At 67.1% G+C, this 82600-nt stretch carries 65 protein-coding genes; 35 read left to right on the forward strand and 30 right to left on the reverse strand.

From position 1 onward, the window contains the following. The first annotated feature begins 101 nt into the window (after window positions 1-101). The 16 genes from glmU to AC50X6_RS07020 all read left to right on the forward strand — a co-directional run bounded on the left by glmU (window position 102) and on the right by AC50X6_RS07020 (window position 27042). The gene (glmU, locus tag AC50X6_RS06945) at window positions 102-1601 is read left to right on the forward strand and encodes a bifunctional UDP-N-acetylglucosamine diphosphorylase/glucosamine-1-phosphate N-acetyltransferase GlmU (RefSeq protein WP_494965498.1); all 1500 of its coding nucleotides are present in this window, start codon (window positions 102-104) and stop codon (window positions 1599-1601) included. Then, entirely contained in the window at window positions 1598-2578 is a 981-nt protein-coding gene (locus tag AC50X6_RS06950; protein ID WP_326966846.1) for a ribose-phosphate diphosphokinase, read from the forward strand. Before glmU ends, AC50X6_RS06950 begins: the two co-directional genes overlap by 4 nt. 247 nt (window positions 2579-2825) lie before the next feature. After that, a complete protein-coding gene (locus AC50X6_RS06955; protein ID WP_494965499.1) occupies window positions 2826-3419 on the forward strand; it encodes a 50S ribosomal protein L25/general stress protein Ctc in 594 nt (197 codons plus the stop codon). Window positions 3420-3555: 136 nt separating this feature from the next. After that, a complete protein-coding gene (pth, locus tag AC50X6_RS06960; RefSeq protein WP_494965500.1) occupies window positions 3556-4143 on the forward strand; it encodes an aminoacyl-tRNA hydrolase in 588 nt (195 codons plus the stop codon). A gap of 226 nt (window positions 4144-4369) precedes the next feature. Continuing rightward, the gene (locus AC50X6_RS06965) at window positions 4370-7114 is read left to right on the forward strand and encodes a helix-turn-helix transcriptional regulator (protein WP_494965501.1); all 2745 of its coding nucleotides are present in this window, start codon (window positions 4370-4372) and stop codon (window positions 7112-7114) included. Then, a complete protein-coding gene (locus AC50X6_RS06970; RefSeq protein ID WP_494965502.1) occupies window positions 7092-9812 on the forward strand; it encodes a helix-turn-helix transcriptional regulator in 2721 nt (906 codons plus the stop codon). The genes AC50X6_RS06965 and AC50X6_RS06970 overlap by 23 nt, the downstream gene beginning before the upstream one ends. Before the next feature lie 306 nt (window positions 9813-10118). Continuing rightward, window positions 10119-12797: a helix-turn-helix transcriptional regulator gene (locus tag AC50X6_RS06975; RefSeq protein ID WP_494965503.1), complete on the forward strand. Its 2679-nt coding sequence runs from the start codon at window positions 10119-10121 to the stop codon at window positions 12795-12797. 56 nt (window positions 12798-12853) lie between these two features. After that, window positions 12854-15595, forward strand: coding sequence for a LuxR C-terminal-related transcriptional regulator (locus AC50X6_RS06980; RefSeq protein WP_494965504.1), 2742 nt, complete (start codon window positions 12854-12856; stop codon window positions 15593-15595). A gap of 599 nt (window positions 15596-16194) precedes the next feature. After that, a complete protein-coding gene (locus AC50X6_RS06985; protein WP_494965505.1) occupies window positions 16195-17769 on the forward strand; it encodes a sugar transferase in 1575 nt (524 codons plus the stop codon). Between the two features lie 42 nt (window positions 17770-17811). Further along, window positions 17812-18273 carry an FAD synthase family protein gene (locus AC50X6_RS06990; protein WP_494965506.1) on the forward strand — a complete coding sequence of 154 codons (462 nt, stop codon included), beginning with the start codon at window positions 17812-17814 and terminating at the stop codon, window positions 18271-18273. Beyond that, complete coding sequence (locus AC50X6_RS06995) at window positions 18270-19463, forward strand: DUF1972 domain-containing protein (protein ID WP_494965507.1); 1194 nt, start codon at window positions 18270-18272, stop codon at window positions 19461-19463. Before AC50X6_RS06990 ends, AC50X6_RS06995 begins: the two co-directional genes overlap by 4 nt. Continuing rightward, complete coding sequence (locus AC50X6_RS07000; protein WP_494965508.1) at window positions 19460-20323, forward strand: CDP-alcohol phosphatidyltransferase family protein; 864 nt, start codon at window positions 19460-19462, stop codon at window positions 20321-20323. The genes AC50X6_RS06995 and AC50X6_RS07000 overlap by 4 nt, the downstream gene beginning before the upstream one ends. Continuing rightward, window positions 20320-21102, forward strand: coding sequence for a hypothetical protein (locus AC50X6_RS07005; protein WP_494965509.1), 783 nt, complete (start codon window positions 20320-20322; stop codon window positions 21100-21102). Before AC50X6_RS07000 ends, AC50X6_RS07005 begins: the two co-directional genes overlap by 4 nt. Before the next feature lie 109 nt (window positions 21103-21211). Continuing rightward, complete coding sequence (locus AC50X6_RS07010) at window positions 21212-22126, forward strand: glycosyltransferase family A protein (RefSeq protein ID WP_494965510.1); 915 nt, start codon at window positions 21212-21214, stop codon at window positions 22124-22126. 155 nt (window positions 22127-22281) lie between these two features. Continuing rightward, complete coding sequence (locus AC50X6_RS07015) at window positions 22282-25068, forward strand: PKD domain-containing protein (RefSeq protein ID WP_494965511.1); 2787 nt, start codon at window positions 22282-22284, stop codon at window positions 25066-25068. A gap of 231 nt (window positions 25069-25299) precedes the next feature. Further along, window positions 25300-27042, forward strand: a complete 1743-nt coding sequence (locus AC50X6_RS07020) for a YncE family protein (RefSeq protein ID WP_494965512.1) — start codon at window positions 25300-25302, stop codon at window positions 27040-27042. Between the two features lie 154 nt (window positions 27043-27196). Here the strand turns inward: AC50X6_RS07020 and AC50X6_RS07025 are convergent, their stop codons facing one another. The 4 genes from AC50X6_RS07025 to AC50X6_RS07040 form a co-directional block, all read right to left on the reverse strand. Further along, on the reverse strand, window positions 27197-28465 hold the full coding sequence (locus AC50X6_RS07025) for a right-handed parallel beta-helix repeat-containing protein (protein ID WP_494965513.1): 1269 nt from the start codon (window positions 28463-28465) through the stop codon (window positions 27197-27199). Window positions 28466-28862: 397 nt separating this feature from the next. Further along, window positions 28863-29903, reverse strand: a complete 1041-nt coding sequence (locus tag AC50X6_RS07030; RefSeq protein ID WP_494965514.1) for a glycosyltransferase family 2 protein — start codon at window positions 29901-29903, stop codon at window positions 28863-28865. 19 nt (window positions 29904-29922) lie between these two features. Further along, on the reverse strand, window positions 29923-31509 hold the full coding sequence (locus AC50X6_RS07035; RefSeq protein ID WP_494965515.1) for a lipopolysaccharide biosynthesis protein: 1587 nt from the start codon (window positions 31507-31509) through the stop codon (window positions 29923-29925). After that, window positions 31506-31628 carry a hypothetical protein gene (locus AC50X6_RS07040; protein WP_494965516.1) on the reverse strand — a complete coding sequence of 41 codons (123 nt, stop codon included), beginning with the start codon at window positions 31626-31628 and terminating at the stop codon, window positions 31506-31508. The genes AC50X6_RS07035 and AC50X6_RS07040 overlap by 4 nt, the downstream gene beginning before the upstream one ends. 308 nt (window positions 31629-31936) lie before the next feature. On the opposite strand from AC50X6_RS07040, the gene AC50X6_RS07045 reads away from it, so the two are divergent. The 4 genes from AC50X6_RS07045 to sufU all read left to right on the forward strand — a co-directional run bounded on the left by AC50X6_RS07045 (window position 31937) and on the right by sufU (window position 36751). Beyond that, window positions 31937-33364, forward strand: a complete 1428-nt coding sequence (locus AC50X6_RS07045) for a tyrosine-protein kinase domain-containing protein (protein WP_494965517.1) — start codon at window positions 31937-31939, stop codon at window positions 33362-33364. Window positions 33365-33424: 60 nt separating this feature from the next. Beyond that, on the forward strand, window positions 33425-34759 hold the full coding sequence (locus tag AC50X6_RS07050; protein WP_494965518.1) for a hypothetical protein: 1335 nt from the start codon (window positions 33425-33427) through the stop codon (window positions 34757-34759). Between the two features lie 216 nt (window positions 34760-34975). Continuing rightward, on the forward strand, window positions 34976-36283 hold the full coding sequence (locus AC50X6_RS07055; RefSeq protein ID WP_494965519.1) for a SufS family cysteine desulfurase: 1308 nt from the start codon (window positions 34976-34978) through the stop codon (window positions 36281-36283). Between the two features lie 12 nt (window positions 36284-36295). Then, window positions 36296-36751, forward strand: a complete 456-nt coding sequence (gene sufU, locus AC50X6_RS07060) for a Fe-S cluster assembly sulfur transfer protein SufU (protein ID WP_494965520.1) — start codon at window positions 36296-36298, stop codon at window positions 36749-36751. Window positions 36752-36822: 71 nt separating this feature from the next. On the opposite strand, the gene AC50X6_RS07065 is transcribed toward sufU, so the two are convergent. The 5 genes from AC50X6_RS07065 to AC50X6_RS07085 all read right to left on the reverse strand — a co-directional run bounded on the left by AC50X6_RS07065 (window position 36823) and on the right by AC50X6_RS07085 (window position 41039). Next, window positions 36823-38136, reverse strand: a complete 1314-nt coding sequence (locus AC50X6_RS07065; RefSeq protein ID WP_326966907.1) for a UDP-glucose dehydrogenase family protein — start codon at window positions 38134-38136, stop codon at window positions 36823-36825. 48 nt (window positions 38137-38184) lie between these two features. Then, complete coding sequence (locus tag AC50X6_RS07070) at window positions 38185-38640, reverse strand: VanZ family protein (RefSeq protein ID WP_494965521.1); 456 nt, start codon at window positions 38638-38640, stop codon at window positions 38185-38187. A gap of 132 nt (window positions 38641-38772) precedes the next feature. Beyond that, a complete protein-coding gene (locus tag AC50X6_RS07075; protein ID WP_494965522.1) occupies window positions 38773-38994 on the reverse strand; it encodes an SCO4848 family membrane protein in 222 nt (73 codons plus the stop codon). Window positions 38995-38997: 3 nt separating this feature from the next. Beyond that, window positions 38998-39495 carry a DUF2505 domain-containing protein gene (locus AC50X6_RS07080; protein ID WP_494965523.1) on the reverse strand — a complete coding sequence of 166 codons (498 nt, stop codon included), beginning with the start codon at window positions 39493-39495 and terminating at the stop codon, window positions 38998-39000. 47 nt (window positions 39496-39542) lie between these two features. Beyond that, window positions 39543-41039, reverse strand: a complete 1497-nt coding sequence (locus AC50X6_RS07085) for an SDR family oxidoreductase (protein ID WP_494965524.1) — start codon at window positions 41037-41039, stop codon at window positions 39543-39545. A gap of 356 nt (window positions 41040-41395) precedes the next feature. Here AC50X6_RS07085 and AC50X6_RS07090 point away from each other — a divergent pair, with 356 nt between their 5' ends. The 5 genes from AC50X6_RS07090 (at window position 41396) to AC50X6_RS07110 (ending at window position 48313) form a co-directional block, all read left to right on the forward strand. Further along, a complete protein-coding gene (locus AC50X6_RS07090; RefSeq protein WP_494965525.1) occupies window positions 41396-41713 on the forward strand; it encodes a hypothetical protein in 318 nt (105 codons plus the stop codon). A gap of 82 nt (window positions 41714-41795) precedes the next feature. Continuing rightward, on the forward strand, window positions 41796-41918 hold the full coding sequence (locus AC50X6_RS07095) for a hypothetical protein (RefSeq protein ID WP_494965526.1): 123 nt from the start codon (window positions 41796-41798) through the stop codon (window positions 41916-41918). Between the two features lie 198 nt (window positions 41919-42116). Continuing rightward, complete coding sequence (locus tag AC50X6_RS07100) at window positions 42117-43622, forward strand: FG-GAP-like repeat-containing protein (protein ID WP_494965527.1); 1506 nt, start codon at window positions 42117-42119, stop codon at window positions 43620-43622. Window positions 43623-43813: 191 nt separating this feature from the next. Further along, window positions 43814-47476 (forward strand): transcription-repair coupling factor, encoded by a 3663-nt coding sequence (mfd, locus tag AC50X6_RS07105; protein WP_494965528.1) that lies wholly within the window; start codon window positions 43814-43816, stop codon window positions 47474-47476. 3 nt (window positions 47477-47479) lie between these two features. Beyond that, entirely contained in the window at window positions 47480-48313 is an 834-nt protein-coding gene (locus tag AC50X6_RS07110) for a metal-dependent hydrolase (protein WP_494965529.1), read from the forward strand. A 72-nt stretch (window positions 48314-48385) separates the two neighbouring features. Here the strand turns inward: AC50X6_RS07110 and AC50X6_RS07115 are convergent, their stop codons facing one another. From AC50X6_RS07115 to nirB, 5 genes are all read right to left on the reverse strand, one after another. Further along, window positions 48386-48619, reverse strand: coding sequence for a hypothetical protein (locus AC50X6_RS07115; RefSeq protein ID WP_494965530.1), 234 nt, complete (start codon window positions 48617-48619; stop codon window positions 48386-48388). 54 nt (window positions 48620-48673) lie between these two features. Further along, a complete protein-coding gene (gene deoC / locus AC50X6_RS07120) occupies window positions 48674-49411 on the reverse strand; it encodes a deoxyribose-phosphate aldolase (protein ID WP_494965531.1) in 738 nt (245 codons plus the stop codon). A gap of 239 nt (window positions 49412-49650) precedes the next feature. Continuing rightward, window positions 49651-50796: a uroporphyrinogen-III synthase gene (locus AC50X6_RS07125; protein ID WP_494965573.1), complete on the reverse strand. Its 1146-nt coding sequence runs from the start codon at window positions 50794-50796 to the stop codon at window positions 49651-49653. A gap of 77 nt (window positions 50797-50873) precedes the next feature. Continuing rightward, on the reverse strand, window positions 50874-51908 hold the full coding sequence (gene cobA, locus AC50X6_RS07130) for a uroporphyrinogen-III C-methyltransferase (RefSeq protein ID WP_494965532.1): 1035 nt from the start codon (window positions 51906-51908) through the stop codon (window positions 50874-50876). A gap of 2 nt (window positions 51909-51910) precedes the next feature. Further along, window positions 51911-54673: a nitrite reductase large subunit NirB gene (gene nirB, locus AC50X6_RS07135; protein ID WP_494965533.1), complete on the reverse strand. Its 2763-nt coding sequence runs from the start codon at window positions 54671-54673 to the stop codon at window positions 51911-51913. Window positions 54674-54942: 269 nt separating this feature from the next. Between nirB and nirD the strand changes: the two genes are divergently transcribed. Continuing rightward, entirely contained in the window at window positions 54943-55326 is a 384-nt protein-coding gene (gene nirD, locus AC50X6_RS07140; RefSeq protein ID WP_494965534.1) for a nitrite reductase small subunit NirD, read from the forward strand. A gap of 18 nt (window positions 55327-55344) precedes the next feature. Here the strand turns inward: nirD and AC50X6_RS07145 are convergent, their stop codons facing one another. Beyond that, window positions 55345-57096: a phospho-sugar mutase gene (locus AC50X6_RS07145; RefSeq protein ID WP_494965535.1), complete on the reverse strand. Its 1752-nt coding sequence runs from the start codon at window positions 57094-57096 to the stop codon at window positions 55345-55347. Between the two features lie 119 nt (window positions 57097-57215). Between AC50X6_RS07145 and AC50X6_RS07150 the strand changes: the two genes are divergently transcribed. After that, the gene (locus AC50X6_RS07150; RefSeq protein ID WP_494965536.1) at window positions 57216-57698 is read left to right on the forward strand and encodes an RrF2 family transcriptional regulator; all 483 of its coding nucleotides are present in this window, start codon (window positions 57216-57218) and stop codon (window positions 57696-57698) included. A 32-nt stretch (window positions 57699-57730) separates the two neighbouring features. Here AC50X6_RS07150 and AC50X6_RS07155 read toward each other — a convergent pair whose 3' ends face one another. Continuing rightward, entirely contained in the window at window positions 57731-58549 is an 819-nt protein-coding gene (locus AC50X6_RS07155) for a purine-nucleoside phosphorylase (RefSeq protein ID WP_494965537.1), read from the reverse strand. 106 nt (window positions 58550-58655) lie between these two features. Here AC50X6_RS07155 and AC50X6_RS07160 point away from each other — a divergent pair, with 106 nt between their 5' ends. From AC50X6_RS07160 to AC50X6_RS07170, 3 genes are all read left to right on the forward strand, one after another. After that, window positions 58656-60071, forward strand: a complete 1416-nt coding sequence (locus AC50X6_RS07160; RefSeq protein WP_494965538.1) for an NAD(P)H-quinone dehydrogenase — start codon at window positions 58656-58658, stop codon at window positions 60069-60071. Window positions 60072-60150: 79 nt separating this feature from the next. Next, window positions 60151-60486 carry a flavodoxin domain-containing protein gene (locus tag AC50X6_RS07165; protein WP_494965539.1) on the forward strand — a complete coding sequence of 112 codons (336 nt, stop codon included), beginning with the start codon at window positions 60151-60153 and terminating at the stop codon, window positions 60484-60486. Window positions 60487-61054: 568 nt separating this feature from the next. After that, a complete protein-coding gene (locus tag AC50X6_RS07170) occupies window positions 61055-61780 on the forward strand; it encodes a helix-turn-helix domain-containing protein (protein WP_494965540.1) in 726 nt (241 codons plus the stop codon). Between the two features lie 151 nt (window positions 61781-61931). Here AC50X6_RS07170 and AC50X6_RS07175 read toward each other — a convergent pair whose 3' ends face one another. The 5 genes from AC50X6_RS07175 to AC50X6_RS07195 form a co-directional block, all read right to left on the reverse strand. Next, entirely contained in the window at window positions 61932-63083 is a 1152-nt protein-coding gene (locus AC50X6_RS07175) for an SGNH/GDSL hydrolase family protein (protein ID WP_494965541.1), read from the reverse strand. An 11-nt stretch (window positions 63084-63094) separates the two neighbouring features. Continuing rightward, complete coding sequence (locus tag AC50X6_RS07180) at window positions 63095-63685, reverse strand: TetR/AcrR family transcriptional regulator (protein ID WP_494965542.1); 591 nt, start codon at window positions 63683-63685, stop codon at window positions 63095-63097. 213 nt (window positions 63686-63898) lie between these two features. Then, window positions 63899-64432: a small multidrug efflux protein gene (locus AC50X6_RS07185; RefSeq protein WP_494965543.1), complete on the reverse strand. Its 534-nt coding sequence runs from the start codon at window positions 64430-64432 to the stop codon at window positions 63899-63901. Between the two features lie 528 nt (window positions 64433-64960). After that, window positions 64961-65650 carry a hypothetical protein gene (locus AC50X6_RS07190; protein ID WP_494965544.1) on the reverse strand — a complete coding sequence of 230 codons (690 nt, stop codon included), beginning with the start codon at window positions 65648-65650 and terminating at the stop codon, window positions 64961-64963. Between the two features lie 366 nt (window positions 65651-66016). Beyond that, complete coding sequence (locus tag AC50X6_RS07195; protein ID WP_494965545.1) at window positions 66017-66523, reverse strand: hypothetical protein; 507 nt, start codon at window positions 66521-66523, stop codon at window positions 66017-66019. A gap of 463 nt (window positions 66524-66986) precedes the next feature. On the opposite strand from AC50X6_RS07195, the gene AC50X6_RS07200 reads away from it, so the two are divergent. Further along, complete coding sequence (locus AC50X6_RS07200) at window positions 66987-67886, forward strand: excalibur calcium-binding domain-containing protein (protein WP_494965546.1); 900 nt, start codon at window positions 66987-66989, stop codon at window positions 67884-67886. A gap of 71 nt (window positions 67887-67957) precedes the next feature. Here the strand turns inward: AC50X6_RS07200 and AC50X6_RS07205 are convergent, their stop codons facing one another. The 3 genes from AC50X6_RS07205 to AC50X6_RS07215 are packed head-to-tail and all read right to left on the reverse strand — an operon-like array spanning window position 67958 to window position 73165. After that, window positions 67958-69514, reverse strand: coding sequence for an FAD-dependent oxidoreductase (locus AC50X6_RS07205; RefSeq protein WP_494965547.1), 1557 nt, complete (start codon window positions 69512-69514; stop codon window positions 67958-67960). Next, window positions 69511-71757: a molybdopterin oxidoreductase family protein gene (locus AC50X6_RS07210; RefSeq protein ID WP_494965548.1), complete on the reverse strand. Its 2247-nt coding sequence runs from the start codon at window positions 71755-71757 to the stop codon at window positions 69511-69513. Before AC50X6_RS07210 ends, AC50X6_RS07205 begins: the two co-directional genes overlap by 4 nt. 1 nt (window position 71758) lies before the next feature. Beyond that, entirely contained in the window at window positions 71759-73165 is a 1407-nt protein-coding gene (locus AC50X6_RS07215; protein ID WP_494965549.1) for an MFS transporter, read from the reverse strand. A gap of 290 nt (window positions 73166-73455) precedes the next feature. Here AC50X6_RS07215 and AC50X6_RS07220 point away from each other — a divergent pair, with 290 nt between their 5' ends. After that, window positions 73456-74868 carry an MFS transporter gene (locus AC50X6_RS07220; RefSeq protein ID WP_494965550.1) on the forward strand — a complete coding sequence of 471 codons (1413 nt, stop codon included), beginning with the start codon at window positions 73456-73458 and terminating at the stop codon, window positions 74866-74868. A 166-nt stretch (window positions 74869-75034) separates the two neighbouring features. Here the strand turns inward: AC50X6_RS07220 and AC50X6_RS07225 are convergent, their stop codons facing one another. From AC50X6_RS07225 to AC50X6_RS07250, 6 genes are all read right to left on the reverse strand, one after another. Then, window positions 75035-75766 carry a glutamine amidotransferase gene (locus tag AC50X6_RS07225; RefSeq protein WP_494965551.1) on the reverse strand — a complete coding sequence of 244 codons (732 nt, stop codon included), beginning with the start codon at window positions 75764-75766 and terminating at the stop codon, window positions 75035-75037. Between the two features lie 34 nt (window positions 75767-75800). Continuing rightward, a complete protein-coding gene (locus AC50X6_RS07230) occupies window positions 75801-77663 on the reverse strand; it encodes an acetyl/propionyl/methylcrotonyl-CoA carboxylase subunit alpha (protein WP_494965552.1) in 1863 nt (620 codons plus the stop codon). 124 nt (window positions 77664-77787) lie between these two features. Then, window positions 77788-78468, reverse strand: a complete 681-nt coding sequence (locus tag AC50X6_RS07235; RefSeq protein ID WP_494965553.1) for a Maf family protein — start codon at window positions 78466-78468, stop codon at window positions 77788-77790. A 136-nt stretch (window positions 78469-78604) separates the two neighbouring features. After that, window positions 78605-79243: a hypothetical protein gene (locus tag AC50X6_RS07240; protein WP_494965554.1), complete on the reverse strand. Its 639-nt coding sequence runs from the start codon at window positions 79241-79243 to the stop codon at window positions 78605-78607. Between the two features lie 348 nt (window positions 79244-79591). Further along, window positions 79592-79885, reverse strand: a complete 294-nt coding sequence (locus AC50X6_RS07245) for a DUF1905 domain-containing protein (protein ID WP_494965555.1) — start codon at window positions 79883-79885, stop codon at window positions 79592-79594. A gap of 60 nt (window positions 79886-79945) precedes the next feature. Then, on the reverse strand, window positions 79946-80590 hold the full coding sequence (locus AC50X6_RS07250; RefSeq protein ID WP_494965556.1) for a maleylpyruvate isomerase family mycothiol-dependent enzyme: 645 nt from the start codon (window positions 80588-80590) through the stop codon (window positions 79946-79948). Window positions 80591-80795: 205 nt separating this feature from the next. Here AC50X6_RS07250 and AC50X6_RS07255 point away from each other — a divergent pair, with 205 nt between their 5' ends. The 3 genes from AC50X6_RS07255 to AC50X6_RS07265 all read left to right on the forward strand — a co-directional run bounded on the left by AC50X6_RS07255 (window position 80796) and on the right by AC50X6_RS07265 (window position 81914). Continuing rightward, entirely contained in the window at window positions 80796-81254 is a 459-nt protein-coding gene (locus AC50X6_RS07255) for a winged helix-turn-helix transcriptional regulator (protein WP_494965574.1), read from the forward strand. 73 nt (window positions 81255-81327) lie between these two features. Continuing rightward, window positions 81328-81573, forward strand: coding sequence for a ribbon-helix-helix domain-containing protein (locus AC50X6_RS07260; protein ID WP_494965557.1), 246 nt, complete (start codon window positions 81328-81330; stop codon window positions 81571-81573). Further along, window positions 81570-81914 (forward strand): type II toxin-antitoxin system PemK/MazF family toxin, encoded by a 345-nt coding sequence (locus AC50X6_RS07265; protein ID WP_494965558.1) that lies wholly within the window; start codon window positions 81570-81572, stop codon window positions 81912-81914. Before AC50X6_RS07260 ends, AC50X6_RS07265 begins: the two co-directional genes overlap by 4 nt. Window positions 81915-82600 lie beyond the last annotated feature (686 nt).

Genomic DNA, 82600 nt, shown 5'->3' on the forward strand with positions numbered 1-82600 from the left:
GATCCGGCAACCGCGGTGCAGCACCCGGCCCCCAGCCGCGGGGCATCCAGATCCACCGAGCAGCGGCATGAGCTACGCCACTGAGCAAGGAGAGCCCGTACGTGAGCCCCGAGACTACCGGCCCAGCCGCCGTAATCGTCCTAGCTGCAGGTGCCGGTACCCGGATGAAATCCCGTACCCCCAAAATCCTCCATGAGATCGGCGGCCGCTCCCTCGTGGGACACGCGCTTCATGCCGCCCGAACCATCAGGCCGCAGGAGCTCGCGCTCGTCGTCCGGCATGAGCGAGACGTTGTTGCTGCCCACATCGCTGCGCTGGACCCGGGCGCCCTGATCGTAGACCAGGACGAGGTGCCCGGAACAGGCCGCGCCGTCGAAGCCGCCCTCCAAGCGCTCGATTCGCTCAACCCCAAGGGTCCGCTCGGCGGAACCGTCGTGGTCACCTACGGGGACGTCCCGCTGCTCACCGGAGAGCTGCTGGCCGAACTGGTCGCCACCCACGAGGCCGACCGTAACGCCGTCACCGTCCTCACCGCCGTCCTCGCTGACGCCACCGGTTACGGCCGTATTCTCCGGGCCGCGGACGGAACGGTCACCGGGATCCGCGAACACAAGGACGCCTCGGACCGCGAACGTGAGATCCGGGAGATCAACTCCGGCATCTACGCCTTCGACGCCGCCGTACTGCGCGACTCGCTGGCCCGCGTCACCACCGAGAACGCCCAGGGCGAGATGTACCTCACCGACGTGCTCGGACTGGCCCGTACGGCAGGCGGCCGCGTCGCCGCGGTCGTCACGGAGGACCGCTGGCAGGTCGAAGGCGCGAATGACCGGGTGCAGCTCTCGGCCCTCGGCGCAGAACACAACCGCCGCACGGTCGAGGCCTGGATGCGCGCCGGGGTGACGGTCGTGGATCCGGCCAGCACCTGGATCGACGCTACGGTGACCCTCGAAGAGGACGTCCGCCTGCTGCCCAACACCCAGCTCCACGGCGCCACCACGGTGGCGCGGGACGCCGTCGTCGGCCCCGACACGACCCTGACCGACGTCCACGTCGGCGCGGGCGCCACTGTGACCCGCACGCACGGTTCCGGTTCCACGATCGGCGCGAATGCCAGCGTGGGCCCGTTCACTTACCTGCGCCCCGCCACCGTCCTGGGGGATACCGGCAAGATCGGCGCCTTTTACGAAACCAAGAACGTCACCATCGGCCGCGGCTCCAAGCTCTCCCACCTCGGCTACGCCGGCGACGCGGAGATCGGTGAGGATACCAACATAGGCTGCGGAAACATCACGGCCAACTACGACGGCGAGAAGAAGCACCGGACCATCATCGGCTCCGGCGTGCGCACGGGTTCCAACACCGTTTTCGTCGCCCCCGTTCAGGTCGGCGACGGCGCCTACAGCGGCGCAGGCGCCATCATCCGCCGCGACGTCCCGGCCGGCGCCCTGGTCCTGTCTCTGGCCACGCAGCGCAACGATGCGGGCTGGGTCCTCGAAAACCGTCCGGGCACAATCTCCGCCGCGCTGGCCAAGGCCGCCGGCGGCACCGACACTTCCTCCGGTACCCCGGCATCTACAGAAGAGGGCTTGCAATCATGAGCGAAATTACGGCACGCGGCGAGAAGAAGCTGGTGCTTGCCGCCGGGCGCGCGCATCCCGAGCTGGCGAAGGAGATCGCCAAGGAGCTGGGAACCGAGCTGCTGCCCCTCGATGCCTACGACTTCGCCAACGGCGAGATCTACGTCCGCGCCGGCGAGAGCGTCCGCGGCACCGATGCCTTCGTCATCCAGGCGCACCCGGCACCGCTGAACAACTGGCTGATGGAACAGCTGATCATGATCGATTCGCTCAAACGGGCCTCCGCCAAGCGCATCACCGTCGTGTCACCGTTCTACCCCTACGCACGCCAGGACAAGAAGGGCCGCGGCCGGGAGCCCATCTCCGCGCGCCTCATCGCCGATCTCTACAAGACCGCCGGCGCCGACCGCATCATGAGCGTTGACCTGCACACCTCGCAGATCCAGGGCTTCTTCGACGGCCCCGTGGACCACCTGATGGCCATCCCGCTGCTGGCGGACTACATCCGCACCAAGGTCGGTCCGGACAACGTCACGGTGGTCTCCCCGGACACCGGCCGCGTCCGTGTTGCCGAGCAGTGGGCCGAGCGTCTTGGCGGTGCACCGCTCGCGTTCGTGCACAAGAGCCGCGACCTCACCGTCCCCAACCAGGCCGTCTCCAAGACGGTCGTGGGCCAGGTCGAAGGCCGCACCTGCGTCCTGATTGACGACATGATCGACACCGGCGGAACCATCTCCGGCGCGGTCCAGGTGCTCAAGAACGCCGGTGCAAAGGACGTCATCATCGCGGCGACCCACGCGGTCTTCTCCGATCCTGCCGCCCGGCGGCTCTCCGAATCCGGTGCCCGTGAGGTTGTTGTCACCAACACCCTGCCGATCACCGCGGACAAGCACTTTCCGCAGCTCACCGTGCTGTCCATCGCACCGCTGATCGCCCGTGCCATCCGTGAAGTGTTCGACGACGGATCCGTCACCAGCCTTTTCGACGGCAACGCCTAGCACCACCCGCGCGGGTACGTTTTTATGAATCCGTACCCGCGCTGGTAGCCTTGGTACGAAACCTTGGCGAGGGAGAGCGCCGGTACTCCGTATTAGTGGGAAATTAATCGGGTACCGGACTGCTGGTCTCCGTTATCGACTGGGTCTGAATCTCCCTTCGGAAGGGCGGCCATTGTGCCACCCGGCGTTGAAGGTCGCAAACAGACCTCCGCCCTTGCCGAACACCGCCAGTCCACTAGGAGATTCCATGTCTGAGCAGAAGCTCGCAGCAGAAGTACGCACCGAATTTGGTAAGGGCTTCGCCCGCCGCGCCCGCATGGAGGGCCTGATCCCGGCCGTCATCTATGGCCACGGCGCCGAGCCGATTCACATTACCCTGCCGGCCAAGTCCACCACCCTGGCCGTCCGCCGTGCCAACGCACTGCTGACCCTGGACATCGAGGGCGAACAGCACCTCGCCCTCGTCAAGGACATCCAGCGCGACCCGATCAAACAGATCATCGAGCACCTGGACCTTCTGACCGTCCGCACCGGCGAGAAGGTCACCGTGGACGTTCCCGTGCACCTGACCGGCGAGCTCGCTCCGGGCAGCGTGTACAACCAGGAAATGACCACCGTATCCCTCGAGGCCGAGGCCACCCACCTGCCGACCGGCATCGAGGTCAGCATCGAGGGCCGCACCGCCGGGGAGCACATCCACGCCTCTGACCTGGTTCTGCCGAAGGGCGCTGTCCTGCTGGCCGACGCCGAGGCCCTCGTGGTCCACATCTCCGAGGCCACCGAGGTCTCCGAGGAAGAAGCTTCCGCCGATACCACCGCGGGCTCCTCGACCGCCGAGTAGTCCAGAGTATTTCCGTGGCGGCCGGGTCCCTCTGGGGCCCGGCCGCCGTCGTCTGCACGCCGTCGTCTGCGCTGCAGGTCAGCGCTGCCCGTCTTAATCGCCGCCCGCGCCGGGCCGCCCACAAAAGGACTGACCCATGACTGAGAACTGGCTGATCGTAGGCCTTGGCAACCCCGGAGCCGAGTACGCCCACAACCGGCACAACGTGGGCCAGATGGTCCTTGACGAACTCGCGTCGCGGGTCGGCGGCGGCTTTAAATCGCACAGGTCCCGGGCGCAGGTCCTTGAGGGACGGATGGGCGTTGGAGGCCCACGGATGGTGCTGGCCAAACCGCTGTCCTATATGAATGTTTCCGGCGGCCAGGTCTCGGCCCTGGCGAAGTTCTACGACGTCGATCCCGGCCACGTCATCGCCGTCCATGACGAGATCGACATTCCATTTAACACGGTGAAGCTGAAGATCGGCGGGGGCGAAGGCGGGCACAACGGATTGCGGGATATCTCCAGGGCCCTGGCCACCAAGGACTACCTCCGTGTCAGGGTCGGTGTGGGACGGCCACCGGGCCGAATGGATACCGCGGACTACGTGCTGAGGAATTTTTCCGCCCCGGAGAAAAAAGAACTGCCCTTCCTGATCGACTCGGCTGCGGATGCGGTGGAAGCCCTGGTCCGCGAAGGCCTTCTCGCGGCCCAAACGACGTTCCATCCTGTCAAGGCACCGTAGGTCCCGGGTCCACGGCAACGGCCCGCCGCCGGTGCCGTCCCGGCCGGTGGCCGGAGCCGTAGTGTCATACTCCCCGTCATGAGCCGGCGTTCAGGCCCGGATTCCTTTTCAAGCATCCCGATTTCCCGTTATGATCTGTCTATTCTCATGTCGGGGGATAGGGATACGCTACTTCTAGCGGACGGTCTCGGTTTTGCTGTCCGCATAGCGGTACGAAGGAAACAAGATGTCGAGGGATTCGCTGGGCTGGGGGAATGTTTCCACTACATTGGCACCCGCCGAAGAAGAACACACTACCGGCCGCATAGACGGGCACAGGTGGTCCGGTCTTGCGCGCAATGCCGACGCAGACCGGGTCTGCAGCGCCCTACTTGCGCCCGGCCGGGTGGGCGTCGTCATCACCGGTGACCGCGGCGTCGGCAAATCCCTTGTCGGACGCACAGCCCTCGCCGGCTTCGGGCCGGACGTCTACACCCTCCAGCTCCGCACCTCGGGGCCCGGCGCAGCAACACCCTACGGTTGCCTGGCGTTTACCCTCGCCCGCCTTCCGCAGAGCTCGCTCGGATCGCCGACAGCCATCCTGCAGGGAATCACGTCACTGATCCGCGAGGACGCCGCCGGACGCCAGTGCGTCATTCTGTTGGACAACGCCGGTGCCCTGGACGAACCGAGTACCGGTGTCCTGCTCAATCTGCTCCAAACCCGGACAGCCAGGCTCGTCGCGACGGTCCAGCGCACCACCGATCTGCCCCCCGACTTCTACTGGCTCATCACCTCCGGGCAGCTGGCCGAGGTCCGGCTCGCCAACCTGACGGAAGTCGAGACCCTGGGGGTGCTGCAGGCGGCGCTCGGACACCGGGTGTCCAGTGCGCTCGCCAGCCAGCTGCACCAGCTCGTCGGCGGCAGCCCCACTCTGCTGCAGGCCGTCGTCTCGGAGCAGATCGAACGCGGAAACCTGGTGCTTTCGGGATCGGTGTGGACCCTCGTAGACGAAGTGGTCCTGGACGGACGCACTGCACTGGAAGACATTGTCAGGGCCCGCTATTCCCGCGAAACGCCTGTGGCGAGGGAGGTCATCGAGGTCCTCTCCTGCGCCAGGACGCTTCCCTTGTCCCGGCTCGCCCGGATGTACAGCCCTGGCATCATCGCGGACATGGAGGACGCCGGCCAGATCGTCGTCGACCGGACCGACCGGCACCTCGTCTCGCTTGGCGACCGCTACCTGGGCGATATCGTCCGCAACTGGCTGAGCGTCGAGCGCCGGCTGGAGCTGCGGGATAAAGTGCCGGGGCACCAGGAATCCGAGCTGGGCGAGCTGACCGTAGAGGATCTGCTGGCCTATGCGGCGTGGACACACGATTGTCACGCGCCGCTCGCACCGGCCCATGCGCTGGCGGCAGCCGGCGCCGCCGTCAGGCTCTTCGATCCCAAGTTTGCGCTCAAGTGCGCCAGCAGCCTGAACCCGGGGGACTCCGAGTGGGCCGAGGGCCAGCTGGAGAAGTCCGCCGCCTACCTGCAGCTCGGGCTGCCGCCGCAGGCGATGGCTGCCCTCGACGACATCACGGAGCGTCAGCTGGGAGCCCTCCCCGCGGAGGTGTTCGCAGACCTCATTGCGGCGAAGGCGGACTCCATGGCATGGCTGGAGGACCGGACCGGCAAGGTGCCGGAACTGATCCGGCACGCCCGGATGCGGCTCCACGAACTCAGCGTGAACGAGCATCCCGCGACCGCGGAGGAGCTGTCGCGGGCAGGGCTGCACCTGGACCTCTGCGAATTCAACTACCTGTCTTTCATCGGTGACTATGAGCCCATGATGGAGCGGCTCAGCGCGGCGGCTTCGGCGGACGGGGAAGGCGCCTGTCCCGTGCACCGGCTCAGATCGTCCATCATCCTGATGGAAGCCCTATGCATGACCGGCAAGGAGCTTGAGGCCCGCAAGCTGATGCGCGTAATCGCCGGACAGCTGAGCGAGTGGTCCACCATTCCCCGAATCCGCGAGAACTTTGCGTGGAGGTCGTTCAACGTGCTGTTGTTCTCCGGGCAATGGCGCCAGAGCATTGACATGCTCAAGGGCGCCAGCGGCCGCGCCGGCCACGGGCTGCATTCCGGCAGCGCGGCAACGGACCTGGCCGTGGGCGTCGCTTACGTCTATGCGGGCCGCGGCTACCTGGCGCTGGCCCCGCTTCTCGCGGCCATTGCCCAGCTCGAAGTTCGGGCGAGTCTGCACTCGCTGCAGCAGGCCTACGCGGCCGCGGCGTTTGCGTACGCCCAGACGGGCAATTCCGTGCAGGCCGCGGTCTACCTGAAACTGGCGCGGTCCGCTGACGGCCCGGCCCGTTTCGCGGTCCGGAGCTCGGCCGATTTCTGCATGGATATGGCCTCACGCTGGCTCGGTGACCCGGAGGCAAAGGACCGGCTGGTGCGCTCGGCCGAAAGGCATTTCCGGGCGGGCCGCTATACCCTGGCCGGCATCTTCATGCTCGGCGCGACCGTCAACGGCACGGCCAAGGATTTCATTTTCCTGGCGGACATCGCGGCTTTGCGGCAAGGGCCCCTCGCAGAACTGTCCGGAGTCATTGCCGCGGGCAGCCGGACGAAGGATGCTCCGCTCATGCTTCAGGCCGCCGAACTGGCAGCTGCCCTTGAACTGGACGCGGTTCAGGCGAGATGCGCTGCCCTGGCCTTCGACTTCGCCAAATCGGCGGGTTTGAGTGCCAGCGCCAGCGCCGCGCACACCATGCTTGAGGGCCTCGCAGAGTCTGTTCCGGCCCTGCCTGTCATGCCACGGAACAGTGGCCCGCTGCTGACGGAAAGGGAGCGGCAGATCGCGACTCTGGCCGGCAACGGGGTCTCCAACAGGGACATTGCCATGGAAGTTGGTATCTCCGTCAGAACAGTGGAGGGGCACTTGTACCAGGTGTTCACCAAGCTCGGAGTTTCCTCGCGAAGTGATCTTCTTGGACTCATCTAAGTCGCGCGCAGCAGATCCCCCGATTGAGGCGTCCGGCGCCATGACCGGGCGGACGGATGACCTGAGGTCGGCGGTGGCGGCCATCCAGGGGGGCACGCACGTCGCCGTCATGCTCCTCGGTGACAGCGGCATCGGAAAATCCACTCTGCTGGAAGCTGTTGTGGCTGAGCTCCACTCCGAGGTGACGCCGGTCCGCATCCACGGCAGCCCCGCCTTGACAAACGTGCCGTACGGCGTGCTGGGGCCTTTCATCGTCGGCCTCCCGGTCAAGGAGGCCACATCACAGCTGGCGGTCCTGAGGACGTTCTGGTCCCGCCTGGAGGATGAGCGGCGCACCGCCGGGAAGCCCCTGCTGTTGATTGTCGACGACGCCCATGACCTCGACGAAGCGACCGCCGGGATCCTCGTGGAACTCGCCGCTGCCGGCTGGGCGAAGCTGCTCGTAGCGGCCGCTGCGAGGCCCGGACTGCCTGAGCCGCTGCTGCAGCTGTGGTTTGAGGGCATCGCCGTGCGTCTCGACCTGCGCCCCCTGACCCAACAGCAGACCGACGAAATGCTCAGTCACCGGCTGGGCCCCCAGGTCCTGCCGAACGTCGCCGAGATTCTCTGGGAAGCTTCGGCCGGCAACCCTTTGCTGCTCAACGGGCTGATCGACGACGCCAGGAGCGACGGGACGCTGCTCCAGCGCAACGGAGTATGGCTGCTCACGCGGCCGCTGAACAGCCACGGGGACCAGCTGACCGACGTCGTGCGCCGGCAGCTGCTCCGGCGCTTGCCGGCAGAGCGGCAGGCGCTAAACCTCGTTGCCCTGGCAGAGCCGGTGTCTAGGGAACTGATCGAGTCCCTGGTGGGGGAGGCGGCAGTCGCGGCCCTGGTCGAACGCGAGCTGATCAAGGTGACGTCTTCGCCGCACTCCGAACTGCGGCTGTGGCACGCGGTCTACGGTGACACGCTGCGAAACCTGATTTCCCCCGCGCGAAGCCTCCAACTGAGGCAAAGCCTGCTGCAGCTCATGGACACGGAACCGACCTCGGCCGAAGGCCTCCTGCGCCAGGTGAGCTGGGCCCTGGAATGCGGCACTGACGTTGATGACCGGCAACTACTCAGGGCAGCGGTCCTCGCCAGCCGGCTCTACGAGGACGAATTGGCCCGCAAGATCGCCGCCCAGGTCCAGGACCCCGAGCTGCAGATGGCAGCACGGTCCGTGATAGCACGAACCTACTTCAACACCGCGGACTATGCGGCCGCGCGCGACATCCTGGAGGCCGACTTCGGCGAGGGCCAGAGTGTCGCCGTCCTCCTCACCGGAACCCTGATGTGGGCAGCCGTACTATCATCCCTGGGCCATAGGCCGGCGGACATCATGAATCGCGCACGGGAGCTGCTGCGCGCCGGCGAGCGGCTGGCCGCGGCCAACCCGGAGGATGCGGACAGCATCCTCGCAGCAACACGGGAGCGCTACGCGACCATGGACAGCATGGTGCTCGCCCTGGCCGGAGACTTTGAGGGAGCCCCCACGGCGCTCCCGCACGCGGAGGATGATCCGCCGTCGCCGGTTAACCACTTCGATGCCGCGTTCCGGCTAGCCCTTAAAGCGGAACGGCTCCTCGTTCTGGGTAAGGCGCGCCAGGCATTCGCGGTCGCGTCCGAGGCGCTGAGCATTGCCGGTTCCGGGCACGACGAACTCTATTTCCTGGCGGAATTCCTCGTGGTCCGCGCCGCCGCGGCCGTCATCCATAGCGGCGACTGGGAGGCTGCCGAAACGCTCCTGGCGGGAGTAGCCGCCAGCACGGGGCCCAGTCGCATCACATTCGGTGGAGGGGGCCATGCAGCGCACGGCATCATCCAGCTGTACCAAGGGAAGACCGCCCAGTCATTGCACACCCTCGGCGCCGCGCTGGAATCCCTCCGGCTCGCGGATCCCCAGCAGCTCTTTGCCCTGACAGCCTCCATGGCCTTCGCCGCCGCCGCCGAAGCGGGCGACAAGGACAAGGCCGCAGCGTTCCTGGCCGACTGCGAAGCCGCGGCTCCGGCCGTTTCACGCTATCTGCGCACCCTGTCCGAGATGGCAGTGGTCTACGGTAAAGCCCGCCTCGGCAACCACCCCGGGGCGATAGCCGAGCTTCGGGCGCTCGGCCGTCCGACCGGCGGCGGGGACGCACCCGGACTTGAATTCGACTCGCTGGCATTCTGCCTTGCCCTGGGTGACCCGGACGCCGCGTCCCGGCTGCTCGAGCTGGAGCCTGAGCTGGAGGGCCGGAGGGCCGCCGCGATTTGCGGCTACGCCGGCGCGGTCGCAACGGACCTCGCCCTGGACCATCTGGAGGCGGCCAAGAGCTGTGAGGACGCTGAACTCTGGAGTTTCGCGGCGCTTGCCTACGATGCCGCGGCGACTGTCTACCGGTCTGGCGGTGACGCCCTGCGCGAACGCATGGCAATGTCCCTGCGGAAGCGGTGCCTTGGCCGGGCCGACAGCATCCCTGGCACGGACCCGGAAGCGGAGACCGACTCGCTGGGGCTTCTGACCCGCAGGGAGCGGGACATTGTGGCGCTCGCCGTCCGAGGCCTCAGCGACCGGCAGATTGCCGCCGAGCTCCACGTGTCCATCCGGACCGTTGAAGGCCACCTGTACCGGAGCTATGCCAAGCTCAACGTCAAGGGCCGGGACCAGCTCGCCGGCCTGGCGGAAAGCCAGTAGCAGCCACCCAGGCAGGCCTCCATCCGAGTATCCGGCGTCGCACGGCTGACCGCTCTACGCCAAGGGACACCCGGAATGCCTCACCGACTACTTGGTTCCGCAGCTTGGGCGGTCCGGGCCACCTGAGTACAGCCACGTAGACCACGGCCAACTACCCGCTGAGTATTCGAGTACTACTTACGCATCCCGAAATTGGGCCCAGTCCATAGATTGGAAATATCACTGGTCAACCATTGATTGCGAAGGTCTCTCATGTTTCAGCACGACGTCGGCCTGCCTGCGGGCAGCGGAAAAACAGAAGCGATTTTGCCAGCACAGCGTTTCACCCAGGGGCGCTATGACAAACCATTTACCCGGAACCAGATTGTTGCCGACGTCGTCGAGACGCTGACAGCCGGCTCCGGCTGCGGCGTAGTGCTTGTAGGGGAACACGGGGCCGGAAAGTCCTTTGTCGCCCAGCGCGCCCTCGAGCAGCTCGGCGAGAACTACGTTGTAGTCCAGGTCCGGGGCAGCTCCATTTCCTCGAAACTTCCCTACGGTGCCCTGAGCGTTCTGCTCAACGACCTCGACGCTTCCCACTTAGAACACCCACTGATGGTGCTGCGGGGACTCACCCAGTTGCTCCACAACAAAGCCCAGGGCCGAAGGGTGGTGCTCTTCGTGGACAACGCCCACGATCTGGATGAACTGTCCAGCATGATGGTGGCGCAGCTCAGTGCGGGGGCGCACGTGACCCTGCTCGCCGCCTGCGTGGACCTGCCCCATGTGGGCGGGGACATCATGGGCCTCTGGAAAGATGACCTGCTGCGGCGGGTCGACCTCGGGCCCTTCGATTTCACGGAGACTTCGGCAACCCTCAGCCACGAGTACGGCGGACGCTTCTCCCTCACCGCCGCGCGCGTCCTGTGGAGCGCCAGCGGCGGAAACGCACTCTTCCTCCACTCCCTGGCCCGGGAACAAATCAAGCTCGGCACGGTGGTCCGCCAGGACGGTACCTGGGTTCTGGGTAATAGTCCGATTGCGCTGACCGGTGAGATCAGGGACGTGGTGAAAGCACGCCTGAACCGGCTCAGCTCAGGCCAGCGCGATGTCTTTGAATTGTTGGCACTGGCCGGCGCAGTGCCGCTCCAGACGCTCATGAGCATCGCGAATCCGCAGGACATGGACACCCTGCAGGAGCGCGCAATGATCCACGTCAGCCACGACCATCCGCCGATGGTCAGCGTCGCCAATCCGGTGACGGCGGGTATTGTCGCCAGTGTTGTGCCCCCGGGCCGCAGCGCGGAACTCCGGCGTCGGCTCATGGCGGTGCTCCAGGACTCGGACCACACGGACTTCGGCGGTTCGAACGGCGTCGCCTGGGCTCTCGACTGCGGCGAGCAGATCAGTCCGGACGTGGCGCTGGCCGCAGCGCACACGGCGAACGATGCCTCCGACCCGGTCGCGGCGCTTCGCTTCCTCGACGAGATCCAGTGCCGGCAAGCGTTCCCCGGGGCGGCCGTCGAATCGGTCCACGCCCATATTTCGATCAACAACGATGAGTCTGCACGGCGGGTGCTCGCCGTGTTGGATCATGCGGCCGGGAGCGAACTTTCACTCACCGAATGGATCTCCCTGCAGCTTCTCCGGACCGAACTGGACAAGCGCAGCGCCACGACGGCGTCTAACGCCGGGGACCGGCTGCGGGAGATCGCACACAGGCTCTCCGAGGAGCCCGATGAGAGCTCGTCCGGCGCCGCCAGAGAGCGCCTCCGCCTTGCCGAAACCGACCTAGCCGTTTTCGAAGGGCGGTACGGGGACGTCCTGGCAATGACCGACGACACGGACCCGGGCGAACTGGGCTCCGAATCGCGGATACTTTCCGCCAGCCTGCGCTGCGAGGCATTGGCGGTCACCGGCAACGTCCTGGGAGCCTTGGCGCTCGGCAGGCAGGTTATGGCCGCTGCCGCTGCCGTCCGTCTCACGGACCGGGGAATGCGCGAAATCAGGGGGCGGTTCTTGCTCCAGATGCTGCTCTCGGCGAAGTTCAAAGAGGCATCCATGTTCATTGCGGGTTCCTACGAAACGGCCGACCCGCCGGCGCGCCTCGGCGGGATGTTCGAGATCGGGCAGGGAGTCATCGATCTCCATGCGGGCCGCCTTGACGATGCCCTGTCCCGCCTCCGGGCCGGCACGGGGCAGCTGCGTGCGCAGGATCCCGACGCGGTGGCAGGGTTGGCCGTTGCGGCTTCCGCCTGCGCCGCGGCCCTGCACGGTGACGAGGAGACTGCCAGTCTTCTGCTCACGGAGCTGACGCAGCAGCGGACCAGGTCCGGCTGGCTTGTTGGCCGCATGACGCGCTATTTCGAGCTGGCCGCCCTGGCCGAACTGGGCCAGCGGGCAGCGGCGATCCGGTCGCTGGTCGCGGAAGCCGAAGACGATGCCACAGCTTCGGCGCTGGCTCCGGCGCTGCTGTTCTTGTCTGCGGCGGCTCGGCTCGGGGACCGTCCGCTGGGCCTGAAACTTGGCACCCTGTCCGCGCGGGTCACCGGGCATTTCGCCGGCCTTTGCTCACGGCTGGCCGAGGGTATGAAGGAAACCGACAGCGACCGGCTGCTGGCGGCGTCAAAGGATTCCGACGCCGCAGGCAACGCCGTCTTCGCGAGGGACGCCGCCCGAAAAGCCGTCAGCTGCGCCAACGACGCCGGAAACCGCATCGCGCTGAGGATCGCGCAGCGGGCACAGCAGTCCCTTGACGACCGATTCGGCAGCCCCAATAACGGTCTGCACTCCCTCACGACTTCGACCCTGACGGCCAGGGAATGCGAAGTCGCCGTCCGGGCCGCCGCCGGCACCTCAAACCGCAAGATCGCGGAACAGATGCATGTTTCGGTCCGCACGGTTGAGGGCCACCTCTATCAGGTGTACTCGAAGCTGCATGTGGCCAGCAGATCGGAACTCAAAGATGTTATCTCCACGCCGAGTGAAACTGCGCGCCTGGGCTGACGCCAGGAAATTGCCGGCGAGTCCCCGGCGGCCGCTCGCCGGGGGAGGAACCGGAGATGGAAAGCCGTGCTGAGACCGCCCCATTGGTAGGGCGGTCCGGTATGGTCAGGGACATCGTGCGGTGTCTGCGCGACGACGCGTGGTCCGGTGCGCTGATCGTCGGAAGTGCGGGGGCAGGCAAGACCGCAGTGTCGAAGGCTGTCATCCGCGAACTGCGGCCCCGGGGAAGGGTGATCCGGCTGACGGCCACGCGAGCTCTCGCCGCGGTGCCGTTTGGAGCTTTAGTACCCTATCTGGCCGAACTCCCGGATCATGAACTGGACTCCTACGCCGCCGTGCTGTCGGCCATGACGGGCAGTCTCCGATCCGAAGCCGGCCGGCCCCTTTTTGTCATCGACGACGCCCAGAGCCTTGATCGCGGGACGGTCCAGCTGCTCGCCCGGGCTGTTGCCACCGGGGCGGCCAGTATCCTCGCCGCCACAAGGCCGGGTCCGATGATCCCGGAGGAATTTCTGGCTCTTTGGGACGACGGGATCATCTCAAAATTCGATTTGTCCCCGCTGAACCGCGCGGACGTTCATCAGCTCTGCGAACTGCTCCTGCGGGCAGACGTGTCTCCTTGGGCCAGCGCCGTGTTCTATTCGGTTACCGACGGCAACCCGCTGATGCTCGTGTCCCTGATCGAGCATGCCCGCGCCCGCGGCGCCCTGGGGCTGCGAGACGGTGTGTGGTATCTGCTGTCCAAACCGGAACTGGCCGGGGTGCCCGCTGCCGACGTCGTTGACCAGCAGTTGCGCTCGATGACCCCGGAGGAACGGACGGTCGCCACCATCGTTGCACTGGCCGGTCCTCTGCCACTGGGTCAGCTGCTAAAGTTCAGCAGCCCCAGGGCCGTGGACGCCCTCGAAACGGCCGGGCTCATCGGCGTTTCGCCGGGGCATGACCGGGTACTCCGGCCCGCGAGCGCCGTGTTGGGCGAGATCATCCGGCGCCGCGTACCGGCCGGGCAGAGCGCGGCCCTGCGCGCGAGTCTGCTGGCGCTTCCCTCGTCCGCCGTGGCCCGCCCGGACGCGTTCCTGAACCAGCTCCTCTGGTCCATGGACTGCGGGGCGGAGGTTCCACCGGGGCAGCTGGTCCAGGCCGCCGCGGTGGCCAACACAGACCTGGACCCGGCGACGGCCATCAAAGTTGCCGGCGCGGTCGCGGCCTGGCCGTACCTCCCGGACGCGAGGGTCCAGTTGGCCTATTCCTCCTATATTCTTGGCCGGCCGGAGGAGGCCGCCAGCCGACTCCTGGCAGCGCGGCCCCTCCGCTACGGGCGGCAGTCTTACCTCGCCGCGCTCCTCGCCGCCCGGCTGCCCGCCCCGTCGCTGCCTGCCCCGTCGATGTCTGCCCCGTCGATGTCTGCCCCGACGACGGCCCAGGCGCCGCTGCTTCCAACACCGCAGAACGGGGCAGCCGTGGACCCCGGTGACCGGCCGTCGGCACGCCTGGACGAGCCGCTGTGGACGCAATCGCCCGCCGCGGCCATGGCGGCAGACATCATGAACGGCCGCCGCGGCCGCCGCTTCGCGGACCTCGAGTCCGGCCTGCAGGAACTCGTCAGGGCGGCCGGGAACAACCCGGAAATCCGCTTCCCTGCCGCGTCGCTGCTTGCCGAACTGTGGACCGCCCAGGGAAAGCTCCTGGCCGGCCTGCAACTGGACCGCGAAGCCTGGCACGGGATGGCCGGCCCCTGCCTCACCATCCCGTTGGTCCATGAAGACGTGCTCCTGCGCCACGGCCTAATCCTCATCCGCGCCGGTAAGTGGGAGGAGCTCGCAGAGTCCGTGGACCACTACGCCGCCGAGCACCCCGGCCGCCTCCTGTACAGCGGCGGCACACTCCACGCCCTGCAGGGTTTCTCCCGGCTGCGTCAGGGCCGGATCCCCGATTGCCTGGCGGAACTGAAGCTTGGCGTGGAGGAACTCAAAATCTCCGATCTTTCGGGCCTGCTGCCCTTCGTACACTCCGTCGCCGCCTACGCCGCCGCGTTGCTCGGCCGCCGGGATGAGGCCCGCACGCACGCACAGGCGTACCGCACGTCCGAATACGGTGAACCACTGACCTTCCGGCTGCTTGCCGAGGCGTACTGCCGGACGGTTGAGCTACTCACGGGCGACGGCGGACGCGTCCAGGGTGATACGGACGGAGAGCCCGGGGACGGTCAGCGGAGCCTGCAGGTACTGGCGGAGGAGGCACGCGACCAGGGGCTGAGGAGCGTGGAAACGGATATTCGGAGGCTCCTGCTTCGCAGCGGCGATACCGGGGGTGCACAGGAGCTGGCCTTGAGCAGCAGTGCAGTCGAAGGGCCCGAGGCCAGGCTGCTTGAGGCACTCTCCCTTGCTGTGTCCGCGGCAGACGCAGCAGGACTCATCGGCATCAGCGACGAAGCGCTGGCAGCCGGGCAGGTGCTCCTGGCCCTGGAAGCTGCGCAGCAGGCGGAGTCCTGCCTCGTCCGCCACCCGGACCGCTGGAAGCTGTCCGCGGTCCAGCGCAGGGTGCACCAGCGGATGGTGGAGGCGGGCATGGCGGCGAACATGGACGTCGTCCGCAGCGAATACGGTACGGAGCTGACCGCCAGGGAAGCCGAGATCCTGGAGCTCGTCGCCGGCGGCGCCGCGAATGCGGACATCGCCACCGCCCTCTGCGTTTCGCAGCGGACAGTGGAGGGACACCTCTACCGCATCTTTGCCAAGCTCGGGGTCAGCCACCGTGTGGAGCTCCTCGACGACGAACGGGACACACCCGGCCCCTGACCGGCGCCGCCGCAGCTATTGCCGCGGGCAGAAGCAATGGTAATCCGGGACAGCGGAGGGCATGGCCCGAGGCAGCCGTCCGGGCCGGAGCGCGGAGCGCTCAACGTGGGTATTGCCGGCCGGCCCCGAGTTCCCGCGCCTCGCGGCGAGTGTGTCTGCGTAGTACGCGGGTGGTCCGCCGGCCGTCCGGGAGTACCCCCAAGTAGTCCTACCCAAGAGGCCGCAAAGGAAGTCGGGTAAACGCTACTCGTGCACTGATCCGGCCCCGGATATTCACTTAAGTCAGTCCCAAGAACAACTCACAAAGGTCTCAAAATGAGTAACTTCAGGGCGGTGATCGGCCGCGGGCAACACCAGCGCAGGAGCAGGTTCGCAAACCTACTCGTCACTGCTGAGGAAGCCAGCTCCACCTGCGAAGGTGGTCGCGCCGGGACCTCCCTACTCCGAACTCCTTCATTGGATCCGCACGGTGCCTTCGCCGGCAGCCGGGCGCCAAGGTCGGAGCCGGCGGCGTCAGAGCCTTCTGAGACCGAGGCTCTCCCCCCAGCCGCCGCCGGCTCCCTAAATCGGTCTGCACCACTGAAAGACGTGGAACTGGTATGAGCGCGGTCGACGAGTACCGCGCCGGGTACCGCCCCAAAGTCAGCCGCTGGCTCCGCCGCTCCGCCCCCGCCCTGGCCGCCAGTGCCGGGCCGCTGGATAAGCCGTGGAGCATCGAGGCGGACGTCGCGGCAGCGCGGGTGGATTCCGGAACGTCGTGGGCCAGGCGCTACCGGCGATGGCTCCGGCTCACGGATATCGCGATCATGGTCCTGGCCGTGACGGCCGCCTACACCGTGCGGTTCGAGGCCGGTGAAGCGCTCTTCTCAAAGTCCGTGTCCGGCAGCCCGTACCTGGCGGTCAGCGTGGTCATCCTGCTGGCCTGGATCATTGCGCTCGAAGTTCACCGCACACGCGAAGAGACCGTGCTCGGGATCGGTTCACAGGAGTACAAGCGGGTGGTTGACGCAACGCTGGGCGCCTTCGGAGCGATAGCAATCCTCTTCCTGGTCCTGGATATCAACGTCGTCCGTGGCTACTTCGCGCTGGCACTGCCGGCCGGAGCCTTGCTGCTGCTGGTGAACCGGTGGCAATGGCGGGCCTGGTTGAACCGCCAGCGGAAATTCGGACACTACCTTTCCAAGGTGATCGTCGTCGGCGAGCCCGGAGACGTGGAGTACGTGGTCCGGCAGTTCGGCAAGGTGTCCGGAGCTGCCTACGAAGTGGTGGGGGCCGCCCTTCCCACCGGCTACACGCAAACCCACCTGCAGATTTCCGCGACCCGGGTTCCCGTGCTCTGCGACGTCGATTCGGTCGCCGGGAAAGTGGCCGAAACCGGAGCAAACGCAGTGGTGGTGGCGGGACGTCTGGACGGCGATACTCGATCCATCCGTCAGCTCGGGTGGGCGCTCGAGGGCACCCGCACCAGCCTCGTCCTGGCGTCAAGCCTGACCGACGTCGCCGGTCCCCGGATCCACTGGCGGCCGGTGGAAGGCCTGCCACTGATGCACGTTGAGCTGCCCCAGTTCAGCGGGGCCAAGCACACGCTCAAGCGGCTTGTCGACATTGTGGCCGCCGGCACCGCACTCCTGCTCCTGTCACCGCTGCTGTGTGTCCTGGCGTGGGTGATCATCCGGGACAGCAAGGGCCCGGTGTTTTTCCGCCAGGAGCGGGTCGGCCGGAACGGCGAGCGGTTCCAGATTGTGAAGCTCCGCTCCATGGTGACCACCGCCGAAGCGGATCTGGCGGATCTGGCGGAACTGAACGAAGGTGCGGGCTTGCTCTTCAAGATGAAGAACGATCCCCGGGTCACGAGAAGCGGACGCTGGCTCCGGAAGTACTCGCTGGACGAGCTGCCGCAGCTCTGGAACGTCCTCCGGGGCGACATGAGCCTGGTGGGGCCAAGGCCCCAACTTCCCGGCGAAGTGGAGGGGTACGCAGGCGACGTCAGCCGCCGGCTACTGACCAAGCCGGGCATCACCGGGCTGTGGCAGATCAACGGACGATCAAATCTTGGCTGGGAAGAAAGCGTCCGCTGGGACCTCTATTACGTGGAGAACTGGTCCTTGACCGGAGACATCATGATTCTGTGGCGAACCCTCAGAGTCATCCTGCATCCGGTAGGGGCCTACTAAACGCCGGTCTGGGCCGGCGTCAAAAAGGGAAGGTGGCAGGACATGGGTCTCAAAATTGGATATGCACCCGGGGCGTTCGATCTTTTTCACATCGGACACCTCAATATCCTCAAGCACGCCAGAAGCCAATGCGACTACCTGATTGCAGGGGTCGTTTCTGACGAAATGCTGGAGCGGGTCAAGGGCAGGCTGCCCCTGGTCCCGCTGGCCGAGCGGATGGAGATTGTCGGCAGCATCGGCTACGTGGATGAAGTGTTCGCGGAAGTCATTCCGGACAAACTGCAGGTCTGGGAGGAACTGCGGTTCAATGCGTTCTTCAAAGGCGACGACTGGAAAGGAACCCCGCAGGGTGACCGCCTGGAGGCCGCCTTCAACGCGGTGGGCGTGGAGGTCATCTTCTTCCCCTACACGGTTCACACCTCCAGCACCGCCCTGCGCACCGCACTGGAACTGATCAACCAGGCCCCGGAGCCGGCACGCCGCCGCCAGGGGGTGCGGCGATGAGCGGGCTGCACATCGCTATGGTGGGGACGCGGGGCGTCCCGGCCCGCTACGGGGGATTTGAAACTGCCATCGAGGAAATCGGGCAGCGGCTGGTCAAGCGCGGCAACCGCGTGACGGTGTACTGCCGCAACGTGGACGGCGGAGGCGTGGACGGGGGAGCCCCGGACAAACCGGCCCAACACCTCGGGATGGACCTCGTCCACCTGGGGGCGCTGCACAAACGCTCGCTGGAAACACTGAGCCATACCGGCCTTTCCGTGGCCCACATGCTGCGGCACCGGCCGGACGCGGCGATAGTCTTCAACGCAGCGAACGCGCCCTACCTGCCCGTGGTCCGCGCAGCCGGCATCCCGGTGGCCACCCATGTTGACGGGCTTGAATGGAAGCGCGCCAAATGGGGCAGGGCCGGCCGGAACTACTACCAGCTCGTGGAGCGGCTGGCGGTCAGGTGGTCCGACTCCCTGATCGCCGACGCCGTCGGAATCCAGGACTACTACCGGCAGAAGTTCGACGCCGACACGGTCTACCTCGCTTACGGGGCGCCGATGCTGGCCAAGGGAAAAACTGACAAACTCGCACAGCTCGGCCTTGAGGCGCAAGGCTTCCACCTCGTGGTTGCCCGCTTCGAGCCCGAAAACCACGTCCACCTCATCGTCGAAGGATACGCCCAAAGCACCGCCCGGCTCCCGCTCGTCGTCGTCGGCTCGGCCCCATACTCGGACCGTTACACCCGCCTCGTCCACGAGCTCGGTGATGACCGGGTGCACTTTATCGGCGGCGTCTGGGACCAGGAAATGCTCGACCAGTTGTACTCGAACGCCAAAGTGTACTGGCACGGTCACTCGGTCGGAGGAACCAATCCCTCCCTCCTGCGGGCCATCGGTGCCGGCACCGCCACCAACGCCTACGACGTCGACTTCAACCGGGAAGTGCTGGAAGGATCCGGTCGCTATTTCAGCGGTCCCCAGGATGTGGCGCGGCTCGCCGCGGAAGCGGAAGACCCCGAATCGGATGTTGCGCTCAGGGGCCGGCAGGCCCAGCAAATCGCGGCCCGCTTCAACTGGGATTTCGTCGCGGACGGCTACGAGCAGCTCTGCCACGACCTTGCCGGATCACGGGTCCGTGCCCCCCGCGAGGCCTCGCGGCGCTTCTCCGGAGCTCCGCGGCAGAGCATGGGGGCCGGACAATGACTGCCATCGACCAAGGGTCCGGCGCTGCCGCCGGGACCGTCTCCACCGGCTACTGGAGCACCGTCCGGGAACTGGCTGCGGCGCAGAAGACGGCCGCCCGGGGCGCCCCGGCGTACTCCCGCTACATCAACCGCCGGCTGGGCCGGCTCCTGGCAGCCGCGGCCTTGAGGGCAGGACTCGGACCCAACGCCATCACCGCGATCAGCGCACTGTTCACCTTCACCGGGATTGCGTTGCTCGTGCTCTACCCGCCCACGGCTGCCCTGGGCCTCGGCGTGGCCCTGTGCCTGGTTGTGGGTTACGCGCTGGACTCTGCAGACGGCCAGGTCGCCCGGATGCAAGGCAACGGATCGCCCGCCGGGGAATGGCTGGACCACATGGTCGACGCCGTCAAGACCTCGCTGATGCCGCTTGCGCTCGCCGTCGGGCTCTATCGTTTTGAATCAGTCGACACCTGGTGGCTGCTCGTTCCCCTCGGCGCCGCCGTTGTGTCGGCGGTGCTGTTCTTCAGCATGATTCTCACTGAACAGCTGAGGCGCCAGGCCGGCCGCGAATCCGTGGCGAACACCGCCAGGAGGTCCTGGATCCGCTCCGTGCTGGTCGTCCCGATGGACTATGGGATCCTCTGTCTCTCTTTCGTGTTCTACGGCGCGCTGCCGCTGTTCCTGACCGTCTACACCCTGATCTTCACGGCCACGGCAGCATTCCTGCTGCTGGCTTCCGTCAAATGGTTCCGTGAACTTTCCACCGTCCAGCCGGCACCGCACCCGGCGGGCAAGCACCGTCTGCAGGTACTGGCCGCCACACCGAACAGCACCGCGGTTGCCGGCAGCACGGCCGGATATGGAGTCCAGCAATGAAAAAGCCAAGCACTACTGAAACAGTAAATACCGCGACGGCGGGGCGCCGACGGCGGTTCATCGCCACCTCCATCGGAGTAGCGGCGCTTGTCGCGTTCGGCGGCGTCGCCTGGGCGTCCGGACAGGGCGGGGCCGCCCGGGCCTCCGACACGCAGGGCGCTACCGGCAAAGCCACGAGTATACCGTCCGAGCCGGCGGTCAGGGACGCTGTGCCGTCCGCGGCCCCGAGCCCGGCGGCGGCGGCCGCCGAAGCCGCTCCCGAGGCGGCCGTCCCGGCAGCACCGCCGGCCGCCGCGGCGAAACCCGCCGAGGGCGGCACCGATCCCGGTCCAGTGGACCGCAAAGGAAAGTCCGATCAGGAACTCGCGGAAATTCCGCAGCCCACCGCGGCGCCGGTCGAGATTAAGGCCAAGAAGGCCGTGAAGGGCGGGGTCTCCGCCACTATCACGGACATGACGGCGGTTCAGGGTGTAGCCACAGGAATCGGCGAGGTGGCCGGGCCGGCCGTCCGGTTCAAGGTGACGATCGTCAACGACACCGCAAAGGCGATCTCGCTGGACGCGGCCGTGGTCGACGTCAGCTTCGGAAAGGACCAGGAACCGGCGGGCAAGCTCAGTGGTCCGGACGCGGTGACGTTCCCGGCCGCGGTCCAGCCGGGCACCAGCGGTGTCGGCATCTTCGTTTTTTCGGTACCTGCGGAGGCCCGGGACAAAGTGAAGATCTATTTCAACCTGGAGGCTGAAACGCCGATTGCCACGTTCGAAGGCAAGCTGCCATAGCTGCCGGCGCCGCAGGGTTGTCCGGGGAAAGGCCCTTGTCCGGAGACAGACCACAGGAAGAAGTCCGCCAGCAAGCAGTCCGCAGGAACCGACAGGAAGGAGACAGGCCATGACTACGACACCGGGCAGCCTGCCGCCCCTCTTGCTGCTCCGGACGACGGCGCGCCGGGGCAAGAAGGTGGCGAAGCGGCTCCGTGCCGTCGCCGCCACCGCGTACCTTCGGCTCAGAAACGCGGTGTCCCGCGGAACCGCCACGGGCTCCGCCCCCGTCGTCGTCTCCCTGACGAGCTATGGCGACCGAGTCCACACGGTTTCAGTCGCCATCGAGTCCATTGCCCGCGGGAAGAGCCGACCGCAGCGACTGGTGCTGTGGCTGGACTCTCCGGAGCAGTTTGCGGCGCGTCCGGCGTCGCTTCGCCGGCTGGAGCGCCGCGGCCTGGAAGTGCTGCTCAGCCCCAACTACGGCCCGCACACCAAGTACTACCCCTATGTGAAATCGGTGCAGCACCACACCGTGCCCCTGGTCACGGCCGACGACGACATCATCTACCCGCCGAACTGGCTCGCCCTCCTCGTGGCCGCGAACCGGCGGCACCCCGAAGCCATCGGCGGCCACTGGGTCAGCATCATGGGCGTCTCGGGGGAGCGGGTCGCGGCCTACGGAACGTGGGCCCGGGCACACGACACGGCCGCGCGGCCCAGCAATTTTTCCCCCGGTGTTTCCGGGGTGATCTACCCGCCGGCGATGCTCCACGAGCTCAGGCTGCGCGGGGAGCGTTTCCTGTCCGTATGCCCGAGTGCCGACGATATCTGGCTGCACTGGGTGGCCCTCCGTGCGGGCATACCGGTCCGGCAGGTTGGACCGGTGCCACGGCACTTCCCGATTATTCCGGGAACCCAGAGCCGGACGCTGATGAGAACGAATGTAGGAGAAAACCGCAATGACCACTGCATCCAAGGCCTCTATTCGGCCGACGATGTGGCGGCGCTCAGCCTGAGTGCCGCCAGACACAGATTGAACTAGAAGGGAAAACAATGTTTCGGAACGCCACGCTGGGGAGCGCTCAGACGGGAAACGCAGCCCGCACTGCCTATCCCCACACCCTAGACGCCAGACACACTGCCCTGAACGACTTCTCCTTGAAGACCCCGTAGGCCCAGGGACCAGGGGGAGCAGCCATGAACATCGCAAAGTCGCCGAAGGCGCAGCCACCGCAGAACCAGCCACCGCATAACCAGCCACCGCATAACCAGCCACCGCAGGGAACCGCAGCACACCTGCTTCCGGCCGCGCGGTCCGCGGAGAGCGGGCTGCGCTCAATGGTGGAAATCACGACGTACCAGCGAAGGGACAATGCCATGGCCTGGCTCCCAAGTGCCGCCCGCGAGGTGCCAACACCCACCGGCCCAGGCCCGCGGCGCCCCCGCCTGCTGAGGCTGGCGCACCGCGCCGCCGCCATGGTCCTGGCGCTAGTGCTCCTCGCGGCCTTCGCCGTCGCGTGGGCCCCCGGCAGCGCCGCCGATTCGGCCCCCGTCGACCCCAACGATCCGAAGACACCGGTCACGGTCACGGCCGACAGCCTCCCCACGGCGCAGCACGACGGCGTCGGCTGGCAGACGGCCATCATCGGCAACACCGTGTACGTCGTCGGCAAGTTCAACAATGCCCGGCCCTACAACGCCGCTCCGGGGACGCAACAGGTGGCCCGGAGTAATATTCTTGCTTTCAACCTGACCACCGGGCAGCTCATTCCGGGCTTCGCGCCCGTACTCAACGCCCAGGCGCTCGCCGTCGCCGCCGCGCCGGACGGGTCCAGGCTCTACATCGGCGGAGATTTCACCACCGTCAACGGAGTCCAGCGCTTAAGGGTTGCCGCTCTCGACCCGTTGACAGGCAGCCTGATCAGCACCTTCGCGCCGCAGATGAGTGCCACTGTCCGGGCCATTGCCGCCAAAGGTACTACGGTCTGGATGGGCGGATCCTTCAGCGCAGTCGGATCAGCTGCCCGGGCCAAACTCGCCGCCGTCGGCGCCTCGAATGGTGCCCTGCTTCCGTGGGCTCCGATCGCCGTCGGCGGTCAGGTCAACGCTTTCACCGTCTCTCCTGACGGGGCCAAAATCGTGGTGGGCGGTTCGTTCTCGACGCTGAACGGCTCCAACCGGCCCGGCTTCGGGCTCGGGATGGTCGACGCCACCAGCGGGGCCAATATCGCGACCCAAGCCAACGATGTGGTGCGCAACTCCGGCTCCACATCGGCCATCCTCTCGCTGCATTCCGACGGCACCAGCTTCTATGGCACAGGATTCATCAAGAATACCGGAGGAAATCTGGAAGGGGCGTTCTCCGCCAACTGGTCCGATGCCCGGATCAAGTGGGTGGAGGACTGCCACGGCGACTCCTATGGTGTATTTGCCTCCAACACTGCCGTCTACGTCGCCAGCCACGCCCACTACTGCCAGAACCTCGGCGGTTTTCCGGAGACTACACCCAGGACCTGGCACCGGGCGACCGCCTTCAGCAAGGCGGCCACTGGAACGCTCACCAAAGACACGCAGGGCTATCCGTCCTTCACCGGCCAGCCCGCCCCTACCCTGCTGAACTGGTTCCCGGATATGGACACCGGGACTGCCACCGGCCAGGCCCAGGGTCCGTGGGCGGTTACTGGCAACAGCAACTATGTTGTGATGGTCGGTGAGTTCCTCAACGTCAACCTGCGGCCGCAGCAGGGACTGTCGCGGTTTGCAGTTAAGGAAATCGCCCCCAACCGGCAGCAGCCCCGCGTCAACCCGACGAACTTCGTGCCGACACTGACGAGCCCGGCCGCCGGTGAGGTCAAGGTGGACTGGCAGTCCAACTGGGACCGGGACAATTCCAGCCTCACCTACACGGTGCTGCGGGACGGCAACCCCACCCCGGTCCACACTGTGTCAGGACTGTCAACCTTCTGGCAGCGGCCCGCCCTGACGTTCACCGACACCGGACTGGCCGCTGGCCAGCACAGCTACCGGATCGTGGTGAAAGATCCATTCGGTAACACCGTCACCGGGGACAGCCGGAGTACCACCGTCGCCGTCGCCGGAAACCAGGCACCGGCGGCGTCGTTCACGGCCACCGTCAACCAACTGGCGGTGGCCGTGGACGGCGCGGCCTCGGCGGATCCGGACGGCACCATTAGCGGCTACGCGTGGAACTTCGGCGACGGCGGCACCGCCACCGGGGCGACGGCGTCGCACAGCTACGCGGCGGCCGGCACCTACACGGTAACCCTGACGGTGACTGACAGCGCCGGGGCCACCGGCACCACCACCCGCAGCGTCACGGTCGCCCCGGCCGGGGGAGCCCTGGCACGGGACGCCTTTGCCCGCACCCTTGCATCCGGATGGGGCACGGCGGACACCGGCGGGGCCTGGTCCGTGAATGGCTCAGCCAGCTCGTACTCGGTCGGCGGCGGAGTGGGACTGATGAACCTGATCGCCGGCAGGGGACCGTCCACGTTCCTGCCGGGGGTATCGACGACCGCCAGCAACTCGCTTGTGACGGCCTCGTTCGACAAGATCGGAAACGGCGGCGGCTCGAATCTGGGCGTGATCGGGCGCCGCGTGGGAACGGAGGAGTACCGCGGCAAGGTGAAGGTGTCGTCCACCGGCGTCACCACGCTGCAGCTGACGAGGCTCGCCGGCGGCGCCGAAACGACGCTGGCCCAGGTCACCGCCGGGATCACTCTCACCGCCGGGCAACAACTTCAGCTGCGGGTGGAGGTCACGGGAACGGGGCCCAGCACGCTGCGGGCCAAGACCTGGCGGACGGGAACGGCGGAGCCGGGGGCCTGGGGCGTGACCATCACGGATTCCACCGCCAGCCTGCAGGCTGCCGGGTCCACCGGGCTGATGTCCTACCTCTCGGGCTCGGCCACGAACGCGCCCGTACTGGCACGATTCGACGACCTTGTGGTCGGACCGGCCTAGCGGGCGGCACGACGCAGGTCCGGCGGCTGCGGGGGCGGCCGCCGGACCCGGTCCAGAACGACCAGTTCCACAGGAGAGGCGTTGCTCAGGGCGCCCGGTCCATGCCGAAACCAGGCAAGGCCGCGGACCCCAGGGCCCGTGCCGCCAGTGCTATTCCACGAACAATTCCTGTTTGAGCCGTTCGAATCGAACTACTCCAACAGGACAGTTCAAACTAGCAAGAGGAATGCAATGAAATCTCCACGGAGGAATTGGGGCTTGCTGCGGCTTGGCCCGCAGGGAGTACTGCTGCGGATTGGCCATCCGCCGCGCCGGGCGCCGTCGGGCTTGGGTACGGGTGCCAGGATCTCGGCCGCGGGAGCCAGTGCTGCGCTCGTCGCAGCCGTGCTCCTGACAATTGCCCCGGGGGCCGGCGCGGATTCCGCGCCCGCGGATCCGGGAAATCCGTCCACTCCAGTGACCGTGACGGCAGATGCCCTGCCGACGGTGCAGATCGACGGTGTGGTCTGGCAGCAGGCGATCATCGGGGACACGGTGTACGCGGTGGGCAAATTCAACACCGCCCGCCCGGCCGGTGCCGCGGCCGGATCGCAGACGACATCGCGAAAGAACATCCTGGCGTTCAGCCTCAGCACGGGCAAGCTGATCACCACGTTCAACGCCTCCCTCAACGCCCAGGGGCTGGCCGTGGCGGCATCCCCTGACGGCAGCCGGCTCTACGTCGGCGGTGACTTCACTTCGGTGAACGGGACGCCCGCCAGCCGGGTCGTCGCGCTTAACCCGCAGACCGGCGCCGTCGTCCCCGGCTGGGCCCCGAAGCTCTCGGCCACCGTCAGAGCGATCGTGGCCACATCCGACACGGTTTACCTTGGCGGAATGTTCGGCGCCGTGGGATCCACCTCCCGCTCGAAGCTGGCGGCGGTTCGAGCTTCCAACGGCGGATTGCTGGCGTGGAGGCCCAACGCTGCAGGCGGGCGCGTGAACGCGCTTGTCATGGCGCCGGACCGCAGCAAGCTCGTGGCCGGGGGCGCCTTCACCACCCTGAACGGGCAGAACAGGCCGGGCTTCGGCCTGGGCGCGGTGGACGCCGTCAACGGGACGAGCCTGGCAACGCCGGTCAACGACGTGGTCCGGAATGCCGGCAGCAACGCGGCCATCACCTCGCTGTCAAGCGATGGAGCTAACTGGTACGGCACGGCCTACATCTTCAATAGCAGGGGCGGAACGGGAAACCTCGAGGGATCGTTCTCCGCGAACTGGTCGAACCTGGGCATCAAATGGATCGACGACTGCCATGGAGACTCGTACAGCGTTTTCGCCAACAACACGGCGGTGTACAAGGCCAGCCATGCGCACTATTGCCTGAACCTGAAAGGCTTCCCCGAGACGACGCCCAAGTCCTGGCACCGGGCACTGGCCTACAGCAAGGCGGCGACCGGGACCCTGACCAGGGACACGCAGGGGTTCCCGAGCTTCACCGGCAGGCCGGCGCCGTCGTTGCTGACCTGGTTCCCGGAGATGGACACGGGAACGGCCACGGGACAGAGCCAAGGCCCGTGGACGGTGACCGGCACCGACAGTTACGTGGTGATGGGTGGCGAGTTCAAGAAAGTCAACCTCAAAGGCCAGCAGGGATTGGTCCGCTTCGCGGTCCGCTCCATCGCGCCGAACAAGGAAGGTCCGGTGTCGTCGTCGTCCCCCATCAATCCGGCGCTAACCTCGCCGTCGGCGGGCAAGATCCGGGTCCGCTGGCAGTCGAACTGGGACCGGGACAACACCAACCTGACGTACAAGGTGTACCGCGACGGCGTGGCGGTCAACACCCAGTCCAAGTCCACAACGTTCTGGAACAGGCCCACCATGGAGTTCACCGACACGGTCAAACCCGGAAGCACGCACCAGTACCGCATCGTGAGCAGCGATTCATTTGGCAACACCAGGGCTTCCGCAACCCTGGGCCTGACGGCAAAGTAGGCACGGTAACTGAGGGCTGCTGCCTCGGTTGAGGAGATAGCAGCTCACGCGTACGGAAATATGCGCCCGGAAAAAAGGGTGCACGGGAAGAGGGCCGGATCCGTTCAAGGATCCGGCCCTCTTCCCGTCTGAAAGCTACAGCCAGGCGGAGACGTCAGCCGTTATAGCGGATACCGCCGGTCTTGCCCTCGACGAGGAGTGCAAGGTTGTCGGCCCAGCGGTTGGTTTCCAGGCCGGGAGTCGTGCTGGCGGCACGGCTGATGATCCGGACGGGGTACTTCGAGCCGCGGCCGAAGTCGAACTGGTTGCGGCCGAGGCTGTTACCGGCAACAGTCACCGTGATGTTCGCGTACTTGCCGTTGTCGATGTTGATGGACGTCTGGCCGTCATCCACCCAGTTCTTCTCCACCACGACGTTCGCGAGCTTGGCGACATTCTGCTGAAGCATGATGCCGATGCCCGCGTGGTTGCCGCGCGGGTTCGGCCCGCTGCCGGGACCCGGGTTGGAGTTGGCGACCACCGTGTTGCCGGCGATGCGGATGTTCTCGCCGCCCTGCACCTGGATTCCGTCGTTGTGGGTGCCGTTGCTGTGCGCCGGGTCGTTGGACCAGTACGTCAGCGAGTGGATGTAGTTTCCTTCGGCCGTCACGTTGGCCGTGGCCGGTCCGCCGGGCCGGTTGAAGATGCCGAGACCGTCGTTGGTGCCCTGGATGTGGTTCCGTTTGGCCGTGTAATCGTGGCCCACGATGCCGTCGCGGTAATAGGACGGGCTGTCCGGGATGATCGTGGTGTCCTGGACGACCAGGTTGGCGACCGCGGCGCTGTTGGCGTCGATGACGCCGGTGTTGGAACCCGGGATTCCCGTGCCACCGTGCAGCCTGCTGTTCTTGATGGTCACGTTTTTGGCGCGGACCTTGATATCACCGTAGATCTCCAGCCCGTCCAGGACTGTGCCGTCCTGGCTGATGACCAGGTCCGCACCGGAGGTGTTGTGCGGCTTCAGTGCGGTGCCGGCCGTGACGCCGCTGGTAGCGGCGGAGGGCTGGTAGGTGCCGACAGCCAGGGCTGCCCGGGCGGCGGGGGCAGCGGACGCCGTCGTTGCGGCGACGTTGCCCTGCGGCTGGATGGCCGTAACGCGCTGGGCAGCCACTGGGGCGGCAGCCGGGGCAGCCGGGGCGGCAGCAGCGGGAGCCTGCGGTGCGGCCGCAACGGACGTGTCAATGGCTGCTGCCTTCGAGTCGGCAGCGGGGGTAACCGTCTTCGCTTCGCCCGAAGAGGCCTGGTCGCCGGTGCTGGACGTCGCGCCGGGCGCGTCCTGGGCCGCAAGCTGTCCGCAGCCGGTCAGGGTGAGGGCCGCGACGGTGAGGACCGCGGCGCTCAGGTAGCCTGCACGGATGTTTTTGTTCTGGGGGCCAATGGCCATAGTGTCTCAACCTCTTACGTCTCGTCTTCCGGGCACGGGGAATTGCACAGAGACATAACGGAGTGGCGTGCGGCCTGGGGCCTGGTCTGCCAGCGGCACTGAAGCCGAGTCGGTATGTTGCATTGTGCGGTGTCAGCGCAGAACCTGGTGCCTGAGACCTAGGCATGGGCGAACCCGTGGCATCTGCAAAGCTGACGATTCCGTGGGTATCCCCGACCCCGGCTAATGAGCCCCCACGCTATCCGAGGCCCTCAGAGGTTGCAAATTGATAACGGCAGCATGTGGCGCATTGCAACTTGACAACAGCCGGGCGTGTCTCTTACGACACACCCGGAAATTCCGCGGCATGGCGGGGATTTTTTCTCCCGGCGAAAAGCGGACTTAACTGCTCGTAAACTTATTTCCGGCGGTACTCGCTATAGACGTAGCCGGCCGCACCCGAAGCCATGCCGAGGCCCCGGGCGGCCGTCCTCAGCCCCATCGCTTTCTGGGCCTTCGAGCCAGTCGCCAGACCTGCCGCCAGCCGGGCGGACCCTCCCAGCAGCCGGAGCGACCCGGACGCCAGCGACGCGGTCCGGGCCGCCACGCGGGCTGCGAAGCTGGTGCTGAGCTCGATGTTGACCCGGGCGGTCGTGTTGCCGCTCCGCAGGGCGCGCCGCAGGACCCAGCTGCGGGTGAGCCGGCACGCCGGAACCCGGTCCACCACCACGGCCTCGTCGCACCAGAGCATGGTCCCCCCGCGCTGCACGAGCTGCCGCGTAAAGAGCGTGTCCGAGCCGCCGCTGAGGCCGAACCGCTCATCGAAGCACAGCCGCAGCTCCCGGATCTGGCGAAGATCCAGGAGCAGGTTGTTTGTGGCCGCCACATCCAGCGTTGAGCCGGTGGGCAGCCTGCGGCGCCGGAAGAACCGGCCCGCTTGAATCCATGGTTCCGGCTCGTGTTCGTACTCACTGATGACGGGGCCGACCACGGCGGCGGCGCCGCTGGTGCGCTGCAGGTCCAGCAGTTGGGCGAGCCAGCGCTCGGAGGGTACTTCGTCGTCGTCGATGAAGACCAGCAACTCGCTGGGGCCGGCCTCGGCCAGGGCGCGGTTCCGTGCGGCGGCAATGCCGGGTTTCGGCTCGTGGACGTAGCGGACCAATCCGGCCGGAAGTGTGCGTGCGAACTGCTCCACGGCGGCCCTGGCGCCGGCCTCGGGGTCATTGTCGATGACCAGGACGGTGACGGTACGCGGCTCAGGGGACGGTCTGCCCGGGGAATCGGTGCCGTCGGCTTCGCCGCCCGACGCACGGCAGGCAGCCAGAGCCTGGTCCGCCAGCCGGGGCAGCGCCAGAGCGATGTCCTCCGGCCGCCGGTAAGTCAGAACCGCGATGACCGTGCCGCCGGACGGGAGCACGTGTCCCTGCCGGTGTCCACCGGAGAAGTCGTAGTCAGTCATTGCCGTTCCCTCTGCCTTCTCATCCCGATTTACCGCTTGCGAATCCGGGGTGCGGGTCCCGTTGCCGGCTGCTTGTCCGGCCGAAAAGTGCCAGGGCCTGTTCCACGTAGCCGGACAGCATCCGGCGGTGGAAGAGCCACAGCGCAGCCAGGGCCAGGATGATGAAAATCGCCAGCCCGCCGAACAAGTGCCAGAAGCTGTGCACGTCCGCGAGGGACCAGAGCCCGTAGCCGGCAGCGCCCCACAGGGCCGAGTGTACGGCGGGCAGGATGGAGAAAAGCTGGGACTTTACCGTCACACCGGTCAGCCGGGTCTGGATCCTGAGCAGCACGGGGGTGAGGACGAAGCCGGCCACAGCGTAGCCCACGGCGACTCCGAACACGCCAAACTGCAGCCCGATCACAATACCGCCCACCTGCACCACTGCGGCGAGGACTTCATACCGGATGATGAGCGAACTCTGGCCCAGCCCCTTCATGAGGGCCGGCGTCACGTAGAAGACCGTCTCGCGGGCACCGCCGATGGCCAGGACGCTGACCAGCGCCGCGGCGGGCATCCATTCGGGACCCAGGACCAGGTTCACGAGCTCAGGCGCTGCGCAGGCCACGAAGGTCATCAGCGGGATGGAAGCTACCGCCAGGATCCGGGTGGCGGCCACCAGATTTGCGGCTACGAGATCGCGGCGGTCCGCGGACCGGGCAAAGGCCGGAAACATGACCCGGTTGACCGTCTGGCCAATCAGCTGCACCGGCACCACGAGGATCCTGTACGCCATGCCATAGAGGGACAGGGCGGAGACGCCGAGGACACGGCCCACCAGGATGTTGTCCAGGTTGCGGGAGAAGTAGGCCAGGCAGTCTGTGGCGAACACGCTAAGGCTGAACTTGAACAGCGGCACCACCGCGCGGAAGCCGAAATTCGGCAGCGGGCCCCGGCTTGCCGCCAGCAGCATGGCGCTGCAGACGAGATCGGTGGCAACCACCTGGTACACCATGGACCAGGGTCCGGCGCCGGCCAGGGCCGCGCCGATGCCGGCGGCACTGCCCGCGGCGGCTGCCGCAATATCCGCGGCTCCCACCTTGTGCAGCAGCATCTCGCGGGACAACATTGACCGCGGCGTGACCGCGAGGGCCTTGAGCGGGATGGCGAACGCCAGCACCTGGAGGATCGGTTCGAGTTGCTCAACGCGGAAAAAATCGGACACCCACGGTGCGGCAAACCAGGTGGCTGCCGCGAGCAGGCCTGCCACCAGGAGGTTAAGCGTGGCGGTGGCGCCGGCCATCCGGCGGGTAACGTCCGCACGCTGGATCAGCGCAGCGGACAGGCCCTGGTCCAGCAGCAGCGCCACCAGACTGATATAGACGGTGGCAGCGGCGATGACGCCGTAGCTCTGCGGTCCCAAAATCCGGGCGAGCACCACCGCGCAGACGATCTGGAATCCCTGCCGCGCCAAGACCGCACCAAAGCTCCACCGGACGCCGCGGGCCGTCCTGCGGGCTGTCCCGCCGGGTGGCTGGCCATCCCGGCCGGAACCACTCTGGCCGGCCATGTTGCCGCCGGCTCCCGGCGTGGCTTCGCCGGCGCGGCCAGCGGTGTTGCCTGTCACCGCCGCCTGCCAGCGGCGGCGGGCCGGGCGGCGTCGCCGGGCTTGACGAATTGCGTCGGGACCATCACGACGTCGGACCCGGCGAGGACCGGCAGATGCTGCCCAGCAGTGTTCATCATGCCCCTATGGATCCGTGACCGCGGCGGAAAGTCACCCTGCGGCGGGGGCCGGGGACTGCTGCTCGCAGAACCTCCGATCCAGCCACTGAAACGAGTTGCTGGGACCTCCGGATCCGCTCTGGCTTAGGGCAAGACTACGGCCGACATCCCTGTTTGGCTAGGATTCGCAGGGCCCGCCCCGACCGCGGGCAAACACGTGTCGCGAAAAAGCTTCCTTAGGGAAGTTTTGCGGTAAATAATGGGCCTTCAGGAGACCATGAAGTACCGTGCCGGTGCAGGCATGGCGTGGAAGCCGCATGGGGGTTCCTTTGGAGCTAGCAGAATACGGACGCGCGATTGTGCGCGGCTGGTGGATCGTGCTTTTGTGTATGGTGGTCGGCCTCGCCGCCGCGGCGTTTGTCACCGCCCGGACACCGCCGGTCTATCAGAGCAGCGTCAGGTTTTACGTGGTCTCAGCGCAGGGCCCGGGCCAGTCGGCGCTCCAGGCCCTCGAACTCTCCCGCGGGCGCATCGCCGGGTTCGCCGGCCTCGCGAAGAGCGATAAGTTCGCTGATGTGCTCGGACGGAACAGCAACACCGGCCTGTCGGCCCGGGAAATCTCCGAGAGCATCAGCGCCACCGGTGACCAGGCGACGCTCATGCTCTCCATCGTGGTCAGCCTGCCGGATCAGCCCAGGGCCCTGGCGGTCGCCCGGACGGTTGTCGACAACCTGGGAACCGCGGTCAGCGAAGTGGAGGCCGCCCGAACGGCGTCGGGCAGCGGACAGACGGTACTGAACCTGGTGGGCGGGCCCACCGTGGAAACTGTACCGGTGTCACCCCACGTCGGTTTGAACCTCGCGCTCGGAACGCTTTTAGGCTTCGGCGCCGGCGTGGTGATTGCCGTCTCGCGCCGGCTGACGGACAAGACGCTCGGGACTGCCGAGCAAGTGCAGGAGGCCTCAGGACGTCCCCTGCTTGCACGCATCCCCCTCAGCGCCGACGCCCGAAAAGCAAGCCGGATTCTTGAACAGCGCCAGGTCTCCCTTCTTGACGAGGCCGGACGCCGGCTCCGGACGAACATCGATCACTTTCCCGGTATGCCGGCTTCCGGCGTTGTCGTTGTTACCTCGGCACGGGTAGGGGACGGTAAATCCTGTGTGGCGCTGGTGCTGGCCCAGGCCTGGGCGGAGGCCGGTGAACGAGTCCTGCTGGTGGAAGGCGACCTCCGCACCCCAAGACTCGCGGCCGAGCTGGCGCTCGCCAACGGGCTCGGCTTCGCGGATCTCCTGGCCGGACGTACCTCGCTGGCCGACGTCATACAGCCGACAGTGATGGAGAGCCTCCAGGTCGTCGCCGCCGGCACGGTTCCGGCCTACCCCACGGAGCTGCTGCGCAGCCCGGCGGCGGGCTCGGCGCTGGCGGAGATGCGGACGAAGTACAGCCGGGTGATCGTCGATGCACCGGCCATGCAGCCTTACAGCGACGCGGCACTGCTGGCGGCCAAGGCGGACTGCACTGTCGTCGTCGTCATGCACCGGCGGGTGACTCCGGAATTGCTGAAAGCGGCGGTCCGGAACCTCGAGCTGGTCAATAGCAAGATCGCCGGGGTGGTGTTCAATGCTCTTCCCGCGCGGCTCTCGGAAGCCTACAAACAGCCATCCGAACGGTTCCGGACCCAGGAGCAAACGACGGACTGGGCGCCGCTTGAGATGCCGGCGGAACCTCCGGTCCCACACGCCTCTCCCCGGCGGTGACCGGTGAGCCGCCACGATCCCGCCGCTGAACAAAGCATTGCCCCGGGCCGGGTGGTCTGAATGCAGCTCGCCCTCTGGATCGGACTATGCCTGACGGCCGCCTTCCTGCTCCGTACGCGGGCAAGGGTGCCGATCGGGGCTGTCCTGTGCCTATGGATGCTGGTGCCCGCTGTGGGTTCTTCGCTCATCACCGGAGTGAGCTCCGGGCCGTTGTCGGTCCACGCCGCGACGTGGCTTGTGCTATCGGTCTTCCTGATCCGGATGCTCCACGACCCGTGGAGCGTCCAGACCGCGCTCGCCCGGCACTTCTTCCTTTTCCTCACCCTTGGGGTGGTGATGACGGCTGCCTTCCTGGCCTCGGCGATGTCGAGCGCCGGCGGGGGGATGGTGCTGCTTGTGGATCAGATCGTGGTTCCGGTTCTGTTCTGCCTGCTGCTGCTGGCGGAAGCCGACAGGGCGGGGGGGCTCGTGACAGGCCTCCGCACGCTGATACTGGCCCTCGTGGCGTTCGTCTGTGTCATCGCAGTCGCCCAGTGGCTGACTCACAGCTACCTGTTTTATGAGTCCGGCTACAGCAACGTGTACTGGTTCGGCCGAAACTCTGGCCGATGGATGGCCACCCTGGACCAGCCGCTGGCTTTGTCGCTCGCCATTTCGCTCGCGGCGCCCCTCGTAACCGGGCTGAAGCAGGCCTGGCTGCAGGCCTTGATGCTGGCCCTGATGGTGGTCGGCGTCCTCATCACGCAGTCCCGTGTGGGGCTTGCCGCGCTTGCCGTGACCGTGGCTGCAACGTTGCTGCTGGCCAGAATGCGCGCCTGGATCAAGGCGGTGATGGTGGTGGGGGCCGCCGCGGCCACCGCCGCGATCATGGTCTCTCCGCTCATCGCAGGGGTGGCGGCCAGGGTTGTCAACGACTCCGGTTCGGCGCAAGCCCGGAGCCTGGCCCTCGACTATTTCCTCAGTCGCTGGAACGCCTACGCACTGGCCGGTGACGGCATCGGCTCCAGCTATCGGCTGGCCACCCAGGTGGGGCTGGAGACCAGCTTCGAGAACCCCATCCTGATGTACAGCATCGACTTCGGCATCGTCTTTGCCCTGCTCTATTTCGGATCGATGGCCGTGATCGTGATCCGCAAGGGTCCCGGGAACGGCTACAAGGGCCTGATGCTGGCCGGAGTTATGGCCGTCGTCATTCCGCAGACCTACAGCTCCCTCGCCACCCGTTCCGCGGCCGGCATCCTCGTCTGGACGCTTCTGGCCATGGTCATCATCGCCGGGGATGAGGCGCAGGATCGCGCCCGCGGGCAACGTGCCGGGCAGACGCACGACGAGGCAGCCGCAGCGGACACCGCCCGGCCACCCGGCGCCCTGACGCCGGCCGGACCCGCAGGCTGACGATGATCGCCCGCCGGCTGTTGGTGGGGCCATCTCCGTGCCGAAGAATTACGACGACGGCCCCGGTCGAGTGCCGCGGCGTACGGCTCGGCGGTGTGGCCGCTGAAGACGGCTGCGAGAACGTGGGATAATTAGGATTAATCTGTGTAACGTATTAGCCCGTGCCCTGCCGGCGGACCGGGTGCGTCGCAGCGAAGCCGATCCAGGAGTCCCGCTATGGTTGCCACCCCCGCCCATCTCCTCCGCTCAGCCCGGGCGCTGGGCAACGAGGAGGTCTTGCGGATCCGCAACGACTTCCCCATCCTGAACCAGACCGTCAACGGCAGGCCGCTGGTCTACCTGGATTCCGGGGCCACCTCGCAGAATCCCCTCAGCGTGCTGGAAGCAGAGCAGGAATTCTACGAACAGCGGAACTCGGCCGTGCATCGCGGCGCGCACCACCTCGCGGTGGAGGCCACCGAAGCCTTCGAGGACGCCCGGGAAACGGTGGCGGCCTTCATCGGGGCCGCTCCGGATGAACTCATCTGGACCTCCAACGCCACCGAGGGGCTGAATCTGCTCAGCTACTCGTTCCTCAACGCCTCCCTCCCCGGCGCGGCCCCCGAAGCCGCCCGCTTTGCCCTCTCAGCCGGTGACGAACTCGTAGTCACCGAGATGGAGCACCACGCCAACCTGATTCCCTGGCAGCAACTGGCCGAGCGGACCGGGGCCAGCCTGAAGTTCATTCCGGTCGATACAAACGGGGCCCTGGACCTGGACGCCGCTGGCCGGATCATCACCGGCCGGACGCGCGTCCTCGCTTTCACCCACGCCTCCAACGTCCTGGGCACCATTAACCCGGTGGATACCCTGGTGGGGCTGGCCCGTGCCGCCGGGGCCCTCGTGGTGCTGGACGCCTGCCAGTCCGCACCGCACCTGCCGCTGGACGTCAAGGCCCTGGGCGTGGACTTCGCCGTCTTCTCCGGTCACAAGATGCTGGCGCCGACGGGAATCGGCGGACTGTACGGCCGCTCTGAGCTGCTCAACGCCATGCCGCCCTTCCTGACCGGCGGCTCGATGATCACCTCCGTGACGATGGAGCGTGCCGGGTTCCTGCCCAGCCCGCAGCGCTTCGAGGCCGGAACCCAGCGGATCTCGCAGGCAGTGGCCCTCGCGGCCGCCGCCAACTACCTGAGCGAAACAGGGCTCTCCCGCATCCACGCCTGGGAATCGGAGCTGGGGCAGCGGCTTGTGGAAGGGCTCGAAGCGATCCCGGGGATCCGGGTGCTCGGTCCGGCGGCGGGGCGGGAGCGGATCGGCCTGGCAGCCTTCGACGTCGAGGATGTCCACGCGCACGACGTCGGGCAGTTCCTGGACAGCCGGGGGATCGCGGTCCGGGTTGGCCACCACTGTGCCCAGCCCCTGCACCGCCGGCTCGGCCTGACGGCGAGCACACGTGCCAGCACCTACCTGTACAACACCACCGACGATGTGGACGCGTTTCTCGACGCTGTCGCCGGTGTCCGCGGATACTTCACAGCCTGAGGACGGCAGTACATGAGTCTCGACCAGCTTTATCAGCAGATCATCCTGGAACACTCCAAGTCGCGGCACGGCAGCGGACTGGCCGGAACGGCCGTTCCCGGCGGCGCGAGCAGCGGCCAGTCACACCAGCTCAATCCGGTCTGTGGGGACGAGATCACCGTCCGCGTCTCCGTGGCCGACGGAAAGGTCAGCGAACTCCGCTGGGACGGCGACGGCTGTTCGATCTCGATGGCGTCGGCCTCTGTCCTGACCGACCTGGCGGAAGGCCTGACGGCGGCGGAGCTGCAGACCGTGATCGGCAGCTTCCGTGAAGTGCTGCGCTCCCGCGGCAAGGTGGCCGCCGATCCTGAGGTGCTGGGGGATGCCGCCGCGTTTGAGGGTGTGGCCCGCTACGCAGCCCGGGTCAAGTGCGCCATGCTCTCCTGGGTTGCCGCCGAGGACGCGCTCGGGCAGGCGCTGTCGAACTAAGGCGCTGTCGAACCGGGGCGCCGTCCTACTGACAACCTGTCTCGGACTGGCCGCCTGTCGAGGACGAAAGGTCAGGGCCGGCCGAGGCCCCGGTAGGTCCAGCCTGCGGCCCGCCACTTGGCCGGGTCCAGGACATTGCGGCCGTCGAGGATCCGCGGCGCCGTCACGAGCGCCTTCGTGTTATGCGGATCGAGATCCCGGTACGCCTTCCATTCGGTCAGCAGCAACACGGCGTCGGCCTTGTGCAGGGCGGCCTCGAGGTCCGGTTCCATCTGAAGCTCCGGGAAGCGTTTGGCTGCGTTCGTCAGCGCCTGCGGGTCCGTGACGGTCACGACGGCGCCCTGGAGCTGAAGCTGCGCGGCAGCACTCAGGGCCGGCGAATCGCGGACGTCATCGCTTTCCGGCTTGAAAGCCGCACCCAGCACGGCAATCCGCTGGCCCATCAGGGAGCCGCCGCAGAGCTCGCGGGTCAGTTCCACCACCCGGGTCCGGCGGCGCATGTTGATCGCGTCGACCTCGCGCAGGAAGGTCAGTGCCTGGTCCGCTCCGAGCTCGCCGGCGCGGGCCATGAACGCCCGGATGTCCTTGGGCAGGCAGCCGCCGCCGAATCCGATCCCGGCGTTGAGGAACTTCCTTCCGATCCGGTCATCGAGCCCGATCGCGTCCGCGAGACGCGTGACATCGGCCCCGGTGGCCTCGCAGACCTCGGCCATGGCGTTGATGAAGGAGATCTTGGTGGCGAGGAAGGAGTTGGCCGCGGTCTTGACCAGCTCCGCCGTCGCATAGTCCGTCACGAGCCGCGGCGTGCCGGCGGCGAGGGGAATCTCGTAAAGCCGGTCCAGCACGGCGACGGCGGGATTGTCTTCGCTGCCGTCCGGCACTCCGTAGACGAACCGGTCCGGGTTCAGTGTGTCCGTGACCGCATGGCCTTCGCGGAGAAACTCGGGGTTCCAGACCAGGGTGGCGCCGGGCTCCGTTTCCGCGATGACCTCGGCGAGCCGCGCGGCGGTGCCGACCGGCACCGTGGACTTTCCCGCGATCACATCGCCGGGCGAGACATGGGCAGCCAGTGATTCGACGGCCGCGTCGACGAAGCGCAGGTCGGCACCGTTTTCGCCACGTTTCTGCGGGGTCCCCACGCAGATGAAATGGATCTCCGAGCCCCGGGCGGCCGACATATCGGTGGTGAACCGCAGCCGTCCCGATTCTTCGAGTTCGGTCAGGAGATCGTCCAGCACCGGCTCGTAAAAGGGCGCATGGCCACCGGAGAGTTGGGCCACCTTGTTTTCGTCAACATCGATGCCCACCACATCGTGCCCTAGCTTCGCCATGCACGCCGCATGGACCGCGCCGAGATACCCGCAACCAATAACCGAGATCCGCATAATTCCGATGTCCTCCCCGCTGGGTGTGTTCACAAGAGCAAGATCTGATCACAGCGTACGTGCCGGGGCGGGGTTTCGCACAGCTGCCCGGCGCGCCACGACATACAGGACCAGCAGGATCAACAGGGCGCCGAGCGTGGCGCCGGCGGTGTTGGCCAGGACATCCGCCAGCGACGGGTAGCGGGCCGGCAGGAAGGCGAACTGTGCCAGTTCAATGAGGCAGGACATCAGCAGCCCTGTGGCGGCTCCGACCCACCAGTAGACCGGGCCCATGATCCAGACCACCAGTGCCCCCAGCGGCATAAACAGCAGGACATTGGAGGCGGCCTCCACCAAACCATAGTCAACCCAGTCGGGGACACCCCAGCGGTGCAGCCTGCGCAGCACTTTCATCACCAGCTCGCCTCCGGCGCCACGGTCCACCGGGGTCGGCCAGAAGGTGATGAAGCCCAGGATCAAGACGTAGGCGCCGAGTTCCCAGGTGGCGACGCGATGGGGTTTCATGGTCACCCCTTTCCCAAGGCACTTTAGAAGGCACTGACGTTCCTGATTCTAGCGCCGGGTTCACAGCAAATGATGGCCGTTGTCCAGGATCCGCCGCCGACGGCCGGACAGTATGTCGGACAGCCGGCCCGGTCAGCCGAACAGGCCGGCAATCCCGATCGCCGCCGTCGCCGCCCCGAGCAGCATCGAGATGCCCACCAGGACGATATGGACGGTGAGGAAGCGGGTGGCCTTCCCACCGGCGTCGCGGGACCTCGGATCCTTCATCACCCGGCGTAGGAACTGCGGCCAGACGGCCAGGGACCAGGCGCCGGCCACGATCAGGACGATGGCCAGGACCGCCGGCAGCCCCATCCGCTAGTGGCTTTCCAGCCAGGCCTGGGCCTGGCTCGACTGGATGTTCAGGGCCTTGCCCACCATCGGCTCAGCCGCTTCCGCGATCTTGCCGCCCAGGAACGGCACCGAGGACGTGACAGTGCCCTCAAGCTCGATCCGGGTGCTCCCGCCGTCGGCGACCAGGCGCTGGACGGCATTGACGTCCAGGGGTGCGCCGGACACCTTCAGGGTGATGTTGCTCTGCCGGGACCCGTCCGGGGCCGGGGCATCCCAGGCCTCGAGCTGGGTCACTTTCAGGCTTTCGCCGACGAACTTCCGGGCCATCTCCGGCATCCGGGTGGTGGGGATGGTCCGCACCGTGGTGGTGCTGAAGGCGCCGGCAGGATCGCCGTCGACGGCGAAGGACTCAAGGGTGCCGCCGACGAGTTCACTCGTGTGGCGCAGGAAATCCTCGTTCACAAACACGGCGGTGACGCGGTCAACGCTGTGCGGAAGGGTGGTGGATGCACTCAATGCCATGGGGGTCCTCCGTGGGGTGGAACTGGTCGTTTCGGGCTCCGAACATCCTACGGGGTTGGCGCGGCCGGCTCCGATTCCTCATCCTGGAGGGCCTTCGCCGCGGCCGTGATGTTCCGCGACATGGCAGGGAAGATCAGGCTGTGGAACGGCAGCACCGCGAGCCAGTACAGGCGCCCGCTGAGACCTTTCGGGAAGAAGATCGCCCGCTGCCGGTAACGGCTGCCGGTTCCCTCCGGCTCCACCGACAGCTCCAGCCAGGCCCGGCCCGGTGCCCGCATTTCGGCGCGCAGCCGGAGCAGGCGGCCGCGGTCGATCCGCTCCGCCCGCCACCAGTCCACCACTTCGCCTTCGGCCAGCAGATGCGGGTGCCGCCGTCCGCGCAGCAGCCCGGCTCCGCCGGTGAGCTTGTCAAGCCAGCCGCGGACGCGCCAGGCCAGCGGCATGGAATACCAGCCGTTCTGCCCCCCGATCCCTTCAATGATGGTCCAGACGTGCTTTGGGGCCACGTCGCTGGAGAAGCTGCGCTCGTCGAGGTAGACGCGGTGGCCGGCCCAGTCCGGGTCGCTGGGGAGCGGATCGGCGTCGGCTCCCGCGCTGGCCCAGGTGGTTGCCACCTGCCCGTCGCGCTCCTTCCCCAAAGCCAGCGCCACCGCGCGCCGGTACGTGGTGAGTCCGCCTTCCGGTGCGGGAATGAAAGTATCGATGTCATGTTCGCGGGCGACGGCGTCGTGCTGGAGGGACTCCACCAGCGGCAGGGACATTGATAACGGAATCGGCGTGGTCAACGCGACCCACATGCCCGCCAGCTTGGGCGCAGGAATGGGGAGCGCCAGCACCACGCGGTACGGGAGCCCGGCCTCCGCGGCGTATTCCTGCATCATGCCCGCGTAGCTGAGGACCTGACGGCAGCCGATGTCGAAGGTACGGTTGATCGGGCCGTCAAGCTCTGCGGCGCCGACGAGGTAGTGCAGCACGTCCCGAACCGCGATCGCCTCGATCTTGTTGCGCACCCAGCTGGGTGCGGGCATGAGGGGCAGCGTCTCGGACAGGTGCCGGATCATCTCGAACGACGCCGAACCGGAGCCGATCACGACGCCTGCCTGATAGACAACGGCGTCCACCGGGCTGTCCAGGAAGACCTTTCCCACCGCCTCGCGGGAGCGCATGTGGGTGGACAGCTCGGCATTGGCCGGGTGCAGGCCGCCCAGGTAAACGATCCGATCCACGCCGGCGTCCCCGGCCGCCTTCGCGGCCGTCTCGGCCATCGCCTTTTCCTTCGACTCGAAGCCCGACCCGGCCGCCATGGAATGGACCAGATAGTAGAGGACATCGACGCCGTCCAGGGCCGCGCGCAAAGCAGCACCGTCGTCGAGGCTGCTCTGGATCACCTCCACGTCCTCCAGCCACGGCACCCCGGCGATCTTGGCCGGTGTCCGCACCAGGACCTTCACTGTGTGCCCGGCCTCCAGCAGCCGGGGGACCAGCCGCCCGCCGATGTAGCCGGTGGCGCCGGTGACGAGAACCGATCGTGGATTGTCGCTCATGGAGTCTCCTCAGGGGGTGGAACAGCCTGGACAGCAAGCTTAGCAATCACGTGAGACCGTCAGGGAAAGCCGTGACCCGGCGCTGCCGCGCTCTGGCTTTCAGGCCCCGCCGGGGCACATGGAACAACAGATCTCACTCCGGTGCGGCTCGATGGAGGCATTCATTGTGGTGAAACATCGCAATATCCGAGGGAAAGAAGGCAACCTCCCGGTTGAAGGAAGGCGCCGGGGGCCACCCGCATATTCGCGGCCGGCGCCCTCGTACTCCTGCTCAGCTCCGGAATTGTCCCTTCTGTGCTGGCGCCCGCCGTTTCGGCGGCGCCCACGGTCAGGAATTCACCCTCAACGCAGGCGACATGCGGTTCATTCTGAAGCAGATCAAAATCACTGAAAATCACGCCACTAAGGAGGACGCCGAGGGCGACGATGTCCCCGGCCAGCCGCTCATGGGCTCCGGGCCCAATCAGATCGCAAACCCCCTGCTGCCCTACGGCCTCCGAACAGCGGACGGCTCGGAGAACAACCTGGTGGCAGGCCAGAATGATTTTGGATCCGCAGGCCGGGTCTTCCCCCGCTCCGGCCGGCTCTGGCTCTGCCCGAACAACGGTGCCGGTGACTGGGCCACCCGCTTTGACCTTGGCGGAGGCTGCAGCCCCGTGACGGCCATCCTGTAGCCGCCAGCTCAACAGGAAGGTCCTCCGCAGCCCGTAAGCGAAGCGGGGGACCTTCCGTGTTCGGCGAAGTAAAGGGTGATGGGTGGACGCCACGCCGCCGTCGAACGTGGCCGCCGGCGGCATGGAGAACGTCTCCGGAGCGCATTGGCCGGGCGCCCTGGCACCGGGAAAGACCACGGTCGGCCGCCTGCTTGGCTGGGGCTGACGCAGTCCCGGAATCGTGGCGAAGGGTGGGTTCCGGAACGTGTTTTAAGGGTTTTCCCAAGCTGTCCCCAACACAGTGGTCGAACGGGCAACCGCGGTTGCAGCGGTTTCCTTCGATGACAAGGGGATGGTTTTAATGGCTCAGACTAAGATTCGTCGCAGCCCAAACTCAGAGGGGCAGCGGCACTTGCTTCGGAAGGTGGTGACGGGGCTGGCCGCCGGGGCCATGCTGGCAACTGTGATGTCGGTTCCGGCCGGCGCGGCATTGTCCCAGACAGGACCCATCGATCCAGTCCATGGCTTCCCGGCCTGGTACACGGACACGAACGGTATCCAGCTTGAACTCTGTCTGGATGGACCGATGTGTCTCGCCACCGATGGGCGGCCGGATCCCGAGGCTGCCGTGAGTTTCCCCGGGAACTTCCCCGGAGAGGCCTTCTGGTGGGCCGGCGAGGCCGGTATTACCACGGCGACGACGGATGCCTTCCTGGGAATGGCGCAGGAAGCTGCGTTTGCCAATGAGGCGCCGGTTGACGGTGACCAGGTGGCGTTCAGCCGGGTACGGATCCGGATCGATGGCCTGCGCGCTGGCGCAAGCGTTACGGTGACTCATCCCTATGGATCAGGAACATTTGTTGCTGATGCGCTTGGGTCCGTTAATGAGACAGAGGACATTGGTTGCTTTGACGTACCTTGCTCGGCCGCAGGCTTCGACCGCGCGCTGAACGGCAGCGTTGGTCCGTTCCTGCGGTGGACTTCGGGTGCACCGGAGGGTTTCCTCGGAGACCCGGCCGTTAACCACGCAGTAACAGGCAGCCCGCGTAATACGAACTTCTTCCGGGTGGAAGGTCAGAATGTCGGTGGCCCCGGCGTCAACACCATCCAGACCAACTTGTTCGCCATCCAGGGCAAGCTCGCCCGCCCACTCGTCGACGTTCCGCCGTTGTCGATGCGGTTGAATGATTTCAACCGTGACGGCGACACGGATGTGATCGCCAGGGACGCTTCGGGGCAGCTGTGGCTTTACCCGGGCACGGGAACGGGGGACTGGTTAACCCGGATCAACCTCGGTGGCGGCTGGAATGTCATGACCTCCATCGTCAGTGCCGGAGATTTCAACGGCGACGGCGATGCGGACGTTGTCGCCCGGGACACGAACGGGCAGCTGTGGCTGTACCGGGGCACCGGAACCGGCGGCTGGCTCCAGCGCCAGAACATGGGCGGGGGCTGGAACGTGATGACTTCCATCGTTGCTCCGGGTGATTTCAACGCCGATAACCGGGCGGACCTGATCGCCAGGGACGGCAGCGGAAGGCTCTGGCTCTACCCGAACAACGGCGCCGGCGACTGGTTGACCCGCGTTGACCTGGGTGCTGGCTGGAACGTCATGAGTTCCATCGTGGCACCCGGTGACTTCAACTCCGACGGCAAGGTGGACCTGATCGCCCGCGACAGCAGCGGTGTGCTGTGGCTCTACCCCGGCAACGGGCGGAACGAATGGTTCACCCGCAAGAGTCTCGGGACCGGCTGGAACACCCTGAACGCCATCACCGCTCCGGGTGACATGAACGGCGACAGCAGGCCCGACGTCATTGCCCGCGACACCTCCGGCCGGCTCTGGCTCTACCCGAACAACGGTGCCGGTGACTGGGCCACCCGCATCGACCTTGGCGGAGGCTGGAGCCCCATGACGGCCATCCTGTAGCCGCCAGCTCAACAGGAAGGTCCTCCGCAGCCCGTAAGGGAAGCGGGGGACCTTCCGTGTTCCCGCCTGGTCATGCGCCCGATGCGGATCGGCTTCCGGCCTGCGATGTAGGCTTGGATGGCCCGGGATTCTCACGAATTCCGGCTATTCGTGTTGCCTGCACCCCAGTGATCCCATCAGGAGATTTCGCCATGAGCCTTAACGGCCCCTCTCTCACCGGTTTGCGCCGCGTCCTCGCCGACGACCGGAATTACGCCCGGGTCAAGGCCGAGGCCGCCCGCGGTTTCGCTGCCCGCAGCGAGGACTACCAGATCAGCGCCCCGGCGGGAATGCGGTCCGCCCTGCTCGCCGAAATGGTTGACGGCCTCACCGCCTCAGCCGTTGGGGACACCGGCCCGGCCCCCGTCGTCCTCGCCGTCACCGCCACCGGACGTGAAGCCGAAGACCTGGCCGCGGCACTGCGCGCCTTCCTGCCGGCAGAGATGATCGCAGAGTTTCCCAGCTGGGAAACCCTGCCGCATGAGCGGCTCTCGCCGCGCTCGGACACCGTGGGACGGCGGCTGTCCGTGCTGCGCCGGCTCGCCCACCCGGAATCCCCGGCCGGCGCGCTCCGCGTCGTGGTGGCCCCGGTTCGCGCCGTCGTCCAGCCGATCGTCGCGGGTCTTGGCGACCTGGTGCCTGTCACTCTCAAGGTGGGCCAGGAGGTGCCTTTCAGCAGCGTTGTGCGGAGTCTCGCCGACGCCGCCTACGCCCGCGTGGACATGGTCACCCGCCGCGGCGAGTTCGCGGTCCGCGGCGGGATGCTGGACGTCTTCCCGCCCACCGAGGACCACCCCGTCAGGGTCGAGTTCTTCGGCGATGACGTGGATCAGATGCGCTGGTTCGCCGTCGCCGACCAGCGCTCGCTGACGGCTCCCGGGGTGCAGCACCCCACCGAACTCCATGCCCCGCCGTGCCGCGAAATCCTGATCACCCCCTCGGTGATGTCCCGCGCCGCGACGCTGAAGTCCCAGCTCCCGGCCGCCGCGGACATGCTGGAGAAGATCGCCGGGGGGATCGCCGTCGAAGGCATGGAATCGTTGGCCCCCGTGCTGGTGGACGCCATGGTCCCGTTCCTCGACCAGCTCCCGGCCGGTTCCATCTCCGTGGTGATCGAACCCGAAAAGGTCCGGACCCGCGCCCACGACCTCGCCGCCACCAACGAAGAGTTCCTCGAGGCGGCCTGGTCCACGGCGTCCGACGGCGGCACGGCGCCTTTGGTGCTGGACACGGGGTTGAGCTCCGCCGCCTCCGTTGCCCTGCACTCCGCCAGCTTCCGGTCGTTGACTGAGACCCGCTCCGCGGCACTCGCGCACGGCGTCTCCTGGTGGTCCATCACCTCGCTCGCCACCGACGAGGAATTATTACCCGACGTGGACGTGCTCAACCTGCACGCCCGGGAACCCCGCGGCTACCAGGGCGATGTGGCCGAAATGATGGACTTCATCGGCTCCCGCGTCCGGGACCAGTGGCGGATCGTCGTCGTCACCGCAGGCCCCGGCCCGGCGCAGCGCCTCGCCGAACTCTTCCACGACGCCGACATCCCGTGCGCCCGGGTGGAATCGCTCGACGACGATCCCCAGGCCGGGCTGATCGAGGTGACCACCGCCGCCGTCGGACGCGGTTTTGTCCTGGATTCACTCAAGCTCGCGCTGCTGACCGAGGCCGATCTGCTGGGGCGCACCTCGGCCGGGTCCACGAAGGACATGCGCCGGATGCCGTCGAAGCGGCGGAACGCCGTCGACCCCCTGCAGCTGCAGGCCGGCGACTCCGTGGTGCACGAACAGCACGGCATCGGCCGGTTTGTGGAGCTGATCCAGCGGAAGGTGGCTGGTGGGGGCGACGGCGTGCGCGAATACCTCGTCCTGGAGTACGCGCCGTCCAAGCGCGGCGCACCGGGTGACCGGCTCTTTGTGCCCACCGACCAGCTGGACCAGGTCACGCGGTACGTCGGCGGGGACACCCCGGCGCTAAGCAAGATGGGCGGCGCGGACTGGGCCAGCACCAAGTCCAGGGCGCGGAAGGCAGTCAAGGAAATCGCCGGCGAGCTGATTCGGCTGTACTCGGCCCGGATGGCCTCCCGTGGCTACGCCTTTGGCCCGGACACCCCGTGGCAGCGCGAACTCGAGGAAGCCTTCCCCTATGTGGAGACCCCGGACCAGCTGACCACCATCAACGAGGTCAAGGCGGACATGGAGCGCGAAATCCCGATGGACCGGCTGATCTCCGGCGACGTCGGCTACGGCAAGACCGAGATCGCGGTCCGGGCGGCCTTCAAGGCGGTCCAGGACGGCAAACAGGTCGCGATCCTGGTGCCCACCACGCTGCTCGCCCAGCAACATTACGAGACCTTCACCGAGCGGTTCTCCGGGTTCCCGCTGGTGGTTAAGCCGCTGTCCCGCTTCCAGGGCAGCAAGGAGACCAAGGAGACGGTCGAAGGGGTCAGGAACGGCTCCGTCGACGTCGTGATCGGCACCCACCGGCTGCTGTCCAAGGACTTCGCGTTCAAGGACCTGGGCCTGGTGGTGGTGGATGAGGAGCAGCGCTTCGGCGTCGAGCACAAGGAAGCGCTGAAGAAGATGCGCACCAACGTGGACGTCCTGGCCATGAGCGCCACCCCGATTCCCCGGACCCTGGAAATGTCGCTCACCGGCATCCGCGAAACCTCCACGCTGGCCACCCCGCCGGAAGAACGCCACCCGGTGCTGACCTATGTGGGCCCGTACACGGACAAGCAGACGTCCGCCGCGATCCGCCGCGAGCTGATGCGCGAAGGCCAGGTGTTTTTTGTCCACAACCGGGTCTCCACGATTGACCGTACCGCCGCGAAGATCCGCGAGCTCGTCCCGGAGGCGCGGGTGGAGGTGGCGCACGGGCAGATGTCCGAGAGCCGGCTGGAACAGATCATCGTGGATTTCTGGGAGAAGCGCTTCGATGTGCTTGTCTGCACCACCATCATTGAGACCGGCCTGGACATCTCCAACGCCAACACCTTGATCGTGGACGGCGCGGACAAGTACGGCCTCTCCCAGCTGCACCAGCTGCGCGGACGCGTGGGACGCGGCCGCGAACGCGCCTACGCCTACTTCCTGTACCCCGCAGAGAAGCCGCTGGGCGAGGTGGCGCTGGAACGGCTCAAGGCCGTCGCCACGCACAACGAACTCGGCGCCGGCATGCAGCTGGCCATGAAGGACCTCGAAATCCGCGGCGCCGGCAACCTGCTCGGCGGCGAGCAGTCCGGCCACATCCAGGGCGTCGGCTTTGACCTTTACATCCGGCTGGTCGGCGAAGCCGTGGCGGACTACCGGGGCGAGGCCGAGGAGAAGGCCGCCGACATGAAAATCGAGCTGCCGGTCAACGCACACCTGCCGCACGACTATGTGCCGGGCGAACGGCTGCGGCTCGAGGCGTACCGCAAGCTCGCCGGGGCCATCACCTACGAGGCGATCGGTGAGGTCCTCGCCGAGCTCGTGGACCGTTACGGCGAGCTGCCGCTGCCGGCGACGAACCTGATCGACGTCGCCCGCTTCCGGGTGGGCGCCCGCGAAGCCGGGCTCAGCGACGTGGCGCTGCAGGGCAACTTCATCAAGTTCTCCCCGGCGCAGCTGCCGGAGTCCAAGCTTATGCGGCTCACCCGGATGTACCCGGGCTCGCAGGCCAAGCCGGCACTGGACGCGGTGCTCATCCCTAAGCCCAAGACGGCACGGATCGGTGGCCGGGACCTGCAGGACGCCGAGATCCTCGACTGGGCCAACGGCGTCATCCGCAACATCTTCGCCGACGCTGCCGTCCCGGTGTCACCGGCGGTGAGCTGACCCGTGATGGGAGGACACCACGCCGCGTCGGGAGCCGCGGCGTGGGTGGCCATTGCCTCGACCGGGCCGTACACGCTGGGCTGGTACCCGCTGGACGCCACCGGGATCGTGATCGGCGGGATGGCGACGGCGGGGACGGCCCTGGTCTGCGACTGGGACCACCGTTCCAGCACTGTGGCGCACTCGCTGCCGCCGTTGTCGAACCTGATTGCCGTCGGCATCGAAAACGCCTCCGGCGGGCACCGGCAGGGCACCCACTCGGTGCTGGGCGCCGGGCTCTTCGTCCTGCTGGCCGCGATGGCGGCGCAGCTGCAGCTGCAGACCGACTGGGGGCTGCTGTCCGTCGGCGCGGGTCTGCTGTGCATGTTTATGATCAACATCGCAGCCAAGGCGCTGAAGCTGTTTCCCAAGTACGGCTGGCTCAGCAACTGGATCTTCGCGGTGGCGATGGCCGGGCTGGTGACCTGGTTTGCGCCGCACCAGTGGACCTGGCTGCCCGTTTCCATGCTCACCGGGGTGCTGGTCCACATCGTGGGGGACATGATCACCACCGGGGGAGTGCCGCTGCTGTGGCCGCTCGTGATCAAGCCGCCGAAGTTCCTGCGCAGGCTGCCGCTGATCAAGAATGTCTGGAAGGCCAACGGGGCGTTCTCCATTCCGCTGCTGGGCCGCGCCGGCTCGCGGCGGGAATGGTTTGTGCTGATCCCGGTCAGCGCCTACGCCATGATCGGCATGTTCGGCGCGGCGCTGGCCCTGGCCGAGGCGCATGTCCCGGCCGCCGTGGCAATGGGCACGGCGCTGGTGCAGAGCCTGTTCGGGCTGGCAGCCGGCGCATAGCAGCGGTTGTTAAATGACTGAAGCTCCGGCGAACCGGAGCTTCAGTCGTTTTTAGGATGTTGTTGCCGGCGCTTAGATCTCGCCGGCGGAATCCGAGCGGCCCAGAATCGTCTGCGGGATCCAGAACGCCGCAGCGAAGAGTGCCAGGCAGGCGACCATCGGCCACGGGTTGCCCAGCGTCAGGAAGGACAGCGAGTAGAGCGAACCGAGGAATAGGGCCATCATCAGGACGAAGAGGATGATGGTGGATCCGAGGGGGTTCTCGGTCTGCGGCGTCTGCTGGGTCCTGGCGGTGTTGCTGGACATTCGTTCCTCCTCGGCCCCTGGGGGGCTCAAAACTGTGGCGGCTGCCGGTGCGGATCAGTACGCGGATGAACCCTGTTCACCTTTGACGATCGCGATGCCGGAGCTGGCGCCAATGCGTGTTGCACCTGCAGCAATCATAGCCTGTGCGTCCGCGAGCGAACGCACACCGCCGGAGGCCTTGACGCCGAGGTCCGGACCGACCGCGCGGCGCATCAGGGCGACGTCGCCGGCGGTGGCCCCGCCGCCGTTGAACCCGGTGGATGTCTTGACGAAATCCGCTCCGGCCTCGACTGCCGCCCGGCAGGCCAGGACTTTCTGGGCATCGTCCAGCAGCGCGGTTTCGATGATGACCTTCAGGATGGCGCCGCCGTCGTGGACTGCATCGGCGACGGCCGCGATGTCATCGACCAGGGCGCCCTGATCGTTCGCCCGGGCCGCGGCGATGTTGATGACCATGTCCACCTCTTCGGCCCCGTCCAGAACAGCACCGCGGGCCTCGAAGGCCTTGACGTCGCTCGGTGTGGCGCCCAGCGGGAACCCGACCACGGAACACGTCAGCACGCCGGTGCCCTTGAGGGCCTTCTTGACCGTCTTGACCCAGATCGGGTTTACGCAGACCGACTTGAAACGGTACTCGGCAGCCTCGGCGCAGACCTTGAGGACCTCGGCCTCGTTCGCCTCCGGCTTGAGCAGGGTGTGGTCAATGAAGGAGGCAATATTGCCCTGGGTATCGGACCTTACGGGGGCAGCGGGGGTGGCGCTTCCGGCAGCGGTGGGGGCTTCGTTGCTCATGGTGGTCCCTTTCCTGGCGGGCCGTGGACTGGTAGTCCCTTGGGGCAGTCCTTCGGGGAGGCTTTGTGGGCCTGCGGACACCGCGGTATTCGTGGCTTCTCTGTTGCCCATCCTGCCACAACAGGCCTCCCGGCGGAGGGCCGGGGGCTGCCTCGGCGGGGGCCCCGAAAATGCAACGCGGGGTCACTTAGCGCCCATAAACTGCCTCGGGATGGGCGCTAAGTGACCCCGCGTTGCTCTTAGACGCGGATCCGGTAGCCGCGCTTGACTACGGTTTCCACGAGGTTCCCGTCCGGGAGGGCGGAACGCAGCCGGCTGACGGTCATGTCCAGGGCATGGACGGATCCGCGAAGTTCCAGCAGCTCGGAGAGGGATTCCCGGGACAGCACGGCCCCGCCGGCGCCCAGCAGGGCCCGGAGCAGCAGCAGCGGCGCGGGGGCCAGGTCCACGGCCGCGCCGTCGATCCGCAGCAAGCGGCCGCGCAGCTCCACGCTCCCGGAGAGCGTGTCCAGCCGGCGGACATGGTTCAGGGCCAGGTGCTCGACGACGAGCCGGATCAGGGCGCCCATCCGGAACCGTTCCGGGACCAGCGGCTGCAGGCCGGCGTCGATCAGCGGCTGGGCGGTGATGGGACCGACGACGGCGGTGGTGACCGTGGTTTTCAGGCTCTCGACGAGCTGTTTGTACAGGCCCATCTCGTGCGCCGTGCTCCACATCGCGTCAACTGCCGGGGCGCTGGTGAAGGTCAGCACGTCCAGGTTTCCGCTGCAGGCGGCCTCGATCAGCCGCGGCAGCCGGTCAGCGCCGTCGGGCTTGACCCAGCGGTACGGCGTGACCGTCAGGACGGTGGCGCCGGACATCCGCAGCCGTTCGAGCTGGCGCACGTCGGTGTAGCCGTGCAGTTGCACCGCCACGGTTTTGCCCCGCACGCCCTCAGCCAGGAGCATGTCCACCAGGGTGGCCGTGGTTTCGTCGCTGCTGATCCCGACGTCGGCCAGTCCGGCCGCGCGAACGGCCCCGCGGGCCTTCGGGCCGCGGACGAACATCCGGGCTGCGGAAAGGGTTCCCAGCAGCTCTTCGCCGATCCCGAAGCTGTCCGCGGCCTCGCACCAGCGGCGCATGCCGTAGGCGGTGGTGGCGATGCACAGCTCGGGCCGGGCGTCGATGATGGCGCGGGTGTCCTCGATCAGGCGCATGTCCTCCTGTACCGGGGCGATCTTCAGCGCCGGTGCGTGCAGCACCTCGGCTCCGCGCCGCTCCAGGGCCTCGATCAGGTCCTGGGAGCGCCGGTGCGAGGTGACCCCGATCCGGAAGCCCTCAAGGGGCTGCCCGGATTTCTCCGCGGATGATTCGCCGGATGATTCGCCAACCGCTTCACGGGCCACTTCACTCCCCGGCGGCCGGGTGGACGGTTCGGTTGACGGCCGGGCCGGCGCGATGGCGTGGAGGGCATTCACGGCTCTCACGCCCCCATCAGGGACGCGGCCAGGCGGTCGAGCTCGGCTTCCGCCTCCGCGCAGCCCCGGTTGGCCTCGGCCACCCCGACGACGTCGCCGATCACCAGCACGGCCGGGTTGCTGCACCCGGCGGCCGCCGTCGTGATGGTGCCCAGCTCGGCGATGGTGGTGCGCTGGCCGGGGCGGTAACCGCGCTCGACGACGGCCATCGGCATGTCCGCGCGCATCCCCGCCCGGCGCAGACCCGCGGCGAGCTGGCGCAGCGTGCCGATACCCATCAGCACCACGATGGTCCCGCCGAGGCCGGCGAGGTGCAGGAGTTCCTTCTCCGTCAGCGGGGCGTGGCCCGAGACCACGGTGAACAGGTGGCTGACCTCGCGGTGCGTCACCGGGATCCCGGCCGCGGCCGGGACAGCGATGGCGCTGGTGACGCCGGAGATGACCCGGACGGGCACGCCGGCCTTGACACAGGCGGCCACTTCCTCGCCGCCGCGGCCAAAGACGTACGGGTCCCCGCCCTTGAGCCGGACCACGTTCCTGCCGGCCAGTGCAGCCTCCACCATCAGCTCCTCGATGCCGGACTGGCTCACCCGGTGGTGGCCGGGCCGCTTGCCCACATCCACCAGCTCGGCCGTGCTCAGGGCGGGCAGCTCCTGGTAAGGGGCGAGGCGGTCGTAGAAGACCACGTCGGCGTCCCGTAGCGCCTTAATGGCTGCCATGGTCAGCAGTTCGGTGCTTCCCGGACCGCCGCCGACCAGGGTGACGTGGCCGGCGGGCCCGGCGGCGGGTTCCGCCGCGACCGGGACCCCGGTGTCACGGCACCGGTCCAGGAGGGCCGCCCAGCCGGGCTGGCCGTCGTCGACCGCGGCGACCAGGAAGGGCCGTTCGGGCAGCGGGCCGTCGTGCCGGGCGCCGCCCGGGGTGCTGAGCCGGGAGACGACGGCGCCGGCGGCCCGGTAGCGGCTCACGGCTTGGCGGGCGGCGGTGTCCGAGCCGGTGACGAGGACTTCGCGGCCGTTGAGATCGAGGCTGAGCTGCATGGTTACACCTTGCTTTCGGTGGCGGTGTCACTCGAACTGGCGGTGGCGGGGGCACTCGCACTGGCGGTGGCGGTGGCTGGGACACCGGCGCCGGACGGCCGGACAGGGATGGCGGCGGCGATCAGCACTGGTTGCTGGCCGGCCAGCGACTTCTCCTCTGCCGTGGCCGGGCGCATCTGGCCGCGCTCGTCCGGGACGAAGGTGATGGAATCGTCTTTCTGGTCCGGGGCGTTGACGAAGGAGCGGAACCGGCGCAACCGCTCGGGATCCTTCAGCGTGTCGGCCCATTCGTCCACGTAGGTGTCAACGTGCCTGGCCATGGCGGCCTCGAGATCGCCTGCGATGCCGAGCGAATCGTGCACCACCACGTCCTCGACGTGCAACAGGCCGCCGTCGAGCTCCTCCTGCCAGCGCGCGGTGCGTTGCAGCCGGTCCGCGGTGCGGATGTAATACATGAGGTACCGGTCGATGTACTGGAGCAGGGTGGCGTCGTCGAGGTCCTGCGCGAGCAGCCGGGCGTGGGCCGGCTGGAAGCCGCCGTTGCCGCCGACGTAGAGGTTCCAGCCCTTATCCGTGGCAATCACGCCGACGTCCTTGCCGCGGGCTTCGGCGCATTCGCGGGCGCAGCCGGAGACGCCCATCTTAATCTTGTGCGGGCTGCGCAGGCCGCGGTAGCGCAGCTCGAGGTTGATGGCCATGGCGACGGCGTCCTGGACACCGAAGCGGCACCACGTGGAGCCGACGCAGGACTTCACCGTGCGCAGGGACTTGCCGTAGGCCTGGCCGGATTCGAAGCCGGCGTCCACCAGTTCCTTCCAGATCTCCGGCAGCTGCTCCAGCCGGGCGCCGAACATGTCGATCCGCTGGCCCCCGGTGATCTTGGTGTAGAGGCCGTACTTCTCGGCGACGGCGGCGATCACGCCCAGCTTCTTCGGGGTGATCTCGCCTCCCGCGATCCGGGGGACCACCGAGTACGTGCCGTCCTTCTGCATGTTGGCCAGGGCGCGGTCGTTGGTGTCCTGGAGGGTGCCGCGGCCAGCGTCGAGGACGTAGGCGCTGTTCTGGCTGGCCAGGATGTTGGCGATGGTCGGCTTGCAGATATCGCAGCCGGAACCGGTGCCGTACTTGGCCATGATCTCCTCGAAGGAGGTGAGTTCCAGGACCCGGATGGTCTCGAAGAGTTCCTGCCGGGAGAGCCCGATGTGCTCGCAGAGTGCCTTGGAGACGGCGACGCCGGATTTGGTCAGCTCGCTTTCCAACAGCTTTTTGAGCATCGGGACGCAGGAGCCGCACTGGGTGCCGGCGCGGGTACAGGCCTTGAGTTCGCCGAGTTCCTGGACCGGGGCGTTGCCCTCGCAGGCGCCGCAGCCGTTGATGGCGTCGCGGATGCTGCCGGCGGCCACGTTGTTGCAGGAACAGAGGACGGCGTCGTCCGGGAGTTCCGTCTCCGGGGCGCCGCCGCCGCCGGCCGCGGTGAGGTAGGCGCCGGGTTCGGCGGCCAGTTCACGGCCCAGCATGGGCCGCAGGGAAGTGTACGGGGTCGCATCGCCGACGAAGACGCCGCCGAGGAGGGTCTTGGCATCGTCGGTGGTGACGATCTTCTGATAGACGCCGCGGGCCGGGTCGGCGTAGACGATTTCGAGCGCGTGCTCGGTTTTGGCGAAGGCGTCACCGAAGCTGGCGACGTCGACGCCGGAGAGTTTGAGCTTGGTGGCGGTGTCGAAGCCCGGGAAAGTAGCCTGGCCGCCGTGCAGCCGGTCCGCGACGATCTCCGCCATGGTGTTGGCCGGGGCCACCAGGCCCAGGCACATGCCGCCGAAGTTGGCCACCTCGCCGATCGCCCAGATGCCGGGGATCTGGGTTTCGCAGCCGTCGGAGATAACCACGCCGCCGCGCGGGCCGAGGTCGAAGAGCTGCTCCGCACCCGAGCCGGTTGCTGCGTTGGCGTTGGCGTTGCGGAACAGCTCGTCACGCGGCTTGACGCCGATCGCTACGATCACAAGGTCGGCGTCGATGGTGCGGCCGTCCGCCATGAGCACGCCGGTGACCTGGCCGTCGTCGTCGGAGAGGACCTCGGCGGGGAAGACGCCGCCGTGGACGGTAAAGCCCTTGGCCTCGATCAGGCGGCCGAGGGCCTGCCCGGCGCCTTCGTCCAGCTGGGTGTTCATGAGCCAGGGGGAGCCGTTGATTACGATCGGGGTGGCGCCGAGCTGTTCGGTGCCGGCCGCGGATTCCAGGCCAAGGAGCCCGCCGCCGATGGTAACGGCCTTGACCTTGCGGCCCAGCTTCTGCCTAAGTTCCGTGATCGCCGTGCTGATGGCCCGGACGTCCTCGAGGGTGCGGTAGACGTGGGTGAGTTCGGCGCCGGGGATGGGCAGGCGGGCGGCGTCGGAGCCGGTGGCGACGACGAGCTCGTCGTAGGGGTAGACGGTGCCGGCCGCGGTGGTGACGGTTTTTTCGGCGGGGTCGATGCCGGTGACGCGTTCGCCGGTCTTCAGGCTGAATGCCTCGTGCGCCCACATCGCGGCGCTTCCGAGGGTGAGGTCAACGCCGTTATCGGTGAGGGCCTTGCTCAGCGCGACGCGGTCGTAGGGCAAGTGGGCTTCCTCGGTGAGGACCGTCACGTGCCAGCCGTCCAGGCCCCGGGCGTGCATGGCATCGGCGAAGCGGTGGGCGGCAGGACCGCCGCCGGCAACCACGATGCGGCGCGGTGGTGAGTTGGGCTCTGCGCCCCGGTCCTGCGGGCTTGAGGTCTGTCCGGTCACTGTGGGCCTTCCGCCTGGGCCGCAGTCGGTGCTCCGCGACCTTCTGAATCGAAGTGTCCCTCCAGACTAGGTACGCGCAGTTTCGCTTCGGTTTCCCTTATGTTTCGTGATCTTAACTTCTGCATCACGAACGCATTTCCGGGCCGGTGAGGTCTCTTTTACGCGCCGGACACATTTACTGCACGCCGGCGAAACACCGCGGACCTAGCGTGGGTACGTGGCCGCAGGAGCGGCTGAGCCCGTTACAGATGTATCAGAGAGGGGCCGAAATGACCGCCGTAGTGGAGAGCGCAGCGCGCAGCTTTGTTGAACAGACCGCGGGCCACCATGGGGCCGGCTGGCACCGGGTGTGCGCCCTGGCGGACCTCGAGCCCGCGTGGGGCGAGGCTGCCCTGATCGCAGGGTGCCAGGTGGCGTTGTTCCGCACGGTGGACGGCGAAGTTTTCGCCGTCGGCCAGGAGGATCCGGCCACCGGGGCGCATGTGATGGCCCGCGGCATCACCGGTTCCCGCGGAGCACGCCAGACACTCGCCTCGCCGTTGCACAAGGAGGTCTATGACCTCGGAACAGGGGAGTGCCTGGGCACACCGGAACTCCGGCTCCCCACCTTCGGTACCCGGATTGTGGGCGGGTACATTGAGGTGGAGATCTAAGGTCTGAACCCCCGGTAGTTACAGTCCCAGCGCCTCGCGGACGTCCGCGAGGACGCCGTCCAGCGCGGCGCGGGCCTCGTGCCGCGCCGCGGGCAGCTCGGCGGCCGAGCCGACGCTGCGGATGACCTCCAGGTAGCACTTGAGCTTCGGTTCCGTGCCGCTGGGGCGGATGATGATGCGGCTGAGGTCCCGCGTCAGGTACAGCAGGCCGTCGGTCGGCGGCAGCTGGTCGCTGCCCTCGGCGAGGTCCGTGACGGTTTCGACGGCGGAGCCGCCGAAGGATTCCGGCGGGCTCACGCGCAGCCGGTTCATCATGGCGTCCAGCAGGCCCAGGTCCGCCACCCGGATGCTGAGCTGGTCGCTCGCATGCAGCCCGTGCACCAGGTACAGCTCGTCGAGGGTGTCGAAGATCGTCTTGTCCCCGGCTTTCGCCGCGGCGGCGAATTCTGCGATCAGCACCGCCGCGGAGATTCCGTCCTTGTCCCGGACCAGGGAAGGCGCCACGCAGTAGCCCAGCGCCTCCTCGTAGCCGTAAAGCAGACCGGGCACGCGTGCGATCCACTTGAAACCGGTGAGGGTTTCCTCGTGGGCGTAGCCCGCGGCGGCCGCGATGCGGGCCAGCAGCCGCGAGGACACAATCGAGTTCGCGAAGACGCCTGTTTCTCCGCTGCCGCCGCTGCTGCCGCCGGCCGCCAGCCGGGCCACGATGTGAGCGCCCAGCAGGGCACCCACCTCGTCGCCGCGCAGCATCCGCCAGGCGCCGGTGTCCGGATCCTTCGCTGCCACCGCGGCGCGGTCGGCGTCGGGATCGTTGGCAATCACAATGTCGGCATCCACCCGGGCCGCGGTCTCGAGGGCCAGGTCCAGGGCGCCGGGCTCCTCGGGATTCGGGAAGTTCACAGTGGGGAAGTCCGGGTCCGGCTCGGCCTGCTCCGTCACCAGTGTGACGTCGGCGAAGCCGGCGGCGTGCAGAACGGCCACGGCGGTTTCGCCGCCCACGCCGTGCATGGGGGTCAGGACGATCTTCAGTTCGCGGGCCGGGAAATGCGCGGGAACGGCCAGGGCCGCGACGGCGGTCTGGTAGCCGGTGGCGATGGAGCCGCTCAGCAGGGTCCAGCCCCCGGCTGCCAGCGCAATGTCAGCCAGTTCCCCGACGGCGTCGATCTTCGCCGCGATTTTGGCGTCGTAGGGCGCCACGATCTGGGCCCCTCGTCCGCTGTCCTCGACGGCGTGCCGGCCCAGGTAGACCTTGTAGCCGTTGTCCTGCGGCGGGTTGTGGCTGGCCGTGACCATCACGCCGCCGTCGCAGTCCAGCGCCCGCACCGCGTACGCGAGCAGCGGGGTGGGCAGGGCGGAGGGCATCAGGAACGTCTCTACGCCGGCCGCGGTGAGGATCGCCGCCGTTTCCTCGGCGAAGACAGCGGAGTTGTAGCGGGCGTCGTAGCCGACGACGGCGCGCGGCCGGGTGCCGGGGGAGGCCGCGGCGACGGCGTCGGTCAGGAACGCGGTGAAGCCGGCAGCGGCGCGGCGCACCACGACGCGGTTCATCCGGTTCGGGCCCGGGCCGAGGGCCGCCCGCAGGCCCGCGGTGCCGAACTGCAGAGTGCCGCCGAAGCTGTCCGCGAGCTCCTGGCGGGCGGCGGGATCGCCGTCGTGCGTGAGCCGGATCAGCTCGGTCAGGGCGGCGGCGGTGGCGGGATCCGGGTCCTGCGCGGCCCAGTTGCGGGCCTCGCTCAGGAGGCGGGTCAGTTCGGCATCAGAAGACGTCATACCCACCAAACTAGCGCCATTTGCTGCGGATTCCTTCCCCGACAAGCGAGAGGCGCATTGCAGGTCCGTCACGCTTCAGCCCTTGACACCCAATTTTCCGGACACGTAATGTCTGGAATATGAAGATGGGCCGTGGGGTGGAATGGGCCGTGCACAGTTGCGTCAACATGGCCTGGACGCCGGCCGGGGAAGCGGTCAACTCTGCCCGGCTGGCGGAGTACTACAAGCTCCCGGCCGCCTACCTGAACAAACAGTTGCAGGCGCTGGTCCGCGCCGGGGTCCTGGACTCAGTCTCCGGGCCGCGCGGCGGGTTCCACCTGGCGCGCCGGCCGGAGCACATCACGGTCCTGGATATTGTCCTGGCACTTGAGGGCCCCGAGCCGGCGTTCCGTTGTGAAGGGATCCTGGGTAACGTCCCGGAGGCGGACCCGGAGGCGAACTACGTCCGGACCTGCCTCATCTCGCAGACCATGCGCCAGGCAGAACTTGCCTGGCGCCAGGCGCTGGCGCGGCAGACCATCGCCGGGATCGCCGACTCGATGGAGCGGCGGTTCCCGCAGGACAGGCTGAAGGCCGTGCGCTACCTCGCCGCCGGGGCGTAACCCGCGGGGACGCAGCAACGGAATCCGGCGGCTCAGAGCTTGGCGATGATCTCCGCGAGCAGCCTGGAGATGCGCGGACCCGCGGTCTGTCCGGCTTCGAGGACTTCGCCGTGGCTCAGCGGCACCGGGCTGATGCCGGCGGCGAGGTTGGTCACCAGCGAAATGCCGAAGACTTCCATGCCGGCGTGCCGGCCGGCGATGGCCTCAAGCGCGGTGGACATGCCCACCAGATCGGCGCCGATCCGCTTGGCGTACTGCACCTCGGCGGGGGTCTCGTAGTGCGGGCCGGTGAACTGGGCATAGATGCCTTCGTCCAGCGAGGGGTCCACTTCGCGGGCCAGGCCGCGGATCCGGGCGGAGTACAGGTCGGTGAGGTCCACGAAGGTGGCACCCTCAAGCGGGGAGGTGGCGGTGAGGTTGATGTGGTCGCTGATCAGCACCGGCGTGCCGGGGGTCCAGTCCTCGTTGAGTCCGCCGCATCCGTTGGTCAGTACCAGGGTCTTGCAGCCGGCGGCCGCGGCGGTGCGCACGCCGTGGACCACGGCGCGGACTCCCTTGCCCTCGTAGTAGTGGGTGCGGGCGCCCAGGATGAGGGCCCGCTTGCCTTCCCTGGTCAGCACCGAGCGGATGGTGCCCACGTGGCCCACCACTGCGGGGGAGGAGAAGCCGGGGACCTCGTCCGCGGAGAGGGTGGCGGTGGTTTCGCCGATCAGTTCGGCGGCGTCACCCCAGCCCGATCCGAGCACCAGGGCGACGTCGTGGGTGTCCACGCCCGTCTCGGCGGCGATGTAGTCGGCGGCGGCGCGGGCGGCATCGAAAGGGTCACTGTTCAGGAATTCTGTTGTACTCACCGGTACAAGTTATCCTGCCGGCGTCGTGCTGCCCAGCACCGCGGGCAGCACGGTGCGGGTCCGCTTTCTTGGTGGCGCCGGTCCGGATGGTGGACAATGGCTGATTGTGACTACGCATCCCGATTTCAGTTCACCCCGCATCGCAATCCTCGGCGGCGGGCCCGGCGGTTATGAAGCCGCCATGGTCGCCGCCTCACTGGGGGCGCAAGTCACCATTGTTGAACGCGCGGGGCTCGGCGGCTCCGCGGTGCTGACCGACGTCGTCCCCTCCAAAACGCTGATCGCGACGGCGGACCTGATGACCCGCGTGGGCGAGGCCGGCGAGCTGGGCGTCAAGTTCGACCTCGACGGCGGCGACTGCACCCCGACGATGCGCGCGGACCTCAAACATATCAACGACCGCCTGCTCGGCCTGGCCCGGCAGCAGTCCACCGACATCCAGAAGGGCCTGGAGAACCAGGGCGTCCGGATCATCATCGGCTCCGGCAGGATGCTGGACAACCACACCATCGAGGTCCTCACTATCGACGGCACCGAGACCATCGAAGCGGACGCCATCCTGTTGGCCGTCGGCGCCCACCCGCGCGAGCTGCCCACCGCCCGGCCGGACGGCATCCGGATCCTGAACTGGGCGCAGATCTACAACCTGGACGAGCTCCCCGAGGACCTGATCGTGGTCGGTTCGGGCGTCACCGGCGCCGAATTCGCCTCCGCGTACAACGGCCTGGGCGCCAAGGTGACGCTGATTTCGAGCCGCGACCGGGTGCTTCCCGGCTCGGACACGGACGCCGCCGAGGTCCTGGAAGGCGTCTTCGAACGCCGCGGACTCAAGGTCCTGTCCCGCTCGCGCGCCGAGTCCGTGGAACGCACCGACGACGGCGTCGTCGTCACCCTCGGCGACGGCTCCACCGTGACCGGCAGCCACTGCCTCGTCTGCGTCGGCTCCATCCCGAACACCGACGGGATCGGCCTCGCGGAGGCCGGCGTCGCGCTCACCGAAGACGGCCACATCAAGGTCGACGGCGTCTCCCGCACCACCGCACCGAACATCTACGCCGCGGGCGACTGCACCGGCGTGCTGGCTCTGGCCTCCGTGGCGGCGATGCAGGGGCGGATCGCGATCGCGCACTTCCTGGGCGACAGCGTGATGCCGCTCAAGCTGCACCAGGTCGCGTCCAACATTTTCACCTCGCCTGAGATCGCCAATGTGGGGGTCTCCGAGGCCGAGATTGAGTCCGGCAAGTACCAGGCCGACGTCATCAAGCTCTCGCTGAAGAGCAACGCCCGCGCCAAGATGCGCAACCACAAGGACGGGTTCGTCAAGATCTTCGCCCGCAAGGGCTCCGGCACCGTGATCGGCGGCGTCGTCGTGGGACCGAACGCCTCGGAACTGATCTTCCCGATCGCCCTCGCGGTGACACAGAAACTGCACGTCGACGACGTCGCCAGCACCTTTACGGTGTACCCGTCACTGAGCGGCTCCATCTCCGAAGCGGCCCGCCGCCTGCACGTGCACATGTAGTCTTCCCGGGTTCCCCGCCGGGCCCGGGGACGGGACCGTTGAAGGACAGACCGCCCAGATCACGCAGTACATTGCCGGGGTGATCCAGGCCCACGGCCACGAGGCACAGACCGTGGACCTCAAGAAGGCCGCGGACACTTTTCCGGAGAGTTTCGACGACGTCATTGTGGCGGCATCCGTGCATGTGGGCAGACACGAGGGGTACGTCGCGGACTTTGTCCGGAAGAACCGTGCCGTGCTCGAGCGTCTCCCGTCCGCCCTTGTCTCGGTCAGCATGGCGGCCCACGGCGACGAGACGAACGCCGAGAGCTATGTGGAGAGGTTCGAGGCGGAGACGGGCTGGCGGCCCCCCACGTCGGACTATTCGGCGGCGCCCTGCTCTACACCCAGTACGGCTTTCTCAAGAAGCACCTGATGAAGAAGATCGTCGGGAACCTTTGATCCTGCATTCTCAATGGAGAGCCGCTACTTGGAATCCGTAAGTCGGAAGGTTATGGCATACGCGCCCAGAAAACGGTTCCCCACATGCCGTTAATCTGGCAGCCCCCGGCGTGTCAGGGCGCTGATTTGCCGGGGGAGGGCCATCGGCTTGACGCGTTGAACGCCGCATTCATGGTGATGAGCGGTAGTCGACGTATCTTGGTCCGGAGGATGCCGCGTTGGTGCGGTAACTTGGCCGTGTCGTGTTTCTTGATCACCCGAGTGCCAACGAGATCCTTCGCGAGGCGATTCTGTTGGGGCATCAGGTAGTTCGTGATCGTCGCGTCGAACTCCCAAATTTCGTTGAGCTTGGCTAGCTCAGCGGGCGTTTCGTAACGGTAGTAGCCGACGAGTTCACGGGCCCTACCCGCGCCCGGCCGGGCTGAAGAAGAGTAGGAATGGCCCTGCAGATCTGCAGCTTCCAGATCGCTGCCCCTGCGGTACGGTCTTCACTGAACTGAGCCGGCACCCGCCGATGACGGTCAAAGGAAAGGGATTGAATCGTGACGTGGAGCACGCGCCAGCTCGCTGAGCTTGCCGGGACGACAGTGAAGGCGGTCCGCCACTATCACCTTGTCGGACTGCTCGATGAGCCGGAGCGGGCCTCGAACGGCTACAAGCTCTACGGGGTCACCCACCTGGTGTGCGTGCTGCGGATCAAGCGGTTGGTTGACCTCGGTGTGCCCCTGGCGCAGATCGCCAGCATGGGCGAGTCGGACGCACGCCCGGACGAAGCGCTGCGGGTAATCGATGCGGCGCTCGCGGCCACGATCGAGCGTTTACAGCTCGTCAGAGCCGAATTGGGGATGATCCTCAGCCACCGGGCATCGACCGACCTGCCGCCGGGATTCAGCGCGGGAGCCGCAGACCTGAGTGAAGCCGACCGCGCGCTCCTCCTTATTTACTCCCGCGTCTTCACTACGACGGCCATGGAGGATTTGCGGGCAATGGTTCAGGACGCGCACCGAAGCCCCGTGAACGCCGAGTTCGACGCTCTGCCGGTCGACGCGGACGAGAGCACTCGGCAGTGTCTCGCCGATCGCTTTGCACCGTATTTGCGCGCCCTGACCATCTCCTACCCCTGGATCGAGAATCCCGGTACCGAAGCCCCGCGCGGCGCGGCCTTCGCCGGGGGCGTCATCACCGAGGCGATCGCCGAGCTGTATAACGCGGCTCAGGTCGACGTTCTCCAGCGCGTGCGCCGGATCCTGCATAACCAGCCGGATTGACGAACACTACTGACGGTGAGCTATACCCTGTCGAATAAGCCTCCGACCATCTGACGCGTTGGTGTGCCCGCACACTGTGCCCGGAGAGAGAATACGACCAATGAATATCGTGCTGCTGATCGTCGCGGACATGATGCTGCCCGGCGACAGCTCAGCGGGCGGCGAACGGCCCGGTTTCCGTAAAGGCGTATTCGGCGAACCGCTCACCTATGAGCCGGTGGGTTGCCGTGTCGGGGTGCAATGCATCCGGTAGCGGATGGACGGCGGCATCCGCCGCGCCGTAGAGGCGCGTGCCGTCCAGGTAGTGCAGATTCGAGTCGTCGGAGCGACGCGCGGCGAGCGACGCCAGGGCGTCCCGGATCACCCGCAGGGTGAGGCGACCGTACTTCTGATCCTCGCTCCGCCCTGTCGCGGCGAACCGGACGGTGCCGGTGTCAAGTGTCGCCGGATCCACCGCACCCGGCCCAGGGGTGTCTTCGTGGATGCCGCAGAAGATCGGCGAGATGAGGACCAGTGGGGTGTTCGGGTGTCCGTCCCGGATCGTGTCAAGGAACCCGTGGACCGCGGGAACAAAGGCACGGAGCCGCATGGAGTCGAGGTTGACGACGTTGATGCCAAGCTTGACGCTGATGAGATCGGCGGGGGCGTCGCGGATCACGCGCGCCAGGAACGGATCGACCAGCGCGCTGCCGCCGAAGCCGAGATTCTGCAGATCGACCCCGCCGCGGCGCGCGGCGATCGCAGGCCAGATCCCGGTTGGAGTGCTCGCGTTCGAGCCGTGGCTGATGGAGCTGCCGTGATGGACCCACACCCGGCCGGCAGATGCCACCGGCCCCACAGGGGCGTCGGTCCGGATCTCTGTCAGCTCGACCGACTCGTTGTGCGGCAGCCAGAGCTCGATCTGTTTCTCGCCTTCCCGCAACCCGGTGAACCTTGCGGTGTGCGGATCGCCTGCATGAAAGTCGGTGAACCCGGTCTGAAGATCGGTCTCGAAGAGGTCACCGCCGGTGAGTGTGTCGCTGGCGATCACCTCGCCATCGACAACAAGGTCGATGCGGCCGCGTGGGCGGTCCGCGCCGCGGTAGGCGAGGCGGGTCGGGTGGATGACAAGCTCGACGGCGCGCGCGTCCGTGGAGAACACCACGCGTACTCCCGACGGCTGGGTCTCCATCATCATCAGCTGGGGGTCGGGGAACCGGGACCGTACCCACTCCGGCAAACGGTGGGGGCGCAGGCCGCGTGGTGTGGCCTCCGTCTGCCGCACGCCGCGGAGGAAATCGGGGGTGAGTGGAGTGATGATCATGCCGTTGTCCCTTACTGTGGTGGTTCGTCGTGGGGTGTGCATGGCCACGAGGCGAGCAGGGTGTCCAGCGCATCGAGTGCTACTGTCCACGATGCCCCGGGGGCCGGTGTGCTGTGGTCAAAGCTGCCAACCCGTTCGAGGGTGAGGAAGCCGTTGATGGTGCTCCCGATCAGCCGCGTGGCGTGCACGCGGTCGACGGCCGAGAGTCCGTATCCGAGGAGCACCGCGTCCGTCAGCGTGACGAGACGACGGGCGGCACCCGATTCGACGGCGGTTGGGCCGGCCCGCCGCTGAAGCGACTGCCACCGTCCCGGCGAACGTGTTGAGTAGGTCCGGTGCGCGTCGGCGAATCCGCGTAGTGCGAGTTTGCCGGACCGGCCGGCGATTGCCACCGCGACCACATCGGATAGTTCGTCGAGTGCGAGCGCAGTGATCCCGTCCCGCAGGGCGGCGAGATCGCGGATGTGCGAGTACAGGCTCGGGGTCCGCACCCCAAGCCGTCGCGCTACAGCCGACAGGGTGACCGCATCGAATCCGGACGCGTCGGCGAGATCTGCCGCGTCGGCGATCACGGCTCCAGCAGACAGGGGTGGGCTCGTCATCAAAATAGCCTATACCCTATAGGTATTTCCCTATACATTGTCTACTGCAATAGCGCGAAGCCGAGATCGTCCGGGCGCGCCGCCCAGCGCTCCCCGATAACTTCAGGGCCGGCTCACGTCCGGCCCTGATCGATGGATCCGGCGGCTGATCCGCCGGCATTTGCTCACGACGGTCCCTGGCCGGTCTGGATCGAACCCACGGCGTGGGAACTCTCAGGTCGCGATCGCGATGGCGCCGGTGATGGATGCGGTGGACAGGGCCGTCCAGAGTACGATCGCGATCGCCTGCCAGAGGATGATCCGCCCCTTCGGCACACCGGAGGCCACGAGGGTCGCCGCGGTGAACTGGGTCGGAATCGCGAGCGGACCGAGCAGGCTCGCGCCGGGAACGCCGAACCGCACGAACCAGCGCTGGAATCGTTCACGGCCCTTGGATCGCGGCTTCTCCGTATTGCTTCCGCCGACTCGACCCGCGATCGCGCTGCGGGCGTGGGCGCCAAGGAGCACCACCAGGACCACGCACAGGAAGTTTCCTGTAGCGGCCGCCAGTCCGGCGGCGAGCGGGTGGAGGCCGCCGACGACGCCGATGACCGCTGCCACTTCTCCTTCGACAAAGGGGACGGCGCCTGCGGCCACGATGATGAGCGGCTGGACGAATTCTGGCACCTGAGCGACGAGGTCCTGGGCGCCGGCGGTGAGGGCGGCGATGGGGTTGTCGGTGGATATAGCGGCGGGCTTCTCATTCATTGAACTTTTCCTCTACATGGGATGGTGATGTGGTCGGTGGTCGTCTCAATTTCCGGGAAGACTCCTTGTCGGTGGGCGCCCGGCAGCAAGGATCGCCGTGAGCTCGCCCCTGACCAGCTGCAGCAGTGTCAAACGGTTTTCATGGCTGTGCCCGCGAGCTCGGCGAGCCTGCGGGTGCTCCAGGTCACCATTTGCCACCTTCCCCGACATCCCCTGTTTGGGCTGCCGTCTGAAACCAGTACAGACCATGCCCTCGGGGCATGGTCAAGGCGACATCGGCGAGGCATGGAAGATGGTTGTGATTGCAGTGTCCGGGTGCGCGCTCAGCAGCTCAATGGGCTGCCTGCCCGCCCGGATCTGGCGAGGCTGCGGGCGAAGACGGCCTACGCCGACGAACCGGCTAGGCCGTCGATCCGGGAGCGCGTTGTAATGGAGCAGGCTGAGGCAGTCCCGTGGGGCCCACCAGCTGGGCGAGCAACATGGCCTGATCGGGGTCCATTCTTGCGATCTGCGGTTGGCCGCCCTCGGTCAGGAGTAGGCGTACGGCGGAACCGCGTCGCCGGAGGTAAAGTGCCTGAACCAGTTCGCAAAGTCCAGTTCCCTGGCATCATCTTTGAGATCATCGCGTCTGTCCGAGAACAACGCCTCGCTGTCCGCGTCCTCCAAAAGGACTTCCCCGACGTCGGCGCGCCAGTCATCCGGAAGGTCCAGTTCGTAGATGTCCTCGGTTATTTCCGCCTGGTCGAGCAGGCAACGGACGGCGAGTTCGGCCGCGAGACACCCGGGCGCAGTCCAGCCGCGGACCAGGGACGCGGTGACGTCCGCCGCGACCACAATGAACTTCTGGGTGAACTTCGCGTCATAGTCGGCGGCGTACTGCGGCGGCAGCGAGGACAGTACCGAGGTTTCGGCGATATCGGTGGCTGTGATGACGTCCAGCTGGTGCAGGGTGCCAAGGTCGCGGAAGAGCTGGTCCATGATGATGCCCGAGGAGTTCCACAGGAGCCCCGCCAGCAGGCGCGTTTGGCGGACGGATTCTTGACGCTCTTCCGGCGCGACGGCGGCCATCTCCGCCAGGTCCTCGGGATCGAACTGCAACCGCTGCTCGGCCGTCATATCATCCGGATGCGGGTCGAGCCCGAGCAGCTCCAGGCTCAGCCCGGTGAGTTTTTCGGCGTCAGCCAGCAGCTCGTCAGTGATGTCGTCGTCGGCGCTCATGGCCTTGATGGTACCGGGCGTCTGCTCCCTGACGGATTCCTATGACGCCTAGGGTTCGGCGTATTCTAGGCCGCAGTTGACCGATCGCGGCCCGCCACTGTGGGGCATTCTGGAGCGCCCACCCAATTCCTGTGAGGACGGCGCCCTGAACCGTCGTGCCGAGCGTCAGGACGCGCAGTACGGTCACCTGCTGCCTCCGCCCGACGTTCGCACTCACGATCATCGCAGGGGTTCTGATCGGTTAGGTAGACAACACCGGGCTACTTTCGAATCGTTGGTCGTCCTCAACTCCGGGCTGGGCAGATTGAACACGACGCGGGCGCTTCCGACCATCGCCGGAAGCGCCCGCGTCGGTCGGGGGAGAGGTTAGGGTGCGAGCAACGCACAGACGTCAGTCACCCTGCCTGGGCCGGAAAACAGCCTTTGTTCCGTTCCATCCGGATTGAGGGCGTAATTGACGTTTCCCGTCGTGAGGAAAAGCCCCTCGGGATGTTCATCGGTTTGGGGAACGAGGATGAGGTTCCTTCCGGTCGCCCTGACCTCCTGGCTGCCATCGGGCAGGACCTGGGTATGCACCGACCCGGTGATGACGTAGCGCACAGTCGTTCCGGAAGGACCGGTCAGGGTAATGGTGGCACCCGGAGAGATCCCGATCATCCGGTCGCCGGGCAGGTCGATGAGCTTCGACTTACCAGTGAGCTGGGCCATGACGTCGAAATCCAGGCAGTCAGACCCCACTACATCCGCCAGGATGAACGGATCTGTGGGATTTGGCGTTGGCTTGTTTGGATTCGGTGCGGCGACGGCCGAACCGGCGCCTGCGAAAAATACTGCGGAGACTGCTACAGCGGTGGGTGCGAGCCAGCGATTCATGACATTTCTCCTTGTAGCTTGCGAAGTCCCCCAGACACACGGGACAAGTCCCTGACTGCAAAGCCCTTGAATGCTATGCCGCTCCTACGGCCGGGACCAGAGTGTTCACTACCCCTCTTTGCGTGACCACTACTCCCTTATGCCGTGACCACTACTCCTGTTGCCGTGACCACTACTCCCTTATGTGACAATGCCACACGGCAGCACACAGATGACAGCCCGGCGACACCTGGCGAATAGTCCATTTGGTGGCCTCCGTCTCCGGTGTTAGGACGTGTGGCTGAAGTACTTGACAATGACCTATCGGGGGCATCCGCCCATCGCTTGAACCTTTCAACCGCAGGTACGAGGGCCGATTTCCGTCATGACCGGGCAGTTTCGACAAGCCGCCATTGGGATGGGTCGGCGCGGTGCTAATGTGACCTCGTCTCACTCGCATCATTCTTACTTCCTGGGGGAAACTATGCTCGATTCTTCAAAAGCTTCACCGCGCCCGCAAATCAGCTGGCGCCCATCAGTTTTTTTCTTGATCGTTGCGGCAATCCTGCTGCTGTTGGTCGTTATTTTCTCCGCCGCTGGTGGCTTCGGCGCCGCACTTGTCATTCTCGGAATCGTCGCCCTGCTCACAGCGCTCTACGCCTTCCTGTTCAAGCGGCGATCATGGGCCGGCATTCCTCACCGCAAGAGCGCGCTGTTAGTTGCCGGTTCAGGAATTGCCCTTTTCATTGTCGGAGGCATGGTTGCTGCCGCGACCGCCTCATCGAACGGAGGCCAGGACAAGTCCGCCCTGGTTGCGGCCTCGGAATCGGCGACTGCGACACCAACTGCGACACCAACTGCGACGCCCACGGCAACGAACCCAGCCAAGGCGGCCTGCCTCACGGCCAATGAGACGAAGACCTACAACGGAGATGTCTTCGTCTGCACCATGGGCGCGGATCAGCGGCTGGTGTGGCTGCCTGAAGCGGAGTCAAAGAAGGTCGTCGCGCAAACGGCTGCTGACAAAGTAGCCACCGACAAGGCCGTGGCGGACAAGGCAGTTGCCGATAAGGCAGCGGCGGATAAGGTTGCCGCCGACAAGGCAGTTGCCGACAAGGCAGTTGCCGACAAGGCAGCGGCGGATAAGGTTGCCGCCGACCAGGTGGCTGCCCAGCAAGCCGCCGCTGCCCAGCAAGCAGCAGCAGCGCAGCAAGCCGCCAAGAACGTGCCGGTCGCTCCCGTCGCGCCGGCGGCTCCGGCCGCCGCCTACTACCCGAACTGCACCGCCGCTAGGGCCGCGGGTGCCGCTCCCATCTACGCCGGCTCGCCCGGGTACGGCAAGCACCTGGACCGCGACGGTGACGGAATCGCCTGCGACAAGTAACAGCGTGTAGAGAGGGGCCACCCGCGGTGGCCCCTCTCTTTGCATTCAAAATCCAGGGATCCCCGCAGCCCCTACGCCACCGCCCCCTGGAAGTGCTTCTCGATAATCCCCTTGATGTCGTCATGGCAGCCGCCACATCCAGTCCCCGCACGCGTCGCGCCGGAAACCTCGGCCACCGTCCCGCACCCGGATGCAACCGCAGCGGCGATGGCAGTCCCGCTGACGCCCGCGCACCGGCACACAGTCCGTTCCGGATCAGGAGCGTCGGCGGCGGCAGCCTGGTCCGGACCGTCCAGCCGCAGCAGCAGCGACCTGTCCGCGGGCAGCTCGGCGCCGCGTTCGAACAGCTGCACCAGCTCGGCCGCGGTGCGGGGCATGCCTACCGCAACGAGGCCTTCGAGAACGCCGGCGCGGGTGGCCATTTTGACGTAGCGGCCATGTTCGGGGTCGGCCCACTGGGCGATCTGCAGCCGGGGCCGGCCGTCCGCGGCCCCCGCACACAGAACGTCCTCATCCCATGGCTCCGCGGCAACATCCCCGGCCACGGCCATGGTCATCCCGCGGGCCTTGAGTACAACCACGCCGGGCAGTTCCGCCGGCAGCGCCGGCAAGGCCTCGGCGTCGGGAGCCTCGGAGGCCAGTAACACCAGGTACTCCGCCAGCCATTCCGCCTGCCGCCACCCCGGACCCACCAGTCCGGACGGCCCCTGCGCGGCCCGGCACTCGAGACACTCAGCATCCGGGCAGCGGACCTCGGCGCAGTCACCGATCGCAAAGATATGCGGTTCGTGGTGCGCCCGGAGCCTGTGGTCCACCAGGATGCCGGCCGCCGTCGGGAGCCCGCAGCCTTCCGCGAGTTCCGTTCGCGGCCGGACGCCGCAGGAGAGCACCAGCAGGTCGCCGTCGATCGCGGACCTGTCGTCCAGCAGCAGCGCCGAGAAGCCGCCGTCGGGCGCGTTGTGTTCCACCCCGACGGACCGGGCGTTGCCCGCCACCCGCACGCCGCAGTTCCGCAACGACGCGGCGAGCACCGCGCCGCCGCCTCGGTCGATGGTCCGTCCCAGCGGGTGCGGGCCGTTGTGCACCACGGTCACGGTGGCGCCTTCCTCGGCCGCGGCGAGGGCAATCTCCAGGCCCAGCACGCCGCCGCCGAGCACCACCACGCGCTTCCCGCCGGCCACCGCGGCGTGGAGCACCGAGGCGTCGCGCAGGTCCCGCAGGGCAGTGACGCCGGCAGGCAGCACCGGCGCGGCCGGGTCCGGGTTCAGTCCGGTGAGGTTGGGGATCACCGGACGGGAGCCGGTGGCGAAGACGAGCCGCTCGTAGCCCGGGGAGGTGCCATCGCTTAACAAAACCCGCTGCCGGGCGCGGTCCACCCGGCGGACCCGGACGCCCAGCCGGACGTCGACGCCGTCGGCAATCAGCGCCGCAGCGTCGGACAGAGCCAGCGCCGACGCGGTGGTGCGCCCGACGCCCAGGTCAGCTACGAGCACGCGGTTGTACGCGGCCTCAGCCTCCTCGCCGATCACCGTCAGCTGCGCGAGTCCGCTGCGTACCGCCGGCAGCAGCTCATCAACCAGCCGCGCGGCCACCGGCCCGAAGCCCACCACCACAATGCGCTCGGTCATGAGGCCCCCTCTTTGTGAAGCTCGATAGTTGGAGACACACCAGCACCCGGCCGGACCCACACCCTGCTGGTCTTGAACTCCGGCATCCCGGAAATTGGATCTGTGACGGCCTCGGTGAGCCGGTTGGCGCTCTCCAGCTCCGGGAAATGGAACGGCAGGAACACCGTCTCGGGCCGGATGCCGATGCTCAGCTCGGCCCGGCAGGAGACCTCGCCGCGGCCGTTGGAAATCGAGACGACGTCGCCCTCGGCGATGCCCTGCGCGGCGGCGGCCGCGGGATGGATCTGCAGCCGGGCCCCGGGCTGGGCGGCGGCCAGCGCGGCAACCCGCCGCGTCTGCGCACCGGACTGGTAGTGCTCCATCAGTCGCCCGGTGATCAGTGTCATGGCCGTTCCGGAACGATCAGCGCCGGCCCGGTCAGCGTCCGCGGCAGAAAGCGTACGACGGCGGGGCGTCACCGCAGTGAACACGGCCCGCCCGCCGGCGTGGGCAAAGGACTCCAGGAACAGCCGCGGCGTCCCGGTACCTCCAGACGGATACGGCCAGTATGCCGCCTCGCCGCGGTCCAGCATGGCGTAGTCGATCCCGGAGTAGTCGGCCAGACCGCCCTCGGAGGCGAGCCGGAGTTCCTTGAAGACAGTCTCCGGGTCCTCGCTGAACATCGACGGCGCGTCCAACATTTCCGCGAGCCGGGCCATGATCCACAGCTCCGTGCGCACCCCGGGCGGGGGAGCGAGGGCCCGGCGGCGGCGGAGCACCCGGCCCTCGAGGTTGGTCAGCGTGCCCTCCTCCTCGGCCCACTGGGTGACCGGCAGGATCAGGTCAGCCTCGGCGGCGGTCTCGGAGATGAAGAAGTCGCAGACCACCAGGAAGTCCAGGCTGCGCAGGCCCTGGATCACGGCGTTGGCGTCCGGCGCGGAAACCGCCACATTGGCGCCGTGCACGAAGAGGCACCGGACGCCGTCGGGCTGTCCCATTGACTTGAGCAGTTCGACGGCGGGGAGGCCGGGTCCGGGGATCAGCGCCTCCGGGACGCCCCACACGGCAGCCATGTGGGCGCGGGCGGCGGGGTCGGTGATTTTCCGGTAGCCGGGGAGCTGGTCCGCTTTCTGGCCGTGTTCGCGGCCGCCCTGGCCGTTTCCCTGGCCGGTGAGGGTGCCGTAGCCGCTGCGCGCGGAGCCGGGCAGGCCCAGCAGCAGGCTCAGGTTGATGGCGGCCGTGGCGGTGTCCGTGCCGTCGACGTGCTGTTCCACGCCGCGGCCGGTGAGGATGTAGCTGCCGCCGCGACGGGCGCCGTCGGCCAGCCGGCGGGCGGTGTCGCGGATGAGTCCGGCGGGGACGCCGGTAAGGGTCTGCACCCGCTCGGGCCAGTAGGGGGCGACGCTGCGGACCAGGGCCTCGTAACCCGTGGTGCGTTCCGCGATGTAGCCGGCGTCGGCGAGGCCCTCGTGGATCACCACGTGGGAGAGGCCCAGGAGCAGGGCTAGGTCGGTGCCGGGCAGCGGCTGCAGGTGCAGGCCGCCGCCGTCGGAGGTGAACACCGCGGTGGCCGAGCGGCGGGGGTCCACGACTATCAGTCCGCCGGCGTCGCGGGCGCCCTGCAGGTGCTGGACAAACGGCGGCATGGTCTCGGCGATGTTGGAGCCGAGCATCAGGATGGTGCTGGCGGAATCGAGGTCCGCCAGCGGGAACGGCAGGCCGCGGTCCAGGCCGAAGGCGCGCATCCCGGCCGCGGCAGCGGAGGACATGCAGAACCGGCCGTTGTAGTCGATCCGCGAGGTGCCCAGGGCCAGCCGGGCGAATTTGCCCAGCAGGTAGGCCTTCTCATTGGTCAGCCCGCCGCCGCCGAAGACCCCGACGGCGTCCGGCCCGAAGCGGGCGCGGGTCGCCTTCACAGCGGTGGTGATCAGTTCCAGGGCCTCGTCCCAGCCGATGGGGCGGTGGACGCCGTCGGCGCCCTTGAGCAGCGGCTCGGTGACGCGGCCCGGGTGGTTCAGCAGCGAGGCCGAGGTCCAGCCCTTGCGGCACAGGCCGCCGCGGTTGGTGGGAAAGTCCCGCCCGGTGACGTCCAGGAGGGGTGCCCCCGGGACACCAGCGGACGACGGCGCCGCCCCCGCAAGGCGTGCCGCCCCGGCTGCGCTGCGTCCGCCGTCGTCCGCCGGACGCCCGCCGGCGGGGACCGTCAGCGTCATGGCGCACTGAAGAGCGCAGTAGGGGCAGTGGGTGGCGGCGCCGGCGGTCATGTTAGACGTGTCCCAGTGCGTTGCGGTTGGCGTTGCGGATGTAGCAGGCCCAGCAGACGGTCAGCATCAGGACGTAGGCCCCCACGAAGCCGTAGAACGCGGGGGTGTAGGAGCCGCTGGCGCTGTTGGAGGCGTTGAGCACCTGCGGGATAACGAACCCGCCGTACGCGCCGATGGCCGAGATCAGGCCCAGCGCCGAGGACGCGAGGCGCTGGGTGGTTACGGTGCTGGCGCCGGCCTTAGCTGCCCGGCTGGAGGTGGCGAAGATGATGGGGATCATCCGGTACGTGGCACCGTTTCCGAAGCCGCTGGCGGTGAAGAGCAGCAGGAACAGGCCAAGGAAGAGCCAGAAGTTCTTCAGCGGCAGGGTCCAGATCATGGTGAGGGTGATGACGGCCATCGCGGCGAACGCGGCCACCGTCATCCGGGCGCCGCCCATCCGGTCGGCCATCCGGCCGCCGTAGGGACGGGCCAGCGAGCCGACCAGCGGGCCAAGGAATGCCAGCGACAGCGCCACAGTGCCGACGCCGATCGAGGAGAACGCCGGGAAGTAGTCCTTGATGAGCTTGGGGAACACGCCGGCGAAGCCGATGAAAGAGCCGAAGGTGCCGATGTACAGCAGCGCCATGATCCACAGGTGCGGTTCCTTGAGCGCAGCGAGCGAGCCCGCAACATCGCCCTTGGCACTGGTCAGGTTGTCCATATACTTCCACGCCCCGAACGCGGCGAGCAGGATCAGCGGGACCCACATGAGGCCTGCCATGGGCAGGTTGACGGTGCCTGCGGCCAGGAGCGTGATGGCAATCGGAACCGCAAGCTGTGCGACGGCGGCACCGAGGTTGCCGCCGGCGGCGTTCAGGCCCAGCGCCCAACCTTTTTCGCGGGCCGGGTAGAAGAACGTGATGTTGGCCATCGAGCTGGCGAAGTTGCCGCCGCCGAAGCCCGCCAGGGCCGCCACGAACAGCATGGTGCCGAACGGGGTCTCCGGGTTGGCGACGCACAGGGCCAGCCCAATCGACGGGATCAGCAGCAGCAGGGCCGAGACGATGGTCCAGTTGCGGCCGCCGAAGCGGGGGACCATAAAGGTGTAGGGAATCCGGAGGGTGGCGCCCACAAGGCTGGGCATCGAGATCAGCCAGAAGATCTCCGAGGTGGTGAAGGTGAAGCCGGCCGCGGGCAGCTGGACCACCACAATCGACCAGAGCTGCCAGACCACAAAGCCCAGGAACTCGGCGAAAATGGACCAGTTGAGGTTGCGCCGGGCGATGCTGCGGCCCTGGGAATCCCACTGTTCCTTGTTCTCGGCGTCCCAGTTGGCGATCCAGCGGCCGGGGCGGTGGTCGAGGACGGGCTGGTCGAGGACGGGGGCCGCGGCGGGGCGGGTATCTGCGGATTGTTCAGCAGTCACAGGTGACCTCCTTGGGGGATGTTGTCCTTCCAACGTAGGCAAGCCGCGTTTCCGGGACCGTCGCGGTTTGTTAACGTGCTGTGACGTTTGCCTATCGGCGCGTTTGTGACGGCGTGAGGGGCAAAGTTTGGCGTAGTGTGATGACCACCACGTGAGACAACCTCAGATGTCCAAATAGTGGACTATTTGTCCATTGACTGGACAGCGGGAACTATTATCAGACATATACGAATCCTCCAGCCGGACGGTCTCAAGCGCCGCCACTCCGGTCCTTATGAAAGTGCTACTACATGTCATCCACTGTTAACCTTTCGAAGCAGGGGTCCGCCACGCCGGTGAACTCGCGCGGCCGCGTCATTGTGGCCAGCCTGGTCGGCACCACCGTTGAGTTCTACGACTTCTACGTGTACGCCACCGCCGCCGTCCTGGTTTTCCCCCGGCTCTTTTTCCCGGGTCAGAACGAAACCACCCAGCTGCTGAGCTCCTTCGCAGTCTTCGGCGTCGCGTTCGTCGCCCGCCCGCTCGGGTCCATCGTGTTCGGCCACTTCGGTGACAAGTTCGGCCGGAAGGGCACCCTGGTGGCGTCGCTGCTGACCATGGGCATCGCCACCTTCCTGATCGGCTGCCTGCCGACGGCGCTAGTCCCGGGCTGGGAATTCTGGGCCCCGGCGCTGCTGGTTGTTATGCGGTTCGCCCAGGGCCTGGCTCTTGGCGGTGAGTGGAGCGGGGCGGCCCTGCTGGCCACCGAGAACGCCCCGGCGAACAAGCGGGCCATTTACGGCACGTTCCCGCAGCTGGGTGCGCCGATCGGTTTTATCATCGCCAACGTGATTTTCCTGGTCTTCAGCTACGCACTGTCGCCGGCGGACTTCATGGCATGGGGCTGGCGTGTGCCGTTCCTGCTTAGCGCCGTTATGGTCATCATCGGCCTCTACGTCCGCCTGAAGCTGATCGAAACTCCGGCGTTCACCAAGGTGCTTGAGTCCAAGGAGGTCGCCAAGCTGCCGCTCGCCCGGGTTTTCAAGACCAGCTGGCGCCAGGTCATCCTGGGCACGTTCATCATGCTTGCCACCTACGTGCTCTTCTACCTGATGACCACGTTCACGCTGACCTACGGCACCCGCGCCTCCAGCCTGGATGCCGCCAAGGCGGCCGCGGAGAAGGCAGGCAAGCCCATGACTGAGGCCGCGGCAGCCGGGTTCGTCCCCGGACTGGGCTTCACCCGCAACGACTTCCTGTGGATGCTGATCGCGGGCGTCGTGTTCTTCGGTATCTTCACCCTGGTCTCCGGGCCGCTGGCGGAGAAGTACGGCCGCCGCAAAATGCTGCTCGCCGTCACCGGAGGGATCTTCGTTTTCGGCCTGCTGTTCGTCCCGCTCTTCAGCGGCGGCTTCGTAGGCACCATGGCACTGCTGATCGTCGGGTTCTCCCTGATGGGCCTGACATTCGGACCCATGGGTGCGCTGCTGCCGGAGCTGTTTCCGACGAATGTCCGGTACACCGGCTCCGCCATCAGCTACAACGTCTCCAGCATCCTGGGCGCGGCCGTGGCTCCGTTCATCGCCGTCTGGCTCTGGGAAATGGCGAAAGGCAGCCCCGGACTGGTGGGCGTCTACCTCACCTCCATGTCCGTTCTGACGCTGGTGGCACTGTTCCTGAGCAAGGAAACCCGCGACCTGGACTACGAGAACAACGTAGCCTGAGGCCCCTTCCCGGTTGAATCCCTCAACCGGCTCCGCGAGGTGAGACTTCGCGCCCATGATTCCCCTCAACATGGGCGCGAAGTCTCACCTCGACGGGTTTAATGGGCGCTCCATCCGCCTGCCCGCATCCGCCTGCCCGCGCCCGCGCCCGCACTCCGGCTCAGGCCTACCCGGCGTACCGCTCCACGAAGTTCCGCAGGATCTTCATCGGCTCGGTCACGCTGTGCTGCCGGGCGAGGTCCATAAGCTCCTCCGCGGAATCGGGCGGGAAGTAGCCGGCGTGGCGGTAGATGTCGATCCGGGTGGTGAGCCCGTCGGCGTCGAGCTCGGGATGGAACTGGGTGGCATAGAGGTTGGTCCGGATCCGGAACATCTGCACCGGGCAGTTGGCGGAGCTGGCGAGGAGTACGGCATGGCCCGGCAGTACGGTGCAGGCCTCCTTGTGGCCCACAAATGCGGTGAATGACTGAGGCAGGCCCTTGAGCAGCGGGTCCACCAGCCCCTCTTCAGTCACACTCACGGTCACACCGCCGAGCCCTTCGCCGTAGGTCCGGTCGATCACGGCGCCCTGGTGCAGGCCCAGGGTGCCCACCCCGTAGCAGGCGCCGAAGAAGGGGAAGTCCTCGGCCACGATCCGGTCCAGCAGGGCGGCGAGCTCGCGCTCCACCCGGTGCTGGACGGCGGTCTTGTGCCCGGCGGGGTCGCTGGAAGTGAAAGGGCTCCCGCCGACGATCACGCCGGAGTACTCGGAGAGCTCCAGTTCAGGCAGGGGAGCGGCTTCCATCCGGATCCGGTGCAGCTGCTCCGCGGCCAGCCCGGCATAGCGCAGGTAGGCCCGGTATTCGTCTTCGGCGGCGTCGTCCTCGGCCCGGGAGGCGAGGAGCAGAAATGGCTTCACAGAACTAAGTTTGCCCCTCGCCGCGGCCGGTGCGCTATTCGGCGTCCTCGATCAGGGCGATGACGGCGCCCGCGGAGACGGTCTCGCCGGGGGATGCGGACAGCCCGGTCACGATGCCGGTCCGGTGGGCGGTGAGCGGCTGTTCCATCTTCATGGCTTCGAGCACAACCACCAGATCGCCTTCGGCTACGAGGTCACCCTCGGCGACGGCCACCTTGACGATGGTGCCCTGCATCGGGGAAGTGAGGGCGTTGCCGCTGGCTGCGACCGCGCCGCCGCCGGTGCGCGGACGCTTCTTAACCTTGGCCGGCCGGCCGCCGCCCGTGCCGCCGGTTCCGTTGCCCAGCGACGCCGGGAGCACAACTTCAAGGCGCTTGCCGCCCACCTCGACGACGACGCGCTGGCGTCCGCCGTCGTCGTCCGCTTCAGTGTCGGTGCCGGTGGGTGTCCAGGCGGGAATGTCGTTGACGAAGGCGGTCTCGATCCAGCGGGTGTGGATCTTGAACGGGCCCTCGGCGGGGGCGAAATCGGGGTCGGTGACGACGGCGAGGTCGAACGGGATGACGGTGGGGATGCCTTCGACCACCATCTCCTCGAGGGCGCGGCGGGCGCGCTGCAGGGCCTGCGTCCGGGTGGCGCCGGTGACGATCAGCTTGGAGAGCATCGAGTCGAAGTTGCCGCTGATGATGTCGCCCTGCTCCACGCCGGAGTCGACCCGGACGCCGGGGCCGGTGGGGTTTTTCAAGAGCGTGATGGTGCCCGGTGCGGGCATGAAGTTCCGGCCCGGGTCCTCGCCGGTGATGCGGAATTCGATCGAGTGGCCGCGGATTTCCGGGTCCCCGTAGCCGAGTTCCTCGCCGCGGGCCAGCCGGAACTGCTCGCGGACGAGGTCGATTCCGGTGACTTCCTCGGAGACACAGTGCTCCACCTGGAGACGGGTGTTGACTTCGAGGAAGGAGATGGTGCCGTCCTGGCCTACGAGGAATTCGCAGGTGCCGGCGCCGAGGTAGCCGGCTTCCTTGAGGATGGCCTTGGAGGATTCGTAGATCCGGCGGTTCTGCTCTTCGGTAAGGAAGGGGGCGGGGGCTTCTTCGACGAGTTTCTGGTTGCGGCGCTGCAGCGAGCAGTCGCGGGTGGAGACCACCACCACGTTGCCGTGGGCGTCGGCGAGGCACTGCGTCTCGACGTGGCGCGGGGCGTCCAGGAAGCGTTCGATGAAGCACTCGCCGCGGCCGAAGGCGGCGACGGCTTCGCGCACGGCGGATTCGAAGAGTTCCGGGATTTCCTCGCGGGTGCGGGCCACCTTGATGCCTCGGCCGCCGCCGCCGAAGGCTGCCTTGATGGCAACGGGCAGGCCGAATTTGTCCACGAACTCGAGGATTTCCTCGGCGGATTCCACCGGATCGGCGGTGCCAGGAACCTGCGGTGCGCCCACCTTTTCGGCGATGTGGCGGGCCTGGACCTTGTCGCCTAGGGCGGAGATCGAGGCGGGGGAGGGGCCGATCCAGGTGATGCCGGCGTCGATCACCCTGGCGGCGAACTCGGCATTTTCGGAGAGGAAGCCGTAGCCCGGGTGGATCGCGTCGGCGCCGGAGCGCCGCGCCACCTCGATCAGTTTGTCCATCACGAGGTAGGACTCGGCGGCGGTGTTCCCGCCGAGCGCGTAGGCCTCGTCGGCGAGTTTGACGTGCAGCGCGTCCCGGTCCGGGTCCGCGTAGACCGCCACGGAGGTGATCCCTTCATCGCGTGCGGCGCGGATGATCCGCACCGCGATTTCGCCGCGGTTGGCGATCAGCACCTTGCTCATCGGACGTGCGCCCGGCGGGGTGACTGCGGCGGTGCCGGCCTGGGCTGATGGCTGCACGGGATTTGCGGACTGCTCCGAATTTGCTGACAAGGCGTCTCCTTCTTTCCTTCAGGGAGCCTAGCGCGGTTTTGTGGGTTCCGCCGATAGTACTTGCGGATTCCGCGCGTAAACCGCCCAGCCTTTGTAGGGTTGCTACAAAGGTCTGCGAATTAGCTCACTCGGCGCGGATCAGTGCGGGATCCGCGGCGCCGGTTGTCCACAGCTCGGTGATACTTATCCGGGCCTGGCCCAGCAGCCCGCGGAGGGTGGAAATGGACAGCCCGACGACGGCGTGCGGGTCGCCGTCGACCTTGCGGATGAAGGCCCCGCCGTAGCCGTCGATCGTGAACGAGCCGGCGCACTGCAGCGGTTCTCCGGTGGCGATGTAGGCGTCGATTTCCGCGGCGCTCATCTCCATGAAGTGGACCTCGGCTGAGGTGACGTGGCCCAGGGTCGCGCCGGTGCCGGCACCTGCTTTGTTGCCGCCGTCGGCCTCCGTGTCCCGGCAGTCGACCAGCCAATGGCCGGTGTGCAGGACACCCTTGCTGCCGCTCATCCGATGCATCCGCTCCCGGGCGACGTCGGCCGTGTACGGCTTGCCGTGCGCCTCGCCGTCGAACTCGAAGACCGAATCGCAGCCGATCACCAGCGCGCCGTCCGCCTCCGGCAGCGAGGCCACGGCCTCGGCCTTGGCGCGGGCCAGGAGCAGGGCCGTGTCGTGCGGGTCGGTCACGCCGTAGCGGGCCTGGACGGCGTCCTCGTCCACATCCGAGACAAGGATCTGGTGCCGGATGCCGGCGTCGGTCAGCAGCTTGGTGCGGGCGGGGGACTGGGAGGCAAGAATGAGGCGGGTCACCGCTCCAGCCTAATCCACTGCGGTAGAGCAAAGCGGGGTCACGTACGGCCCATGCGGCGGCCTTGGATGGGCGCTAAGTGACCCCGCGTTGCTTGAGCCTTTTGCCGTAGCCAGGCCGCCCATCTAGCGGCGCTGGTCAGTCGGGGATCGGTACGTGGACGGCAGCCGGGCGCCACATCAGCCATCCCCACCACACCTGGGCTCCTCCGAAGACCACCGCGGACAGCGGACCTGCGACAGGCACGAAGGGTCCGCCCAGGGCCAGGAAGGCCGGTCCGCTGATCGCGAGCAGTAGACCGGGAGCGCGGTGGAAGTCACCCGCCCGTGCTGCAGCGGCGCCCAGCATCGCCAGCCCCAGAGGCCAGCCGAGCGCGAGGACGCCTGTGCCGATGAACAGGGGGGAACTCAGCAGCGGCCCGTCCAGCGCCAGGAGCTCCGGAGCTCGGTTCGCCAGCACAGGGAACACGATGGCCTCGGCCGCTGCAAGCCCGGACGCCCCGACCACTCCGACGAGCGTGACGATCAGCCCGGCCTGACCCAGTCGGCCCAGCCTATTCTCGTGGATGGCGACGAGGCCGGCAGCGCCGATGAGAGCCAGGATGAAAACGAATACACCGATTGCGTGCATCGCGGTCCAGGCCCCGAAGCCGCGCACAACTTCGTCGACGGGCTGGTTGAACAGACTGGGATGCCACGGCAATGCGGACGCGACGACGAACCCGCTCACCGCCAGCGAGACCGCTGACACCCGCACGGAAACATGCAAGCTGCTCATGTCCTCATTCTAGTGCGGGTGGACCCGAATCCGTCGACGACCGCCTGCTCACAGGCAACCTTTGGGGGCGGGGCATTGAATGTGTCATCCCCGAAAAGGACGACCAGAAAGCCAACCGGAAACGCAAAGGCTCCGCCGGCGGACGGCCCGTCGCCTACGACAAGGACGGCTACAAACGGCGCGACGTCGTCGAGCGCAGCTTCAACACCCTCAAACAATGGCGCTCCCTGGCCACCCGCCACGACCAACCGACCCCGCACCTACCGCTCAGCGACCGTCCTACACGCCGTCGTCATCTGGAGCACCTTATTGGGAGACATGCCCTGGGCCCCACGCGGCCACGGCTGCTCACGCGAAGCGGCGCGTTAGATGCACAGTTACCTCGTCGCCGATGTCCTTCTCCAGGACCTTCCGGAACGCAGCCCGGAGTGGCATCATGTGCGTGCCGCCACCCACAGGCAGCATGGTCGCCTCGTAGTCGTGGCCGTCAACGGTGCCGCCGACCTTGACGGACTTGCCTGTGCCGAAGAAGTCGGCGGAGTCGGGCATCTGCACGCAGAGCCAGCCGCTGTTTGCATCGGCTATGACGTTCGCACTGAAGGTGGTGTCAATGGGCTGCGCGGTCTTATTCGTATTCGTCATTGTTGGTCTTTCTCGTGTCGATCCTGATAGGTCCGGGGTGGGCCGACTGCCAGGTAACTGTCAGGAGCGAGAACGCTGCGCGAAGGCCGCGGCCCCCGATCCAGTGAGCTCGTCCGCAGCCACGGGCCGTCCTGATGCGGCAAGCAGAAGGACTATGGCGGGGCCGCGGACCTCTTGGCCCGTGCCGTGTTCGAAGGCCGCGTCGGAGGCAACCAGTCGCCATCCCTCAGCACGTTCCTTGCCGCCTCCCATCTTCTCAGTCGTCTTTAGCTGGTGGCTCAGTGCGGTGATTACGTGGGTGGCCGGGTAGTCGCGGCTGATACCTACAGGACGGCGGATGTCCTCCCCGTGGACGAACGCTTCGACCAACCGAGTGGCGAGCGGCGCCGGGGGGCCGGTTGTCCGAGTGAGCACGGCGCGAAACTCAGCCAGCGTGCGACCAGGATCGTCAGCGCGTTCCCGTGCTACCCCTGCGGCGTTGTCCCGGTCGAAGTCGAAGCCGACAGCGACCATGCTGCGGACGAAGCCCAGGCGGGTCGTCTTCGCGGTATCGACGAGATGGGCCACGACGTCGTGAACGTCCCAATCGGGACAAGGCGAGGGCCTCTGCCACTGTTCTGGTTGCAGCATCTCGAGGTCGCGAATCAGCGCCCGACGTTCGTCGTGCACCACAGGCCAGATGACGGAGCCGAGTCGCGAGTTCATTTCACTACTAAAACAAAAGCGGACACTTCTTGGCAATCAGCGGCCCAGCGCCGCTGTCGCGCAGAAACTTACGGCTCGTACAACGACGGGTGTGCCTCAGCTCATGCGCTCGACCTCTTCGGAGAGCGCTGGGCGCGCATCACCGTGCGCGAGCTGATACTTGGACCCAAGCGCTTCGTAGACACCCAACTCGACATCCCCGGGGATCGGGCCGGCGGCGCTCTCCCAGCGCCTCCAGGACCTTGAAGAGGCGGGCATTGTGGTGCGCCGCAAACTGCGCATGCCCACGCACACGACAATGTACGACCTTACGGACTGGGGGCGTGACCTTGAGACAGTCAACACCGCCCTGTCGCTATGGGCAGTTCGCTCACCGCGGACACCGCTCGACGCCGATATGAGCCCCGATACGCTCGTCTTGGCAATGCGGGCACATGCGCGACCGCTCGCCCAAAGCGCACAGAGTTGGCAACTGCACGACATCAGCATGGAAAACCCTCATCATCAGCGGAGATCCGCTCGAAAACTGCAAGGACATCGCGGTCGAAGGGGACGGGGAGGCTGTCCTTGCCCTGCTCGACGTCACCCGGCTGCAAGCCCCGATCAAGCCCGGACCAAGAGATTTAACGGGAGGCACGCGCCCGCGATCTGTCGCCGGATTTAAAGACCCGCAGTTTCCGTCCCGGTGCGGGCTCCCTCAGCGACAACTCTCGGTATGACCAGTTATACTTGGAACTATGAAGACCGCGATTTCGATTCCCGACAGCGACTTCGAACGCTTCGAGCGGGTCGCTGCGCGACATGGCATGAACCGGTCCGAGTTCTTCCGGCGCGCCGGCCGCCGTCTTGTCGAGGAGCTTGAGGGCGAAGCGGAACTGACGGCGCTAGCGAACTCGGTGATCAAACGCGCCGGGCAACCTTCCGCGGACAGCCCGTTTCTGCATGAGTCGGCGCGCACGATGCTCGAACGCACCGACGGGTGATCTCGCACGGCGACGTCGTTTGGATCGACTTCGGTTCGCCTCGCGGATCAGAACCAGCAAAGCGTCGGCCGGCCGTCGTCGTGCAGGAGGATTGGTTGCTTGCCACCCAGATCGCGACGGTCCTCGTCGTGCCACTGACGTCGAACGTCGCACTGGAAGCCTTCCCGGGCAACGTGCTGATACCGGTCGACGCTTCCGGTCTCGGCAAGGACTCCATCGCGGTGGTGTCGCAGGTCGGTCCGGTCAGCCGCGAGTTCCTCGAACCGGACCCCGTCGGGCACGTGCCCAGTTACGTACTCTTCAAGGTCGCGGCCGGCATCCGCCTGGCTATGGGCATCTGAACGCGCATTCCGCCTGCGCAGTCGCCAGTAGCCGACCGGCTTACGCAACTGCCGCTGAGCTCTTGCGCGAGTACCCGAGCGATAAAACCAAAGCTGTAGCCCAAAAAGAACAATGGATCCCATAGCCATGCGTGGCCAATCATGGCGTTGACGTCATAGGCGGGGGCGAGGCGATGTGCGTATCGCTTTTGCGCTGCCTGCTTGGTCATCCCGAGTGTGGTGCCGATGCTCTGCCAGGTAGCGCCAGCGGTCCGGGCCCAAGCGTTCCTTGTCCGGGAACTCTGAAAGCTTGGATGCCGCCGATCATGATCGGGGCGACATCGGCCCTGCGGCCCGGGACGGAGGCCAGAATCATGACAATGGAGAGCACGCCCAGTCCGGCCATCGACAGTCCGGCTCCGATCCGAAGCCGTTTCTCCCGCGCCGATGAAACCATGGGCTAGTTCACCGGGCCTTCGCATCCATGTCGAGGAATCGCCCGGCATGGACGACGGACGGCACCCCAACGCACGCCATGTGGTCCGGATCTTATTGTCACAGGTGCCCGATAGCCTTTTTCCATGGACGGTATTAGGGGGTCCGAGGTGGCTACTTCGGGAGGCGGTGTGACGGTCATGGAGGTGGCCCGCTCACTGGCCGCTGTCCGGCCCTGCCATGACGACGACGACGGCGGGGCCGGGCTGATC

Source organism: Pseudarthrobacter sp. HLT1-7 (assembly GCF_059383435.1).

Bases quoted from the DNA above. Each gene is read 5' to 3' on its own strand.
- AC50X6_RS06950 (WP_326966846.1), top strand. From the start codon at position 1,598: ATGAGCGAAATTACGGCACGCGGCGAGAAGAAGCTGGTGCTTGCCGCC.
- AC50X6_RS06955 (WP_494965499.1), top strand. From the start codon at position 2,826: ATGTCTGAGCAGAAGCTCGCAGCAGAAGTACGCACCGAATTTGGTAAG.
- pth (WP_494965500.1), top strand. From the start codon at position 3,556: ATGACTGAGAACTGGCTGATCGTAGGCCTTGGCAACCCCGGAGCCGAG.
- AC50X6_RS06965 (WP_494965501.1), top strand. From the start codon at position 4,370: ATGTCGAGGGATTCGCTGGGCTGGGGGAATGTTTCCACTACATTGGCA.
- AC50X6_RS06980 (WP_494965504.1), top strand. From the start codon at position 12,854: ATGGAAAGCCGTGCTGAGACCGCCCCATTGGTAGGGCGGTCCGGTATG.
- AC50X6_RS06985 (WP_494965505.1), top strand. From the start codon at position 16,195: ATGAGCGCGGTCGACGAGTACCGCGCCGGGTACCGCCCCAAAGTCAGC.
- AC50X6_RS06990 (WP_494965506.1), top strand. From the start codon at position 17,812: ATGGGTCTCAAAATTGGATATGCACCCGGGGCGTTCGATCTTTTTCAC.
- AC50X6_RS06995 (WP_494965507.1), top strand. From the start codon at position 18,270: ATGAGCGGGCTGCACATCGCTATGGTGGGGACGCGGGGCGTCCCGGCC.
- AC50X6_RS07000 (WP_494965508.1), top strand. From the start codon at position 19,460: ATGACTGCCATCGACCAAGGGTCCGGCGCTGCCGCCGGGACCGTCTCC.
- AC50X6_RS07005 (WP_494965509.1), top strand. From the start codon at position 20,320: ATGAAAAAGCCAAGCACTACTGAAACAGTAAATACCGCGACGGCGGGG.
- AC50X6_RS07010 (WP_494965510.1), top strand. From the start codon at position 21,212: ATGACTACGACACCGGGCAGCCTGCCGCCCCTCTTGCTGCTCCGGACG.
- AC50X6_RS07015 (WP_494965511.1), top strand. From the start codon at position 22,282: ATGAACATCGCAAAGTCGCCGAAGGCGCAGCCACCGCAGAACCAGCCA.
- AC50X6_RS07020 (WP_494965512.1), top strand. From the start codon at position 25,300: ATGAAATCTCCACGGAGGAATTGGGGCTTGCTGCGGCTTGGCCCGCAG.
- AC50X6_RS07025 (WP_494965513.1), bottom strand. From the start codon at position 28,465: ATGGCCATTGGCCCCCAGAACAAAAACATCCGTGCAGGCTACCTGAGC.
- AC50X6_RS07030 (WP_494965514.1), bottom strand. From the start codon at position 29,903: ATGACTGACTACGACTTCTCCGGTGGACACCGGCAGGGACACGTGCTC.
- AC50X6_RS07040 (WP_494965516.1), bottom strand. From the start codon at position 31,628: ATGATGAACACTGCTGGGCAGCATCTGCCGGTCCTCGCCGGGTCCGAC.
- AC50X6_RS07050 (WP_494965518.1), top strand. From the start codon at position 33,425: ATGCAGCTCGCCCTCTGGATCGGACTATGCCTGACGGCCGCCTTCCTG.
- AC50X6_RS07055 (WP_494965519.1), top strand. From the start codon at position 34,976: ATGGTTGCCACCCCCGCCCATCTCCTCCGCTCAGCCCGGGCGCTGGGC.
- sufU (WP_494965520.1), top strand. From the start codon at position 36,296: ATGAGTCTCGACCAGCTTTATCAGCAGATCATCCTGGAACACTCCAAG.
- AC50X6_RS07065 (WP_326966907.1), bottom strand. From the start codon at position 38,136: ATGCGGATCTCGGTTATTGGTTGCGGGTATCTCGGCGCGGTCCATGCG.
- AC50X6_RS07070 (WP_494965521.1), bottom strand. From the start codon at position 38,640: ATGAAACCCCATCGCGTCGCCACCTGGGAACTCGGCGCCTACGTCTTG.
- AC50X6_RS07075 (WP_494965522.1), bottom strand. From the start codon at position 38,994: ATGGGGCTGCCGGCGGTCCTGGCCATCGTCCTGATCGTGGCCGGCGCC.
- AC50X6_RS07080 (WP_494965523.1), bottom strand. From the start codon at position 39,495: ATGGCATTGAGTGCATCCACCACCCTTCCGCACAGCGTTGACCGCGTC.
- AC50X6_RS07085 (WP_494965524.1), bottom strand. From the start codon at position 41,039: ATGAGCGACAATCCACGATCGGTTCTCGTCACCGGCGCCACCGGCTAC.
- AC50X6_RS07090 (WP_494965525.1), top strand. From the start codon at position 41,396: ATGCGGTTCATTCTGAAGCAGATCAAAATCACTGAAAATCACGCCACT.
- mfd (WP_494965528.1), top strand. From the start codon at position 43,814: ATGAGCCTTAACGGCCCCTCTCTCACCGGTTTGCGCCGCGTCCTCGCC.
- AC50X6_RS07115 (WP_494965530.1), bottom strand. From the start codon at position 48,619: ATGTCCAGCAACACCGCCAGGACCCAGCAGACGCCGCAGACCGAGAAC.
- deoC (WP_494965531.1), bottom strand. From the start codon at position 49,411: ATGAGCAACGAAGCCCCCACCGCTGCCGGAAGCGCCACCCCCGCTGCC.
- cobA (WP_494965532.1), bottom strand. From the start codon at position 51,908: ATGCAGCTCAGCCTCGATCTCAACGGCCGCGAAGTCCTCGTCACCGGC.
- nirD (WP_494965534.1), top strand. From the start codon at position 54,943: ATGACCGCCGTAGTGGAGAGCGCAGCGCGCAGCTTTGTTGAACAGACC.
- AC50X6_RS07145 (WP_494965535.1), bottom strand. From the start codon at position 57,096: ATGACGTCTTCTGATGCCGAACTGACCCGCCTCCTGAGCGAGGCCCGC.
- AC50X6_RS07150 (WP_494965536.1), top strand. From the start codon at position 57,216: ATGAAGATGGGCCGTGGGGTGGAATGGGCCGTGCACAGTTGCGTCAAC.
- AC50X6_RS07175 (WP_494965541.1), bottom strand. From the start codon at position 63,083: ATGATCATCACTCCACTCACCCCCGATTTCCTCCGCGGCGTGCGGCAG.
- AC50X6_RS07180 (WP_494965542.1), bottom strand. From the start codon at position 63,685: ATGACGAGCCCACCCCTGTCTGCTGGAGCCGTGATCGCCGACGCGGCA.
- AC50X6_RS07185 (WP_494965543.1), bottom strand. From the start codon at position 64,432: ATGAATGAGAAGCCCGCCGCTATATCCACCGACAACCCCATCGCCGCC.
- AC50X6_RS07190 (WP_494965544.1), bottom strand. From the start codon at position 65,650: ATGAGCGCCGACGACGACATCACTGACGAGCTGCTGGCTGACGCCGAA.
- AC50X6_RS07195 (WP_494965545.1), bottom strand. From the start codon at position 66,523: ATGAATCGCTGGCTCGCACCCACCGCTGTAGCAGTCTCCGCAGTATTT.
- AC50X6_RS07200 (WP_494965546.1), top strand. From the start codon at position 66,987: ATGCTCGATTCTTCAAAAGCTTCACCGCGCCCGCAAATCAGCTGGCGC.
- AC50X6_RS07205 (WP_494965547.1), bottom strand. From the start codon at position 69,514: ATGACCGAGCGCATTGTGGTGGTGGGCTTCGGGCCGGTGGCCGCGCGG.
- AC50X6_RS07210 (WP_494965548.1), bottom strand. From the start codon at position 71,757: ATGACCGCCGGCGCCGCCACCCACTGCCCCTACTGCGCTCTTCAGTGC.
- AC50X6_RS07220 (WP_494965550.1), top strand. From the start codon at position 73,456: ATGTCATCCACTGTTAACCTTTCGAAGCAGGGGTCCGCCACGCCGGTG.
- AC50X6_RS07240 (WP_494965554.1), bottom strand. From the start codon at position 79,243: ATGAGCAGCTTGCATGTTTCCGTGCGGGTGTCAGCGGTCTCGCTGGCG.
- AC50X6_RS07245 (WP_494965555.1), bottom strand. From the start codon at position 79,885: ATGACGAATACGAATAAGACCGCGCAGCCCATTGACACCACCTTCAGT.
- AC50X6_RS07250 (WP_494965556.1), bottom strand. From the start codon at position 80,590: ATGAACTCGCGACTCGGCTCCGTCATCTGGCCTGTGGTGCACGACGAA.
- AC50X6_RS07260 (WP_494965557.1), top strand. From the start codon at position 81,328: ATGAAGACCGCGATTTCGATTCCCGACAGCGACTTCGAACGCTTCGAG.